The organism is Streptomyces sp. CA-251247 (assembly GCF_050952975.1).
Lineage (GTDB): Bacteria > Actinomycetota > Actinomycetes > Streptomycetales > Streptomycetaceae > Streptomyces > Streptomyces achmelvichensis.
In genome coordinates this window covers 8,071,082-8,179,828 of record NZ_CP191861.1, presented here as the reverse complement: position 1 = coordinate 8,179,828, position 108,747 = coordinate 8,071,082, and the positions used below count along the sequence as shown (strand labels likewise).

General features: G+C 68.1%; 93 protein-coding genes, 2 pseudogenes and 4 CRISPR repeat arrays (1 of these 99 running past the window's edge). Of the genes and pseudogenes, 57 read left to right on the top strand and 38 right to left on the bottom strand.

The window, feature by feature from the left end; translation table 11 throughout:
• Positions 1 to 500: 500 nt before the first annotated feature.
• The 16 genes from ACQPWZ_RS36560 (at position 501) to ACQPWZ_RS36485 (ending at position 17,080) form a co-directional block, all read left to right on the top strand.
• Entirely contained in the window at positions 501 to 2,291 is a 1,791-nt protein-coding gene (locus ACQPWZ_RS36560) for a ParB/RepB/Spo0J family partition protein (RefSeq protein ID WP_433573741.1), read from the top strand.
• A gap of 2,337 nt (positions 2,292 to 4,628) precedes the next feature.
• Positions 4,629 to 5,099, top strand: coding sequence for a hypothetical protein (locus ACQPWZ_RS36555; RefSeq protein WP_433573740.1), 471 nt, complete (start codon positions 4,629 to 4,631; stop codon positions 5,097 to 5,099).
• A 718-nt stretch (positions 5,100 to 5,817) separates the two neighbouring features.
• On the top strand, positions 5,818 to 6,993 hold the full coding sequence (locus ACQPWZ_RS36550; protein ID WP_433573739.1) for a DUF932 domain-containing protein: 1,176 nt from the start codon (positions 5,818 to 5,820) through the stop codon (positions 6,991 to 6,993).
• A gap of 165 nt (positions 6,994 to 7,158) precedes the next feature.
• Complete coding sequence (locus ACQPWZ_RS36545; RefSeq protein ID WP_433573738.1) at positions 7,159 to 7,953, top strand: hypothetical protein; 795 nt, start codon at positions 7,159 to 7,161, stop codon at positions 7,951 to 7,953.
• Between the two features lie 79 nt (positions 7,954 to 8,032).
• A complete protein-coding gene (locus ACQPWZ_RS36540) occupies positions 8,033 to 8,326 on the top strand; it encodes a hypothetical protein (RefSeq protein WP_433573737.1) in 294 nt (97 codons plus the stop codon).
• Between the two features lie 162 nt (positions 8,327 to 8,488).
• Positions 8,489 to 9,175 carry a hypothetical protein gene (locus tag ACQPWZ_RS36535; protein WP_433573736.1) on the top strand — a complete coding sequence of 229 codons (687 nt, stop codon included), beginning with the start codon at positions 8,489 to 8,491 and terminating at the stop codon, positions 9,173 to 9,175.
• A 77-nt stretch (positions 9,176 to 9,252) separates the two neighbouring features.
• Positions 9,253 to 9,819 (top strand): hypothetical protein, encoded by a 567-nt coding sequence (locus ACQPWZ_RS36530; RefSeq protein WP_433573735.1) that lies wholly within the window; start codon positions 9,253 to 9,255, stop codon positions 9,817 to 9,819.
• Between the two features lie 161 nt (positions 9,820 to 9,980).
• A complete protein-coding gene (locus ACQPWZ_RS36525; RefSeq protein WP_340478642.1) occupies positions 9,981 to 10,388 on the top strand; it encodes a hypothetical protein in 408 nt (135 codons plus the stop codon).
• A gap of 120 nt (positions 10,389 to 10,508) precedes the next feature.
• Positions 10,509 to 11,375: a DNA-processing protein DprA gene (locus tag ACQPWZ_RS36520; RefSeq protein WP_433573734.1), complete on the top strand. Its 867-nt coding sequence runs from the start codon at positions 10,509 to 10,511 to the stop codon at positions 11,373 to 11,375.
• Between the two features lie 113 nt (positions 11,376 to 11,488).
• On the top strand, positions 11,489 to 12,085 hold the full coding sequence (locus ACQPWZ_RS36515; RefSeq protein ID WP_433573733.1) for a hypothetical protein: 597 nt from the start codon (positions 11,489 to 11,491) through the stop codon (positions 12,083 to 12,085).
• Between the two features lie 677 nt (positions 12,086 to 12,762).
• On the top strand, positions 12,763 to 12,999 hold the full coding sequence (locus ACQPWZ_RS36510; protein WP_433573732.1) for a hypothetical protein: 237 nt from the start codon (positions 12,763 to 12,765) through the stop codon (positions 12,997 to 12,999).
• Positions 12,996 to 13,649 (top strand): hypothetical protein, encoded by a 654-nt coding sequence (locus tag ACQPWZ_RS36505; RefSeq protein WP_433573731.1) that lies wholly within the window; start codon positions 12,996 to 12,998, stop codon positions 13,647 to 13,649. The genes ACQPWZ_RS36510 and ACQPWZ_RS36505 overlap by 4 nt, the downstream gene beginning before the upstream one ends.
• A gap of 166 nt (positions 13,650 to 13,815) precedes the next feature.
• Entirely contained in the window at positions 13,816 to 14,574 is a 759-nt protein-coding gene (locus tag ACQPWZ_RS36500) for an SDR family NAD(P)-dependent oxidoreductase (RefSeq protein WP_433573730.1), read from the top strand.
• A gap of 195 nt (positions 14,575 to 14,769) precedes the next feature.
• Entirely contained in the window at positions 14,770 to 15,666 is an 897-nt protein-coding gene (locus ACQPWZ_RS36495; protein WP_433573729.1) for an AraC family transcriptional regulator, read from the top strand.
• A gap of 301 nt (positions 15,667 to 15,967) precedes the next feature.
• Entirely contained in the window at positions 15,968 to 16,315 is a 348-nt protein-coding gene (locus ACQPWZ_RS36490; protein WP_433573728.1) for a DNA cytosine methyltransferase, read from the top strand.
• Between the two features lie 153 nt (positions 16,316 to 16,468).
• Positions 16,469 to 17,080 carry a hypothetical protein gene (locus ACQPWZ_RS36485; RefSeq protein ID WP_433573727.1) on the top strand — a complete coding sequence of 204 codons (612 nt, stop codon included), beginning with the start codon at positions 16,469 to 16,471 and terminating at the stop codon, positions 17,078 to 17,080.
• Here the strand turns inward: ACQPWZ_RS36485 and ACQPWZ_RS36480 are convergent.
• Both ACQPWZ_RS36480 and ACQPWZ_RS36475 read right to left on the bottom strand, forming a co-directional pair.
• Positions 16,994 to 17,362, bottom strand: a complete 369-nt coding sequence (locus tag ACQPWZ_RS36480; protein WP_433573726.1) for a DUF5713 family protein — start codon at positions 17,360 to 17,362, stop codon at positions 16,994 to 16,996. The genes ACQPWZ_RS36485 and ACQPWZ_RS36480 overlap by 87 nt on opposite strands.
• Positions 17,328 to 17,852, bottom strand: a complete 525-nt coding sequence (locus tag ACQPWZ_RS36475; protein ID WP_433573725.1) for a hypothetical protein — start codon at positions 17,850 to 17,852, stop codon at positions 17,328 to 17,330. The genes ACQPWZ_RS36480 and ACQPWZ_RS36475 overlap by 35 nt, the downstream gene beginning before the upstream one ends.
• A 593-nt stretch (positions 17,853 to 18,445) precedes the next feature.
• Here ACQPWZ_RS36475 and ACQPWZ_RS36470 point away from each other — a divergent pair.
• On the top strand, positions 18,446 to 19,567 hold the full coding sequence (locus ACQPWZ_RS36470; protein WP_433573724.1) for an IS630 family transposase: 1,122 nt from the start codon (positions 18,446 to 18,448) through the stop codon (positions 19,565 to 19,567).
• A gap of 29 nt (positions 19,568 to 19,596) precedes the next feature.
• Here the strand turns inward: ACQPWZ_RS36470 and ACQPWZ_RS36465 are convergent, their stop codons facing one another.
• Positions 19,597 to 20,238 carry a hypothetical protein gene (locus ACQPWZ_RS36465; protein WP_433573723.1) on the bottom strand — a complete coding sequence of 214 codons (642 nt, stop codon included), beginning with the start codon at positions 20,236 to 20,238 and terminating at the stop codon, positions 19,597 to 19,599.
• A gap of 665 nt (positions 20,239 to 20,903) precedes the next feature.
• Here ACQPWZ_RS36465 and ACQPWZ_RS36460 point away from each other — a divergent pair.
• From ACQPWZ_RS36460 to ACQPWZ_RS36410, 11 genes and pseudogenes are all read left to right on the top strand, one after another.
• Positions 20,904 to 21,704, top strand: a complete 801-nt coding sequence (locus ACQPWZ_RS36460; RefSeq protein WP_433573722.1) for a conjugal transfer protein — start codon at positions 20,904 to 20,906, stop codon at positions 21,702 to 21,704.
• Positions 21,701 to 22,024: a hypothetical protein gene (locus ACQPWZ_RS36455; protein ID WP_433573721.1), complete on the top strand. Its 324-nt coding sequence runs from the start codon at positions 21,701 to 21,703 to the stop codon at positions 22,022 to 22,024. The genes ACQPWZ_RS36460 and ACQPWZ_RS36455 overlap by 4 nt, the downstream gene beginning before the upstream one ends.
• Positions 22,021 to 22,578 carry a hypothetical protein gene (locus ACQPWZ_RS36450; protein ID WP_433573720.1) on the top strand — a complete coding sequence of 186 codons (558 nt, stop codon included), beginning with the start codon at positions 22,021 to 22,023 and terminating at the stop codon, positions 22,576 to 22,578. The genes ACQPWZ_RS36455 and ACQPWZ_RS36450 overlap by 4 nt, the downstream gene beginning before the upstream one ends.
• Positions 22,578 to 25,232 carry an ATP-binding protein gene (locus ACQPWZ_RS36445; RefSeq protein WP_433573719.1) on the top strand — a complete coding sequence of 885 codons (2,655 nt, stop codon included), beginning with the start codon at positions 22,578 to 22,580 and terminating at the stop codon, positions 25,230 to 25,232. The genes ACQPWZ_RS36450 and ACQPWZ_RS36445 overlap by 1 nt, the downstream gene beginning before the upstream one ends.
• Positions 25,229 to 25,570: a hypothetical protein gene (locus ACQPWZ_RS36440; protein WP_433573718.1), complete on the top strand. Its 342-nt coding sequence runs from the start codon at positions 25,229 to 25,231 to the stop codon at positions 25,568 to 25,570. Before ACQPWZ_RS36445 ends, ACQPWZ_RS36440 begins: the two co-directional genes overlap by 4 nt.
• Complete coding sequence (locus tag ACQPWZ_RS36435) at positions 25,567 to 28,134, top strand: hypothetical protein (protein WP_433573717.1); 2,568 nt, start codon at positions 25,567 to 25,569, stop codon at positions 28,132 to 28,134. Before ACQPWZ_RS36440 ends, ACQPWZ_RS36435 begins: the two co-directional genes overlap by 4 nt.
• The gene (locus tag ACQPWZ_RS36430) at positions 28,131 to 29,276 is read left to right on the top strand and encodes an NlpC/P60 family protein (protein WP_433573716.1); all 1,146 of its coding nucleotides are present in this window, start codon (positions 28,131 to 28,133) and stop codon (positions 29,274 to 29,276) included. Before ACQPWZ_RS36435 ends, ACQPWZ_RS36430 begins: the two co-directional genes overlap by 4 nt.
• A 272-nt stretch (positions 29,277 to 29,548) precedes the next feature.
• Positions 29,549 to 29,875: a hypothetical protein gene (locus ACQPWZ_RS36425; protein WP_433573715.1), complete on the top strand. Its 327-nt coding sequence runs from the start codon at positions 29,549 to 29,551 to the stop codon at positions 29,873 to 29,875.
• 20 nt (positions 29,876 to 29,895) lie between these two features.
• A complete protein-coding gene (locus tag ACQPWZ_RS36420; protein WP_433573714.1) occupies positions 29,896 to 32,487 on the top strand; it encodes an ATP/GTP-binding protein in 2,592 nt (863 codons plus the stop codon).
• A 95-nt stretch (positions 32,488 to 32,582) separates the two neighbouring features.
• Entirely contained in the window at positions 32,583 to 33,431 is an 849-nt protein-coding gene (locus ACQPWZ_RS36415) for a replication-relaxation family protein (RefSeq protein ID WP_433573713.1), read from the top strand.
• Between the two features lie 87 nt (positions 33,432 to 33,518).
• Positions 33,519 to 33,680: pseudogene (locus tag ACQPWZ_RS36410) on the top strand (tyrosine-type recombinase/integrase); the annotation flags it as partial.
• Between the two features lie 98 nt (positions 33,681 to 33,778).
• Here the strand turns inward: ACQPWZ_RS36410 and ACQPWZ_RS36405 are convergent.
• The 4 genes from ACQPWZ_RS36405 to ACQPWZ_RS36390 form a co-directional block, all read right to left on the bottom strand.
• Entirely contained in the window at positions 33,779 to 34,054 is a 276-nt protein-coding gene (locus ACQPWZ_RS36405; protein WP_433573712.1) for a hypothetical protein, read from the bottom strand.
• Between the two features lie 389 nt (positions 34,055 to 34,443).
• Positions 34,444 to 35,070 carry a hypothetical protein gene (locus ACQPWZ_RS36400; RefSeq protein ID WP_433573711.1) on the bottom strand — a complete coding sequence of 209 codons (627 nt, stop codon included), beginning with the start codon at positions 35,068 to 35,070 and terminating at the stop codon, positions 34,444 to 34,446.
• Positions 35,071 to 35,104: 34 nt separating this feature from the next.
• The gene (locus ACQPWZ_RS36395; protein ID WP_433573938.1) at positions 35,105 to 41,620 is read right to left on the bottom strand and encodes an RHS repeat domain-containing protein; all 6,516 of its coding nucleotides are present in this window, start codon (positions 41,618 to 41,620) and stop codon (positions 35,105 to 35,107) included.
• 132 nt (positions 41,621 to 41,752) lie between these two features.
• Entirely contained in the window at positions 41,753 to 45,424 is a 3,672-nt protein-coding gene (locus ACQPWZ_RS36390) for a LamG domain-containing protein (protein ID WP_433573710.1), read from the bottom strand.
• Positions 45,425 to 46,148: 724 nt separating this feature from the next.
• Between ACQPWZ_RS36390 and ACQPWZ_RS36385 the strand changes: the two genes are divergently transcribed.
• The 14 genes from ACQPWZ_RS36385 to ACQPWZ_RS36320 all read left to right on the top strand — a co-directional run bounded on the left by ACQPWZ_RS36385 (position 46,149) and on the right by ACQPWZ_RS36320 (position 59,360).
• Positions 46,149 to 46,592, top strand: coding sequence for a hypothetical protein (locus ACQPWZ_RS36385; protein WP_433573709.1), 444 nt, complete (start codon positions 46,149 to 46,151; stop codon positions 46,590 to 46,592).
• A complete protein-coding gene (locus ACQPWZ_RS36380) occupies positions 46,586 to 47,449 on the top strand; it encodes an ATP/GTP-binding protein (RefSeq protein WP_433573708.1) in 864 nt (287 codons plus the stop codon). The genes ACQPWZ_RS36385 and ACQPWZ_RS36380 overlap by 7 nt, the downstream gene beginning before the upstream one ends.
• Before the next feature lie 140 nt (positions 47,450 to 47,589).
• Positions 47,590 to 47,793, top strand: coding sequence for a hypothetical protein (locus ACQPWZ_RS36375; RefSeq protein ID WP_433573707.1), 204 nt, complete (start codon positions 47,590 to 47,592; stop codon positions 47,791 to 47,793).
• A gap of 1,337 nt (positions 47,794 to 49,130) precedes the next feature.
• The gene (locus ACQPWZ_RS36370; RefSeq protein ID WP_433573706.1) at positions 49,131 to 49,610 is read left to right on the top strand and encodes a hypothetical protein; all 480 of its coding nucleotides are present in this window, start codon (positions 49,131 to 49,133) and stop codon (positions 49,608 to 49,610) included.
• Positions 49,607 to 50,341 carry an SAF domain-containing protein gene (locus ACQPWZ_RS36365; RefSeq protein ID WP_433573705.1) on the top strand — a complete coding sequence of 245 codons (735 nt, stop codon included), beginning with the start codon at positions 49,607 to 49,609 and terminating at the stop codon, positions 50,339 to 50,341. Before ACQPWZ_RS36370 ends, ACQPWZ_RS36365 begins: the two co-directional genes overlap by 4 nt.
• Positions 50,341 to 51,189 carry a hypothetical protein gene (locus tag ACQPWZ_RS36360; RefSeq protein ID WP_433573704.1) on the top strand — a complete coding sequence of 283 codons (849 nt, stop codon included), beginning with the start codon at positions 50,341 to 50,343 and terminating at the stop codon, positions 51,187 to 51,189. Before ACQPWZ_RS36365 ends, ACQPWZ_RS36360 begins: the two co-directional genes overlap by 1 nt.
• A gap of 118 nt (positions 51,190 to 51,307) precedes the next feature.
• Positions 51,308 to 52,657 carry a CpaF family protein gene (locus ACQPWZ_RS36355; RefSeq protein WP_433573703.1) on the top strand — a complete coding sequence of 450 codons (1,350 nt, stop codon included), beginning with the start codon at positions 51,308 to 51,310 and terminating at the stop codon, positions 52,655 to 52,657.
• Positions 52,636 to 53,571, top strand: coding sequence for a type II secretion system F family protein (locus ACQPWZ_RS36350; RefSeq protein WP_433573702.1), 936 nt, complete (start codon positions 52,636 to 52,638; stop codon positions 53,569 to 53,571). Before ACQPWZ_RS36355 ends, ACQPWZ_RS36350 begins: the two co-directional genes overlap by 22 nt.
• On the top strand, positions 53,568 to 54,455 hold the full coding sequence (locus tag ACQPWZ_RS36345) for a hypothetical protein (protein ID WP_433573701.1): 888 nt from the start codon (positions 53,568 to 53,570) through the stop codon (positions 54,453 to 54,455). Before ACQPWZ_RS36350 ends, ACQPWZ_RS36345 begins: the two co-directional genes overlap by 4 nt.
• Positions 54,456 to 54,498: 43 nt before the next feature.
• Positions 54,499 to 54,735: a hypothetical protein gene (locus ACQPWZ_RS36340; protein WP_433573700.1), complete on the top strand. Its 237-nt coding sequence runs from the start codon at positions 54,499 to 54,501 to the stop codon at positions 54,733 to 54,735.
• Positions 54,732 to 55,151, top strand: a complete 420-nt coding sequence (locus ACQPWZ_RS36335; RefSeq protein ID WP_433573699.1) for a TadE/TadG family type IV pilus assembly protein — start codon at positions 54,732 to 54,734, stop codon at positions 55,149 to 55,151. The genes ACQPWZ_RS36340 and ACQPWZ_RS36335 overlap by 4 nt, the downstream gene beginning before the upstream one ends.
• 5 nt (positions 55,152 to 55,156) lie before the next feature.
• Positions 55,157 to 55,612: a TadE/TadG family type IV pilus assembly protein gene (locus ACQPWZ_RS36330; RefSeq protein WP_433573698.1), complete on the top strand. Its 456-nt coding sequence runs from the start codon at positions 55,157 to 55,159 to the stop codon at positions 55,610 to 55,612.
• Between the two features lie 4 nt (positions 55,613 to 55,616).
• Positions 55,617 to 56,087 carry a hypothetical protein gene (locus tag ACQPWZ_RS36325; RefSeq protein WP_433573697.1) on the top strand — a complete coding sequence of 157 codons (471 nt, stop codon included), beginning with the start codon at positions 55,617 to 55,619 and terminating at the stop codon, positions 56,085 to 56,087.
• Positions 56,088 to 59,360: a LysM peptidoglycan-binding domain-containing protein gene (locus tag ACQPWZ_RS36320; protein WP_433573696.1), complete on the top strand. Its 3,273-nt coding sequence runs from the start codon at positions 56,088 to 56,090 to the stop codon at positions 59,358 to 59,360. It begins immediately after the preceding gene.
• 160 nt (positions 59,361 to 59,520) lie between these two features.
• On the opposite strand, the gene ACQPWZ_RS36315 is transcribed toward ACQPWZ_RS36320, so the two are convergent.
• Together ACQPWZ_RS36315 and ACQPWZ_RS36310 are read right to left on the bottom strand one after the other, a co-directional pair.
• Complete coding sequence (locus ACQPWZ_RS36315; RefSeq protein ID WP_365939226.1) at positions 59,521 to 60,066, bottom strand: GNAT family N-acetyltransferase; 546 nt, start codon at positions 60,064 to 60,066, stop codon at positions 59,521 to 59,523.
• Positions 60,063 to 61,298, bottom strand: a complete 1,236-nt coding sequence (locus tag ACQPWZ_RS36310) for an XRE family transcriptional regulator (RefSeq protein WP_433573695.1) — start codon at positions 61,296 to 61,298, stop codon at positions 60,063 to 60,065. The genes ACQPWZ_RS36315 and ACQPWZ_RS36310 overlap by 4 nt, the downstream gene beginning before the upstream one ends.
• A gap of 334 nt (positions 61,299 to 61,632) precedes the next feature.
• Here ACQPWZ_RS36310 and ACQPWZ_RS36305 point away from each other — a divergent pair, with 334 nt between their 5' ends.
• The 9 genes and pseudogenes from ACQPWZ_RS36305 to ACQPWZ_RS36265 form a co-directional block, all read left to right on the top strand.
• On the top strand, positions 61,633 to 61,962 hold the full coding sequence (locus ACQPWZ_RS36305; protein WP_433573694.1) for a hypothetical protein: 330 nt from the start codon (positions 61,633 to 61,635) through the stop codon (positions 61,960 to 61,962).
• A complete protein-coding gene (locus ACQPWZ_RS36300) occupies positions 61,959 to 62,321 on the top strand; it encodes a DUF6415 family natural product biosynthesis protein (protein ID WP_433573693.1) in 363 nt (120 codons plus the stop codon). Before ACQPWZ_RS36305 ends, ACQPWZ_RS36300 begins: the two co-directional genes overlap by 4 nt.
• A 259-nt stretch (positions 62,322 to 62,580) precedes the next feature.
• Positions 62,581 to 63,222 carry a hypothetical protein gene (locus ACQPWZ_RS36295; protein WP_433573692.1) on the top strand — a complete coding sequence of 214 codons (642 nt, stop codon included), beginning with the start codon at positions 62,581 to 62,583 and terminating at the stop codon, positions 63,220 to 63,222.
• A 222-nt stretch (positions 63,223 to 63,444) separates the two neighbouring features.
• Positions 63,445 to 64,701, top strand: a complete 1,257-nt coding sequence (locus ACQPWZ_RS36290; RefSeq protein ID WP_433573691.1) for a hypothetical protein — start codon at positions 63,445 to 63,447, stop codon at positions 64,699 to 64,701.
• Between the two features lie 83 nt (positions 64,702 to 64,784).
• Positions 64,785 to 66,077 carry an aspartate aminotransferase family protein gene (locus ACQPWZ_RS36285; protein WP_433573690.1) on the top strand — a complete coding sequence of 431 codons (1,293 nt, stop codon included), beginning with the start codon at positions 64,785 to 64,787 and terminating at the stop codon, positions 66,075 to 66,077.
• 166 nt (positions 66,078 to 66,243) lie between these two features.
• On the top strand, positions 66,244 to 67,566 hold the full coding sequence (locus ACQPWZ_RS36280; RefSeq protein ID WP_433573689.1) for a UDP-glucose dehydrogenase family protein: 1,323 nt from the start codon (positions 66,244 to 66,246) through the stop codon (positions 67,564 to 67,566).
• A 14-nt stretch (positions 67,567 to 67,580) separates the two neighbouring features.
• Complete coding sequence (locus ACQPWZ_RS36275; RefSeq protein WP_433573688.1) at positions 67,581 to 68,042, top strand: N-acetyltransferase family protein; 462 nt, start codon at positions 67,581 to 67,583, stop codon at positions 68,040 to 68,042.
• A gap of 93 nt (positions 68,043 to 68,135) precedes the next feature.
• On the top strand, positions 68,136 to 68,963 hold the full coding sequence (locus tag ACQPWZ_RS36270) for an SDR family oxidoreductase (protein WP_433573687.1): 828 nt from the start codon (positions 68,136 to 68,138) through the stop codon (positions 68,961 to 68,963).
• A gap of 563 nt (positions 68,964 to 69,526) precedes the next feature.
• Positions 69,527 to 69,711, top strand: a pseudogene (locus tag ACQPWZ_RS36265) (site-specific integrase); the annotation flags it as partial.
• 565 nt (positions 69,712 to 70,276) lie between these two features.
• On the opposite strand, the gene ACQPWZ_RS36260 reads toward ACQPWZ_RS36265, so the two are convergent.
• The 3 genes from ACQPWZ_RS36260 to ACQPWZ_RS36250 all read right to left on the bottom strand — a co-directional run bounded on the left by ACQPWZ_RS36260 (position 70,277) and on the right by ACQPWZ_RS36250 (position 72,470).
• Positions 70,277 to 71,074 carry a hypothetical protein gene (locus ACQPWZ_RS36260; RefSeq protein WP_433573686.1) on the bottom strand — a complete coding sequence of 266 codons (798 nt, stop codon included), beginning with the start codon at positions 71,072 to 71,074 and terminating at the stop codon, positions 70,277 to 70,279.
• A complete protein-coding gene (locus tag ACQPWZ_RS36255) occupies positions 71,071 to 71,508 on the bottom strand; it encodes a hypothetical protein (RefSeq protein WP_433573685.1) in 438 nt (145 codons plus the stop codon). The genes ACQPWZ_RS36260 and ACQPWZ_RS36255 overlap by 4 nt, the downstream gene beginning before the upstream one ends.
• 92 nt (positions 71,509 to 71,600) lie before the next feature.
• Complete coding sequence (locus ACQPWZ_RS36250) at positions 71,601 to 72,470, bottom strand: hypothetical protein (protein ID WP_433573684.1); 870 nt, start codon at positions 72,468 to 72,470, stop codon at positions 71,601 to 71,603.
• 28 nt (positions 72,471 to 72,498) lie between these two features.
• A CRISPR array of direct repeats spans positions 72,499 to 72,894; the repeat unit is 29 nt; unit sequence CGGAGCATCCCCGCATGCGCGGGGTCGAC.
• Positions 72,895 to 72,985: 91 nt separating this feature from the next.
• A CRISPR array of direct repeats spans positions 72,986 to 73,686; the repeat unit is 29 nt; unit sequence CGGAGCATCCCCGCATGCGCGGGGTCGAC.
• Between the two features lie 104 nt (positions 73,687 to 73,790).
• Positions 73,791 to 75,223: a CRISPR direct-repeat array (repeat unit 29 nt; unit sequence CGGAGCATCCCCGCATGCGCGGGGTCGAC).
• Between the two features lie 99 nt (positions 75,224 to 75,322).
• Between ACQPWZ_RS36250 and ACQPWZ_RS36245 the strand changes: the two genes are divergently transcribed.
• Together ACQPWZ_RS36245 and ACQPWZ_RS36240 are read left to right on the top strand one after the other, a co-directional pair.
• A complete protein-coding gene (locus ACQPWZ_RS36245; protein ID WP_433573683.1) occupies positions 75,323 to 75,979 on the top strand; it encodes a DUF6000 family protein in 657 nt (218 codons plus the stop codon).
• A gap of 2 nt (positions 75,980 to 75,981) precedes the next feature.
• Complete coding sequence (locus ACQPWZ_RS36240; RefSeq protein WP_108999122.1) at positions 75,982 to 76,383, top strand: DUF5958 family protein; 402 nt, start codon at positions 75,982 to 75,984, stop codon at positions 76,381 to 76,383.
• A 69-nt stretch (positions 76,384 to 76,452) separates the two neighbouring features.
• Here ACQPWZ_RS36240 and ACQPWZ_RS36235 read toward each other — a convergent pair whose 3' ends face one another.
• From ACQPWZ_RS36235 to ACQPWZ_RS36130, 22 genes are all read right to left on the bottom strand, one after another.
• On the bottom strand, positions 76,453 to 76,914 hold the full coding sequence (locus ACQPWZ_RS36235) for a hypothetical protein (RefSeq protein ID WP_225080017.1): 462 nt from the start codon (positions 76,912 to 76,914) through the stop codon (positions 76,453 to 76,455).
• The gene (locus tag ACQPWZ_RS36230) at positions 76,901 to 77,137 is read right to left on the bottom strand and encodes a hypothetical protein (protein ID WP_433573682.1); all 237 of its coding nucleotides are present in this window, start codon (positions 77,135 to 77,137) and stop codon (positions 76,901 to 76,903) included. The genes ACQPWZ_RS36235 and ACQPWZ_RS36230 overlap by 14 nt, the downstream gene beginning before the upstream one ends.
• A 52-nt stretch (positions 77,138 to 77,189) precedes the next feature.
• Positions 77,190 to 77,615: a hypothetical protein gene (locus ACQPWZ_RS36225; RefSeq protein WP_433573681.1), complete on the bottom strand. Its 426-nt coding sequence runs from the start codon at positions 77,613 to 77,615 to the stop codon at positions 77,190 to 77,192.
• A gap of 43 nt (positions 77,616 to 77,658) precedes the next feature.
• Complete coding sequence (locus ACQPWZ_RS36220) at positions 77,659 to 79,350, bottom strand: tyrosine-type recombinase/integrase (RefSeq protein WP_433573680.1); 1,692 nt, start codon at positions 79,348 to 79,350, stop codon at positions 77,659 to 77,661.
• 708 nt (positions 79,351 to 80,058) lie between these two features.
• Positions 80,059 to 80,889: a tyrosine-type recombinase/integrase gene (locus tag ACQPWZ_RS36215; RefSeq protein WP_433573679.1), complete on the bottom strand. Its 831-nt coding sequence runs from the start codon at positions 80,887 to 80,889 to the stop codon at positions 80,059 to 80,061.
• A gap of 540 nt (positions 80,890 to 81,429) precedes the next feature.
• Positions 81,430 to 82,747: direct repeats of the CRISPR family, unit length 29 nt; unit sequence CGGAGCATCCCCGCATGCGCGGGGTCGAC.
• 18 nt (positions 82,748 to 82,765) lie between these two features.
• The gene (gene cas2e, locus ACQPWZ_RS36210) at positions 82,766 to 83,074 is read right to left on the bottom strand and encodes a type I-E CRISPR-associated endoribonuclease Cas2e (RefSeq protein ID WP_433573678.1); all 309 of its coding nucleotides are present in this window, start codon (positions 83,072 to 83,074) and stop codon (positions 82,766 to 82,768) included.
• The gene (gene cas1e / locus ACQPWZ_RS36205; RefSeq protein WP_433573677.1) at positions 83,071 to 84,078 is read right to left on the bottom strand and encodes a type I-E CRISPR-associated endonuclease Cas1e; all 1,008 of its coding nucleotides are present in this window, start codon (positions 84,076 to 84,078) and stop codon (positions 83,071 to 83,073) included. The genes cas2e and cas1e overlap by 4 nt, the downstream gene beginning before the upstream one ends.
• Before the next feature lie 6 nt (positions 84,079 to 84,084).
• Positions 84,085 to 84,840: a type I-E CRISPR-associated protein Cas6/Cse3/CasE gene (cas6e, locus tag ACQPWZ_RS36200; RefSeq protein ID WP_433573937.1), complete on the bottom strand. Its 756-nt coding sequence runs from the start codon at positions 84,838 to 84,840 to the stop codon at positions 84,085 to 84,087.
• A 5-nt stretch (positions 84,841 to 84,845) separates the two neighbouring features.
• The gene (cas5e, locus tag ACQPWZ_RS36195) at positions 84,846 to 85,643 is read right to left on the bottom strand and encodes a type I-E CRISPR-associated protein Cas5/CasD (protein ID WP_433573676.1); all 798 of its coding nucleotides are present in this window, start codon (positions 85,641 to 85,643) and stop codon (positions 84,846 to 84,848) included.
• The gene (cas7e, locus tag ACQPWZ_RS36190) at positions 85,640 to 86,794 is read right to left on the bottom strand and encodes a type I-E CRISPR-associated protein Cas7/Cse4/CasC (protein ID WP_433573675.1); all 1,155 of its coding nucleotides are present in this window, start codon (positions 86,792 to 86,794) and stop codon (positions 85,640 to 85,642) included. The genes cas5e and cas7e overlap by 4 nt, the downstream gene beginning before the upstream one ends.
• 111 nt (positions 86,795 to 86,905) lie before the next feature.
• On the bottom strand, positions 86,906 to 87,511 hold the full coding sequence (casB, locus tag ACQPWZ_RS36185; protein WP_433573674.1) for a type I-E CRISPR-associated protein Cse2/CasB: 606 nt from the start codon (positions 87,509 to 87,511) through the stop codon (positions 86,906 to 86,908).
• 127 nt (positions 87,512 to 87,638) lie between these two features.
• Positions 87,639 to 89,342, bottom strand: a complete 1,704-nt coding sequence (gene casA, locus ACQPWZ_RS36180; RefSeq protein WP_433573673.1) for a type I-E CRISPR-associated protein Cse1/CasA — start codon at positions 89,340 to 89,342, stop codon at positions 87,639 to 87,641.
• A gap of 275 nt (positions 89,343 to 89,617) precedes the next feature.
• A complete protein-coding gene (cas3, locus tag ACQPWZ_RS36175) occupies positions 89,618 to 92,464 on the bottom strand; it encodes a CRISPR-associated helicase Cas3' (protein ID WP_433573936.1) in 2,847 nt (948 codons plus the stop codon).
• Between the two features lie 268 nt (positions 92,465 to 92,732).
• Positions 92,733 to 93,023, bottom strand: a complete 291-nt coding sequence (locus ACQPWZ_RS36170; protein WP_433573672.1) for a hypothetical protein — start codon at positions 93,021 to 93,023, stop codon at positions 92,733 to 92,735.
• Between the two features lie 178 nt (positions 93,024 to 93,201).
• Positions 93,202 to 93,714, bottom strand: a complete 513-nt coding sequence (locus ACQPWZ_RS36165) for an isopentenyl transferase family protein (protein WP_433573671.1) — start codon at positions 93,712 to 93,714, stop codon at positions 93,202 to 93,204.
• The gene (locus tag ACQPWZ_RS36160; protein WP_433573670.1) at positions 93,711 to 93,884 is read right to left on the bottom strand and encodes a hypothetical protein; all 174 of its coding nucleotides are present in this window, start codon (positions 93,882 to 93,884) and stop codon (positions 93,711 to 93,713) included. The genes ACQPWZ_RS36165 and ACQPWZ_RS36160 overlap by 4 nt, the downstream gene beginning before the upstream one ends.
• A complete protein-coding gene (locus ACQPWZ_RS36155) occupies positions 93,881 to 95,005 on the bottom strand; it encodes an aminotransferase class I/II-fold pyridoxal phosphate-dependent enzyme (RefSeq protein ID WP_433573669.1) in 1,125 nt (374 codons plus the stop codon). The genes ACQPWZ_RS36160 and ACQPWZ_RS36155 overlap by 4 nt, the downstream gene beginning before the upstream one ends.
• 11 nt (positions 95,006 to 95,016) lie before the next feature.
• Positions 95,017 to 96,090, bottom strand: a complete 1,074-nt coding sequence (locus ACQPWZ_RS36150; protein ID WP_433573668.1) for a GNAT family N-acetyltransferase — start codon at positions 96,088 to 96,090, stop codon at positions 95,017 to 95,019.
• 3 nt (positions 96,091 to 96,093) lie between these two features.
• Positions 96,094 to 97,332, bottom strand: coding sequence for an MFS transporter (locus ACQPWZ_RS36145; protein WP_433573667.1), 1,239 nt, complete (start codon positions 97,330 to 97,332; stop codon positions 96,094 to 96,096).
• 282 nt (positions 97,333 to 97,614) lie between these two features.
• The gene (locus ACQPWZ_RS36140; protein ID WP_433573666.1) at positions 97,615 to 98,133 is read right to left on the bottom strand and encodes a hypothetical protein; all 519 of its coding nucleotides are present in this window, start codon (positions 98,131 to 98,133) and stop codon (positions 97,615 to 97,617) included.
• Positions 98,134 to 99,005: 872 nt separating this feature from the next.
• Positions 99,006 to 99,476: a hypothetical protein gene (locus tag ACQPWZ_RS36135; RefSeq protein WP_433573665.1), complete on the bottom strand. Its 471-nt coding sequence runs from the start codon at positions 99,474 to 99,476 to the stop codon at positions 99,006 to 99,008.
• Positions 99,477 to 99,767: 291 nt separating this feature from the next.
• Entirely contained in the window at positions 99,768 to 101,681 is a 1,914-nt protein-coding gene (locus tag ACQPWZ_RS36130) for a helix-turn-helix domain-containing protein (RefSeq protein WP_433573664.1), read from the bottom strand.
• A gap of 1,142 nt (positions 101,682 to 102,823) precedes the next feature.
• Here ACQPWZ_RS36130 and ACQPWZ_RS36125 point away from each other — a divergent pair.
• Together ACQPWZ_RS36125 and ACQPWZ_RS36120 are read left to right on the top strand one after the other, a co-directional pair.
• The gene (locus ACQPWZ_RS36125) at positions 102,824 to 103,048 is read left to right on the top strand and encodes a hypothetical protein (RefSeq protein ID WP_433573663.1); all 225 of its coding nucleotides are present in this window, start codon (positions 102,824 to 102,826) and stop codon (positions 103,046 to 103,048) included.
• A gap of 25 nt (positions 103,049 to 103,073) precedes the next feature.
• Positions 103,074 to 104,006: a helix-turn-helix transcriptional regulator gene (locus ACQPWZ_RS36120; RefSeq protein WP_433573662.1), complete on the top strand. Its 933-nt coding sequence runs from the start codon at positions 103,074 to 103,076 to the stop codon at positions 104,004 to 104,006.
• A 96-nt stretch (positions 104,007 to 104,102) separates the two neighbouring features.
• Here ACQPWZ_RS36120 and ACQPWZ_RS36115 read toward each other — a convergent pair whose 3' ends face one another.
• On the bottom strand, positions 104,103 to 104,696 hold the full coding sequence (locus tag ACQPWZ_RS36115) for a short chain dehydrogenase (protein ID WP_433573661.1): 594 nt from the start codon (positions 104,694 to 104,696) through the stop codon (positions 104,103 to 104,105).
• Positions 104,697 to 105,064: 368 nt separating this feature from the next.
• On the opposite strand from ACQPWZ_RS36115, the gene ACQPWZ_RS36110 reads away from it, so the two are divergent.
• Entirely contained in the window at positions 105,065 to 105,391 is a 327-nt protein-coding gene (locus ACQPWZ_RS36110) for a DUF4333 domain-containing protein (protein WP_433573660.1), read from the top strand.
• Positions 105,392 to 106,104: 713 nt separating this feature from the next.
• Here the strand turns inward: ACQPWZ_RS36110 and ACQPWZ_RS36105 are convergent.
• Positions 106,105 to 106,479 carry a toxin Doc gene (locus tag ACQPWZ_RS36105; RefSeq protein ID WP_433573659.1) on the bottom strand — a complete coding sequence of 125 codons (375 nt, stop codon included), beginning with the start codon at positions 106,477 to 106,479 and terminating at the stop codon, positions 106,105 to 106,107.
• On the bottom strand, positions 106,479 to 106,718 hold the full coding sequence (locus ACQPWZ_RS36100) for a hypothetical protein (protein ID WP_433573658.1): 240 nt from the start codon (positions 106,716 to 106,718) through the stop codon (positions 106,479 to 106,481). The genes ACQPWZ_RS36105 and ACQPWZ_RS36100 overlap by 1 nt, the downstream gene beginning before the upstream one ends.
• Before the next feature lie 747 nt (positions 106,719 to 107,465).
• On the opposite strand from ACQPWZ_RS36100, the gene ACQPWZ_RS36095 reads away from it, so the two are divergent.
• Positions 107,466 to 108,110, top strand: coding sequence for a hypothetical protein (locus tag ACQPWZ_RS36095; RefSeq protein WP_433573657.1), 645 nt, complete (start codon positions 107,466 to 107,468; stop codon positions 108,108 to 108,110).
• Between the two features lie 292 nt (positions 108,111 to 108,402).
• Here ACQPWZ_RS36095 and ACQPWZ_RS36090 read toward each other — a convergent pair whose 3' ends face one another.
• Positions 108,403 to 108,747, bottom strand: partial view of a VOC family protein gene (locus ACQPWZ_RS36090; RefSeq protein WP_433573656.1) — the 3' portion only. It continues 39 nt past the right edge of the window; 345 of the gene's 384 nt are visible here — the last part of the coding sequence; its start codon lies beyond the right edge, outside the window; it ends in the stop codon at positions 108,403 to 108,405.

Here is a 108,747-nt window from a genome sequence, read left to right as displayed (position 1 = left end):
AGCCACTCGTGCTGGGCGGCGGTTTGGCCGCCGCCGCCCGGCAACGGGCCCCACCCAGACCACAACACCGGAGGAGCAGCCGTGCAGTTCTATCCCGACTTCCCCACGATGGAGCCGCGAGGCGGACGCACGCTTTACGCCGTGCTCGCCGTGCTGTCCAATCGGCAAGGAGATCGAGGTAGGCGAGTGGAACCGGTGGACGCCGACGCCGCCGGACGGGCCGCAGTGTCCGCGTACCTCCGTTACCACCGTACGGCGCGCGTGGAGGTCTGGGCGGATGGTGAGCAGTTCGCTTACGTGACGCACAACCCGCGCACCCACGAGAAGACCCCGGTTCTGTGTCAGCCCGGATTCTGCCCCGACCCCTTGTGTGGACAGATCCCGCCCGAGCAGTGCGACTACCCCCACTGACACCCGGCCGGCCTTTTGGCCGGAAGGCGGAATTGGCCCCGCCGTCCGGCCCCCTTTCCCAGCACCACCAACCCAGGAGGAACCACACCATGAGCAAGACCACCACCACGACCCAGCCCGCCGAGGCCAGCGAGCCCGCCGCCGAGCAGCCGACCGCGCTCGCCCAGCTTGGCCGACTGACCGAGTTCGACCCCCGCACGCTCGTGGTCGACCCGCGCAACGCCCGCAAGGAAGGCGCGAAGCCGGACGCCGCCCTGTTGGCGTCGGTGTCCCGGATCGGTGTTCAGGAGCCGATCAGCGTCCGGCCGCTCCCCGACGGCAGCTACGGGGTGTTCAAGGGTCAGCGTCGTTGGCTCGCCGCCGTCGATGCCGCCGAGAAGGCCGCCAAGAAGGGCAAGCCGATTCGGCCGGTTCCGGCATTCGTGCGGGACGACCTCACCGACGCCGACAGCGAAGCCCTTCTCCTGTCACTGGTCGAGAACACCCAGCGCCGCCGGATGACGGACCGCGACACGATCAGCGGAGCAGCGCAGCTCGAACTGCTCGGCACCAACGAAGTCGGCCGCCGCCGCGCCGCCGCAGTGCTGGGCATGAGCCGCGACGCGCTGAAGGCCGCGAAGCAGGCCGCCGAACTCAAGCCCGAGCAGCTGAAGGAGGGCACCGGATACGCGTTCGACCTGATGGAGCTTGCCGACCTTCAGTCGGTCGAAGACATCCCGCGCGCCGCCTACCGGCTGTACGCCGCGAAGAAGAACGACTCCCAGGACGCCAAGCAGCGTCGCGGGAACTGGCAGCACGAGCTCTCACAGCTTCGTGAGGAGCAGGCCGCGCAGCGCAGGCGCGAGGCCGCAACCAAGGCCCTCACCGAGGCGGGGGTGAAGGTTCTCCCCCACCGCTCGTACGACGACACAGACCGCCGTCTGTCCGACCTCAGCACCGGTCTGGGCAAGCGGATCACCGCGAAGGCCCACGCCACGTGCGGCGGTCACGCCGCGCGCGTCGACGACGACGGGGAACCGGTTTTCTACTGCACCGACCCCGAGCGCTACCGGCACAAGATTGACGGAGTGCCGGACGCCGCCGAGGCCGACGCCCAGGCGAAGAAGGAGCGCGCCCGGGTCATCGCGAACAACAAGGCCGCGCGCGCCGCTCGGACGGTGCGGAAGGAGTTCATCACCGGTCTGTGCCGCAAGGCTCTGTCGGAGGCGGCATGGGCCCTGGTGCTGGACGCGATCCTGCACAACGCCGACCCCGTCCGGCGGTTCCCCAACAAGTCCGACGACAACCGCAACCGCGACATTGCCGCATTCACGAAGGCTGCCGACCCGAAGGGGAAGGCCGAGCCGTTCGCCGAACTGATCAAGAAGACGGGCAAGGCCCGCCGCCCCAACCTCCTTCTCGCCTACGTCGCCGCCGCCTACGAGGCCGAGGTGAGCGACCGCGCATGGGAGAGCCGCGACGAGACCGCCCGCGCGTGGCTCACGTTCCTCGCGGGTGAGGGATACCAGCTGTCCGACCACGAGGCCGCGATCGTGGCCAAGGCCGAAGGCAAGCCGGTGACCGAGTTCGACGCCGAGGAGCCGACACAGCCCATCGAGGAGCCCGAGCCCGCCGACGAGCAGCCCCAGGACGAGCCCGAGGAGAACGAGGCGAGCGAGGAGGAGCAGGCCGAGGAGACCGCGCGGCCGGAGGCGGAGGTCGTAGAGCCTGAGGAGGAGCCGCAGGAGGCCCCGGAGGAGGCCGACAGCACCGAGGCGGAGCCCGAGTCCGACACGGTGCCGGACGAGCCGCAGGGGGCCGACCAGGAGCCCGCAGAGGCCCCGGAGGAGCCGCAGGCCGACCAGGTCGAGAACGCGGCCGAGGAGAGCGCGCAGGAGTAGCAGCCACACCCCGGGCGGGGGCCGGACATCCGGCCCCCGGCCCCCGCGCAGCCGAGCGCCCCCCGCCGGCCGAGGACCCACCGCCCCGGGATTGGCCCCCGAGCGGCACCCAGCCCACACCCCGCAGCCCCGACCCGAGGGAGCGAAAGCATGTCCGGACCCAGCCCCAAGGCGCAGTTCCGACTTCTTCTGTCCGCAGTGCTCGAAGCCGCCGAGCACGCCGCCGCCGCGCCCCGGCATCACCTTTTCGACGACGAAGCCGCCGAGGCACCCGCCCTCTGGTGGATTACCGATGACGGCAGTTACCTCATGAGCAACGGCGCATATCCCGAAGGAACGCCGAAGAAAGCGCCCGCCTGGACTCTCGTTTTCGCCCAAGGGTGGGACAGAGGTACCCACCCCGGATCGGTGCTGGGCAACGAGTGCGCCGAAGAGGCGTTCCCGCTGTGCGACCCCAACGCGACCGACGCCGAACCCGCGCTCTTGGACATGCTGCGCAAGTCCGTCCGTGACGGTCACGTGTGGCTGGTGCTGGAGGTCACCTCAGACGACGATCTGACGCTCTGCACCTTGCCCGACAGCCCGATCATCACCAGCAACACCGTGTTGCCGACCGGCCTCGAAATCCCGATGGACGTCACGGCCACAAGTGACCACGTCTATCCCGCCATGGTCGACGTCACGTCGCGCTGGAACGGCTTCCTGTCACCCAGCTTCACACTCGCCACCGTGCGCCAGCTCGCCGCCGACACCCAGACCATGGCCGACGAGTACGGCTACGGGGACATGGACACCGTGCACGTCATCGACGGAGGCACCAACGCCGAAGGCCAGCCCCGCGCCGTCGTCATCCACGTCCGGTGGTCAGTACCTCGGCGAGGGATCAGACACGGCCGCGAACATCGTCAAGCCGAACGCCAGCGGCCGGTACCCCATCGGGCGTTGGGAATGGACGTGGCAGGCCGTCGAGCCGCGCGAACAGCCCACCGCGCCGCCCACCAGCGACAGCCCGCAGGACTAGCAGCCACCCGGCGGGGCCGGTCACCGGCCCCGCCCGCCACCGGGCCCAGCCGGCGCCGGAGCGCCCGCCCCGACCCCGCAGCCGACCAGGGAGCGAAGCCATGTCCGCACCCAGCCCAGCCGACAGCGCGCACCGCCCCGCAGCCACTGAACCGGAGCCCACCCGCAGCCCGGCGGACACCCCCGCCGATTCCTGCCCATCCTGCCGAACCGCCATCCGGCGACCATCAGCCAGTGCGAGGGATGCCCCAATCCACTCGCGTCGTACGCCACCACCGACGACAACGGCTGCATCACCGTCCGCTGGAAGATGTGCCCGACCCACGACGCACTGTTCTAACCGGCCGGACCAAACCCGCCACCTGTGATCGCTCCGGGTGCGCGTGGCAAACGATGGGCGTACGCGGATCACCGCGTACGCCCATTTGCGTATGTGTGGCGGCCCGGTGGATGTCCGCCGAAGCGGACCGCTTGCGCGGTTGGCCTCACCCACCGGGCCTTTCCCAGACCACAACCCAGCGAGAACCCGGAGACCGGATCCGCGAAGGAGTTGTGACGAATTCCCAGCATAGCGGCCCCGCGGAACGCCTCTCACGGGACCGGAGAACTCCACCGATCGCGCCATTTCGAGGTAGAATTATTGACGTCAGTTAGCCCGGGTTGGCCCCGGATTCCCAGCTCACACCCTCGAGCGAGAGGCCCGAACGTGGAGAACACACCGCAGCAGGAGCAGGAGCGCGCAACATTGACCGCATACGGCATCACGGAAGACGACTTGGCCGAGGCACTCGCACCGGCCATGAACGGTTGGCCCTCATGGCACGGGACCAGGACCGCGACCCGGAGGAGTTCTTCACCTCCCTGCCCGACGCGTTCTTTGCTGCACTGACCCTGGATACCTGGACGCCCGCAACGCCGGGCGCACCGGAGCCGCTTTGCAGCGCGCGGCACAGATGAATACCGCCCGCGTGCTGGAGCGCGAGGGCCGCGCCGATCTGGTGCCGCTCGCCACCGCGCTCGGCCGCTACGACCAGTAGAGCACGGACAGGTCGGGCCCACGGCCCCGACCCTCCCCCTGCCCGCCGCACTCGCGCGGCCGGCCGACCCCCACTCCTCGCCGCCCGGAGGCCCGCCCATGCATGTCCGCATTCAGTCCCCCGCTCTGTTGGTTCTGCGCCTGTCGGTCACCGATGCTGCCGGGAACGCGCCGCCGTTCGTGGTCGATGCCCGCCGCGCCGTCCGGCTCGCCGCGCCTGGCAGCTGCCGACCGTCGCCGCCCACCTGATCCGGCTGCACCGCCGCCAGGCCGAGCCCAGCGTGGACGGATTCGCCGCGCATCTCGCCGAACTCTCCGGCGCGCCGATCCCCTTTCCCCAAGCCCTCTACGGCTACGACCCGTTGCACGACGGGCGGGTGTCCTGCCTCATTGATCTGCACACCGAGCCTGCCCAGGGGAACGAACGCTGGCCCCGCTGCTCCCTCATGGTGCTGGAGCAGGAAACCGGCCGCTGTGCGTGGAGCCGGATCATCCGCCGCCACGGCGCATACGCAGTCATCGCCCACACCCACACCGAAGTCACCGCCGAGACGCAGCGGTTGAGCGACCGGCGGCGCAGCGACCCGAGCGGACGCGCGGCCGCTCTGTGCGAGCTCGCCGAGGAAGTTCGCGTGTGGGCCCAGCGGATGCACCGGCAGGTGAAGGCCGAACAGGCACTCATCCGGGCCGGGCAGGAGCGCGACCGCCCGCAGCCGCAGACGCTCAGGTCACAGCGCGTTGTCCTGGGCTGACATCACTCCGGAATCGCGTCTTTAAGTGCTAGAATTATCCATGTCAGACGGTCCGGGTTGGCCCCGGGACCCATCCCAGCCACACCCCTGGAGGAACACCCATGCAGCGCGACACCAAGGATCTGCTGGCCCGCATCGATGAGGACTTGAGCGTCGGCCCGTGCGCCATGCGTTCGGTCCCCTTCGAGGGCACGGACAGCGCCCCCGCAGGCAGCGACGATCCGGCCACCCTGCGGCCTCTGGTGGCAGAGCGGCAGAGCCGCGCCGAGGGCATCGCGCGCGGTGCTCTCTTTCCCGTCCCGAAGGCATCGCCCGCGAAGCCGGGTTCATGTTCCCGGTCGCCGTCACGCGCGCCGCGTGGCTGGACTGCGTCGCGTGGACCGACGAGGACAGCACGCGCCAGACGCCGCAGGACCGGGAAGGCCGTCTGTGGACGTGCTGTACATGAGTGCCAGTGCCGCGCGCCGGGGCGGCAGCAGCCGAACCGAGGTCGAGCTCTACCGGGTCCCGCGCGACGGCAGACGCAGGCCGCCCGCCTGGTGCAGCTCGTGTGCGTCATGGGCCCCGGTGACAACGAGGACCTCCGGAGATCACCATCATGATCCCCGGCGAAGACTGACCGTCCCTCCCGCTGGTGCCGCGCCCGGTGCGCGGCACCAGCCCCCGATCCGTCCGGGTGGCCTCCCGGACGTAACCCAGAGCGCGGAGGACAAGACCCATGAATCAGATCGCCCAGCGCACCGCGACCCGCATCACCGTGGACGGAGCCCGCAACGCCAGCCTGAAAGACCTGGCGTCCATCCTGGAGTCCCAGCAGGAAAGGAAGCTGGACGTCATCGCACCCGCTTCCCGCCTGACTGTGCGGGACGGCAACCTGGTCATCCAGGGTGTTGAACCGCTCATCCAGTCGGAGGGAGTCGTCACCGTCGATGGCACCTACCGCCCCACCGACGTCGCAGACGACGGCATCGCCGACAAGCTGAAGATCCCCGGCCAGTACCTGCGCCGGATGCGCGCCGAACACCTCTCGCTGTTCGACCTGAACGTGAACGGGTGGCTGGAGCGCGAGCCCGAGCGCCGTTTCCTGGTGCGCGCCCTGCGCAGCGACGCGCACGGCGGCGGAGGCGAGGGGGTGGCCCGTGCGCTGCTGTCGGACAGCTACCGGCTGATCGACAATTTCGATCTTCTGCTCGCCGCTCTGGACGGCATCCGCCAGTCCGGCCATGCCGCGGAAGTCACCGGATGCGATCTGACCGACCGCCGCATGTACGTGCGGGTGGAGTCCGACGAAGTCGCCGTCAAGGCCCGCGAACTGCTCAAGGGCTACCGCTCCCCCTACACGGGGCAGAGGGGTGACGAGCTGCCGATGGTGTCGGCCGGATTCGTCATCCGCAACAGCGAGGTCGGGGCCGGAGCCTTCACCATCACCCCGCGCGCGGTCGTGCAGGTGTGCACCAACGGACTCACGATGACGGAAGACGTCATGCGGGAGGTACACCTCGGCGGGAAGCAGGAACAGGGTGTCGTCCAGTGGTCCGGCGCGACGCAGAGCAAGGTCCTGGAGCTGATCACCGCCAAGACCGCCGACGCAGTGCGCACGTTCCTCTCACGCGACTACGTGGAAGGCAAGCTGCGGAAGATCGAGGAGACCGCTGGCCGGCCGGTCGCCAACCCGACCCACGCTATCGAGCAGGTGACCCGCAAACTCAGCATCACCGGGCCGACGAAGGACCGGATCCTGGCCCACTTCATCCAGGGCGGACAGATCACCTCCGGAGGAGTGATGCAGGCCGTCACCGCCGCCGCGCAGCAGATCCCCAACGCGGACACCGCACACGACCTTGAAGCCCTGGCCCTGCCCGCCATGCACGCCGCCGCCGCACTCACCGCCTAACCCGCACCCCTGCCCGGAGCAACAGGGCCCGGACCCAGCGCCATGGGTCCGGGCCCCGCCTCCCCGCGCCGCGTAGCAGCAACCGGCCGCCCCCTGAGAGCGGGGCGCCCGGACAGCGGGCCCTAGCTGCATCCCAGACGTCACACGTCCAGGAGGACCACCCCGATGTTCGACCTGTCGACCGCGTCCGGAACCGTCCGCATCACCGCCGCCGGCCCCGACGAGACCGGCGCCATCGTCTACACCTGCACCGGCGCCGTACGCGGCACCCTGCACGCCGCCGCCACCCACCACCCCAACCAGTGGGACGACTTCAGCGCCGTACGCGTCAGCCTGGGATCGGCCAACGACATGGAAGAGTTCCCCGCCGAGCCCCTGCCCCGCCTCGGTCGCGGGACCCGCGCCTACCACGGCAGCATCGTGCGCCTGCTGAACGAGCCCGCCGAGTACGGCTGGAGGCTCACACCGTGCGGCATCCGGGACGCCGACGACCGCGACGCGCCCCCGCAGACCGCGCACACCCTCGAAACCCTCATGCGCGCCGTCGCCGCCGACTACGCCGCGCGCCCCGACCTCCCGCGCCTGTTCGCCGTCGCCCGCAAGCGCGAGACCCCGACGCTGCTCCGTTGGCTCGCTGCCATGACGCCGAGCGCCGAAGCCGACATGCGACGCAGCGAGCAGCAGGCCGCCCGCTACCGCGCCCAGGGCCGCGCGGTGCTCGCCGCCTGGTGGCACGCCGCCGGCGTCTTCGCCGCGCAGCCCAGCCCAGTGCTGGCCCTCGTGCTCGCACCGGCCCGCGAAGGACTCGCGCACCGCGCCGGGTACCTCCCGCACTGGGCGGAGATCCATGACGAGTCCGCGACGTTCTACCGCCGCAGGCTCCACCACTACCGCGCCGAGGCGGAAGGACTACGCCGCCCCCGCCGCAGCCGCACACCTGTCACGGCCGCCGCACACTGACCCACCCGCAGTTGACCTCCGGTCCGCATCCCCATGGGTGCGGGCCGGCCGCCCAGCCCACCACCGAGGGGACCCGGCCATGACCACGTCCGAGACCCCCGAATCTGAGCCGCTCACGGCCAGCCAACTCTGCGATCTGCTCTCGCGATTCCCCAGGGACTACATCGTCGTCATGTCCGCCGACGCCGACGGCACGAGCGGGTACGCCCCCGCGGCCGACGTCGTCGAAGGCATGTACGCGCTGGACGACCAGCTGCGCGGCACGGCCTACCCCACCCCGAAAGTCCTCGCGCGCGGCAAGTGGGCCCGCCGCACCTTCGGGGACCTCCCCGACGAGGCCGTCCCCGCCGTCGTTCTCTACCCCACCGACTAGCGCGCCCCGACCGGCCAGCGTCACCAAAAGCCCAGGTCATCACGGCCGTTGGGGAACATCGAACCCCATCGAACCGCCTATAGTGCTAGAATTATTTATGTCGGAACCTCCGGGTTGGCCCCCGGACTCCCAGGCCCCACCCCGCGAAGCCGGAGGACCCCCATGTCCCGCAGCAGCCGCATGCAGCCGCCCCCGCCGCAGTACCTCACCGCCACCGGCGGCACCGGCCACCAGGTCACCGACCGCTTGAACGGCTACACCCTCACCGAGTACGCCACCGCGCAGGAGGCCGAGGCCGCCGTCGAGTTGCTGAACACCGACCCGGTCGCCGCGCTGGCCGCCGTCCGCACGCTGGACGAGGCGCAGAGCGGACCGGCCGCGACGGCTCGGCGAATGCTGCGCCGCTACGGCTACAACTGGTGCCTTGAGCAGCGGTACGCCATCGACCTCCACTCGCACAGCGAACTGTCGGAGCTGATCACAGCGGGGCATCTCGCCATGGTGTGGAGCCACCGCGGCCTGCCGTTCTACACCACCCCCGAGCGCTACCGGGAGCTGAACATCGTCTTCCAGTACGACACGGGGGAGATGATCCCCACCGCCGTCGAGTCGACGCTCCAGCGGCGCCCGATCCGGCTGCACGCCATGCCGGACCACCTCCGCAACGCCCAGTGCGAGACCCACGCGTACTCGGTCGGCCGTTGCTGCCCGCCGATCGAGGAGTGGGAGTGCTCCTGGGGCTACTGCGGCTCGAACGCGGTGACGAAGATCGCCCGGCGCCGGGTGTGCGAGAGGTGCGCCAGCGTCGCAGCCTCCGTCGCCGGTATCCGGCTCGCGCTTCCCGCCTGACCGGCCCCCCGCCGCCCCGGTGCCGCGTGAACAGCGCGGCACCGGCCACCGGATCGCACCCGAGGGAGTGACGAGCCATGTTCCCACCGATCATCTGCGGCGCGTGCCACCACGGCCGCTACCAGCACACCGGCACCCACCTCTACACCTGTACCGACCACACCCTCACGCTCGCCGACCGCACCGGCACAGCCACCCGCACCAGTTCGACCGCTGCCAGCGGCCCAGGGGCCGCGCAGCTGCCCGGCCTCGATCAGGAACCGGGAGACGACGCAGGCCCGCTGTCGGCGACGGGTGCGGCCGTACTGGCGGGCGAGGTCTACGAATGGCTCGCCGCCCGTCCGCACTGCCACGACCAGAGGGGATGCGTCGGCCGGAGCAGTCGCCCCGGAATTCTGGTCCCGCCCGGGGAGGAACCGCCCCACGGAGTCACGCTCTCCGTCGCGGCTGCGGCCTGTCACCTCGCCGGCTACACGCTGCGCACCGGCAGCATCGAAGCCACGGCCCCGGACGGCGCATGCGTCTACGTCCCGCGCAAGGCAGCCGAGCTCCTCGGACTGAACGAGATGCAGGCGCTCGGGCTGCTCTTCACCCCGAGCACCACCACAGCTATGGGACGCCTCGCGCAGCTCGCCCGCCGCTGACCGGCACTCTTCCCGTCACAACCGGCCGCCACGGGTGCCGTGTTCGGAGTCGGCGCCGGAAAATGCACCCCATCAGACGGCATTAAAAGTGGTAGAATTATTGAAGTCGGGGCGGGGTTGGCCCCCCGCCCGGCACCCGGACCACGACATCAGGAGGACCTGTGCCCGAGACCATCGAGCAGCGCCACACCATTCGGTTCGACCACAACGGCGAGACGCTCGAAGCCGTCGCCACCGTCAAGAGCATCGAGCGTCGGGAGGAGAAGGTGTCGCCGCTTGTCGGCGGAGACCGGATCGGCTTGGAGGCGCACATGCTCGTCCTTCTCGGCGATGCCACCGAGCCGGTTTCCTATCACCTGTCGATGCTGGTGGAGGAGACGGACTGGACCATCGACGCCAAGTTCGGCCCCGGCAGCTATCCGCACTGGAGTCATGGATTCGGCGTCCGCTACCTGGCCACGAAGGGCCTTCCGGTCGAGTTCGACGACGTACTGAACGCCCTGGCCAAGGAGCGCGGCCTCGCTGAACAGATCGGCCGCGACACCCCTCTGATTCTCGCCCGCGCCTAGCAGCACCGCCGGGGCAGTTCAGCACCCCCTGGCGCACCACCGGTGATCGGGCGGCGGTTGGCCCCGCCGCCCGATCACCGCGCACCACTCCCAGACCCACCCCCGTGATGGAGGTTCACCGTGTCTTCTGTCAGCACCCCGATCAGCGAGCGGGCCGCTCGCACCGCTCTGGCCACGTTCCGCGCCCCGGCCGACGTCCACATGAGCATCGCCGCCGTCGGCGCGGTCGAGACGTGGCAGCGCCTCGCCGCCCAGCACACCAGCGGTCCGATCGCCGAGTACCAGCCCGAGGCGGAGCTCCGCACGGCGCAGCTCACCGCCGAGTTCGTCCTGCCGGGAGAGGACCACTGGCCCGGTGGGCTGGCAGCCCTCCAGGAGGACTGCCCGCTCGGACTGTGGGTGCGTGGAACCGGTGACCTGCGCCAACTGTCCGAGAACGCTGTCGCGGTGACCGGCGGACGCGCGGCGAGCCAGGTCGGCACCGCGTGCGCGGCCGACGTGGGGCGCGAACTCGTTGCTGCCGGGAGGACGGTGGTGTCCATGCTCTCGCACGGGATCGACACCGCCGTCCAGCAGGCAGCCCGCGCATCGGGCAGTCCCACCCTCGCCGTGCTGCCGTGCGGACTGGACACCTGCCATCCCCGCAGCCAGGCCGAGCTGATGATGGCCGTCCGGAACCGGGGCGGAGTCGCGGTCAGCGCCTACCGGCCCGGAACCCCGGCCGGCAGGAACAGCCTCGCCTACTCCGCGCAGCTGCTCGCCGCCCTGTCGGACGGCCTGGTCCTCGTCGAGCCCTCCGCCGACACCATGACCGTCCCGCTGGAGGCCGCATCAGCGGCGGCAGGCATCGGCTGCCCGGTGTTCCACATGACCGCCACCGGGCCCGGCTACGAGCTCTCCCGCCGCGGCAAGACCCGCAGGCTCCTCCGCGCGATCGGCGCGCGCCGAACCGAGAACGCCGCGGCACTGCTTGACGCCCTCGCCTGACCTGCATGCCCGGGGGGAGGGCACTGCGGCGCCCTCCCCTGGCAGTCAAGCGATCGAGTGCGCTCGGCGAGCCGCACTCGCCAACAACGACCTCTGCCAAAGGAGTTCGACCCATGTCCGCACCCCAGCAGCCCCACTCACCCGCTGACGTTTCCACGACGGCCGACCTTGTCGCTGCCCTGGCCAGAGGCGACGGCACCGTCCGCATCGTCTGCCATGACGGCAGCCGGTTCGTTCCGCTTGCCCACCAACCGCGCAACGGGAGCGACCCCAAGCCGTGGGCCGAGTACGACGGGGACACCGGAGTCGTCGTGCGCCGTCACGCCAGCACGGACGTCATCCAGATCCCGGTCACCGAAATAGCCGAAATCGTGGACGACCAGCGTGTCGACCGATCGGTCCTCAATCGGCTCCGGGCAGCCGGAATCGCGTGCACTCCCGTGCACGACCACGGCACCTACGCACACATCACCTTCCAGGACGGCGGATACGTCAACTGGTCGGGCACCACCCGCCACGGCATCGACGTGTCCAACCAGCACCCCATAGCCGACCACGGATCGCTGGGCTGCGACTACCACACCGAGAACGCCTCAGCGCTGCCCGAGGACCCTGATGCCGAGTTCGCCACCGGCGACTACGAAACCGACTCCGCAGCCCTCGTCGCCTACCTCACCGCACTCGCCGACCGGCACGGCCGCACCACGTGACGCCAACAACCGGGGCCGCGGGACAGTCCACGCCCGCGGCCCCGGCATATGGCTGAAGCTGGGCGCTCTGCGCCAGGACCGCATCCTCAATGAGGCGGCAAAATGCGCCGACCCGCTCCTGCTGATGCGCCGATTCGGCATTACCGAGCAGACCGCCATGCGCCATGTCGGCACCGGCCCGGAGCGCACCGCGAAGCTGCCCAGGTAGCGGGCCCGCTCCGAGCCCGATGCCGCAGCTGAAAGCCCGTGGCGGCGTAGCAGTGGGTCCGGCATCATCCCCATGTGATGGTGATGCAAACCGTTCTGGAGATTTCCGCTGCGACGACTTCGTGCTCTGGCCTGTTGGCGAGCACGAGCCATTTGGCTACTTCATGCTGACGGGAGCTGACTCCGGCGGACGTCGGCACAGCGGTCATGCGGATCGCCGACTGCAACGAGTTCGAGCCGGAGGAGGAGCACGGGCCGTGTACGACCGACCCGCTCGGCGCCTTCCTGCACGGGCTGCTCACCATGCCTGACCCGTTCGCCGCCGGAGGGCTCCGGGTAACCACACCGACACCGACACCGACACCGACTTCGTCGAGCCGGGCTGCTGCAACGGCCTGGAGACCTGGCGGGACTGGCTGGAGCTGCTCGACGGCACCGGCTACGCCTACCTCGGCCACGATCCGTCGTCGGTGGCCGAACGCGTCGGCAGCATCGTCCGGCTCACGCTCGACGCCCAGGCAACGGACGGCAGCCCGGTGATCGAGCTGTCGGTAGACCAGGTACGCACGCTCGTCACCGGCGCCCAGCAGGACTTGCAGGCCTTCCTCAGCCTTGCCGGAACCTGGGCTGAACAACACCTGCCGGCACACGCCGCCGCCGTCACTGCCGCCCTGGCACGGGCACTGGACCTGGCGCCCACACCATGACCAGCTTCCTGACCCACCGAGCGCACGTGCACGACGCCCGCCTTCCCCTCCACCGCCGGCACAGCGCGCTGCGGACCTGCCTCCCCCTCTTTGCGCCGTACGGCTTCCGGGCGACATATCACCACCTCACGCTCAGCGCCGCGATCCCCCGGCGGCTGGAGGCGGACCCGGACGCGCTGGTGCGGGCGGTGGAGGAACTGCATGAGGCGCGGGTGCTGTGGCTCGCGCGGGCGCAGGAGTATGCCGCGCAACGCCGGGCGGAGAAGCGGACCGGGCGGCGGGCTGTACCAAACCCGCGACCATGGTGGCTGCAGAGCAGGTGGGACGGCCCGGACCGCGTCTGGCACCAAAACCCAATTCGCCACCCGTCGCTGCGACTGCCCGAGTACGTCCGGCGGCAGAACGCGATTCTGGACGGTGCCGAGCCGCCCGGCTGCCCGGCTTGCGCGGATGAAGGACCGCGGGTGCTCAACTCGACCGGGCACGGCTGGGTCGAGCTGTGCCCTGGGTGCGCCTGGGAGCTGGTGCCATGTCCGTGCGAGCAGCGGCACCCGTGCGAGCCGGAGACCCCGTTCAACTGGAATCAGATCTGGCAGCGGGCGCACATGAACGATGACGGCACGCCGAACCCACACTGGCCTGCGCGCTAGCCAGTCGGATGGGGCACGGCGAAGGACGGTCTGGCCGCGTCCATCTAAGAGGATTAGGCAAGAGACGAAGAGGATCATTCTTTTCGCGGACGTGGCACAGCGGTCTCCTGGAAGGGACACACTCCCCCACGGATTCCGACGAATCCTCAGGCCCAGGAGGCACAACATGAAGGTAGCCGTCGTCACCGGCGCGAGCTCCGGCATCGGCCAGAGCTCCGCCCTGCAGATCGCCCGGCGCGGTACTGGCGTCATCCTGACCTACAGCTCCAACGAACGGGGCGCCGAGGACACCGTTGCGCGGATCGAACAACACGGCGGCACTGCCGTGGCGCTGCACCTGGATCTCGGCAACACGGCGGGATTCACCGTCTTCCGGGAGGCCGTTGCCGAGGTGCTGCGAGAGACTTTCCAGCGGCAATCCTTCGACCAGCTGGTCAACAACGCTGGATTCGCCGGCATGGCGATGATCGAGGACACCCGCGAGGAAGAATTCGACCGGCTCACGGACGGCCTGTTCAAGGGGCCCTTCTTCCTCACCCAGACTCTGCTGCCCCTCATCGCCGACGGCGGCGCCATCGTCAACCTGACCAGCAACTCCACGCTGCCCCAGGTGACCGCGCCGGGATACTCCGTCTACGCGGCTCTCAAGGGCGCCGTGGCGGTGCTCACCCGCTACATGGCCAAGGAGTTCGGCCCCCGCGGCATCCGCGTGAACTCGGTCGCACCGGGAGCCACCGTCACCCGCTTCGCCGACGACGCGTTCAGTAAGAACCCTGAGATCATCCCGGAACTGGCGAAGACCTTCACCCTCGGCCGCGTCGGCGAGCCCGACGACATCGGCATGGTCATCGCCATGCTGGTCTCCGAAGAAGGCCGGTGGATCACCGCCCAGGACATCGAAGTCTCCGGAGGCCAGAACCTCTGAACTGCTCGTGCTGTGAGCTGTCGCCAAGCCCCCTTCCGGACCACATACTCCCGCCCACGGCTCACTCCGCCACGGGCCGAGAGCCGCCCACGGGGTCTGGCCTCGTCGGACACCGGACATTTGCGGAATGATCAATGCCTGCCTAATCCTGCCCAGTCAACGCCTACATGTGGAGGTTCGTGCAAGAATGGATTCATGTCTGCACTGGACGAAATGCGTGAGCTTCTTAACCGGCATGCGCGGCCCGACATGAGCACGGCGATTGCCGGCATCCAGGTATGCAAATTCACCCCCAACGCTTCGGCGGCCGGGATGTCCGGGACTGTGCTCGCAGTCATCGCCCAGGGCGGCAAACGCCTCGCCCTGGGCGAACGCCTCTACGAGTACCGGCCCGGCGAATACCTGATCGCCTCTGCCGACCTCCCCGTCACCGGCCATGTCCTGGACACCGGGCAGCCCACCCTCGGCTTCGGCATGACTCTCGCTCCCTCAGCCCTTGCCGAACTCCTACTGGAAGCCGACCCCCGAGACCTGCCGACCACCCCACGCACCACATCACCCGGCATCGCCGTCTCCACAGCTTCGCCTTCACTGCTGGACGCCATCGTGCGCCTGCTGCGGCTGCTGGAGCAGCCCGCGGACCGCAAGATCCTCGCTCCCATGGTTAAGCGGGAAATCCTCTGGCATCTCCTGCGCGGGGAACAGGGAGCCGCTATCCGCCAGCTCGGTCTCGCCGACAGTGCGCTGGCCCACATCAACCGCGCCGTGCGTTACATCCGGGAGAACTACGCCACCGCCTTCCGCGTGGAGGACCTGGCGGAAATGGCCGGCGTGAGCGTTTCCGCGTTTCACCGCAACTTTCAGACCGTCACAGGGATGAGCCCCATCCAGTTCCAAAAGTGCATCCGCTTGCAAGAAGCCAGGCTCCTGCTCGCCAGCCGCCCCTCAGACATCACCGGTGTGGGCCTCAGCGTTGGCTACGACAGCCCCTCCCAGTTCAGCCGTGAATACCGCCGCATGTTCGGCACACCGCCCAGCAAGGACACCCAACTCCGCACTCCTCCAGCAGAACTCGTCACTGCGCTGCCCTGAGACCAGCTATGCGTTAGCTGCTCTACGGCCTGACGAGTTAGTGCGTGAAGCGGGTGCCGCATCATGCCAGGCAGGTGTCATGATCCGGCTGCGGCGGTCATGGTTAGTCGAACCTGACCGGGCAAGGATCACCGACGATCAAGAGGAACTGCTGGCGTTCTTCGACTCCCCGGCCGAGCACTGGATCCCTGCGCAGCACTCGAGCCGGTCACCCGCCCGATCCGCGACAACATCGACCTCGCCCTGCCCGGGCGGCGGTTCCGCGACGGGCGGGCCAACTGCACGAAGTTCACCCCCTACGGTGCCGAGACCCGCCGCAAGGTCACCCGGCCTCGAGCGCTTCCAGGGCGAGCCGTTCATCGCCACCCTGCGCAATCACTGCACTGTGCAGTCCCTAGACGAACCCATCGGGGCCATCACCGCCGAGGGCAACCACCACCTGCTCGTCAAGCCCCGCCGGAGCCTCACGGTCGACGACTGCGACGTCCAGATGATCAGCCCCAGGACCAAAGTCCGAGCCCAGCGCTTCCCCGACACCCACGTCTTCCAAGGCACCACGGCCGCCGACTTGACCAGGCAGGTCGGTAACGCGGTCCCGGTCAACGCCGCATCGTGGCTCGCCGAACGACTGCAACCCAGCCTGAACTGAAACACGCCCGTCAGGGGCCGCGGCGTCATCTCGCGGCCCCTGCAATGGCACCTGCCGCCAATAAACGTGCTACATTTGTTGGCGTCTTACCTTGATGCTCCGTCGTCACCTCATCCCGCACGCTGGTCCAGCCAGCCGCCAGATCGGAGAGCAATGATCCCCGCCGGCCGTACGCCTCTGAGCACGGCAGACATTGCCAAGCGCCAGGGTCGCAAGACTCTGCTTCGCGGAGCGGTTCAGCAGCTACCGGAGCCGATCAGCCGGCCGGGAGCTCGCACCCTCATTTGGGATGCCGAGCAGATCGACGCCCATCTCGAGGGCAAGCCCGTCCCTGAACTCCCTGCCGGTGAGTCTCCGGACGACCTGCTGGACCGCGAGGAGGCCCGCAATGTGCTGGTCGGTCTGGGCGTCGAGCTCAAACCCGAAGCATGGCGCGCTTACATCAACCACGGCTATGCCCCCGAGCCCGACAGGGAAATCTTTGGGGTCGGCCACTGGTACCGGCGCACCATCGTCGCGTGGCCCGATCAGCGTCCAGGTGAAGGTGCCGGCGGCGGCCGCCCGCATGGAAGCAAGGACTCGAAGCCCCGCGATCGAGCGACGAACCCGCGGTTGCGGGAAGCCGACGCCCGTAAGGCGCGAGTCCAGAAAGTGCTCGCTGACAGCAACGGTCAGGCGTCAGCGGCCGACATCGCTGCCGCGGAGGGGATTTCGGAACGACAGGCTTACCGCCTGCTGACACAGCTCCAGGGCCCTGCCGAGTAGAACCTCCGACGCGAGGCGACTGTGCTGATCGCAGCTTTCAACAAATGGCTTCGATCGGAGGTGGCCTTCCCGCCCTCGTTCACCAGGGCCGGCGGTCAGCTCCTCCGCATCCGCTTCCATGAACCCGTATGCCGACGCGACGAAGCAGAACTCGTCACAGATCCACTCCCGCGCAACCGTCTCAAACCCCTCCCGGCCGCCACGAACTCGCTCGTCTCCTGTGGTGCCGCTGAGGAGATGACCTCGCTCAACGCGTATCGAACCCCAGACGATTCGGAACATCGCCCATTGTGCAGAGCGCCGTGACCTGCTCGTCCAAACGGCTTAGGGCGTCCGAGAGGGAAAGTTGATCAATCCGCTCAAAATAGAGGGTGTGGACATCGGCGCCGAACTCTCCCAGGGGTCGTTCAAGGTCGACATCCACCATGGCTTCAACGATGCACCCGGCCGAGGTGATGGCCACACCCGCCGAGAACCGCAGCTCACTGACGTCCGAGTCGCCCTCCGCGAAGAAGCCGAAGCAGTGGCGGATCCTCAGTTCAGGTCCCGCAGCGTGTTTTTCGATCAAGATGGCAGGCGCCAGCCCAGACTCATCCCCGAAGTCGTACGCGATGTAGAGCTGAGTGGTGAAATCGCCCAGCTGCTTGTGCAGCCCATGCATCGTGGTCAGCAAGAGAGCTGCGCTTTCGGCATCGTCCCTGCCGGTGACGTTCAACATCGGTGCATCGTCGCTCATGCGCAGCACCGTTGGCACGTGGGTTTCGCTCACCATGCCGCCCCGTCCTCCTCCCCGTTCAACCCCAACCTCACGGTCCGTTTTGACGACACGGCCGAGGTCCATGTAGGGCACCCGCGCGGCCAGCAGGCCGCCCCCCTGCCGGCTCCTTCCATCAACGAGTCGGGGAAGCCTCGGGCGCAGCGGGAATGCTGGCCGGAGGGCGTCCTCGCCGGCTCGTCCGCGCACGGCAGCGCGGCGACGGCGAGGTCGAGACCGCATTCGCACGAGTCGACAAGCAGCCCATGGCGGAGCCGTCTCCACCGTACTGAAGCCAAGGACTGCGCAGGTGCCGCAACGGACCAGCCAAGAATTTCCATGGCGCATGGTGATCCGTACAGCCGCGCTGTGTAGCTGCGCACAGAAGCATGCCGGTGTCGACGGTGCTGTACTGCGCAGCCGGACACGCGCCCGTGCGCAGTCCACGTTGAGAGCCGGATGGCAGAAGCGTCGCGTGCGGTGAACTCGTCCTGCGCATGCTCCCGGCGGGCGGTGAGTTCCTGCTAGTGCTCTGACCACATTGGTTCGCCGGGTTGGTGGTCGGGGCGGTTGGATGTTGCGTGACATCCGATCCGAGTGCTGGGGGTGTGATGGCTGAGCCCGTCCGCGTGCGCAGGTTGACTGACCAGGAGGGGCAGAAGCTGCAGCAGATCGTGCGTCGGGGCAGTACCAGTTCGGTCCGCTTCCGACGCGCGATGATGCTGCTGGCGTCGGCCGGCGGGAACCTGGTCCGGGTGATCGCCCAGCTGGTGCAGGCCGACGAGGGCACCGTCCGGGAGGTGATCCACCGGTTCAACGAGATCGGCCTGGCCTGTCTGGACCCTCGGTGGGCGGGAGGCCGTCCCCGCCTGCTCAGTTCTGACGACGAGGACTTCGTCATCCAGACGGCCACCACCCGCCCCAGCAAGCTCGGTCAGCCCTTCACTCGCTGGTCCATCCGCAAACTGCTGGCCCACCTGCGTAAAGTCCATGGGCGGGTCATCCGCATCGGCCGCGAGGCGTTACGCCGTCTGCTCGCCCGCCGCGGCATCACCTTCCAGCGCACCAAGACGTGGAAGGAGTCCCCGGACCCCGACCGCGAGGCAAAGCTGGAGCGGATCGAGGAGGTCCTGGACCGCTTCCCGGACCGGGTCTTCGCGTTCGACGAGTTCGGCCCGCTCGGCATCCGCCCCACCGGCGGTGCGGGCTGGGCTCCGGCCAGTCACCCCGAGCGGCACCCGGCGACCTACCACCGCACGCATGGCGTCAGGTACTTCCATGGCTGCTATTCGGTCGGTGACGACACGCTCTGGGGCGTCAACCGCCGGAAGAAGGGCGCTGCGAACACGCTGGCCGCGCTCAGATCGGTCCGGGCTGCCCGACCGGACGGCGCCCCCATCTACGTCATCCTGGACAACCTGTCCGCCCACAAAGGCGAGACGATCCGCCGCTGGGCGAAGAAGAACCGCGTCGAGCTGTGCTTCACGCCGACATACGCGTCCTGGGCCAACCCGATCGAGGCGCACTTCGGGCCGCTGCGGCAGTTCACCATCGCCAACTCCAACCACCGCAACCACACCGTGCAGACCCGGGCCCTGCACGCCTATCTGCGCTGGCGCAACGCGAATGCCCGCCACCCCGACGTGCTGGCAGCCCAGCGCCGCGAGCGCGCTCGCATCCGCAGCGAGAAGGGCATCCGTTGGGGCGGACGTCCCCTCGCCGATGCCGCTTGACCAGCCCGGCGACCTTGCCCGGCCGGGTCCTAGCAGTAGCCGTCCACCCTGGCGCCGGCTGGAGCGAGGTTGGGCCAGGGATGTCCTGCTCTGTCGGAGGCAGCGGACCGTAGGAGGTCAAGAATCGTGCACCCCGGGTAGCCCCGAAAACTCGCGTAGGTGCTCCGGTAGTAGCAGCTCCAGTAGCTCACGACCCGCCGTTGAGTGCGCGCGAAGAAGGCAGGGTTGTCCACGAGGAACTGCCCGTAAGCGAGGTGGCCGCAGGTGCCGGGCGTGGCGAGATCACGGAGCTCATCGCAGATGACGACCAGGATCTCCAAGACGTACTCGCCAACCAGCTGCACGACGAAGGGGACGACCCATGGGTCCGTGGAACCAACGACCTTCTCCAGGTGGCGCTGCCTGACCATGCCGTCGCAGTGCCTTGAGTACAGGCAGTGCAGAAGCTGTTGTTGGCGCGACGAAAGCGACGCCACCCTGTGAGTTGGCGGCTCGTCGTTGTAGAGGCGCCCGGGGATCAAAACCTGCTGGCCCTCGACAGTGACCGAGAACGAGGCATGCGGCTGGAGCCGAGAATCAGGCATCACCGCCAGGACTGCCTCGGCATCGCTTGCAAGCTCGGCTGGGAACGCCGTGATCAACGGATTGCTGCGGTCGGAAAGCGGCTGCACGAGCCGAGCATATGCGGATGCCTCGGCCAGGTAGCTGGCATTAATGGCCCCGCACCCGCCCAACCCGGCGAAGGTATGCGGTCAGAGCACTAGGTCGGCCGCCTGGGGCGGTGAGTTCCCTTCCTGCGGGCGGTGAGTTTCCCCCCAGTGGGCCCGGACGTCTCTCGACTGCGACCGTGAGGCAGCCTTCTTCCTGCAAGTTCGCTCTGCAGACACATGTGACACCACCTGCCCCAGACCGGGAAAGGGGCCTGTGACCTGCCCCGGTGAGCGGAAACGGGAACTCACCGATCGTGCCGGAAACTCACCGCCTGCCTCGTTGCGGAACCGTGATTCTGGACCCCCACTTTCGGTGAGGTATTCGGTGAGGTGCGTCGGGTTCAGTTGGGGCAATCCCACGACCGCGCTTCCTCAGGAGCCCCAGCATGTCCCTGCGAACCTCGCGCCGCCCGCCTGCGGGAGAGTCATCCGCATCGTTGCGACCACAGCCAGAGACTGACGCCCTTCCTTCCACGCGCATTGCGCACCGCCGGCTGTCCGTTGCCCGGCTCGGTGTGTGGGCAGCACTCGTCTCCGGGCCAATTGGTCTGGCCGTGGCCTGCGCATCGCCCGCGGCCGTCACACCGACTGCGCAGCCCGCGCCACCGCCGTCCGCCGATCTGCGCATGGAGGATCCGAGCGGGGTGGCCGTCCTGTTCTGCGACCTGTGGCTGCGCAGTGACGCCGGTGCGGCCGACAGTTCCACTGCACAGGCCGTCCACCGGTTGGCGCCCGACGTCGAGTTGCCGAAGCGTCTGGGCACGGCCGCTCCTGCGGTGCCGCAGGACGCAGTGGCGATACGCAGCGCCCGGCTAGAGCGGGGGCGTTGGTCGGTTGTCGTCGCCGTCCGGCTTGCTGTCCGCGACGGCGCGTCCCCTCACCCGCCTGGGGCCGCTGGCACCCGGCCCCTGGTGCGGTACTACGCCGTCCCGGTCAGCTCCGAGGAGAGGGCGGGCGGCTCGGGTGCGTTCACGGTCACCGCCGCTCCTGCCCAGATCGCCGGACCCACCGGCGCGAAGACGTCGCCGTCGCCGTTCACGCAGACGCTTCCCGCCGAGGGCCCGCTGTCCAGCTCGCTCGCCGACTTCTTCCGCGCCTACCTCGCCGGCGTCGGCGACATCGAGCGCTACCTCTCTCCCGGAACCCGCCTCGATGCCGTACCCGCCACCGGATACGTCCGGATCGCAGTCGACGAGGTGAGCGCCACGTCCGAGACCGCGGCCGGCCCCGTGCCCGCTGACGGCACCACGAGCCGAGTCCGGGCCCGGGTCACGGCCACTGACTCCACGGGCGTCCGCTGGCCGCTTGCTTACGAGCTCACCGTCACCGCCCGCTCCGGCCGCTGGGACATCACCAGCCTCCACGCCGGTTCGACACACACCGCGGGACCGTCCCCCGCCCCGACTGCTGGAGGGACCGCGCGATGAACAGCACCGACCTCCAGGTCGCCGGGAAGGCGACGGACCTCGGCAACGCCTGGCTCAACACCCTTGGCACCTGGGGCGACAAGGCCCTGCAGGTCGCGCTGGTCGCGATCGTCGTCATCACCGTCGTGCGCAAGGTCAGTCTCAAAGCCGGGATCGGCGCGCTGATCGGCCTGGTCATCGCGCTCGGTATCTACAACTCCCGCGGTTCGCTGGCCAACATCTTCGAGGACGAGGTCAACAACCCCGCCACTGGACACGGCGCCATCAGCGTCGTCATCCCGCCCGATCCGAACGGTCCGGACGCCGGCGGTGCCCTGTGAACGCCTCGCCGGCAGATCGGCCGCGGGTCGCCCGGGTCTACACCGCCGCGCGCCGGCATCCGTGGGTGCTGGGCAAGTTGGGCGACTGGGTGATCTGGTTCGGCCCCTACACCCCCGCGCAGCTGGTCGTTCTCGGCGGCGGTGCGCTGCTGCTGATCAAGACGTTCGCCTGGTGGTCGTGGCTCGGTCCCGTTCCGGTGGTGCTGTGGCTGGTGTCCGTGTGGGCGGTCCGCGGCGCGAAGATCGGCGGCCGGACACCGTTCACTGCCTTCTTCGGCTGGCTCACGCTGCTGGCCCAGCACCCGGCCGGCCGGATCGGCGGCCGCACCGCCCGCGACCGGCGCCCGCACCTGCTGTCCGGCACGTTCATCCTCGAAGCCGCCCCCGCGGCAGGCGACACCGCGGCGGAGAAGCCGGCCCGCCGGAGGCGGCGTTCCGCCCGCCGCACCCCCGACCCCGCCCCCGCTGCGGCCGTCGTGCGGCCGCGGCCCGTGACCGGGCTGGCGCAGCTGCTGCGGGACGCCGAGAACGATCAGAGGACCAGGAGCCTGTGATGCGCATTCCCTTCCGACACATTGCCGGGCACCTGGTGTGGTCGACGTCGGGCGGCGTGTGGGCGATCTGGCGGGTGACTCCGGTCGGCGGCCGCTACGTCCCTGCCCGCGTCCGCGACGAACTGCTCAACCGGGTGACTGGCCTGGTGCGTTCTCTCGCAGGTGCGCCGCGGCTGTTCGGGCTGGCTGCACGGGTTGATCCGGGCGAAGTGGCGGATCAGATGGTCGACGGCGTCCCCTGGCAGCGTCTGCCCGCGTGGGCGGAGACGACTGCGGCCGGCCTGGATCTGCTGGCCGGGCAGGAGATGCACCGCCGCACCCTGTGGCTTGCCCTGCCGCTCTCGTCACCGCACGGCCGGTTCGACCTCGCCGCGACCGGTGCAGCGATGTGGACGGAACTATCCGCCGCTCTCGGTCTGCCGCCGGCGCCGGTATCGGCCGCGGAGGTGTCCGACTACACGGACCAGGCCGGACGGCTGCAGGCCGCGTTCGGCGGAGGCCTTGAACTGCGGCCCGCGTCGCCGGCCGAGATCGTGTGGATGGTCCAGCACGCGGTCCACCGCGGTCTGGAAGAGCCGCTCCTCGCCGACGCGGAGCAGTCCACGCTCTACGGCGGCCGGGTCCGCGGGGGTGTCCTGCGCTCGCCCACGTATGCCGACCTCGGGCAGGTCCGCCTCGCAGAAGGCGGCCGTCCCCTCGATGCACGCAGCGGCGACGACGCGTCGCTGAAGGCAGGGCGGAAGGCGAAAGCGCGTGCATCGCGGCAGGGTCAGCCATGGTGGCGCAAGGACGGCGTATCCCCGCTGCTGCGCAGGTGGCTGCAGGTCGAGAGCGAGACGGGTACCGGCTACCAGGCCCACCTCGCGCTCGCCGAACTGCCCGCCGCGCGTGCCATGGACTCGGCTGATCTGCTGGCCCAGCTCGAAGGCCTCGACTTCCCGGTTGACTTCACCGTCGACCTGCAGGTGGTCACCGCGGAGCGAGCCAAGGAGCAGGTACGGCGCAAGAAGAAGGAGCTGCTGGACCAGGCCGAGCAGTACGGGGCGCAGCCGACCGGGATGCCGCACTCGCTGCCCGAGGCAGCCGGCGACCTCGCGGAAGTCGATGCGCGTCTGTCGCGTACGAGTGTCGAGGTGGAGGTCCAGTCGGTGACGGTCCTCACCGTCTGGGGGCCGGACGCGGTCACGTGCGATGCGCGAGCACGGGCCTTGGCGGGACTGCTGTCCGGTGGTGATTACCGGGCGGTGCGCCCACACGGCATGCAGGAGGCCCTGTTCTCGCTGGGCCTGCCCGGTGCGGTGCGCCCGGCGGCGGTGCGGGAGTTCACCCAGCACCAACTGTCCGAGGACTGGGCCGCTACGGGCGCGTTCACGAACACCACGGTCGGGGACCCGACCGGCCTGATGGTCGGCATCGACCTCGACTGCGGCACGATCCGACCGGTCCTGCTGAACATCGCCGACGCCCCGCGGCGCAACGCCTCCGCATCGGTGGGCATCGTCGGCGACCTCGGCGCCGGCAAGAGCGTGCTGGAAAAGCTTCTGACGTCCGCGGTCGTCGACCGGGGCGGGCGGGCGATCGTCATCGACCGCACCCCGATCCGCGAATGGGCCACCTTCGCCAAATCCGCGGCCGGGAACCGCTGCCAGGTCATCGACGCCGCCAAGGCCGAGCTGTCGATCGACCCGCTGCGCGTGTTCGGCGGTCCGACCGGCGCCCACTACGCCCAGTCCTACCTCACCTTGCAGCTCGGCATCGGGCCGATGTCCGCATCCGGAGCCGTACTCCACCACGCCGTCGAGGAAGTCGCCGCCGGCGACGACCCGTCCATGGCCCGTGTCCTTGCGGTGCTGCAAACAATGGCCGGCAACGAGGCCGGTACCGCGACGAGGCGGGACGCGTCCGCGACCATGGCCGACCTTCTGCAGATCGTCTCCTCCAACCCCCTCGCAGCGATGGTGTTCCACCCGGACCTGCCGCCCGTGACGTTGGACGGTGACCTGGGTGCCGACATGGTCGTCGTCACCACGACAGGATTGACCCTGCCGCCGCGCGAGGCGTTCGCCAACGTCGACGTTCTGCGCCAGCAGCCCCTCGAAGCGCTCATCGGCCGCGCCGTCCTCTACCTGATCGCAGCGATCGCCCGGCAGGCCGCTTTCACGGACCCTTCCCGGTTCTGCGCGGTCGCGATGGACGAGTGCTACTGGCTCACTTCCAGCGCGGAGGGCAGCGCGCTGGTCCACGAGATCCTCCACGACGGGCGCAAGCACGGCGCCGGCTGCATCCTCGCCGCGCACGACTTCGACGAACTCGGTCCCGACGCAGGCCTGCTCGCCTACAAGATCGTCGCCCGCACCAGCGACCAGGCCCGCGCCCGCAAGGCCCTGTCGTTCCTCGGTCTCGACAGCGACGCCGAAGACCTGGTCCGGCTCGTCACCACCGGCCTGTCCCCCGTCGGACAGCCCGCAAGAGAGGGCGAGATGCTGCTGCGCGACCCGCGTATGCAGGTCGGCCGGATCAAGGTCCACGTCCCGCCGGTGCCGCGCATCCAGAACGCCATCTACACCACCCCCGGCGCCGGCCACCCGGCCGGGGACGCCGCGGACGCGGCCTTGGAGCACACTGCCGTCGGTGCGGACGGAAGTCCGTCATGACCTCCCCCACCTCCCGCCTGCGAGCAGTGCTGAGCATGGCGACGGGAGTGCTGCTGATGCTGTGCATCGCCACTGCCTGGATCCAACCCCGCCCTCAACAGTCTTCAGAGGGAGGCGGGTCGGCAGCGTCGCAAGCGCCGCGCGCGGTCAGTGACCGCTGCGACGCGGTTCTCGGACCAGCGCACCACTACTGCCTCACGAGCGAGCTCGCCGACACCGAACCCGTCGCCGCCCAGAGCGCTGTCCCTGAGCAGGGCGGGTGGCTGCTGCTGTTCTCCAGCGCGGCCATCAGCGGTGCGATCGGGCTGTCCCTCACCGCAGGCCGGGGTCGGCGGTGAAGCGGCCCGATCGCGGCACACTGCGCTCCGCCGGGTTCACGGTGCTGCTGACGGTGGTGTTCCTGACGGTGAACACAAGCGTCGCGCACGCCGCCGGCAGCAGCGGGGAGAACGGGAGCTTCCTCGACCCGCTGAACGTCAACAGCTCCGAGGGCGCCCCGATCAACGGCTACGAGCTGTCCGCCAGCGGCGGTTCGGTGTTCTCCTTCAAGTCGCAGATCCTCTCGTTCGTCCTCTCGGGCCTCTTCCAGGTCCTGCGGATCCTGGTGGGGCTGGCGTGCTGGGCGATCGACGTAGCGTTCCGCTTTCCGCTGCTGAAGCTGCTCGCCGACCCGGCGCAGCAGGTGTCCGACGCGTATGAGCACGCGGTCGTCGACCAGCTCGGCCTCAAAGGGCTGCTGCTGGGGTGGGCGTTCATCTTCGGCCTGGTGCTCATGGTCCGGGGCAAGGTCGGCAAAGGGCTCGGGGAGATCGTCCTCACCCTGCTCATCGCCGCGTTCGCCGCGAGCGCGTTCATCCGCCCCGACTACCTCCTCTCCGAGCAGGGCCCGCTGGTTACCTCGCAGCAGGCCGCGGGCGAGATCGCGCAGGAGACGGTCAACTCCTACGACTGGGGCGGGAAGATCTACAGCACCGGGCCGTGCCCCGGGATGGCCGGCCGGGACGAGACGAAGTGCCTTGAAGAGCAGGGGAAGAAGCCCGTCTCCGCCGAGCAGGTCGCCCGGCCGATCCAGGACTCGGTCACCAATGCCCTGGTGGTCAAGCCGTACATGCTGCTGCAGTACGGGCGCATCCTCGACCCCGGCAAGGCCTCGGACAAGAAGGCCTACGAAGCCCACCTGAAGTGGATCACCGGCGGCTACCGAGGCGGCAAGGGCGACGAGAAGAAGAACGATCCGTGCGAGCGGATCGTCGGAGCTGCCGGGGACTACTGCCGCTCCGACGGTGAAGAGGACCAGTGCCGTTACCTGTCCGACCATGCCGAGCGCTATTGCCGCAATGCAGACGGTCCGGCGGCGCTGCCGGGGCTGACCAAGGGCGACGCGCTGCTGGACACTCTGGAGCCGGTGCTGAGCGAGGAGGACCAGCAGTTCGCCGCCTTCCTCAAGGATCTGAAGGACGCCGGTCCGGTGGGCAAGGAGTGCGCCGAGTACGCCAAGACGCCGTCCTGGGAGCGGGTCGGCGGGGTGCTTCTGCTGCTGATCGCCGCTGTGCTGATCTGCGCGATGCTGCTGTCCGCCGCGATCGTCCTCCTGGGGACGCAGGCTGCGGATGCGGCCGCGGCCGCCGGCGGGGTGGTGGCGCTGGTGTGGGGCATGCTGCCCGGCCCGAACCGGCAGACCGTGTGGAAGTGGCTGGCCCTGTTCTGCATCTCCATGATGGCGATGTTCGGGATCTGCCTGTTCCTGCCGTTCTTCGGCATGGCGCTGGACGTGATCCTCACCGACGGGCCCGACCTGATGGTCGAACGGCTGCTGCTCCTCGATGTTCTGGCCCTGGTCGGTCTGGTCTTCCACCGCCGTCTGCTCGCCGGCATCACGACCTTCGGTCAGCGCATGGCCATGCGGATGCGGTACGCGAAGGTCGGCGGCACCCACCTGCCCGGCGACACCTCCGAACTCGGTGCGGCGCTCGCAATGCACGGCATCGGCGCCGGTGGCGGAATGGCGGCCGGGCTGTTGGGCGCGCATGGTCTGTCCGGCGCGCACCAGGCGTTCGGCGCGCGCCACGGTCTCCTCGGCTCGCTCGCCGCCCTCGGCGACGGAACCGGCTCGGTCCTCGATCCCAACCGGATGGCCGGGGAGGCCATGGCGGAGGCACGCCGCGGCCTGGCACCGCTGGCGCTCGGCGCCCACGGCGGCCGGCTCGCCCTGAAGGGCGCCTACGGTGCGCTGATCGGCAAGGCTCCGCCCAAGGAGGACGAGTCCCTCAAGTTGCTGCGCATCATCGCCAACGGAGGCGAAGACACCGGTACCGATGGTCCGGGCGGCGGGGTGCGGGTGAACCCGACGACGGGGGAGATCCTGCACGACCCGGACACCGACCGGCCGTTGCTGGGCTCGAGGATCCACCAGAAGGCGTCCCGCCTGCGCGGCTACCGCATCGCCTCCACCGCTGCCCGTGTCGGCTACGGCGCAACCCTCGCCCTGCCCCGCAACCTCCAGGCCGGCGGGCACCGGACGTCGCAGTACACACAGGATGCGAAGACGCAGCTGAAGGTGGCAGCGAACCAGGTCCGGCAAGACACCGGCCAGTGGGCACAGGCCGGACGGTCCGTCGGGCAGGCCGTCGATCACGCCTCCCAGCGCGCGGCCACCGCATGGCAGGTCCACGACCCCGCCACCCGGGCACGCATCGCCGCCCGGGATGCGTCCGCCGGAGCCGTCATCTACACCGCCACCCCGACCGCGGACCGCCCCAATGCCGATGGCGGCGGGGACCGTGCTGCATCGCGTCAGGAGGATCCCGCGATCGATGCACGGCGGCGGGTGTTCGACGCCCTGATGCGGGCCCAGCGCACCAGTTGGGACGAGGAACCCCGATGGGGCGGTGACCACGAATGAAGCCGGTCAAAGCGTGGCGGAAGTGGGGCTGCCTCACCGTCCTGCTGCTGGCGTGCGCGGTGTGCTGCGCCCCGGTGATCACAGTGATGTCCGCAGCCGGCGCGCTCGCTTCCCGCGACGCGAGCGTGCCGGTCGACGCTGTCGGCGGCGCCGCGGTCGGGATACCGGAGCGGATGCTGACCGCGTACAAGAACGCGGCCGCGAACATCCGCAATGTGGCGCCGAAGTGCCGCGGGATGCGATGGCCGGTCCTCGCCGGTATCGCGCGGATCGAATCGAACCACGCCGGCGGCCGCACCGTCACAGCGGCCGGGGACATCCATCCGCGCATCCTCGGCCCGGTCCTGAACGGCTCCGGCGTCGGCGGCAACGTGACCGCGTTCCCCGACACCGACGCAGGAGCATGGGACGGCGACACCCGCTACGAACGGGCGGTCGGTCCCTTCCAGTTCCTGCCCGCCACATTCCGCGCGAACGGCCGCGACGGCAACAAGGACAAGGCGGTCGACCCGCACAACGCAGACGACGCCGCCCTGTCCGCCGCCCTCTACCTGTGCGGAAACGGGCGCAACCTCGCCGACCGGGCCCAGCTGAAGAGGGCCGTCTTCCAGTACAACCACTCCGACGCCTACGTGGGCGACGTCCTGTCCTGGATCGACCGGTACGAAGCCGCCGCAAAAACCGTCGACCTCAGCGGCGTCACCGGCACCGTCGCCACCGTCCTCAAAGCCGCCATCGCGCAGAAGGGCGTGCCCTACTCGTGGGGCGGCGGCAGCCCCAAGGGGCCCTCGAGCGGGATCTGCTGCTCGCCCGGCGGGCAGAACGGCACCTTCATCGTCGGCTTCGACTGCTCGGGCCTGGCCCTGTATGCGTTCGCGCAGGCCGGGGTGACACTGCCTCGCACCGCTGCCGCGCAGGCCGCGGCCGGGGCCCGGATCCCCGCCTCCGCCGGCATCGCCGCACTCAAGCCCGGCGACCTCGTCTTCTTCGCCTACCCCCCCGGCCAGGACAGCACGATCTACCACGTCGGAATCGCCCTCGGGAACGGAGAAATGATCAACGCCGCCCGGCCCGGAACCACCGTGCGCGTCGACCCGGTCAGCGCCATGTCCGGCTTCGCCGGAGGAGCCAGGATCCTATGACCACCAGCTCGCCCATCCGAACCAGAACTCTGCTGCTGGCAGCGCCCCTGCTCGCAGCCTCGGGCTGCCTCCTGATCGCTATCGCACTCCCGGGTGCCCCGCCGCCGGACCGAGCCGTCCCTCTCCCTTCGGCGGCCGCCGAGTCGCAGCCGGATACCGAAGCGACGGGCACCAGCACACCGTCGAAGCCCGCCTCCGTTGGCGCGACGCCGGCGGCAGGTGCCCTGCCGCCGCCCGGGTCGGGGCCCGCAGCTGACCCGCTCGTGCAGCAGGTGCTGGAGCAAGCAGTGCCGCCCGACCTGCCCGCTGGCCTGAGCATCCGGCTCGCGACGCTGGGCCGGGCGATGTGGAGCGCCGAAGTGACCGGCGTCGGCCGCCAGAAGTGGCCGCGCTACTTCACCCAGCCCGCCACCGCCACGTACACGCGGGTGCGGATCCAGGCCGCCGTCGCCCGCCGCGCCCCCGACCACCCCGGCACCAACACGGCGGTGGTGCACCTGGTGTGGGCCGGAGCCGACCCGTCCGGCACCTACCTCGACGGCCGACCCGCAACAGTCCGCCTCACCCGCGAAGGAGCCACATGGAACCCCGTCCGCTAACGCTCGCGTCCGCTCCGGAGTTGGCGTGGGACACACTGTTCGGCCTGCTCGAGTGGTGCTGGCAGTCCGGGAACTGGGTCTACGACAACGCCTGGTGGATCGGCATCCTGGCCGCGGCCGTGTTCACCGGCTGGGTCGTGCTGGAGCGCTACCTGTCCGCGCGGGCACTGCGCCACCGCACCTATGTCGAGCTCGTTCCCTCACGGACATTTGAGACCGGTGAGGAAGAAGTCCTCCGTTTCGGCGCCCAGCTGATCCGCGCGGCTTCCGCCGGCAAGTGGTGGGCACCGCGCAACGCGCGCACCGTCCGCATCCGGCTGGTCGCCGACGGCTCCAAGCCCCTGACCTACCGGGTGGAAGGCCCGGCTTCAGCGGAGCAACTCCTGCGGCAGACCCCCTACGCCCGCCTGCGCAGCGAACCTGCTCCCCCACCGAGGAGAAAGCGGAGCAAGCACACGGTGCGCGCGGTGTTCGCCCTGCACGGCGCCCCCGGTGCACGGCTGCGGGAGGTTCCGCTGGAACCGGACCCGCTGCAGCCGCTGATCGACGCCGTCGCCGATCTGCGCAACGACCTGGGCGACCTGGCGGAGGTGTGCCTGGACCTGTCCCCCGCGGCACGGTGGCGGCTACGGGCCCGGCGCTGGCAGGTCGTCGACGGCGCCCGGCAGGCCGCCCGGCGCCAGTCCCGCCGCGAAGCGCAGTGGATGACGCAGGACGCCGCCACGATGGAAGACGCCCTGTCATGGCAGCTCACGAAGCTGACCGTGCCGCAGCAGCAGCGCGGAGGGGAAGGGCGGCGGCTGCTGATGACGCCGCGGCCGCCGCGCGTGGACCGGGAGAAGGTGCTGGGCAAGCTCGCCGAGGACACCGGCCTGGTGCGCGTGCAGCTGATGGTGCGCTGCTCGTCCGACGTGGTGGGGCGGGCCGAGCGCCGACTGCGGCACATCGAGGCGGCGCTGGACGTGTACGCCGCACGCACCCGCCTGTCGTCACTGGGGTTCTCGCTCGGGCCGTGGCGGTTCGGGGCCGACCGGTGGCCGTGGCGCCCGCGGTTCGACGAACGGTGGAACACCGGGCTGATCGCACCGGCCCGGAACTCGTGGGCGCGGATCGAGGAACTCGCCGGGCTGTTGAAGCCACCGACGACGCACACCCGGCTACCGGTTCTCGCCACCGACATCCCGACCTACCATCCGGGCTCGTCGCTGCTGCCGCAGGGCTTCTACCGCACTCCGGACGGCACCCAGCGTCTGATCGCCACCCGCGAGGAGGACACCCTCTTCGAAGTCCAGGTCGGCAAAGCCGGCTGGGGCAAGACGATGCGGGCCCTCGTTCAGGCGACCGCATCCGCGCACGCCGGCCGCGGGCTCGCGTTCGTCGACCCGCACCGCGACTCGTGGGACACCGTCGCCCCCTACCTCGCCCACGACGAGATCATGAACCGGGCCTGGCTGTTCGACCTGACCATCCGCCGCCCACAGGACAGGCTGGGGTGCTGGAACCCGCTGAGCCTGACCGGCGGCAAGACCCCTCACGAGGTCGTCGCGGCGACCGTGGACGCCTTCGCCACCAGCCTGGGCTGGGGCGATGCGAACGCTCCACGCGCCATCACCATCCTCACCAAGGCCATCGAAGCGCTCGTCGCCGTCAACGCCCAAGCCGTCGCATCCAAGAAGGCGGACAAGCAGACGACCATCTTCCACATCAGCCCTCTCCTGACCGACCCCGGCTTCCGCGCCCTGGTCATCCACCAGCTCGAGGCCGACGCACAGCGCTGGTGGACGACGTCGTTCACCGAAATCCCCAAAGACGCACTGCCGACCGTCCTCAACCCCCTCGCCCGACTCGCCGCTTCCCCCGTCATCAAGGCCTTCCTCGGCTCCCCCGTCGGCAACTACGACATCCGACGCGCCATGGACGACTCCCACGTGGTCTGGATCTGCCCACCCGGCACCGGCCCCACCGACCGGCTCCTGGTCTCCCTCCTCGTGCGCGACATGCTCCGCGCCGGGCTCTCCCGCCGCGACATGCGAGAAGCGGACCGGATCCCGTTCCGCCTCTACCTCGACGAACTGATCTCCCTCGACGGCGCCGCATCCTCCACCCTCGCCGAGATCACCGAACAGCTACGCAAGTTCAAGGTCCGGATGCACGGCATGACGCAGCTGCTGCACCGGCTCAGCCCCGAAGTGCGCACCGCGCTCCTGCAGAACGCCTCGTGCCTGTCCACCACCGCCGGCGCCGTCGACGCGATCCGGCACATCACCGGCGAGTGGGGAGAGCAGGTCGACCCCGCCGAGGCCGCCGAACTCGACCGCTACCACCACTGGGCTTCCTTCACCGTCCGCGGCAAGCGCATCGGACCACTCCTCATCCGCGGGCCGGAGCTGCACGAGGTATTCGCCTCTCTCGCCCTCTCTGGCCAGCGCAACGCCCTGCAAGGCAAGGCACTCGACAACACGCGCGCTGAAACGCTCGAAAAGCTCACCTCAGCGGCCGCTGGACAGGAGCAGATCGTCCGTGAATGGCTCACCGTCCAAACCGGCCTCGCCCATGCCCCCTCCGGGGCCGGAAGCGCCGAAGACACCAGCAGGAAGGGACAGTTCCAGTGACGACCCCGCTTGAAGACGCGCAGGCCACGGCTCGATCCGGTGACCCCACTGGTAAAGCGCAGCCGAGCTCGGAGGAGACAGCAGTCCACCGTGCGATGGCACTGCTCGCGCAGCACAGGCTGGTCACCACGCTGCAGATGCAGCAACTGCTGAGCCCTGGAAGCACGCGGCAGTTCACATCAGGCGTGCTGAACACCCTGCGGGAAGCCCAACTGGTCTCGTATGCCGAGCTCCCCGTCGGCCGGACCCGTGCCTGGTTCCTCACCCTGCGCGGCGTACGGGCCACCAGTAGCTGGCCCGAGTTCCGCGGGCGACGGGTCCCTGCTCTGGGAAGCCCCACGGAGGCCTCCCTGAGAGCTGCGCACACGCTGACCGTCGTCCGCAGCCATCTCGCATTCCTCCACGACGCCCGCCGCCGCGGTGACGAGTACGGCTCGCTGGACTGGGTGCCCGAGATCGGTCACCGGCTCCCCGACACCGGAGGCGAGGACAAACTCATCGCCGACGCCGTCATGCACTACACCGCCATCGAGCCAGACCGGCTGCAGTACCGGGCGTTCGTCGAGGTCGACCGGGGCACCATGTCCTCCGAGCGCCTGGCAGCAAAACTGATCTCCTACGCCCGCTTCCACGACTACACCCCACAGCCAGTCGGACGGCGCGGCACCGTCGCCGACCAGGCCGCCATGCTCGCCTGGCAGCGCTTCTACCCCCGCTTCCCCCGCCTCCTGTTCATCCTCACCGGAGCCTCCCGCCAAGCCCTGCGCCGCAGGATCAACGACCTGCAGGCCATGGCATCCGGGCACCCCCTCGTCGCGCAGATGGCACGTCAGATCGAACTGGGAGCGGCAACCCTCGAGGACCTGGAGGAGCACGGCCCCACCGCGCCAGTCTGGACACCACTCGCCGGGGAAACCGACCGGCGGTCCTGGATGGAGTTGTAGGGCACGGTCCGTCCACGAGTATTCAGCCTGTGAGCACGCATCCCGGTAGTCCTGTCTGCCGAGGTGGCCGGCAACGCTGAAAACGCTCAAGGTGTCGATTTCTTCGTGATCAAGGAACTCCTCGGCCACGCCGACATCGGCGTCTACGCCCACGTCCGGCTCCGCCTCCAACGCCAAGCCATCGAACATCCTGAGCGGCGTCCTGAGGAAACCCTTGACGAGCCGCACGCCGCAACGCTCGTCCGCTGACGTTGCCGTCAAAGCGGTTGTGCCCACGACATGAGCACTCGCTGATGCCGTGGGCATGTGATCGGCTGCGTTCCTCCACGTAGCCGATCGAGCACCGATCACTCAAGCAGCGATCGCATTCTCGCGGCAATCTCGGCCGCCGCCGCCTTGACTTGTTCCTCGTTCAGCGTGCCGGAGGGCGCTTCTCCCTCGCCCGCCCAGTAGTCGTCTGCGATGACGAACAGATCCGACGCCGCCTCATAGTGCTGCTCCGAAGTGTACTGAGAGGGGTAGTACTTATAAAGAGGCAGACATAGTGCGGAGAATTCATAGGCCGTCAGCCTGCCTTCGGCCACCGCCTCCGCGAGGATGAGGAGCGCCTCAAACTTGCGCACTACTTCAACCTTCCCTGCATCATGAGCCTCCAGAACTGCTGATCGCTTCGGTCATTCTTCCAGGCGGCCAAAAGCTTCCCTGAGCCCATGTCCACGGATATATGCTGCCCCGTTTTCATATTTACGTAATGAATGGCGGGGGTGCCGCGATAATCTCCAGATATTCGGACGTTTCCTGGATTGTTGACGAACCGCTCCAGGGCTGCAGTGAACGGGCGGACGGGCCGGAACGCCGTTCTGCACGGAGTTGCCAATGGACGGCACTGCCGTGCTGGTCGGCTCCGGGTTCGCGAGAGTCCTGCCGAAAACGTAACAGTGGCTAGGTTTCACGGGACAAGCCTAAGGCCACGACGCAACGCTCTGACCGTCTTTGCCTGGGCCCATAGCCGTTATGGCCGCAGCGCAAGTCGCCTACGGGCCCACTCAACAAAGGAAGCAGGCGTGCCGCTTTCCTCGGCTGACACCAACAATTGGGAAACCTGTTCTTCTGGGTAATCGTCGATAATCAGGACGATTTCCTGCATTATTGGGCTCATACGGAGCACTGTCGGAGCGCTCGGGTTTTTCATTTCCTCAAGAAGTGCGCTCCTATTAAGAAGGTGACGCGCTAGAGGAAATACAGAACGCTCTAGCTCTTGAGCGAGAAGCTCGCCACAGGCGTCTATTCCCTCATCGAGGAATGCCCATCGCGAGGGAAAGAACCCTTCAGGGTCAGGATCCCACGCCACACCCTTGGGCGGCATGACTGCACGACTGGCCAGCGCCCCCCTACCGTCAGGAGCAAGTCCCGCGTCGGCATGCTGCCGGTTGAGCCATTCCCAGTAGGACACGGGTGCGATATGGAGCGTCACATCGAAGACTGTCTTATCTGGATCCACGAAATGCTGCGTGAATTCAATGAACGCGCGATCGCCACTGGATGCCGAGACTCGAACAGTTCGTTTCGCGATATTCGCATTTTCACCCTTTACGACGGGTTTTACGTATTGTCGAATAAGCGCATCCAGTGGCTTCACGCCTGCCCCTTGATCATCGGTAGAGAGGAGGTTGCTACGCGGCTAGGTCGAAGAACGCGGCCGCCGTGCCGACCGTAACGGCCGCCCCAGCACCTGGTCCGGCTGCAGCGGCTCCGGCGGCTACCCCGAGTCCGCCAATCACGATCATGGGAACCACGAGGGGCGAGAAGCCGTTGTGAGCAGTCGACTGGGGAATTGTACCTAGGCCGGGCTGATCAATGGTTCCAGGATAGCGTCCGGGACCGGGACCGGGACCGGCCGACGGCTGCGGCTGTGCCGTGGAGCCCTGCACAACAGCAGCAGGGCTTGGCGTCAAAACCTTTTTGAAGCTTCTATTGGACGGCCTTCCGTAAATAACTGCTCCAGGCTCTGGCCCGATCACCTTGTCACCGTTTCCTACAACATACGGTCCGCCTACTGTCCAACCCAGTACAGCTTTATCCCCTCGCTCCTGCATTCGATTGACATACCATTCCGCTTCCGGGACGGCGGTTTTTGCTTTACCGGCCGACTTTACTTCCCACACGTAAAAGACTTGATGATTGGGATCGTATCCGAGGATATCAGGCACGCCGTACGTGCAATCTAGCGCACCCTTCTTTGAATTGGCTCGCATGCAACGCTTATTCGCGCCAATCACCTTTTCGTTGAGCAGGATTTGGAATCCCTTTATTTTCATCCTGTGAACTTGTTTCATTATTTCGACGACTGCCCTGTCGCGAGCTTGGTTGTGGCGCGACGTCTTGTCTCCACTTTTTCCCGGCAGGGGTGGCGGAGCAGCCTGCCAGTTGGAGTCTGCGGGAAGAGGAGTTTCGTTCTGGCAGCTTGTACAGGGGCGTGAAGGACAGTCGAGCTCAGCGCACATGCCTGTTGGGTCTGCGTTGGTAACAGGGTTGTTGCCGCCGTAGCTGTAGCCGTTGAGGCTCTGCGCTTGATCAGTGGCCAGGACGGGGTCAACGCTGACGAATTGGCCGATGTCTGAGTCGTACTCACGAGCTCCAATGTGGATGAGGCCGGTCGACTTGTCTGCGGGCTTGCCCAGGAAACTCTTGTCGTCTGGCCAAGTCGTAGGCAGATCGCCGCGAGTGGCCCCGAACGCAGTGGTGTAGCGCTTGTTGGGTGCCAAGGTCGTGGCGTCGAGGCTCAGACTGGCGGTGCCCTGATGGTCGCCAGCCAAATAGTTCAGTTTCGTTCCGGTCGCCCCTGCTGTGGCAGTTCGTACGGCGATCGTCTGACCTGCTGCGGTGTAGTAACGCGTTCCAGACAGAGTTCTGGTGGCCCCTGCGGTTGCCAGGCGGACCTCTGTGGCTCCGAGATAGAGAACTGTGTCACCGTCTGCCGTTGTGGGGCGTTTGATGAGCAGTTCCCCGCCGGCGTCGTACAGGTAAGCGGTACCAAGTGCCGGCTTGCTGCCTGACGTGGGTTCCGCTGTAGCGGCGAGTTTGCCTTCTGTGTTCCAGGTCAGAGTCTGCTGAGCTTGTGTGCCAGGGCGACTAGTGGTGTTGCCTGCAGTGTCGTAGCCATATGTGGCGGGCTTCGCGCCGGTGGTCTTAGTCAGCGGATGAGGCTGGCTTGCCGGCGTCCCGTAAGTGTAGTCAGTGCTCTTGTCGCCCGAAGAGGTGTGCTGAGTTTCGGACTTGCGTTGGCCTGAGGCATTGTAGTTATAGCTGATCCAGTATGGAGCTGCGCCGTCAAGGTTGGCGGTGGTCCGGCCAGCTGTCGCACAGTTTGCGGTCTTGGGCGTCCAGCTCTCGACGAGGCGGCGATAGCCGTCGTAGGTGAAACACTGGTAGTCGGCCTTCGCGGTGCCACCCTGAGTGGTGGCATCGAAAATCGAGGTGACGTTTCCTGCCGTGTCCTGGGCGTACTTCAGCTCCTGTGGCATGTAGCTGTGGACAGTGTCAGTGACGTAGGAGCGAGTGAGGCGGCGGGTGCCTTGCTCGTAGTCGAAGTTGAGGTAAGCCTTCTGGCTAGTACCGCTCATGCCCAGGGCCAGTTGGCGGATGTCACCGAGCTCGGAGTATAGAGCTGCTTGAAGGTACTGGCTGGTGCCGCGTACGGTGAGCTGCTGTCGCATGGCGTTGTAGGTGTTGGAAACGGTCTCGGACGGCAAGCCCGCAACAGCGGGATTGCCCGATTGAGTCACGTTGCCGTCCGTGTTGTAGACAGTGGAAAACGACAGCGTCTGCGGAACCCCAGCGGTGACCAACGGGTCGCTGGTGGGCAGGATCAATTTGCTGCCGGTGACCTGGTAGAGCTGGTCGTAGCTGCTGACCTGCTGGGTGTATGCCCTGCTGACGGCCTGGCCGATGCCGTTCTCGTAGCGGGTGGCAGTGTCCTGTTGACCCTTCTTGAGTGTGTCGAAGGTCCAAGCTGCGAGCTTCGTGGCGTCCGTCTTGGTGCCGTCCCACATGCCCGTCGTGCGTCCAAGGACGTCGTACTCAAATACGAGCCTTTTACCAGGGCGGGAATCAGCGCTGCTGACGGTCCGGTCGAGGGTGTCGTACTGCTTGGTGGATGTGCCCTTGTCGGGGTCAGTCGCGCTCACCTGTCGGCCGAGCAGGTCGTAGGCGTAAGTCCATCGTGAGTTGTCTGGGCCCCTAATCGTGGCTTGCTGTCCGGCCGGGTGGTACGTGTAGTTGGTGGTGGTGTAGTCGCTGCCCGTCGGCTGAGTGCCGCCGTATTCGCGGCGCTGGGTCGTCTGTTCGAGGGCGTTGGTGATCACCGCGGTTGCCTGGCCGCCGGTCGGGGCCGAGGTCGTCACGGTGTCGCCGGTGTAGATCGTTTCGATCGTCGAGAACGGGACGTTCTTAACTTTGGTGCTCGCCTTGATAGCGCGTCCTGCGCCGTCGTAGGTCGTGTCGACCTGCATCGGGGCCTGGCCGCCGTCTGTCGCGACAAGGGTTCCGACGGGGGCACTCTTTTCGTCCCACACGTCGCCCAGGGCGGATACGGCGAGACCGCGGTGATCGTAGAGGGTTTCGGAGACTATCCGGCCACCGGTCGGCGAGGGTGCCTGCGTCTGGCGGGAGCGCAGCAGGGAGTCGTAAATCTCGTAGGTGGTGTTGTAACCACTGGCGTCACCCTTGAGGGAGCTGGTGCTGGCCCATGAGGGAGCGGAAGCGGTGACGCCGTAAGCGTAGACGTAGTTGGGGGTCTTGCCGAGGGATTGGAGGCGGTTAGGCAGCCAGACCTTGGTGATGCGACCGAGGCTGTCGTATTCGCTTTGGGTGATCTTGTCGTTGGGGTCGGTCACTGTGAGAACTGCACCGGTGGCGAAGTCGAGCAGTGAGGTGGTGCTGTGGTTCTTAGCGTTGGTGACAGTGTTGCCGGTGAGTGGCCCTGTGGCGGCGGGGGTGTAGGTGGTAGTGAGGTTGGTGGTGTCGTTGGTGTCCTTGACGGTCAGCGTGCGGCCGAGCGGGTCATACGTAACGGTGGAGACCTTTTGCCACGTGGGCTCGTCGTTCGAACCGTAGCCAGTGGCTCGGCCGGTCCACCGGGCTTCGCCCTTGGTCGGCTTCTGGGTCGCGGTCCATTCCGTAGCGGCGTCGTAGGTCGTTGCCGTGTCGGAGATGACGTCACCCGCGGACTCTGAGTTGGCGGGGAGGTTCAGATCTGCGTCGCTGACACTGCAGGGTTTGGCTGTGGTTCGGTTGCGGGAGACGAGGCTGTTGATGCCGGGGTTGCCGACGCCGGCGTCGTTGCGTGCGTACCAGGTGCGGCTGCACTTCTCGTCGCCGGTGACGGCGTTGTCGCCCTTGTCCTCGACGGTTGAAGCCATGCCGTAACCGTCGTAGGTGGCGACGGTGGAGCGGATTCGATCGGCCGGGGTACCGCTGGTGGTGATGTTCGTACGGGCATGGCTGGCGCCGGTGCGGACGTAGTAGGCCTCGGTGTCGGCGTAGGACTTGTGCTGGGTTGCGGTCTTCTTGGACCAGGGGTCGTTAACGGTGCCGCCAACCTCTTGGGCTCCGTTATAGGTGACGCTTTCGCGGGTGAAGCCGGCGTACTGGTCCGTGTCGGTGATCGTCGGTGCCTTGATGCCGACGACGCTGGCGGTCCTGCGGGCGTTCTCGTCCAGCTTGCCGTCGGCACCCAGCACACGGTCGCCGTGCATGCCCTGCATGTAGACGGTGACAGTCTTGGACTGGGTCTTGGTGGGCAGCCCGGTGAGGTGCGTGACCTTTTCGAAGCCGCGCCAAATCGACCAGGTGCGTTCCTTCTCCTTGACCAGCGGGTCTTCGTTGTAGTGCCAGGCTGCACCGCTGTAGCTGTAGGTGTGCTGTACCGCTTCCGAGCCACCGTGGGGGTCAGTCGTGGAAACAGTCCAAACGGGATACTTCTGGAACCAGTCGAGGATCGGCTCCTCCTCGCCGTTGGGTGACCAGTAGACCGGGTAGCAGCGGCGCGTGTTGGTGTCGATCTTGGGCTTGGCCTGGCTAGCGATGCAGTCTTCCGCCATGTAGGTCACGACAGTCTCGGCGCCGGTTTCCGATGTGATCTTGCGGAGCCGGGGCTTTTCGAGAGAGATGATGTCGTCGCTGGCGCCGTCGACGCGATTCGGCCGGAACTCGTGGATGAATTTCACCGGGTCCAGGGCGAGGTCGGTGCCGCGCTTGCCGATGTGCTGAATCTCGGAGAGCCACAGGGCCTGGTCGTGGGAGTCGCCTGTGTCGCCCGGGTCGAGGTAGGTCTGCTTGAGTGCCCAGGAGTCGACGGACTCGTAGGTCGGGGTGGTTGCGGCGGTGTTCCATGCCTGGGTGGAGATGCCGGTCATGCGCTTGCGGGTGTAGAAGCTAGGGGCGACACTGCCGGTGCATTTCAGGTTCGCTTTGCATTCGGCGTCGAAGGGCACGTCGGGCCAGTTGTTGCGGGTGGCGTCGGTGAGGGATCCGCAGTCGCCGATGATGCAGCGCTCGGCGTGAGCGAACGCGACCTTGTTCGATGCGGCGGGGGTGGCGAACAGGGCGCCTGCGCGTTGGCCGTAGCGGATCTCGTTCAGGTATCCGCCGCGGGTGTAGGCGGTTCCGTTGTTGTCGTCGCCGAGCATGTCGTAGTGGTTCGTCTCGGCGGTGTACCAGTACGACATGGCGTTGTTGTGGGTGTCCTCGACGTAGTCGAGGTTCCAGCGCCAGGCCTGCTGCTTGTGTCGGCCGGCGAACGTGGTGCCGTCGGCGTAGCCGGGCTCGCCCGCGTCGTCGCCGAAGACCGGAACCGTCCAAACGGAGTTGGTGCGGTCTGCTGCGGCTGCGCCGGCGAGCTTGTTGAGGCCGAAGACGTACTTGGTGCCGTCGCCGGTGATGACGGTCCAGTGTTCGCCGTTGTCGTCGCCGTTGTCCGCGCCGGTGTCCACGGTCACGGTGGAGGCGTCGTCGTTCTTCAGCCGCCAGGTGCCGGCGGTGTCGTCCTTGACGAGTTCGGTGGCCTTGCCGTTCAGAACGAGCGAGGCGTTGTCGTACTTCCAGCACTGGTCGAACTTGTCGGTCTGGCCGTCGTCGTCGCACGAGCCGTACTTGCGCTCGACGTAGGAGGAGGTGAGGTCGAAGCCCTCGCCGATCACCGTGCTCTGGTTGTTCGTGGAGGCGGTACGCCCGTCCACGCTGCCCGAATCGTAGGAGATGGTCAGGTCAGGCTTTGGTCCGGCCGCGGACGGCGGGACGCGCAGGGGGTAGGACCAGGTGAAGGTGCCCGAAGAGCTGCCCGCCTCCCAGGTGGAGGAGGAGGCCAGCGGGGTGGCCTTGTAGTCACCGCTGCCAGATTTGGTACCGGCGGCAAGCGCGAGGACCATGGTCTGGGCGGTGGCGCGGGAGGGGGTGGACCGCGCCGCGGTGCTGGGCGATGTGGCGAAGTCCAGTTCGGTGGTGAGGTTCTGCTTCTTGCGTTGGTTGGTGAACTCGGCGGGTGTGCGGGTGCGGCACTTCGCGGCTGCGGGACTGGTGAGCGCGCAGTCGGGCAGACGTACGACCTGCAGGCGACCGGCCCAGTCACCGCCGTAGGCAGAGGCGAAGGAGGCGTAGTTGATGCTGAGCGCTGCCTGCCCGCCCGTCGTGGGCCCCGTCACGGTCAGGACGACGCCCCTGACGCCTAGGGCGGCTGCCTTGCTCTGGTCCAGGACCTTCACGGTGACCGCATCAGCGATCTGGGGCCGCTTCTTTCCCTTGTCCGGCTTCGGCGGAGTGAGGGTGACGGGAAGAGATCCTGGGGCTGCCTTGGCCACTCCCGTGGCCGGGACGGTCAGTGTCGCTGATCCGGGCTTGGGCCACGCGACTGTCTTGTTCTGATCTGCCTTGGCGCGGGCGGTGTCCGCACGCCGGTCCGCCTCGGCTTTGGCGGTGATGGCTGCGGCCTTCTTGTTCACTCTGGCCGTGAAGGGGGAAACATCGGCCGACTCGGGTGCCTCGAGCTTCGGTCTGCCTAGGGGATCCACATCCGCGGCGAATGCCATCGGGGAAAGAAGGCCCGGTATGAACGTGAGCGCGGCGATCGTGCCCAGGGAGCGCACGGGCCATCTGCGACGGCCGCCGCCGGCCAGCGCTGAGAACCGGTTCATGATGTTTCCGCTTTCGCTGAGGCCGCACTGCTGCGGCATGCACTGACGCGCCCACCCCGCGGGCGGCTGAGTTGTGTAGTTCATACGGGTGGCAGCAGCTCGGGAATGTGCTGCCACCCCATGTGCTGAGGGCTAGTCAGCGCCGAGTGCGCCCACGACCTGGGAGGCGATCTGATCTGCAGTCATTGCACCTGCCCAGACACGCATCTGAGTGATGATGCCGGGCAGGTAGTGACCTGTCGTGGCTGCTGACGAGCCCCTGCCTACGGCGATGTTGCCGCTGCCCTGCTGCGCTGCGGTGAAGGCTGCTGCCGGTTCCTGCGGGGTCGAGCCCAGATACAGGTACGCCATACCGTTGCCATCTCCGGTGTCTTCGGTGGCGTCAAATACACCCGTCACCTGTACTGGAGTGCCAAGTGAGGCACTGTCCGCGGATTCCGTGGAGCCGGTGGTAACCACCTGCCCGGCCGAGTCGATCGCGGTGCGGCTGAAGTGCCAGAGGTAGCCCTGTGGGCTTCGCTTTTCCACCCATAGGGCCCATGACGACTCCTTGCCGCCCGGAGCGGGTTGGCCAAATACGTATGCCTTCGTGCCGACTGGCATGGCCTGGAACTTCTGCTCGTCCAGGGAGACGTTGACCGACACAGTGAACGAGCCAGTCTCGTCGATCACCGGGCCGGGAGCCCACAGGTAGCCTGAGCCGCCGTTGAGGTTGAGACGGACCTCGCCCTGCTCCGGATCTGTCTCGGCGCCGGTGGGCGAGATGCTCAAGTCCGGCACATAGGGCCCCAAATCGGGAATCTTTCCGTTGGTGGTCCGAGCGGCATTCCAATCGGCCACCAATTCGGCCGCCGGTATTCCGTTGGTGTCTTGGAGCTCGTTCTCCGTGGGCACATCGTCTGCGGTCAGAGCCCTCTGCCACACCGCGAGCTCGTCGATGCCGCCGGTGAGGTATTCGCCGGCCTTGGAGGAGCCGATCGTCATTCCGGTTGTCGACGTCCACGGCGTGTAGGCAGCGTTCTCCTTAAGCAGCGTGACCGCGTCGCCCTGCGGGCGGCCATTGACCCAAAGCTGGATGGTGTCGTTGCTCTTGTCCGTGTCGTTCTTCGTATCGAAGACGCCCGTCAGGTGTGTCCATACGTTCAGCGGCGGATCGGTGGCGTCAGCGAAGGCACCGACGTAGGCAGGTGCCGAGGAGTCGGCAACCGCCCGGTTGAACACCCACTTCCTCGACGAGAGGGAGTAGAAAAGGTTGAATGCTGCGGACTTGTCGCTTCCCGGTGCGGAGGCGACCACGCTCGTCTTCGTCCGATCTGTCAGACGAACCCACGCGGACACGCTGAACGAGATTTTCGTATTGATCGGCGGCGTGGCGGTGGAGGCGTGGCCGATGCGCTGGGCCGGGTCGGCCACATGCTCGTTCAGTTGCAGCGAGTCATCATTGTCTCCGCGGCGGCCGTGCTGGAACCATGTGGCCGCAGTGTCAGAGAGCGTGATCTTGTGCCCTCCGTTGGCTGCCGCGCCACTGTCGGCTGCCACCTTTCCGGTGCCCTCGCCGAAGTGCCATCGGCTCTCCGCAGTGGTACCCGGCTCTACCTTGAAGTGGAATTCTCCGCGGGTGCCCGTGGCGTCCCGGACATCGATGGCTTCTACCAGCAGGACCTGAGCGCCGGTGGTGGTCGGGACCGGTGAGATGGTTACGGAGCCGTCGGGGCCGAGGGTGGTCTCGCGGTGTGTGGCGTTGGCCGGTTCGGTCAGCAGCCTCCAGCGGTAGGCCGTGATGTCCGTGTCTGCAGGATTGGGCTTGATCGTGAAAGAGCCTGCAACGCCTGGGCCACCCTTGCCGACGCACACGGTGGCTGTGCATTCGGTGTAGGGGCCGTTGGACGTAATCTGCGGCTCTTTGGGCCGTGTGGTGTCGATCTTGTAGTAGCACCAGACGGTGGGTGTCGAGCTGATCCCGTTCAGCTGGCCTTCGTATGTCCAGAAGGACTTCGTCCAGAACTTCACCCGATACACCGAGCCGTCCGCACCAGCGTTCATCTGTCGCTTCGAGAGGTAGTTGTCGACCTGGTAGCCAGTCGGCGGGTCCTCCGCTGTCCAGGCGGTGGCCCAGGTGCCGTTGGTCTGCTTCTTCTCCGCGTGGTGGTACACCCGCAGCGATCCATGTTCGTCTGACGCAGCCGGGGCCAACAGGGTCTGCGCCCTCGCCTGCAGCATCGGGGTGGGAACCGTGGCAACCTCTGCGGTTGCCTCTGTCGTGCCACAGCCTTGAACGGTGCCATTGCCGGGGATGACGCCCATATTGGTCGGAACACCTGGCTTCATGGCGTAGACGACCTTGAGCTCCGCGTTCTGGTTGAACCGCTTCCAGGCGTCCGGGTTGTTCTCGTCCTTGGCCCGCAGCATGAGGGTCAGGCGGGAGAAGTTGCCGTCCGCGAAGGACCGGACCGTCTTGGTCAGGTTCTCGTCCGTCTCGCTGGCGGTGTCGTTGAAGTCGATCCAGGAGTCGGGCTGGTCGGGCGTGCAGTCTCCGCGGCCGGCTGAGACCTGGCGGTCGACCAGGAGGTCCAGCTGTGAGGGCCCGGGCCACCGGGTGGCACTGGAGATGTTGTTGGTGCGGTAGAGGTCCACCCACTGGGCCGCGCAGGAGAACGACCAGGTTTCGTAGGCGCGGAAGGTCGCGTCGATGACATACTTGCCGGCCAGCTTGGTCGGCGCGAACTCGAAGTACATGCGGTTGGTGTAGTCGGTGCCGCAGTACCAGGGGCCGAGGCGGTTGCAGTTGCCGACCCCCAGGTCACCGGTAAAGTTCCAGAACGTGTCTCCGTCCGAGGACAACACGGTCCGCTCAGAGACACCGAGTCCCATCGAAGGGTCGATGTAGACGGGGTAGACCGTGTCCTCGCCGCGGAGCACTGTCGTGTCGGGCGTCACGGCCACTGCACTGTCACTGACCTGAACGGGCATGACGGCAGTCGCGTCACCCTTGTCCGGAGCCACCGCCTCCGGCGCATCGCCCTCGGCGGGCTCGTCTGCGGTCGCTGCCGAGCTGCGTACCATCTGCGGCTGGACGCCGGCGCTACCGGCCGAGTCCCACATCAAGCCGGCCGGGCCGTTGAAGACCGTGTTGCCGTTCCCGTCAACAGCGCTCAACCCTCCCCCTGCACCAGGGGTGATCGTCAGGCCGTCGCTGGCGGTGGTGAGTTCCACCTTGTTAAGTTCGGGGTTCGCCGCAGCCTCGGCGGTCTTCACGACCAGCACCTCGCGATACCCCTCGGCCGTCGCCGTCAGCTGCAGGTCGACGCCCGCCAGGACTTCCGGATACGTGGCCGTCGCGCCCTTGAGAGTGGGTACGGGCAGCTGATCCGGCCAGCCCAGGGTCACCGAGCCCTGAGGCGCGGCCATGTGGATCATGTTCTTGCCGCTGCCGCCTCCGGAGAACGACAGGTCGACAACCGCCGCCTTCGGCCCGACCGAACCGTCCGACCGGCGTTCCAGCGTCACATCCACGTCGCGCCAGGAGCCGTCAGAGTCCTTGACTCGCTGCGGCGTCGTCGACTGCGTCAGCGTGAACGTGCCATCAGGGTTGGCCTCCGTGGTGGTGTACGCCGAACGCTCCGCGACCACTTCCACCGGCTCACCCGACTCAGCCGCCAGAGCAGAGGCGGACTTGCTGCCCCCCACGGCAGCTTGAGCCGGTTGTTCCGGCGCGGCCGCGAACGCCTGCGCAGGCGACACGCCTGCCAGCAGTGCGCACGCCACCGCAATGATCGCCGAGCGTCTGACCCTCAGAGCACGCACAGACACACTTCTCCCCACCCCGAGGGCCTCCCCAGACCCATCACGAAAGCGCCGAACCTGTGAAGATCAGATCAGCCTCGGCAGCGTAAGCCCATCTGCGTGTCCCCGACAATCAAAAACGGCCACGAGTTTCTACATGGCCAGTTCTGCCTTCGCGCAGGCCAGCATCATCATTCCGACGCTGCACGCCACTTCGCGACCGGTGGACGCAGTAGTATGGAGCGCCGTGGCGGACGAAGTTCGTGGGAGCGTGCCCTAGCGGTCAATGCCGGGTTCGGCAGCGCGATGGATCCTGCGTCGTCCCCGGCCGTCTCCTGGGTACTGCAGGTGTGGCTTTCAGGTCCGTCGACAACCGCGCCCAGTCAGCCCTCACCCCGCGACTGTGCAGGTATGCAGGTTGCTGTGCCTTCGCCTGTGCAGGTTTGCAATACCGCGATGCACGTCGCGTCCCTACGGTGATCACATCGACCAGGCCGCGCCCTGAGCTGCCCCTGGCTCAGTGAGCCAAGGGGAGTGCCGGCTCGGCACACGCCCTTGGGGAGGCACTGTGTCACCAACAGTCCAGCACGTCCGGCACGCAACGCCGCGTGGTCGACACCGCGTGAGGGGCACGGCTGTTGGGCTGGGCGTGCTCCTGGTTGTGTCGGGGTGCAGCGGTGACGGCGCCGCTGCACCCGGCGCCTCGGGCGCGCAGTCTTCGTCCGCTTCGCCGTCTCTGTCGCTGATGTCGGAGCCGAACGTCGATCCGCAGATGCCGCAGAAGGTGATGGTGCGCAAGACGTACGAGGCCATGTGGGCCGAGCAGATGAAGGCCTACCGCAAGGCGAACCCCGCAGGCACCCAGTTGAAGAAGTACGCGGTGCTGAATGCGCTGAGCCTTTTCGAGGCCGACCTGGCGCACATGCGCAAGCACGGCACCGTCATCCGCGGCACCCTCAGCCACGAGCCGACAGTGACCGCCCTGAACATGGCGGCGAAGCCGCCGAGCGCCACGGTGTCCGACTGCGCCGATCTGTCGAAGTGGACCACGATCAAGGTCAAGACCGGCGCGGTCATACCGCTGCCGAAGGGGCAGCCGCTGCGCTACCGCGCGACCGCCACGGCAGAGCGGTGGGACGGCCGTTGGGTCATCACGACCTATAAAACGCACGGGGAGCAGGCGTGCTGAGGCGGTCGGCCGCTGTCGCGGTTCTGGTCACCGGTTTGCTGACGCAGACAGCTCTCGCCGACGACGGCGGTCCCACGGTGGGCAACGACGGCACCTGCGAGGGCTCGATGGTGTCGGTGACGTTGTGCGCACAGGACCCGGGATCTCCCGGAGGCGGGGGCGGGAACCGGCCGGGCCCGGTCGGCGGCATTGGAACGGGTTCGTCGTCGGGACCGAAGTGCACCTACGAGAAGGCGGATCCGCAGCCGCCCCCGGAGAATCTGGCGTGGCCCGGGCGCAATCCCGGTGACGGCGCGATCTACCGAGTGGTGTGCGACGACCTACGCATCGGCGTGGTGTGGCTGCCGAACGGCGCCGCCACGCCCGCTGCCGCGGTCGACCCCGAGGTTCTGGCGCAGCGGGCGGTGGACGCGATGAAGCTGAAAGGCCCCGGAGTGGCCAGTCCTCGCCCGGCCAGCCGGTACACGGTGGGGGTGCCGGTGTGGATGTGGGTCAACCAGGAGCCCCCCACCAGGTACGGGCCGGTGAGCGAGAGTGTCACCGCTGGTTCGGTGACCGTGTCGGCGACCGCGCGCGTGACGTCGATCCAGTGGTCGATGGGCGACGGGACGACGGTCACCTGCCACGGGCCGGGCACGGCCTACACGTCGGGGATGGGCATGAAGGAATCCCCGGACTGCGGCCACGTATACGCCCGCACCTCCGCCAACCGGGCCAGGGAGCGGTTCACCGTCTCGGCCACCTCCACCTGGCGCATCGACTGGACCGTGAACGGCAGGGCCGGAGGCCAGTTGACCGAGACCCGGTCCACTCAGATACAGGTCCCCGTCCGCGAGCTGCAGGCCGTCGGCCGATAGATCAGGAAGGCCCACCACTGTGAGCAAGACGGCCCCCGCCTCCCCCACCGTGTCCCCGGCCCAGCAGCAACGTGAGCCCGGTACGCCCACCCACCACACAGCTGCTGGTGTCGTTCCGTGCGTGTCGGCGCCGTCCCGGGATGGCTGTGCTGGCCGCCGCCCTCATTGCGGCAGGCGGCGCCGGCGGGTTCCTCACCTGGCAGAAGACCGGCGAGCGCACGCCCGTTCTCGCCGTCGCACAGAGCGTGAACGCGGGCGACATCGTCAAGGAGTCGGACCTCACCGACACCTCCGTGTCCCTCGATCCGGCCCTCAAGCCGTTCCCCGCCGGTGAGCGGAACTAGTGCAGGTGTGCGAACGCGCGCTCCACGACCCAGCGTTTGGCGCCCAGCCCGGACCGTGCCCGGTGCCGCGGCGAGCGATCAGCGGTTACCGATGCCCCAGCCAATCATTGCGGATCATTCGAGCTTCAAAAGCGCATCCCCAGAGCGCTCCTCGAAGAAATTCCACAGAACAACTTTCCCATCAGCTTCCCCTACCCAAAATTTCGTATAGCAGCCGTTATTGAAATTCAGATAGACCTCAGTTGCACTACCCGAATCGACTGCCTTCCATGTCCCACTTCCACTCTTGTCATTTACGCCAGCCTCTCCCGAAGGGCAATCATAATAGGTTGAATTTAGAGCGACAGTGTCAAATTTTGAATCACTTCCCAAACTTAGCGTGGCCGACCCCGCCACCCACTCCCGAACTAGTGAGGTCTTTTCAACTGTCCGATCTTCGGGAAATCTGTCGGGAGTATCCTCAAGAGCGGCGCAACCCAACATGCCACTTGCCAGAGCTATCGCAGCCGCACTTACGGTACACCGGAAAACAATCTGGCCAATTACAGGGCACCCAATGACCATAGGTATTTCCTCCTGGCACCGAAGAAGTCGGCAGTTCGTTTGACCATGCGCGGCGCCGCCAAAAGCGCAACCGGGTCGATCCGGATCCGTGGAATGATCGCCGAGCGTCTGACCCTCAGAGCACGCACAGGCACACCCTCCCCAACCCGAGGGCCTCCCCAGACCCATCAGGAAAGCGCCGAACCTGTGAAGATCAGATCGGCCTCGGCAGCGTAAGCCCATCTGCGTGTCCCCGACAATCAAAATCGGCCACGAGTTTCTACGTGGCCAGTTCTGCATTCGTGCAAGCCAGCATCGTCCTTCCGACGCTGCACGCACTTCGCGACCGGTGAGTGGAGCACCGCCACCGATTCCGCTCGCGGGCGCGTGTCCTGGCGGTCATCGCTTCGGTCGGTAACACTCTGGACCCATCGGCGCCCCGCCCCGCGACTGTGCAGGTATGCAGGTTGCTGTGCCTTCTCCTGTGCAGGTTTGCAATACCGCGATGCACGTCGCGTCCCTACGGTGATCACATCGACCAGGCCGCGCCTTGGGCTGCCCCTGGCTCAGTGAGCCAAGGGGAGTGCCGGCTCGGCACACGCCCTTGGGGAGGCACTGTGTCACCAACAGTCCAGCGAGAGCGACATGCAGCGCTGCGTGGACGACACCGCGTGGGGGGCGCGCCTGTTGGGCTGGGCGTGCTCCTGGTCGTGTCGGGGTGCAGTGGTGACGGCGCCGCTGCACCCGACGCGTCGGGTTCGCAGTCTTCGTCCGCTTCGCCTTCTCTGTCGCTGATGTCGGAGCCGACCGTGGATCCGCAGATGCCGCAGAAGGTGATGGTGCGCAAGACGTACGAGGCCATGTGGGCCGAGCAGATGAAGGCCTATCGCAAGGCGAACCCCGCAGGCACGCAGTCGAAGAAGTACGCGGTGCTGAATGCGCTGAGCCTTTTCGAGGCCGACCTGGCGCACATGCGCAAGCACGGCACCGTCATCCGCGGCACCCTCGGTCACGAGCCGACCGTGAGGCCCGAGCACGGCCTACCGAACGGGGACGCGGCCGGCTCCGGACTGCGGTCACGTCTACGCCCGCACTTCCGCCAACCGGGTCCGGGAGCGGTTCACCGTCTCCGCCACCTCTACCTGGCGCATCGACTGGACCGTGAACGGCGGGGCCGGGGGCCAGTTGACCGAGACCCGGTCCACGCAGATGCAGGTCCCGGTCCGCGAGCTGCAGGCCGTCGGCCGCTAGATCAGGAAGGACCATCGCTGTGAGCAAGACGGCCCCCGCCTCCCCCACCGTGTCCCCGGCCCAGCAGCAGGGCGAGCCCGGCACGCCCGCCCCCCGCCAAGGGGCAACGGCAGCGGTGTCTTTCCGTGCGCGTCGGCGCCGGCCGGGGATGGCTGTGCTGGCCGCGGCCCTGATTGCGGCGGGCGGCGCGGGCGGGTTCCTGGCCTGGCAGAAGACCGGCGAACGCACGCCCGTTCTCGCCGTCACGCAGAGCGTGGCCGCGGGTGACGTCATCAAGGAGTCGGACCTCACCGACGCATCGGTGTCCCTCGATCCGGCCCTCAAGCCGTTCCCCGCCGGCGAGCGGAACACGGTGGTGGGGAAACGGGCTGCGGTCGCCCTGGTGCCCGGCGCCCTGCTGTCCCGCGGCCAGGTCACCGACCGGTCGTTGGTGCAGGACGGGGAGCAGCTGGTCGGTATCGGGCTGAAGCCCGACCGGCTGCCGTCGACACGGCTGTCGGCGGGAGACCGGGTGCTCGTGGTGTACACACCGGCCGACGGCTCCGCAGACCAGGGACCGGATACCGGTGGCGGCGCCGCGGCGATGGAGCCGACCGCGGTAACGGCCCGGGTGGTGCGCGTCGGGGAGCCGCAGCAGGCGACCGGGGATCTGGTGGTCGATGTGGCGGTCCCCCAGGCGCAGGGTCCCGGGCTGGCGGCGCAGGCCGCAACGGGACGCATCGCGCTGGTGGTTGAGCCGGGAGGGACGTCCTGATGGCGGTCATCGCACTGGCCGGAGTGCCCGGCTCCCCCGGCGTGACCGCCACGGCGCTGGCACTGCTGCGGACCTGGCCGCTGGAGGAAGGATGGCGGATCCTGCTGGCGGAGTGCGACCCCGACGGCGGAGCCGTCTTGTCGGGGGCACTGGAGGGCCGGGTGCCGGCAGACCGTGGCCTGCGGAATCTTGCCGTCTCCTCCCGGCGGCAGGGGCAGGAGCTCGTGGCCTGCTTCTGGACCCAGCTGATCGCCGTGGACAGCCGGCCGGGGGCGGAGCGGAACCGGCTGCTGCTGCCGGGACTGACCGACCCTCGCCAGGCATCCAGCCTCTCCCCCGTCTGGGGGCAGTTGGCCGACCTGTTCACGGGTATCGAACAGCACCGGCACGATGTCCTCATCGACCTCGGCCGCAGCGGCGCCTCCGGTGCCAGCGGAGTGCTGGCCGCGCGCGCCGAAGCCGTCCTGATGGTCGTCCGCGGCACCCTGCGCGGCGTGCACGCGGCGAAAGCCCGTGTCAGCATGCTCCGCACCGCTCTCGACAGCTCCAGCGGGGCCGGCTCCGGTGTGAAAGGCCTGGCCGCGCTGTTGATCACCGAAGGACCGTACGGGCAGCAGGAGGTTTCGGCAGAGCTGAGTATCCCGGTCATCGCGACCCTGCCGTACCGGCCGAAGGAAGCTGCGGTTCTCTCGGACGGAGCACCCGAGGATCGCCGGTTCGCAGGCTGTGAGTTGATGCGCGCCGCGCGGACCGCGGTGGACGGAATCCAGCGGCATGTCGCCGAACAGCGGGTACGTATCGCCGCGCCTCTCCATGACCGGCGGGGGGTGAGCGGGCATGCACGCTGAACCGGTATTTCCACAGCCACAGAAGCCGCAGGGACCCCAGCACCGAGGACGAGGGCCGCACCCGAGGTCGGGGGCGACGGGTGGTCCGCAGGCGAACTCCCCTCTGCAGGCGCAGTCGATGCCGCAGGTTCAGGTCAACACACGGGCCGCGGCCGCGATCAAGCGGCGGGTGGGCGAGCAGCTGCTTGCGGAACGCAGGACGACACCGGCGCTGGCCGACGTAGCGGCGCGGGAGCAGCGGGCCCGCGCTCTGATCAACGAGGCGGTGTCGGTGTGGGCGGATGCCACGCAGGCCGGCAGGCTGGTGCCGCGCGGCGAGGAGCAGGCGCTTGCAGGCTTGGTGTTCGACATGCTGTTCCGGGCCGGCCGGTTGCAGCGCCACTTGGACGACGACCGGGTGGAGAACATCCTCATCAACGGGCACGACCAGGTGTTCCTCGACTTCGGCGACGAGCGCCTGGTGCAGGCCCCTGCGGTCGCGGACTCGGATGAGGAGCTCAAGGAGCTGGTGCGTGATCTGGCGCGCAACAGCGGCCAGGGCGAGCGGACCCTGTCCACCGGCAGCCCCATGGTCGCGTTGCGGCTGGCGGACGGGTCGCGTCTGCAGGCCCTGTGCGAGGTGACCGGAGAACGCACGTATGTGACGATCCGCCGCCACCGGATCAAGGACGCGGACCTTGCCCAGATGGAGCGTCTGGGCACGGTCACCCCCGCGGTGCGGGAGTTCCTGTCGGCGTGCGTACGGGCCGAGCGGAATGTCATGGTCGTCGGCGAGCAGAACTCCGGCAAGACGTCCCTGCTGCGGGCACTGCTGAAAGAGATCCCCGCCGCCGAGCGGTTCGGCACGCTGGAGACCGAGTTCGAGCTGTGGGCGCACAAGAACGGCTTCCACCAGCAGGTGGTGCCGATGGAGGCGCGGGAGTCCAACGGTGAACGCGTCGATGGCCGCGCCGCCGGCGAGATCACGCTGCTGGAGCTGCTGCAGCGGGCGCTGCGGATGTCGCTGACCCGCATCGTGGTCGGCGAGGTCCGCGGTCCGGAGATCACCGCCCTGATGGGGGCGTTGACCAACGGCCGTGGCGGGAACCTGTGCACGATGCACGCCTCGCAGCCGCGGGTCGTGTTCGACCGGATCGCCGAGCTGTACCTGCTGGCGCAGGGCAACTTCAGCGAACAGCTCGCCTACCGGCAGATCGCGAACGGTCTGCACGTCATCGTGTTCCTGTCCGTCCATGAAAGCCGCGGGCGGAAGCAGCGCTATGTGTCCCACGTGTGGGAGATCACCGGTGTCGGCGAGGGCGGCCGCCCGGCCTATAACGAAGTCTTCGGCCCCGCTTCGGCATGGGGTGCGACGCACGCTGTTCCGCGCACCCCGCCCTCCCCCGCGATGCTGGCCCGCCTGGAGCGGGCCGGGTTCGATGCGAACCTGCTGCATTGGGCGGGCACATGGCGTCAGGCGCCCGCATGATGGGCGGCCTGTGGTGGAGCGCCTGCGCCGCCATGCTGGTCGCCGGCGCATTCATGCTCGTGGCGGCTCTGGCCGGCACCACCACGCCGAAGCAGTCGACTGCGGTCGCCCGCTGGCGGGCCCGCTGGTCCGGCGGCCCGGCCGGGCGTGAACGGGCAGCACACCGCCGCCTCCTGATGGTGGGCGCGGTCGTCGTGGCGGCCGGGGTGTGGGCGGTCACCGGGGTGTTCGTCGCTGCGCTGCTGCTGGGTGCCGCCTTGGCGGGTGTTCCGTGGCTGCTGACGCCGACCGCGTCGGCCTCGGTCCGCATTGCCAAGCTGGAGGCCTTGAGCGAATGGACCGGACGGCTCTCTGACGTGCTGCGGCTCGGGTTCGGTCTGCAACAGGCCTTGATCTCCTCGCGGAAGAATCCGCCCGGTGCGCTGCGCGAGGAGGTCATCGAGCTCGCGGAGAAGCTGCAGGCCGGCTGGCATCCGCGCGAGGCACTCGAAGACTTCGCCGGCCGCCTCGACGACGTGACCGGCGACAAGGTGTGCGCCGCGCTCGCGCTGTGTGCGGTCGACGCAGGCCCCGGTCTCGCGCAGGCCCTCGACGACCTCGCCGCATCGGTACGCGAGGAGGTCGCCAAGCGGCGGCAGATCGAAGCCGACCGGGCCAAGCCCCGCACCGCGGTCCGCTGGATGACGCTCATCAGCCTCGGCATCGTGCTCGCCGGCTTCGCTGTCCCCGACTACACCGCCCCCTACGGCACCCTGATCGGCCAGCTGACGCTGGCGCTCCTCGCCGCGGCGTTCACCGCAGTCCTGGTGTGGATGCGGTCCCTGGCCGGCCACAAACCCGTGCCCCGGTTCCTGGTCAACGACCCCCGCAGCCGGGTGAAGCAGCCCGCTCCAATCGAAGGAGGGTCATCGTGAGTGCCGCGACGATGCTGGTGGTGTGCGGCAGCGCTGTCGGTGCCGGACTGTCCTTGCTGGTGCGGGAGATGGCTCCGGCGGCGCCGAAACTCGGGCCCGCACTGCGCCGGCTGAACCCTCCGGCGACGGAACCAGGCCATGGCGACGGGACGAGCGCATCCGGGCGGGAATCCGTATGGGGAGGCTGGCTCGTTGACCGGGCCCCAGGACGCATCCCGCGCACCGACCTACGGCTCATCGGACAGAGCCCGGAACAGTTCCTGCTCACCAAGACTGGCCTCGCCCTGGCAGGCCTCCTCCTGCCGGTCGTCGTGTCGAGCGCATGGGCGCTCATGGGCCTGGGAGTGTCCCTCCTCGTCCCGGCTGTCGCCGGCCTCGCGGCAGCTGCCGGGCTGTGGTTCGTGCCCGACTGGCAGGTCCGCGACCAAGCCACCCGTGCCCGGGCAGAGTTCGCGCACGCCGCTGCCGCCTACCTGGAACTGGTCGCCCTGCGGATGGCGTCCAACGTCGGCGCCTCCCAGGCCCTCGAAGAGGCGGCCCGCATCGGACGCGGCTGGTCGTTCACCCGTATCCAGGAGGCACTGCTGCGGGCCAGGACGGACAAGTCGTCGCCGTGGGATGCCCTCGACGACCTCGGGCGGCAGCTCAACCTGCCGATCCTGTGCGACGTCGCCGACATCATGCGTCTGTCCTCGAAGGACGGAGCCGCCGTCTACGACACTCTGCGCGCCCGCGCGAAGAGCCTGAACAGCGAACTCCTCGCCATTCAAGCCGCCGAAGCGAACACCGACAGCGAAAAGATGAGCGCCCCGGGCGCGCTGCTCGCCGCGATCGTCATGTTCGCCATCGCCTTCCCCGCCGTCCTGAACATGTTGATCCTCTGACCCGCCCTTCCCAGGGTGCGGTCTGCGAACGGGAGACCCCGCAGTGAAGACCATCCGCGACGCCACCACGAAAGCCGCCGTCAGCCTCGCCATCGTCACCAGGGCCGCCCGCGAGCGTCTGGATGTCATCCGGCAGGAAGCCGACGAGGCCTGTGACCGCGGTGATGGGCCGATCTCCACCGTCATCATCATCATGGCGTCGATTGCCGGCGCCCTCGTCATCGCCGGCGCCCTGGCGGTGCTGTACGGCAAGTACGCCGGGAAAATCACCGGCGAATGAGACACCCGCTGCAGGCGCAGCCCGGGCGCCGGTTCGGCGACCGAGGAGACGCCGCGATCCAGGCCGCAATCGTCTACCCGCTGCTGCTGCTCGTCGTCATCGGCCTGGTGCAGGCCGCCCTGTGGGGCTACGCCCGCAGCATCGCGCAGACCGCCGCACGCGAGGGCGTGCAGGCAGGCCGCGCCTACGGGTCCACCCCTGAGGACGGTGCACGGCAGGCACGCAGCGCCCTGGAACGTCTCGCCGGCGACAACCTCACCAACCGGCACGTGTCGACGACGGGCAGCACCGCGGAGCAGGTCCGTCTCCGGGTGTCGGGGACCGCATTGTCACTGATCCCCGGGGTGGAGAACTGGCACGTTTCGGCCGACGCGTCCGGCGCCGTCGAGCGGTGGGTCCCGCCGCAGGGAGGGTGACCGGCATGGCAGCGTGGCGATGGCCGGCACGGGACAGGGGCGGCGACCGGGGGAACTCGCCCATCGAGGTGGTCATCGTGGTGCCGCTGCTCCTCAGCCTGGCCCTGCTGTTCCTCGCGGCGGCCCGGATCGCCCTGGCCGGACAGAGCGCCGACTCGGCCGCCGAACACGCCGCCCGCGCCGCCTCTCTGGAACGCACCGCGGGCACTGCGCAGGCCGCGGCGCAGTCGGCGGCCGCCGACTCCCTGACAGGTCAGGGGCAGCCGTGCACGGCAACAAGCGTGCGAGCGGACACGGCAGGCGTCGCCGCTCCGGTGGGGCAGGTCGCCAGCGTCACCGTGACCGTCTCGTGCACCGTGCCCCTCGGTGACCTGTTCTTCCTGGGACACGTCGGCCCTGGCACGCGCACCGTGACATCCAGCTTCACCTCGGTCGTCGATGCCTACCGCGAGAGGAGCTGACCTGATGAACCACTCCCCTTTCGACGGTCGGGTCCGCTACCGGCGCTGGTCGGCGCGGGACCGGGGCGGCATCTCGGTGTTCGCGGCGATCGTCACCGTCCAGCTGCTGGCCCTCGGCGGGCTCCTCGTCGTCGACGGCACCGGCAAACTCCGCGCCTCAGAACGCGCCGACACCGTGGCGATGGAAGCCGCCCGCGCCGGCGCGCAGGCCATCGACCCGCAGCAGGCGATTCCCGGAAACAAGGTCACCGTCGACCCCGCGGCCGCGGCCAGTGCCGTTCGCGCCTACCTCGCTCGCGCCGGGGTGAGCGGATCAGTCCGTGTCACCGATGGCGGCACCCGGCTCCAGGTCGACGTCCAGGACAGCTACGACACCAAGTTCCTCACCCTGGTCGGCGTCTCGACCCTCCCTGTGACCGGGCACGGCCAGGCCGCTGTGCTTGCCGGCATCACCACTCCCGAGGAAGGCCCGTAAATGCGCCCGCCCGCCTCGCACTCCCCCGCCCACCGCACCGGGCCCCTCGCCGGCATATCGCGGGCCCTGGGCTCCCTGCTGCTGCTCCTCGGGCTGCTGGGCGGCATGCCGTGGCTGCTGTGGGAAGCCACCGGGGCCGCCCTGCCCGCAGGCCTCGACGATCTGACCCACCTCTTCTCCCAGCAGGACACCACGGGCGCGTTCATCCTCGCGCTCACGGCGGTGGGCTGGATCAACTGGGCCAGCTTCACTCTCTCCCTCCTGGTCGAGATCCCCGCCCAGCTCCGCGGCCGCACCGCCCCGCGCCTCCCCGGCCTACAACTGGGACAGCGGGCCGCCACCACTCTGGTCGGCGGGATCCTCCTCCTGCTGCCCACCGGAACCGCGATAGCCACCCCAGCGACACCCCCGGCCGCCCCAACCCTCGAGCACCTGGCCGATACCCACCACACCCCAGGACCAGGCGGCTCACAGAACACGGCCCGGGACCACAAGGTGCCCAAAGCGACGGCCACGAACCTGCGCGAGTACGTCGTGAAGGACACCCGCCCGGCACAGAGTCTGTGGCAGATCGCCGAGGAACAGCTCGGTGACGGCGCGCTATTCACGAAAATCGTCGCCCTCAACGAAGGCCGCACCATGACCGACGGACGGGTCTTCACCGCCGGCTCCCCCATCCAGCCCGGCTGGACCCTGCACCTGCCCGCCGATCCCCGCACGGCCGAGGCTCCCCCTCAGCCGACCACTCAAGGCACTGCCGAGCATCAGAACAGCGGCACCTACGTCGTTGAAGACGGCGACTACCTGTCCACGATCGCCCAGGAGGAACTCGGGGACGGCGACCGATGGCCCGAGCTCTACCAGGCCAACCGCGACGCGATCACCGACCCCGACGTCATCCACCCCGGCCAGCGTCTCGATCTGCCCCCAGCCGACGCCACCGGCCCGGCCACTCCGCCCGAACCCGCCAGCCCGCCCGTCAAGCCCGCCGACCCAACGCCCGATCATGAGGACGCTCCAGCCGCTCCAGCCCCGACCGGTGCGCCGACGAGCCCGCCGCCGCCAACACCGCAGCCGACCCAGCCGAATGCCCCTGCTCCCAGCCGGGCCAGAACGCCGTCAGCACAACCCGGAACGTCGCCCTCGGTCCCCCAGCGCACCAAGCCGCCCTCGCCCAGCAGCGCCCCGGCGGGCGAGCTCGACGGGACCGCAGAAGCCGGCACACCCCGCCATGTCGCACTCATCGCCGGTATCGGCGCCCTGCTGGCTGCATCCCTGGCCGGCGCCCTCGCCGTGAAGCGGATCCTTCAGCAGCGCCGCCGCAGGGCAGGCGAAACGATCGCCATCGACGAGGACCCGACCGAAGCGGAGCAGCTTCTCACCGCCACCGGGGAACCGGCATCGATCGACCGGCTGGACATCGTGCTGCGGACCCTCGCCCACCGTGCTGCCGCCATCGGACGAGAACTGCCCGCCGTCCGAGGCGCCCGCGTCGGTCACACCAGCGTGCACCTGATCGTGGACGACCCGGGTCTCGAACCGCTGGCACCCTTCACCCTCGGGACACAGGCGGGCATGTGGCGCCTCGATCCAGACAGCCCGCTCCTCGAACGCGACACCGCGCGGGCCGAACCGGCCCCCTACCCGGGCCTGGTCACCCTCGGCTCCACCGAGACCGGTGAGCTGCTCCTCACCAACCTGCTCCACCAGCGCACCATCCTCCTCGACGGTGACACGGACGATGTCGTCGCCGTCGCCCGCGCGCTGACGCTGGAGGCCGGCACCAGCATCTGGAGCGACCAGACCGAAATCCTCACAGTCGGCCTCGGCACCCGCCTGGCAACCCTGCTGCCCAAGGGTCGCATCCGCGCCATGCCGCATCTGCCCGCGGTCACCGCGGACCTGGGCGAGATCCTCGTCGAGGTCCACCAGAACAAGGACCGGGACGGAGCACTGCCGCCGTTGCCCTGGATCCTCCTCTGCGCCGGCGACATCGAGCCTGAGCAGGTCTGGCAGTTCGCCGACGCGATCGCTACCCCCCGGGACCTCTCTGTGGCGGTCGTTCTTCCCTCCGGCCCCGCAACGCTGCAGGCTTTCCCCGACGCCGAACTCATCGACGTACGCCCCGATGCGCAGGTACGGCTTGCGCAACTCGATGAACACCCGGTGCAGGTGCAGCGGCTCACCGACGAGCACTACCGGCAGTACCTCCACGCCCTGGAAGTCGCGGACGAGCCGGCCGCCCCCGCAACCGGGGCATGGCAGCTGGCTGAAGAACACGACACCGCAGAACAAGGCCGGCCCTCCCCGCTGATCCTCAAAAGCCACGACTCGGATGAGGACGACAGCACGCCGTATCCCACGTTCCTCGCATCCCTCGGCCCCTCCCAGATCAACCTGGTCAAGAGCCCGGCCACCGATAGTGATGAGGCGCAGCCGGCGGGCGCACCCGAGCCTGCATCGGGGACCGACCCAGTTGTTCTGGATGCCGTCCCCGGAAGCCGGGACGACAAGTGGGAACAGGAACCGGCAACTGCCCAGATCAACATCCTGGGTCCGCTGACGGTCACAGGATCCACGGGCTCCGGGCACGGACCGAAAGTCGCGGCCCTGGCCGCACTCATCCACCTGCGACCGGGACGAACCCCACAGGCCCTCTGCGCGGCCATGGACCCCGTCACCCCCTGGTCGATACCAACCCTGCGCAATCGCCTCTCGGAGATCCGATCACGATTCGGTACAGCGCCAGACGGATCGCCCTGCCTGCCCCGGCCCAAGCCCGGATACACCTTCCACCCCGCAGTGCGCTCGGACTGGGACCACTTCCAGCACCTGGCCACCCGCGGACTCGCAGCCGGCCCGGCCGCCGGCATCCCTCTCCTGGAAGACGCACTCGCCCTGATACGCAGTAAACCCTTCGACGGCGAGGACCTCCCCTGGGCCGGTCCCGTGCAACAGGAGATCGTCTCCCGCATCGTCGACGTCACCCATACCCTCGCCACCTGGCACACGCACCGGCCGAACCCGGACCTCGACGCGGCACGACACGTCGTCCTACGCGGCCTCGACATCGACGAAACAGCCGAGGTTCTGTACCGCGACTGGATACACATCGAACAGACAGCAGGCAACACCGCCGGCGCCCTCAAAGCCGCCGCCACGGTCCAAGAGATCACGCAGTCGTACGACATATCCATGGAACCGCGCACCGAGCAGACCATTGCGCAGGCCCTGACCAGCCCGTCCGCAGAAGCACACACGGGCCAGCGCTAGGTATCACCAGTGCGCCCCGCATCCGCGCGAAGCAGGTCGGACCTGCCCAGAAGACGCGCCACCAGACGCGCCTCACTGCACGCCCGCCGACTTCTCGTACGGGCCGAGCCGGCACCACCGCCAAGCCGCCAGAAGCACTCGCGTCCAGTAGCTGGGACCGTCATCCGCCCGAGGACGACACCTTACTGTCGGCCACTGCTATACGCCGAAGCATCACAGCGTAAGTCGGGGAGTCCGGGAAGGGCTGTCGCTCGCCGACCTTCTGGTACTGCCATGACTCGTAGAGCGACTGCACCCGAGGGTGATCAGTGTCCACCAAGAGAACGGCCAGGGCTTCGTCCCGGCTGCCGAGCAGGGCTCTGTGCAGCTGGTCTGACACCCCGGTCTTGCGCCATGGCCGCCGCACCATCAGTTCCGAGAGAGAGAACGTGGAGGGGTCCTCAGGCTCGTTGCTGACGTGCTCTCGCCACCACTCCCTCCCCGGGGGAGAAGGAGCACCGTAGGCGAAGCCAGCGGCTTCGTTGCCGTCCCAGGCGATGATGCAGGCGAACCCGCTGTTGCCTCCCCAGTGATCCACGAACCAAGGGAACCGCTGGTGGAACGGATCGTGCATCTGATCGGCGTAGGCCTCGGCGTGCACGTCGATGAGCGTCTGGCGGATCTCGCTCAAGTCCTCATGGCCGTACGTGCGTAGGTCGACAGTCATCGTCGGCTCCAGTGATCGCGGTATCGGTCGCCCCACTCTCGTGCAACTGCAGCATCTGGCGCGAGGGTGAGAAGGTCGCGGTAGAAGTCGCCGATCAGCGACCTCATCCGGCCGGGCAGGGGCGCATCCGCCATGAGATCGAACACCTCTGCCGCTGTACTGCAGGCCTGCTCAGCATCGCCCTGGTGCAGCTGTGCCAGGGCGAGCCGCGTGGTGGCGAGCGCCCTGTTGCGGCGGAACTGGTCGGGCAGCGCGGCCAAGGCCCGGTAGGAAGCTGCTTCCGCCTCTGCTGCATAGCCGAGGCGATCGCGGACGATCGCGCCCAGCGCGTACAGCTCAGCCGGGCCGTAGAACGCGATCCAAGACGGCCTGACCGCGTGCGGGTCTGCCTTGCTGAGCAGGTCCTCCGCGAAGCCGAGAGATTTCAGCGCGGGCTGTCGATCTCCTCGGTTGGCGTGCCCGACCGCTGTGCGGGCGTGGGCGAGGGAGGCGAAAAGCCGGTCGCGTCGGGTGACGCTGGTGGCCTGTGCCGCGTAGCCGGCGTCGATTGCCTGGCCATGTTCCTTCCGCTGGTGGGCGAGCATGGCGAGCGAGTTCCACACCCGCATTTCTGTAGCGCTGTCGTTGGCCATCCGCGCCAGATAGAGCGCTTCCTTGAGCTGCCCATGGGCGCGGTCGAGTTGACGCACATCGACGTTTGACCATGCGGCCGTTGCTGTGAAGTCGGAGGCAAGGCCGAGCAGCCGTTGCCGGATCCGCTGCGAGCTGGCGCGGTCCTGCATGCCCAGGCAGTCGGCGGCACCGGCCAAGGCTGCACGCTCAAGTTCTGCATGCCCGCCGCGCTTGTCGTCGAGTCCGGTCAGGCTCTCCAAGCTGGCGCGCAAGCCAGCAACGTCGCCCGTCCCGATACGGCCGGTACTGCGGGTTGTCGACTGCGAAAGTGAGGCCCCGGCCATCGTGGTGGAGGCGAGGAACGTGCGGCGAAGCAAGCTGCCCTCCGGAGGAACAAAGCCAAGTTCAAAGGCTGGACACCCGAATACTGCCTCCAGCGCGTCCCGCTGTCGCTGTTGAGGCCACGCAGATTTTCCGGTCAGCCAATAGCGCACCGTTCGGTCGCTGACCGTCCCACAGTGGCCAGCAGCGATCAGCGACTGGTTCAGCGCCTCGACTAACTCGGCCTGCGTGTAACCCGCCTGGACCATCGCATCCTTGAGCCGAAAATTCTGCTCCATGCACTCACGGTAGCCGCCGAACCATGCCTGGGGTTACCCGGTTGGGACGCTCGCTGCTCCAAGTTTTTCCGGTCGCCTGCGACCAAGAGCGCCGCCCTTTTTCCTGCCTCCGCCAGAGCGTCAGGAGTTGTATAAGCGTCAGTCAGCCCGCCAGGGTCGACGGCTTCCGACGGACCGGCTACCGGGGTGAGTCGTGCAATCGAGAACCGCATCGCCTGAGACAGTGCGCAGCCCACACGCTGCCGCGGCCGTTACGTTCGACTGGTCTCGGAAGTTCGAGGCGCAGCCCAACGCGCCGCAGCTGGCTCGATTACATGGCCGGACGCGGCTGACCATGGCGCGCTGGCGCGGCAACCAGGAGGCGGCTGTCGTGGTGGCCGGCCTGCTGACGGCCAACGCTGTGGTGCACGCGAACCCCGGCCCTCTGGGCGACCGCAGGTGCATCGGTCTGCGGCTTGCCGTCACGGAAGCCGACGAGTTGCTGATTGATGTCTCCGACCCGTTGCCCCAGTTCCCCGACTTCGCGGCGGCTGCCGCCGGTGAATGTGGCCGTGGATTGTGGCAGGTGGCCCGGCTCGGCTGTGATCTTTCGTGGTTCCTCACCGACGACGGGGACGGGAAAGTCGTCCGCGCACGCATGACGGTCGGCCCGGTGCCGGCATGAGCACCCCTACCCTTGATCCGTGCCGCACGTTCGACGCAGGCACCGCCACCATGCAGCGTGTCCTCGACTCGCTGCGCCTCTCCCTCGTCAACGAGAACGTGTATGACGACCTTGAAGACGTTCTCAGCCCGTACTCGGACCTCGACGAAACCCGCATGGCCGATCTCACTGCCCGGCTGCGGCGCGCCCTCGCCGATCTGCTGCCCGCCGTCCGCCGCACCCACGGCCAACAGCCGACGTTCGCACGGGCCATCGAACTGCGGGACGCACAGCCGCCCGAGGATTCGCACGACGCCCTCGTGCACCTGCGCCACGTCGCCCTGACCACCCTCGGCCTGCTCGACCTCCTTGCAGCCTGACCCCCGGAATTGGCCGTGCCCCGCGCCGCGCCCACACCGGCGCCCGGCACGGCCCACCAGCCGCCCTGCACCCAGGCCCGCCGCTCCCACCCCCGCGAGCGACCGGCACTGGGTGCAGGGCCCCAAATCTGACCTGAGGAATCGTCCATGTGCAATCACCAGCCCGAAGGTCCACCGCGGGTCCCCCGATTGGGAGGACGCGCATCTCGTCAAAGGCGACCCGCAGTCGGCTGCCTGATGAGGGGCGGGGAGTCGCGGGATGAGTGAGACCTCAACCAGACTCGTGCCGTACATCACCGCCCGGGAAGGCGAAGAGGGCGAGCTCCAGTCCGCTCTGCGAGCCTCGTTCACCGAACGCGGCCGATCGAGGCTCGGCTACTGGAACGAGACCCCGCAGGACCGCGGCACACGCGGTGAACTGTGGGGCCGCTGCTCCCAGCACATCGGCCCCGACCGCATGCCGGTGGGCCGGCCGAAGTGGCGCATGGTCCACCCCTCCAGGCAGCGCGAGACCATGATGAAACTGCGCTGCCAGGCGTGCGTCGGCCCGGCCAAGGTCGCCGACGCGCACCTGTTTCTGGAAAGTCCGCAGCCGACGCCGAATGAGCCGATCCTGACCGCGCAGCCGCCGTTCTGTGTGCAGCACGCGGTCCTCGCGGTCGCGCAGTGCCCGCACCTTCGCAACGGCCACCTGGCGCTCCTCGTGGAGCGTGCACCGTTGTACGGCGTCATCGGCACCCCGTACCAGTGGAGCAGCAACGGCATTCGGGCACTCGCCGCCGATGACACGCCCCTACCGTTCTCCTCGCCCATGCTGCCCTGGCTCCTAGCCTCACAACTCGTACGCGAGATCCGTGACTACTCCGTCGTCGACCTGCACGACCTGGTCAAGGCCCCCTGAACTCCCGGCTCCGGCATCCAGAACGGCGCGTGATCTCCGGCAGGACCGTCGCGCCGGGCCGGAGCCGGGCCCCGCAAGAAGTCGCTCGATGCTCCACCTTCAACCATCCGAGCACGACCACGCGACCGCGCATGCAGCAGCCGCTCCACGCTGCAGCGGAATGGCAGTTGGGCCCGGACAGGAAACACGTGCTACTCACACGCCGCTCACTAGGAGGACGAGATGTTCTTTCCCTATCCCGTGATCGAACAGCTCGACGACACCCAGGTGGCCACCTGGGAGAAGCACTTCGCCAGCGCCGGACACGAACGGCCCCGGGCAATCGAGGAGGGTATTTGGCGCCGGACGCAGGACCCGGCAAATGCCGTCCAGTCCGGCTGGTCCGAAAACGAGCAGGGCCGCCGCCGCGTCGTGCACTACCGCTACCGGTATGACCTCGACTACACGTTCCCAGTACCGCGGCTCGTTCTCGCGGACTTATACCTGTACACGTCGGTCCTCGCGCCGAAAGTTGAGATCGGCGAGTACCGCGACAACATCGCTTCCTGGCTTGCCGCGGGCGGCTGGCGGCAGGTCGACGGCACCATGTGGTCGAAGGGCGACCTGCGGGTCACCATCACGCCGTACGACACGCACCCACAGGACGAGCGAGCCTCGCGGTTGACGCCGGCCGGGCTCTGCTCGCTCGACGTCGTGTTCGTCTCTGAGGACTTCGCGGTGACACGGAACGTGCGACAGATGCCGTGGAACGTCCTGGCGGGCGGCATCCGCATCCGGGACGAGCGCGGCAACCCGACCTATGCCGACGACCTGAGCGCGTTGGCCAAGCACCTTCCGTTCCAGGTCGAGATCGGCTGCGGCACGAGCGTCGAGGCCGGTGTTCCGCCGCTGCACTTCCTGCACCAGGCGTATCGGGTCACCGAGCGGACCGACAACGTCATGAAGCAAACGCACCCATTCGTGCTGAGCCCGCAGAAGGACACGCTCGTGCGGGAGATGCTGCTCGACGCCACGGTGAAGGCGGAGGAGCTGGTCACGATGTTTCGCGTCAGCTTCCTCGCCGAACCGACGGCCGCGCACCACGCGCTCAAGGCCCTGCACGACGCCGGTCACTTCGTCGGCCCCGTGCTCCAGCACAACTTTGACCTGCTCGCCGCGCGGGCTGGACTCGAAGAGTGCTTTGTGCGCCGCTACGACCAGAAGATCCCTCCCGTGCCCTTCCACCCCGAAGCGAAGGCTCTGCTGGTCGTCGGCCTGCACGCCGACCGGCGGTCGGTAGAGAAGCGGGCCCGCGAGCGCGGGATGAGGGTCTTCTTCATTGACACCGAGGGTCTGGAGGAGTTCGGCGAGTACATGCCCTACCCGCTGGAAGGTCCGCAGGACGGTGACGTGATCGTGAAGGCCGAAGCAATCCCCACGCTCATGGAACTGTGCCGCCAGCTCGGCGTGAACACCCCTGTCGCCCAGGCGGCCGCCTGAACGGCACGGTTCCCCGGACCGCGCACGAGCGCCGTGCGCGGCCCCCTCCCCGGTGAACACACCCGAGAAAAGGACTCCCCGGAGTGGATTCATACGTGCAGAACCGTGAGCGGCTGCTGACATCGTCCAGACCTTTGCCGGACTTCGAGGTTGTGGGAACACAGGGCCCATGGCTCCACCTTGAGGGCGGAACCCGGATCTTCGATGGCTCGAGCGGCCTGCTGTGCGCCAACGTGGGGCAGAGCAGCACCAAGGTCCAAGCCCGGATCGAGAAGCAGTTCTGCCGCTACTCCTTCGGCGGCGCCGCCGTCGTCCAGCCCCACACTCAGATGGAACTGATGGAGCGTCTATGCCGCGCCGTCGGCCGCCCCCACGACTCCGTAGCGCTGACCACCTGCGGGACGCTCGGCGTCGAAGTGGCAGTGGGCCTGGCGCGGAACATCACCAGGGTGCGCAACGGGAAGCAGCGCCGGGACATCCTGACCTCGACGCTGAGCTACCACGGGATGTCGGCACTGACCCTGGCCCTGGCCGGCAACCACGCCCGAAGGCCACGACCACAGGACGCGCTCGGCCTCGGCCCCGGATTCCCCGCACCCTACCCGCCGACGCACCCCCACAAGGACCGCGACTGCAACGCCTCGTGCGCCGACGAGATCGCGAAGGAGATCGACCGCCGCGGTATCGAGAACGTCGCCGCAGTGCTGATCGAGCCCATCAACGGGACCACGGGCGGTGCCTTCGTGCCGCCCGACGGCTACCTTCGGCGGGTCTCGGAAATCTGCCAGGAGCGGGACGTCCTCGTAATCCACGACGAGGTGCTCACCGGCATGTGGCGCACCGGAACCCCGCTCGCCAGCCGCCACTGGGACGGCTGCGAGCCCGACATCGTGATCCTCTCCAAAGGGCTTGGCGCCGGATACACGAGCGTCGGCGCGGTGCTGGTGTCACCCGCCGTGGCACGGTGGATCCGGCACGAGGACGCCGACCCGCTGCCCGCCATGGGCACCATGGCCACCCATCCCCTCATGGCGGCCGCGTGCCTGGGCGTCCTCGACGAGCTGGAGGCAATGGATTTTCCCGCCTTCGCAGGACGCGGCGAACGCCTCGGGGAGGCCATGACGTCACTGAATGGCGTCGGACCGGTGCAAGACGTCCGCGGGCGGGGCTTCCTCTACGGGGTCGAGGTCGCCCCGGGGAAGCTCTGGCCCGTGATGAAGGCCGCGGAGGCACGAGGCATCTTCTTCTATCCGTTTACCGGCGCCGGGGAGCCCACGAGCGAAGGACTCGTCGTCGCGCCCCCGCTGACGTCGACGGACGACGACATCGAGTTCCTGATCACGGGCCTGACCAGCGCGCTGGAATCCGCCGTCTGACCCATCTGCCGTGCGCCCGTCCGGTCACCCGACCGAACTCATACCTGCGACTTGAGCGTGCCAACGCCCCTTACGACCCGCCCGACTTGGGCCCTCCTCGCCAAGCGAAAGCGCCCAGAGGCACACCAAAGTCGTGTAGCTCCCGACCAGACAAGGACGACCTGCAATGCGTGTTTCCGTGATCGGCTGCGGTCACCTCGGCATCCCGCACGCTGCGGCTATGGCCGAGCTCGGCCACGACGTCATCGGCGTGGACGTCGACCAGGCCAAGGTCGATCGACTCAACGCCGGTGAATGCCCCATCTACGAGATCGGTCTGCCGGAACTGCTCGCCCGCCACACCCAGAGCGGACGTCTGCGCTTCACCACCGACATCCGCGAGGCCGCCGACTTTGCAGAGCTCCACTTCATCGCTGTCGGCACCCCCATCGACGCTGACGGCTGTTCCTACGACACCGCACAGGTCTTCGGCGCAATCCGTCAGCTCGCCCCCCACCTCGACCGCGCCTGCACCATCGTCGGGAAGTCCACCGTCACCGTCGGCACCACCACCCAGATCACCGCCCTCGCGCAGCGTCTGGCTCCCGCGGGCGACCAGGTCGACATCGTATGGAACCCAGAGTTCTTACGCGAAGGCCACGCCGTCGAGGACACCCTCCGCCCGGACCGGCTCATCGCCGGCGTCTCCACCACAGAGGGCGAGAAAGCGATCCGCGCGGTATACGCGGGCATCGTCGACGCGGGCGTGCCGATCTATGTCACCGACCCGCAGACCGCCGAGCTGGCCAAAGGCGCCGCGAATACCTTTCTCGGTTTGAAGATCAGCTACATCAACGCCGTCGCCGACATGTGCGAAGCCGCGGACGGCGACATCTCCCAGATCGTGGACATCCTCGGCATCGACCCCCGGATCGGCGCCGAGGGCATGAGGCCCGGCATCGGCTACGGCGGCGGCTGCCTCCCCAAAGACGTCCGCGCCTTCACCGCATCCGCCCGGCAGCTCGGCGCCGCACAGGCCGCGACCCTCCTGCGCGCCGCCGAGGAGATCAACGAGAACCGCACGGCCGTCGCCTGCGCACTCATCACACGCGCCCTTGGCAAGCGCCCCATCAAAGGCGCCCGGATCACCGTGTGGGGTGCCGCGTTCAAGCCCGGTACCAACGACGTCCGCGAGTCCCCGGCCCTCGCCCTGTCCCAGGCCCTCCAGCAGGCCGGAGCTGCCGTCATCGTCCACGACCCGCAGGCCGTGCCCACGGCAATGGTCCGCAACCCGGAGCTGGACTACTCCGACGACCTGGCTGCCTCCCTCGACGGCGCGGACCTCATCGTCCTGGCCACCGAGTGGCCCGAGTACCGGCAGGCCGACCCCCACGCCCTGGTGGACCGCCCGGCCACGGCCCTGCTCGTCGACTGCCGCACCACCCTCGATCCCGACCCTTGGCGCTCCGCCGGCTGGACCGTCCACCAGCTCGGCCGTCCGGGCAAGTAGAAGCGGCTTACGCCATGACCACCGACGAGCTTGTTCTCCGCCGTGCCCGCGACGCCGACGCACGCGCCGCAGCCGATGTGTGGCTGCGCTCCTACGCCTCTGCACTGCCGACTGTGCGCTGCGCCCACGACGAACCCGACGTACGGGACTGGTTCGCCCGCGTGCTCGTGCCGCAGTACGAGACCTGGGTTGCCGTTACCGGGCACAGGGTGGTGGGGCTCCTGGTCCTGAAGGGTGAGGAGTTGAAGCAGCTCTACCTCGAACCGGAATGGCGGGGACGGGGCCTCGGCGACCGGTTCATGTCCCTGGCCAAGCAGCAGCAGCCGGACGGCCTGTCGCTGTGGACGTTCCAGGTCAACGGACCGGCCCGGCGCTTCTACCAGCGACACGGCTTCACCGAGGCCGGGCGTACCGACGGTCAGGGCAACGATGAGCGCGAGCCCGACGTCCGCTACGTCTGGCAACCGCACACATAGTCGATAGCCGCCCGCCCGGGCATCATCGGCGGTCACCGAACAACAGCGGGTGACCGCCGCCGTCGTGCGACCCACGCGGTTACGGTTACGCGCATGACCATTCTGATCGTTGGCGGATCCGGCTTCCTGGGGTCCGAACTGGTCCGGCAAGCGAGAACGGCGGGGCACACGACAGTCGCGACGTACACGACCAAGCCGAGTGACGCTGCCCCGGCCACGTGGTGTCATCTCGATCTGCGCGACCTGGGAAGTCTGGACACGGTCATGTCCGAAGTGAACCCGAGCGTCGTCATCAACGCATCGAGCGGCGGGGCTAAGTGGGCGGTCACAGCACTAGGCCCGCTCCAACTCGCTCTAGCAGCCGCCAAGCATGGAACGCGCCTGGTTCACGTGTCCACCGACGCAGTGTTCTCCGGAGCCGGCAAAGTCCACTACAACGAGTCGTGCCTCCCGGACCCCATCACCCCGTACGGAGCAGCCAAAGCCGCCGCGGAGACCGGCGTTCTCGCCGTGCACCCGAAGGCCGCCGTCGTCCGCACATCGCTCATCATCGGTCACGGGCGTTCTGTACACGAGCGGCTGGTCCACCAACTCGCCGCGGGCACATTCCACGGATCCCTGTTCACCGACGACATCCGGTGCCCAGTACACGTCTCCGACTTGGCCGCCGCCCTGCTGGAGTTGGCGCTGAGCGACACGGCGGGAATTCATCACGCCGCGGGATCCGATGCCCTGAGCCGACACGAACTCGGAGTCCTCATCGCACGGCGCGATGGTCTCGACGCTTCCACTCTCCCCAAGGGCCTGCGAGCCGAAAGCAAGGTTCTCGGCCCCCTCGACGTGCGCCTCGACAGTCAGGCGACCCAACGATCCTTGCGGACCTCCTTGCGCGGCGCTCGGGAGTTCCTGCGTCTCCCATGAGGATGCAGCGCAGGACAGTTGAGAGTCTCAACGCTTGACTTGTTGACTGTGTCCGCAGAGCTGGGCCAAGTGAAGACAGTCGGGTCGCAATCTGATGGATCGCCGCCAAGGGAATCACCCGGCACTCGGCCAGGTGGCAGCCAGACCTGGGCTCCAGCCCTCATACGTAGTGGCACGCGCTCTTCGTCGTCCATCGCGACCGCGGCCTATGTCGAGTTCGACCTGGAAGCCATATTCGACGGCGAGCTGGAGGGGACGGCTTTGGGGTGCTGGCTAGAGAAGTGGAGTGCGGAGGCCGTCACTTCGGGGGCGCGGGCGCTGGATCACTGCGTATGGGGGTGCAGAACGCGCTGACCGTCCGAGTCGGCGGTGCATCATGATCCAGCCGATACTTCGCTCTACCACCCACCGCTTCGGCGGCGGCTCGAACCCTTTGGTTGCGGCCTTAACCACCTCGACATCGATGCCCAACCGGGCGCCGTGGTTGAAGATACTGTTCTGGTATCCGCCGTCGGCCCAGACCTTGGTGACGCTGGGATGCTTCGCGGTGAGGTCGTCGAGCGGACATCCTGCACCGTCGGGCCAGGCTCCTGCTGGAGCAGGGCGTGAACCTGGTCGTAATCAAGGAATTGCTCGGCCACGCCCCATCGGCGTCACTGCCTCGGTGTACGCCCACGTCCGCCTCCAACGAGACGCCATCGACCTCCTCGGCAACGCCCTCCGCGACCCCGCCCAGCCCACAGTCCGACGACAGCGACGAACCACCACTCTGTGCAGCATCCGTCCGCTGACGTTTCCGTCGACTACTGCCGCCAAACATCCGGCAGTCCCGCGGAACCGAATCCGGGGGGACTGCCGGGTTTAGCGCTCGTATTGAACAGAAGCGCCAGAGAGTCGAGGTTCAAGACTCATTGCATAGCATCAATTGCCCGGGATTCACTCCTCGAAGGCCGAACGCCAAGACATGCAACAACCTTTTCCGGATTAGGAGTCAAAAATATCTGGAAATAGAAGCCACCCCCAGGTCGATTATCGACATAGCCGATAGCGAGTTTCACCTCCACGCACGCCCTCAAGTCTCGCGCGTCGACCGCTCCCTCCCCACGGCCATCATTGATCACTCACTACCTTTCGTCACCGGAGTCCTCGGCGAGATGTCCGTGGTGGCCGGTACACCATTTCGTCGGGGTGGCGGGTCACCCGGGCCAGCCGCCAGGCCGCGTCGTAGGACATGCGGCCGCTTTCCTGAGCACGAAGCCGCAGGGCCAGGAGGCTGGTTGCCGGGTCAAGCAGCCAGCGCAGGGCGGATAGCTTCATCGGACTGTGCCCGCCTCGGAGACGGGGCGCGGCTCTGCGCCATCATCGCGGACACTCTCGGACGCATCAGCCGCTGACGGCTCGCCGGGCGCCGGCCAGGCGAGCGCGCCGTTCCATCCCATCTGGTCCAGGACGGTGCGGACGGTGGTGGTGAAACGGGCGTGTTGTCCTGGGTCGCTGCCCAGTTTCTCCCAGACGTACAGGAGGGTGTGGGCTATGCGTTCGGCCTTGGACTGGATGTCGTCGGCCGCTCCGACGAGGGGGAGGATCTTCTCCTTGAAGAGGTCCCAGTCGAGGGATTCCAGGTCGTCCAAGTGGCGGTCGAGCCACCAGATACGCGTGGCGTCCGGGCTGTTGAACACCGCTTGTCTGAACCGTTCTCGGCGTTCGTGTTCCTGCGCGAGCTGGAGTGTCACCTCTCGTATGGCGTCTTGGTATCTCTGGGCCCGGTCCGCGTCTTGCTCGGTGAGCAGCAGGGTGATGTGTGCTTTCAGCCAGAGGCCTGGGGTGTCCTTGGGGGTGTGCCAGTGCGCCGCGGCGAGTGTGAGGTCTTCTTGTGCGGTGGTGAGCTGTTCGGGCATGTGGTTCTGGGTGATGCCGCGGCCGAGTTCGTCCAGGGCGAGTCGTGCGGCGGCTCGGGCGGTGGCTGTTCCGGCGGCCTTGATGTTGGCGTGTGTCCGGTAGGTGAGGGTGCCGCGGGCGCAGAAGCGGATGCCGGGCAGGCGTGTGGGCCACTGGGCCCGGATCCGACTGCGCCGGCGGTTCCACCACGGGCCGGGTCCGTCGGTCGTCAAGGGGTCGATGCCTCCTTGGACGCTTGGTAGCGGTTGGCGGCCAGCACCAGGACCTCGCGCCAGAAGGGGTGGATGGCTGCTTCCTCCGTGACCATGAGCCGGTCGAGACCGGGGCGGAGGCTGGGCGGGGCAAAGATGTCTGCGAGGACGTCCACCACGGCTTCCCGGCGGTCGGGGTCCTCTTGGAATCGCTCATGCCGTCGCGACAGTTGCGTGACGACCGCGTCCACGGCGTCGTCGGTGGACAGCAGCTTCTGCCAAGCGTGGATGATGCGCGGCCGGGCTTCGGTGTCTCGTGTGTTGTGCAGGATCAGGTCTGTTCCCTCGTCGCTGGAGACGAGGGCGAGGAAGGATCCGAGAGTCTGGCGGCGCAGGGGCTCGTCGGCGGGCCGGCTTTCAACGTCGGTGAGCCATTGGTCGACGGCCTTGCGCACATCGTCTGGTCGTTGCAGCGCGAGTTGTTGGAAGGCGTTGATGACGGTTGCGGAGCCGAATGGCTTGTGGCCTGCGGCTTTGCCCAGCCGTGTCAGTGCGAGGGCCGGTTGTTGGATTCCCCAGCTGCCTGCGCAGATCTCGATGACGAGGTCAACCTTGTCGTCCGAGGGGAGGGGTTCTTGGCGTCCATCCACTGGCGCAGGCGGTCCCTGACGTAGCGGCCGAACTCGGCATCCCCGGCTGCGTTGGTGAGTGCTTCCACGGCCAGGACCCTCCGGGGTCCCTTGAGGTCACTCGCCAGTCCGTCGAGGATGGCCCGGTCGTGGCGGTGCGCCGCCAGTTTCCACAGTGCGGTGGTGATCAGTCGGGCGTCCTCTTCCGGGACGGTCCGGTCTGCGGCGATGCCGATGGCCCACCTGCGCAGGAGCTCGTGCTGGGTGGGGAACTCGTCCCACAGGTGACGCAGGATGGCGGCGGGCAGGCCTTCTTTCTGCGTGTCGTGAAAGGCCCGGTCTCCGTCGCGAGTGATCTTCGCGGCGTCCAGTCGGCTCGATGTGGTGGCGTCGGTCAGAACGTTGACAGGGTTGCGTTCGAGGCCGAGTCGGGTCAGGAGGTCATCGGCTGCCTTGATGACCGACCTGCGTTGTCCTCCGTGCAGCAAGGCGCCGGACCAGACTGTGACCCGGGTGGACAGCAGCTGCGCGTCGCCCCCCGTTGCCCGATTCCTGTTGAGGAGTTTCTCGACTTCCGTGTGCCAGTCGCCGAACTCATTGACGATCGCCTGGATCTGCTCCGGGCCGGAGGCCCGGAGCAGACGGTCGGCCAGGCGCCACGCGGCGCGCGGACGGGTTGGCCTTCCAGATCGGCGGAGCATCCCCGGATGCGCGGGGTCGACGTCCTGGTCGTTGCTGGCGGAGTCGCGTGCGTCGGAGCATCCCCCGCATGCGCGGGGTCGACTCACGCCCCGAGGGGGTGAAATGCACGTTCACGGGAGCATCCCCGCATGCGCGGGGTCGACCGAAAAGGACTGCCCGTTCGTCCCCGCGTCCTACGGAGCACCCCCGCATGCGCGGGGTCGACCGCACGAACTGGATCGGGACCTGGAGCATGAACGGAGCATCCCCGCATGCGCGGGGTCGACTCGTGCAGCTCGACGCCCTCACGGCCGACTGTCGGAGCATCCCCGCATACGCGGGGTCGACTGATGGGTACGCTGGTCGCTCATAGACCTGCTCGGGGCATCCCCGCATACGCGGGGTCGACTCGTCGTCCTGGCGGTCGAGGTACTCGAGGACCGGAGCATCCCCGCATACGCGGGGTCGACTTCGTAGAGTCCCTCCAGAACTCATACGTCCGCGGAGCATCCCCGCATGCGCGGGGTCGACCGCGCCGCAGACGTGGGGCTGTTCTACGACAGCGGAGCATCCCCGCATGCGCGGGTCGACGCCATGGTGATCAGCTCGGTACGGAGCCCGGCCGGAGCATCCCCGCATGCGCGGGGTCGACGACACCGTGGGGTCGTAGGTCGGGCCCGTGTACGGAGCATCCCCGCATGCGCGGGGTCGACGAAGTGGACTCGCCGCCGGTCGTGGCGGTGTCCGGAGCATCCCCGCATGCGCGGGGTCGACTAGCCCTCGATGGTGGAGAGGCCGCCGCCGGACGGAGCATCCCCGCATGCGCGGGGTCGACGAGGTGCCGCATCGCTTCGATCCACAGGTCCCAGGAGCATCCCCGCATGCGCGGGGTCGACGCGGCCTGCGTCGCCCCGTACTCCTTCTTGCCCGGAGCATCCCCGCATGCGCGGGGTCGACGAGTCGGTGGCGAGCAAGCCGGCGCGTGAGCGGGGAGCATCCCCGCATGCGCGGGGTCGACTCCGCCTCGATCTGCAGGTCGGCGTAGCCCGGCGGAGCATCCCCGCATGCGCGGGGTCGACAACGCAACGCAGGCCGCCGACCCGCACCTCATCGGGGCATCCCCGCATGCGCGGGGTCGACAACGCAACGCAGGCCGCCGACCCGCACCTCATCGGGGCATCCCCGCATGCGCGGGGTCGACCCGCAGTTCGGCCCCCGCGGCGGACTCCGGCAGGGAGCATCCCCGCATGCGCGGGGTCGACGTGAGGGTCTCGGTGGAGAACTCGGTGAAGTCCGGAGCATCCCCGCATGCGCGGACGCGACCTCGGACGGGTTCCAGCGGCCAACGCCGGGGAATGACCAACATCAACTGACCGACCGGGGGGTCACTTTTCAACCGCCGAAACTGGCTCACAATTCAAGCGTCGCCGACACATCCCCGCATGCGCGGGGTCGACGGCGAACGACAACGGGACCACCGTCAACTTCACGGAGCATCCCCGCATGCGCGGGGTCGACTTGCCCATCTCCCGCAGCACGAGGTGAGGCCCGGAGCATCCCCGCATGCGCGAGGTCGACCCTTCACGTCATCACCGACCGGCACAGGTCCAGGGAGCATCCCCGCATGCGCGAGGTCGACCCGCCGTCCGCGGCCATCGGCGTCGGCAGCAGGGGAGCATCCCCGCATGCGCGGGGTCGACGATGCCGATGCCCTCCAACATCGACATGAACGCGGAGCATCCCCGCATGCGCGGGGTCGACGTGTGGCGCGGCCACAGCACGTACCCCGGGGGCGGAGCATCCCCGCATGCGCGGGGTCGACGTCGACGGATCCCCCATCGGCCACACCCGCCCGGGAGCATCCCCGCATGCGCGGGGTCGACGCAGCTGTCGGAGGGATCAGATCATCGGGGTGCGGAGCATCCCCGCATGCGCGGGGTCGACACGTCCATCGACTGGGAGGCGGGCACGTCGCCCGGAGCATCCCCGCATGCGCGGGGTCGACATCTCGGGGCCGAGGGGGAAGTCGTCGTCGGCCGGAGCATCCCCGCATGCGCGGGGTCGACGCCGAACAATTCCACGACGTCGCCGAGGACTCCGGAGCATCCCCGCATGCGCGGGGTCGACGTCGACGAAGTCACCCTGGTGCCGCAGGTGTTCGGAGCATCCCCGCATGCGCGGGGTCGACGTGAGCCGCGCCGCTGATGCCCTGGGACTCACCGGAGCATCCCCGCATGCGCGGGGTCGACGACGCGGATGATGCGTGAGTCGTCTGCGACGGCGGAGCATCCCCGCATGCGCGGGGTCGACGCCCGGATGACACCGGGGACGCGGTCATGGTTCGGAGCATCCCCGCATGCGCGGGGTCGACATGTGGGGGGGTGACGTCGCGGCCGGGCAGGACCGGAGCATCCCCGCATGCGCGGGGTCGACGCCCGGATGACACCGGGGACGCGGTCATGGTTCGGAGCATCCCCGCATGCGCGGGGTCGACGGGTCGGGACCGGTGGATACCGACCGTGCCGCCGGAGCATCCCCGCATGCGCGGGGTCGACACGGTGCCGAGGCCGTTTCCGTGGCCGCCCCACGGAGCATCCCCGCATGCGCGGGGTCGACTCCTCCGCATGCATGCCGCTCTCGGCCGATGTCGGAGCATCCCCGCATGCGCGGGGTCGACTGACGTACGGGTGACGTACGGGACTCCTCGGGCGGAGCATCCCCGCATGCGCGGGGTCGACCCGTGCGGCGGCGTGTACGAAGGGCACGTCAACGGAGCCTCCCCGCATGCGCGGGGTCGACGCGTACGCGAGCCGGAACCAGACCAGCGTCCGCGGAGCATCCCCGCATGCGCGGGGTCGACGGGCTGTTGATCGACTCGTACACCTTGATGCTCGGAGCATCCCCGCTTCTCTGAACCAGTAACTACGGTCCGTTGAGGCAGTCGGCAAACCTGTGGCACATGAGTACCGTCCTGGGCCAGGATGCGGCTATGCGTGATGTCCAGAGCGATCCCGAGTTGCAGGATCTGGTTCGGCGGTTCGTCACGCCTGATCGGCGATACCTTCGGTTGGGCGGGAGCGTTTTCCGGTTGAGCCCGGTCGAGCGCTCCGCGTTTGTGCGGGATCTGGCTCAGGCTGCGTACGAAATCACTCCGGCGGAGCTCGGCGTCCTCTTCGAGGGTGGATGGCGCGAGCGCAAGACTGCCGCCTGGCTGGTTGCTGTGGCCCACAGGTCCGAGTTCCGCGAGCTCATAGGCCGGCTCCTGCTGGCCAGCGAGGGGCCGTATGCGGGCGCGGCATACTGCGTCGCCCTTGCGAAGTTCGGTACTGCAGCGGATGCCGAACTGCTCAGCGCATACCTTGATCACTACTTGTCGCGTCCCGACCTCGACTACGACCAGGCAGTCGTCCTTGGGACGCTTCTGTACCTCGATGAGATTCTCGGCTCCGAGTACACGACACGGTTCCTTGCCCCGGCCGGTCCCTGGGACCGATGGCTCGAAGTCCGGGCCGTGGCGGCTCTCGACCCGCATGACTGTCGGCAGGCCGTGCAGCAACTGTGCGCTTTCGTCGACGAGACCGCTGAGGTCTTCGCCTCGCTGGCCTGCGGGAGCTGATCATGACCGAGCGGGACATCATCCTCAACGAACTCGCCCAAGGACTGCGCCCGATGTCACAGGGCATCGAGTGGTTCGACACCCATAGCCCGGAGGAGCAGGCCGAGATACTCCTGTTCCTGCGCCACCACTGCGTGCAGGCGCGCGCCGTCACCGAAGACGGACCGGAGAGCATCCGACGTGCCGGGCTGCGCCCGACGCACACCCCGGCGGTCTTGATCACCTGCGGCCCGATCGACCAGCAACTGGGGAAGATCGCCGGCCTCACCCCTGTCGACGAACGACGCAAGGCGTTCCGGCTACTGGTCGAGGTCCTCGCGGTCGCAGACGAACGGCGCCGCGAACGCTTCTGCTCCGGCGGATGCGGTCACTGGTGGCACAACCTGCCCGTCGCCGACGGGTGAGGACGAGTCCCCCGCCGCTGGCCTCCACCCCTGGACTCCATGTGCGGCAAGACGGACTGACGGCAGTGTTCATGCGCTCGTGTCGTCGGCGGCGGAGCCGATCACCGCGCTCAGGGCCTGCAAGGCGTCATCGTATTGGTGGCGGTCGAACTGGAACGGACCGAATGCCACGTAGTCGCGGGTTTTGCGGTGGGGTTGCTCGAAGGCGTCCCAGGTTACGAGATCCGCTGTCGCGGTGATGCGGGCCATGAGCGGCCAGCACCCCCACTCACCGCATTCACAACCGAGGACGGGGGTCTTCGGCCCCATCGCGCTAGTGGACAGTCCGAGGAAGTGGTCCTGCATCGGGCCGAACCGGAAGAACTCCGGAATCAGACCACCGTAGGCATCACCTGCAGGCTGCATCCCGGCCGCGATCTCGTACTCATCGATCAGCTCGGTGAGTGGTGCTCCGTCGATGTGAGGGACGACCACGAGCAGACCCCTGTCGCCACGGTGCTGGCAATCGAACCGGATCTCATTGCTGATCATCCCGCGATTGTCTCAGCGACCCTGCTTCCTCCTTCTGGGCGGGGTGAGCCGGGGCCTTGCGCGACATGCCGAGGTTGATCGCCACGCTGCCGGGCGCGGAGTCGGTCTGGTCGATTCTGGATTCGGCGCCGGCGAGGCTGACGCGCAGGCCCTCGATTTCGCCGAGCCAGCCCTCTTTCTCGGCTTCGGCGATCCGGTCGAGGAGGTTGTCGCGGATCTCCACCAGGCGGCCGCGCTGGGCGGGGTCGGGGCGCAGGAGGGAGCAGCGGACAGAGTCAGGAGCGCCCGTGCTCGCGGTTGAGCTCGTGGTAGCCGCGGAAGTCGAAGAACCGCAGGCCGTCGATCACCGCTCCAGACAGGATTTCCGGCAGGGTCCATGGGTGGGTGGTGTAGTCGTCTGTTGCCACGCCTCCCTGCTCAAGTAGCAGAGCGATCATTCGGTGAACCTCTGCGGTGCCGTCGATCCGCCCGGAGATGTCGATCTGCACCGCCCAAGTGGGGTGATGTCCGACGGCCGCTTCGAGGATCGCCACATCCTCGGGATCCCAATCGGAGAAGAGGTAGCCGGTCTGCTCATCGTCGATGTCGATGTAGAGGTTGCCGTCCAGAGTCCATGGATGGCGCTGCTCGGGCAGATGCCGATTGAGCGAGGCGACGGTCGCAGCTCGCTCACCTGCGGGAAACACGAAGACAGTTCGCATGGGTTGGAGCGTAGGCAGTTCAGCTTCGTGGCGACCATGGATTTCAGGGGCAGCTTTGGTCCGTCGACGTAGTGCTGGTGCGGATAGCGACGTCGGCGAAGGTCGGCATGCCGAGATCGACTGTGGAGGGTCGGCGGGCTGCTTCGGCATCGAGCTGGTCCAGCTTGCCTTGCGCGCCGGTGAGGCTGACCTGGAGGCCCTCGACTTCGCCCAGCCATCCTTCCCGCTCCGCCTCAGCGATCCGGGCGATCAGGTTGTCACGGATGTCAGTTAGCCGTGACCGTTGGGCTGGATCAGGCCGGAGGAGCGAGCATCTGACACAAGCGTGCTCATGGATGCAAGGGGATCCGAAGGCGCGTGCGCATGTACCGATGGACACCTTCCGCTTCTCGAAGTGGGAGAGGAAGGCGTCCCACTCCTCCTCTGTCGGGATGCGGTACTCCTCCCCGGGGCGTGAGGCTCGTCGGCGGGCGATGAAGGCTCGGTGGGCCTCGATCGTCTCGGCAGGGTAGACCGCCTTGTATCCGATTGTGGTGTCGATGTTCTTGTGACCGCAGATGACCTGGGCAATGTGCGGGGGCAGTCCGTTCATGATGGCGTCAGTGACGAAGATCCTCCGGAAGTCGTGGGGAGAGAAGAACAGTCCCTCACCGTCGGCGTTGGTCAGCCCGGTCGCGGCCAGCGCATTGATCAGCAGTTTGCGGATCGCGGTCGGTGTGAAAGCGCGGTGCTCGGAGCCGACGCCACGCTGGAACAGCAGTGGCATCGGCGGGTTCCAGACTTTCTCACGGACGTCGTAGGCGGCCACCAGCGGAACCATCCCGCTGGGGCCACGCAGCCGACTGATGATGGCGCTGAGGACGTCGGCGAGTTCCGGGCTGACCAGCAGGAGTCGCTCGGTGTCGGTCTTGGACGGAGCGATCTGCAGCAGCGGGACGACCTCGCCGGTGGTCGGGAGCCGGTACTGGGTGACGCTGTGGTGTGTGAGTTCCAGAAGCTCCTCGTTGCAAACACCGGTCAGACGCAGGACTTCGATCACGGCGAACGCCCAGAAGGCCTCCTCTTCTTCGTAGGAGAGATTCCGCCGACGCCCGCTGGAGCTCTCCTCGGCCCAGGTGAGGTGGCCCGCAGCCTTCGGGGCAATGGTTCTGCGCAGGGCGCCGTCCGTGCCTGGGATCAGCTCTCCGGGCTCGGTGTCTCGCGCCGCCTGGAGCAGGCCGGCGGCTTCGCGGCGCCGCCGGTCGGTGGCGCTGACCAGGATGGGGAGGACGGGAAGCCGCTCGCGGGTGCGCTGGTCCATCCGGGCTTTGCGTCTCTTGCGTTCCTTTGCCTTGTGAATCTCGTCGTCGCTGATCGGGCAGGGCACGGCCCATGGCCCCCAGCGGGCCGGTTCCTCGGCCGCCCATTGCGCGATGTCGAGGTAGAACGCTCGGACGCGCATGAGTTCGTCTTTGGCGTTGAGCCGCGGGCTGGTGACTTCAATGCTCTTGCCGTCGGGGCCGACGACGTTGCGCCTTTTGACCTTCAGGTCGTCTTTCCAGGCGCGAGCCACCGCCGGGGACAGTCGCAGAGAGTCGATTCCTGGTGCCAGATCTTCGATGCGGGCCCAGAACAGGCCCGCGAGCGTACGGGAGATCGCGTCCAGGCTGGTGAAGTCCAGCGACGGCTGGCGTTCGCGCAGATAGTCCACGATCACGTCGCGTACCGGTTGGCAGCGGATCTGGTAGCGGTCCACCAGCTCTTCGATGCTCGACTGGCCCAGGGCGAGCCCGAAGGCGCTGGGTATCGATGAGCTCCACGCAGTCGCCGACAGTGATGTCGTCGATCCGCCCGCCCTTGCAGGCCAGCAGGATGGCGATCCGCGTCGCGGCGGTCTGCGCATCCTGGCGCGCGCTCGCCGGCCCGGCGGCGGCCAGCTGGCGCAGGCGCGCGAATCCATGCGGGTCCCGGGTCTCGGCCATCACAGAAGCGAGATATCGGTGCGAGCGGGTGAGCATCCACGGCAGAGCCGGACGAATGACGTCTCCGCAGATCAGCATGAGCAGCCCAGAGGCCAGGTCCTCCCGGTCATGCGACGGTGAGGGCCCATGCTCGCTCAGCCACCGCTTGGGGATCTCCACCCAGGACGCTCCGGACAACTCCTCGGCTCCCGTGGCCATCCAGCGCTGCTGCCAGGTATCCCCGGGCCGGCTCGACAGCCAGCGCAGCAACTTGATCACCCCGCGGCGGCGTCCCGCTCGGGTGCCGTTCGCCACCGGGAGGAACGGCGCCATCGTCAGGTGTCGCAGCGTCTCCTCAGACGACTGCGCGGTCTGGGGCCACCACCGTTGTGACGCCCGAGCCGGGAACTGCTCCCGCAGTCGGCTGTTTCGCGCCTTGGCCTGCTCCGCGCTCGGGTTCGTGATCTCCAACGGCTTGCGCGTCGTGTGCTTGACGACGGCCGTCATGACGAGCGCCCGAACAAGACCTCCAGCGACGCCGGATCGTAGCCTGGTGCTGGCGGCGGTGGCACCGGCTGGATGCTCGTGCGGGCCTGGCGTGCGTGATGCGCCAGCACGCCGGCCACGACCTCGTCCTTGTGCGGCGTCAGATAGACCTCCGTGGCGGACAGGTGAGCGTGTCCGAGCACCCACTGCACGTCGGACAGCGTCAGCTTCGGGTCGCGCACCATGCGGGCGGCCGCGCTGTGCCGCAGGTCATGAAGGGTCCAGTCGGCGCCGAGCGAGGCGTTGACACGCTCGAACATCCGGTGGGCGCCGTGGTAGGTCAAGGGTCGGATCGGATCTCGCCGTGTCCACCACACCGGCTGGGTGCGTCCTCGCACAACCTGGCCTTGTACCTCCTGCTGGTAGAGGCGCAGCCATACGAAAGCGTCCGCAGATGCCGGCACCTGCTGGACCGCCCGCGAGCCCTTGCGCACCACGCTGATCAACTGCTGGCCAGGGTCGACATCGCGCTGACGCATGCCGATCAGTTCCGAAGCCCGCACCCCGGTGGAGATCCAGAAGGCGACCAAGGCCCGGTCGCGGTTGGAGGGCAGCGCCGCGAACAGTTTGTTGAACCATGCTTCCGGAATCGAACGCGGGATGCGCCGCGGCAGGCTCGGCCGGTACCGGCCCACGCGCTCAAGCTTCCAGCCGGCCATCGGATTGTGGTGCGCGTGAGCCCGTCCAGAGCGGCGGGCAAGATCCAGCGGGAACGGGTTGAGCAGCGGGCCGGTCCCCGCATCGCGGTGCACGTCGTAGAACCGGCGCAGGACCGTCTCGCTGTGCACGACGGTGGCCGGAGCGTACCCGGATTCCGGTCGACGGCTTCCCGGTCACCGGGTTCGCGGCACCGGCTTCCCCTACCGCCCGCGGCCCCTGGGCCTTGACCTTCCTGGGTTTGACGGTCTGCTGGATCCAGCAGCTGAAATCCCGGGCTTCCCGGCGGGTCGCCCGATCCCAGGGAACATCCACGGCCTGCAGGAACCGCCACCACCGCAACAGATCCATCCCGTAGGAGCGAACCGTTGACCGCGCTTTCCCTGCCGCCAGCAACTCCTGGAAGTAGACGGCGACCGGCTCGACGGCCGCTCCGTCGGGATCGATCAGCCGGTACGGCTCGTACCGGTTGCCGGTCTCCATCAGCCGACCCCACTGGGGAACCGCAGGGCTGCCAAATCTCGTCGGGGAGCATCCTTCATCACGACCGGTGAACGTAGTGCCCAATGACTCCGTCCGCCCACTGAACTGGGCAATCTCCAGGCTTCGTTCAGTCAACGGGGCATGCGCGGGGTCGACGCGAACGTCGGAGGCTCGATCGCGGGAAGTGCCGGAGCATCCCCGCATGCGCGGGGTCGACCTGCCAACCGCCGCTCATGTCAGGGCTCCTCGCGGAGCATCCCCGCATGCGCGGGGTCGACTTCGGTGCGGATCTCGTTCACTGGCCGGTCACCGGAGCATCCCCGCATGCGCGGGGTCGACACGGGCACGGGCTCTTGGTTGGGCGCTCTGAACGGAGCATCCCCGCATGCGCGGGGTCGACTGCTGGCCATCAGTCGACCTCCCGCAGATCAGCGGAGCATCCCCGCATGCGCGGGGTCGACGGATCACAATGCGACCTGGCACTGATCCGCCTCGGAGCATCCCCGCATGCGCGGGGTCGACCTGCTGGGTTCCGCTTCCATCGGTGTAGTCCAGGGAGCATCCCCGCATGCGCGGGGTCGACTGGTGGTGAGTCCCGGTGAGGCGCCCCCGCACCGGAGCATCCCCGCATGCGCGGGGTCGACCCACCCGTCCCCTTCGAGATGGTGCAATTCAGCGGAGCATCCCCGCACGCGCGGAGTCGACTACCCGTCGGTCGTGTGGACGCGCTGCTTGGGCGGAGCATCCCCGCATGCGCGGGGTCGACGAAGTGGGCTCGGAACTGGGCCTGCCGGTTGTCGGGCCCCGGAGCATCCCCGCATGCGCGGGGTCGACTCGTCGGGATAGGCGCTGTTGTGGTCCTTCCGCGGAGCATCCCCGCATGCGCGGGGTCGACCTCTTCCAGCATGAGGAGGTCGAGGACGGGGACCGGAGCATCCCCGCATGCGCGGGGTCGACGCCGGGACCGCAGCCCCGAGCATCAGGCCGATCGGAGCATCCCCGCATGCGCGGGGTCGACGACAGGCAGCGGCAGACGGACCGCCGCCTCATCGGAGCATCCCCGCATGCGCGGGGTCGACGGCTACGCAGTCCTGCGGGGCGGCGGCGACAGCGGAGCATCCCCGCATGCGCGGGGTCGACCGAGTTGGCGCTCACTGGACGGGACCGAGGGTCGGAGCATCCCCGCATGCGCGGGGTCGACCTTGGCTCGGCAGTCACAGCGTGCCCGTTGACCGGAGCATCCCCGCATGCGCGGGGTCGACCTGAGCCTCGCCTGCTCGACAGCGGCAACGAGCGGAGCATCCCCGCATGCGCGGGGTCGACTTGGTCACCGTCGACCACTGCTGCAGCACCCGGGGAGCATCCCCGCATGCGCGGGGTCGACTTCCGGATCGATCGCCAAGGCGGCACTCAGCCAGGAGCATCCCCGCATGCGCGGGGTCGACCTGATGTTCCGCCACATGGGCAGCACGCTCGGCGGAGCATCCCCGCATGCGCGGGGTCGACACTTCTTGAGCTGGTGGTTTAGCGAGCGGTGGGGCTGTTTTCGTTTAGTTGCTTCCTGGGGCGGGCCGAAAGGATCAGTCCGTCGAAGTCGACGGGCTGCCAGCGGTCGCGGCCTGCTGTGCGGACGGCCCATCCCTGTTCGTTGGCGGCGGGTTCGATGAGGATGGCCTGGCCATCGCCGATGCGGGAGGCCAAGAGTTCCCAGAGGCGGTCGCGGATGCGGCGGTTGGGATTGCCTACGAAGACACCGGCGCTGGCCTCGACCATCCAACGTGTGAGGTGCCCCCGCAGGCCTTCGGGGGCCGCGATGAGGATGATGACGGTCATTGTGTGGATTGGGTTTCGTCGATTTCGGGGCCGATGATCGCGATGTGGTTGTCCGTCATTCCCTGCACCGAAAGATCAGCGTTGCTGGCGTAGTTCGTGCCGCCCGGTACGGTGCCGAGGTGCTCGTCCCACAGGAGGTTGGCTTCGGAGTCCTCGAAGGCTGTTCCTTCGGGTGTGAGCAGGTTCTTGACGTCGGTGACGATGCGGCTGAGGAGTTTGTCGCGGGCTATCAGGTCGCGGAGCCCGAGGCGTGCGTCACGTTCCGCTGTGAGGCCTTGGGCTGCGAGGTCGAAGGCGAGCGGGATGGTGTATTCAGCCTTGTAGAGGTCGGCGATGTCCAAGACGAAGGATGTGGCCTTGCCCGTATGGACGAAGCCGAGTCCTGGGCTCGCGCCGAGTCCGATGACGACGGCGTGGCAGATGCCGTAGAGGGCGGCGTTGGCCGCGGACAGGAGACGGTTGAGGTCGTCACCCGCTGCAAAGGCGTCGCCGGCCTTGTAGACACGTCCGTTCCAGGTCACGCCGGTGCGATCTGCCTGAGCGCGGTAATACTTGCGGATGCGTGTGCCTTCGCGGCCGCGGAGCTGCTGCAGGGTGAGGGCGGAGACGTCTTCGCCGGGGAAACGCATGCTGTACATGGCGCGGGCCACAGCGAGGCGTTCTTGGGGGCGAGTGACGAGCCAGGCCTGGCGATGAAGGAGTCCGGCTCCCCGGCTCGGGCCGAGGCCGGCTGCGTACATACGAACCCCTTGTTCGCCGACCCAGCACACAGTGGTGCCGGAGTCGGCGAGCAGGCGGACGGCGCCGTGGGTGACGCGCGTGCCGGGGCCGAGGAGCATGACGGCCACCATGGCTGCGGGGACCCGGACGGTTTGCTGCTTGTTGATGATGACGACGGCGTTCTCGTCGCGGTCTAGGTGGCTTCGCTCGACGTAGACGCTGGACACTCGGTCGACGAGGCGGTGCAGGTCCTGGGGGTCCGCCTTCCACCAGATGTCGGGCACGGGTGTTCACTCGCTTTCGGGAAGTGGGGCGAGGGTGAGCAGTCCGCAGCCGTAAGCCTTGGAGGGGCCGATGCCGGCAAGGAGGCGTTCGGTGAGGAGTGCGGCGTCGGTGATGTGCAGGCGTCCCTCGAAGGTCACGGAGTTCATGACGACGTGGGCTTCTTTCGCGGTGACGAGGCCCTTGCCGAAGGAACGGCGTTGGCGCGTGGTGATTCGGATGTCGCGGGGTGTGTCGTCGTGCGGGTCCTGGGTTCCGTCAGGGTGGGGGGCGGTGGGGACGTCGAAGCCCCACCGTTTGGTGCGGCTGAGGAACCAGTTGAGCTGGGCTGTGGCGGTGCGGTGACCGAGTCGGAAGCCGCGCCGCCGTTCGCCGGCTTCGATGCGTGTTTGCTGGAGGGCGGTGGGTTTGTCGGGGCGGCTGGTGTTCTGGACGGGGTTCGCGGTGAGGCGGAAGGCGAAGCTGCGGCCAGGAGCGAGTTGCTGAAGGAGCGGAGCGTAGTCGCGTATGGCGTAGTGCTCGCCGTCGGCGTCGGGCCATCCTGCCTGTTCGACAAGGTGTGTCCAGTCCGGCTTGTCCGTGGTGAGCACGAACAGCTGGGGACGGTGGGGGTTGTCGGGGTCGAGACGCCACAGGGTGCGTGCCTGTTCGGGTGGGCCGGGAACGCCTCCTTGGACCGCGGCGTGCATCTCTCGCGGGCTGGCGAGGAGTTTGCGGCTCTCGGCGCGCAGGGGATTGATTCGGATGCGGGACAGGTACGGCATATCGGTCACCAGCCCAGGAGGGCGAAGGGGTCGTGGCCGCCAGCCGTCTGCGGCCGTGCGGGGTCGGGTGTGAGGCCGGTGGGAGCTTCCAGGTAGGTGTGGCGGGTGCGGCGGGTGGTGAAGGTTCGGCTCGTGGGGGCGAAGGACAGGGGGACGTCGTCGCGGACTTCGTCTCCTGCCGGGTCGTCGAGGGTGGCGGGAAGGTCGACGTGGGCGGCGTTACCGTTCTCGCGCCCCCACCGCTTGCGCACTTCGGCGGATGCCTGCCAGGGCTCCGCGCGCAACACATCTTCGAGCGCGCCGGTGCGCTGTCCCAGGACAAGGGGCTGTGCTGGGGCGCAGGATCGGCGGCCCAAGGCGAGGGGGAAGGCGGGGTGGCGTACCGCCTGGTCGAGGGTGGTGATGAGCTCGTGGGGGCCTTCCACGGCCGCCAGGAAGATGGCGTCCTGGAGGTAGAAGCGTTGGGTGATGTGAGTGCGTTTGGCGGGCGAAGTGGGTTTCTGCAGCCCCTTGGCGGTCACGGCGGCGGAGAGGAGCGGCTGGCCGCGGTAGTCGCCGACAGTGTGGTAGTCGCGCAGGATGCTGCCGGGCTGGTCGATGCGGATGCCGAGTCCGAGCCCGGCGAGGTCGTCCAGAGCGGCGTAGCGGGAGCGCCCGGCGGCAGCGGCGAGAAGTCCGACGACTCCGGACTTGGTGGGTTCGGGCCGGGTTTCACGGCGGTTGAACGTGCTGCGGTCGCCCCAGGACTGGAGTGGGGCGGCGAGCCGCAGAACGAGGACGGAGGTGCTGTGGGGAGAAGTCACGCCTGTTCCCCCCGGGCGGTGGTGATGCGGGCGCGCAGGGTAGTGCGCAAGTCGGCGAAGGTGACGGGTTCGCCGAAGGCTTGGGTGAGAGTTTCGGCGGTGTCCTTGGTGCGCGGTTCGCGGGTGGTGAAGGTGTGGCTGGCCGCACCGTAGAGGGGGGTGTCGCCCCAGACCTGCGTGGCGGTGATGTGCTCTTCGGCCAGGCGGCGGGCCGAGTTCGCCTGGATGCCGGCTTCCGCCGGGACAGGCTCTTCGAAGGCGGAGACCAGGTTGACGGGCTGGTCAGTGCGCACGACGACTGCCACGAGGCTGGGCCGGGTGCGGTGGGCGAAGGCGTTCTGATAGCCGGTGGGGGTGGAGAGGGCGAAGCTGTCGACGAACCGGTCGAGGGCGTCGAGGGCGGCTTCGGTGTCGCCACCGAGGTTGTCGGTGAGCTGGGCGAACCCGACGGTGGCGTAGCGGTAGAGGGTGGCGGAGTTGAAGCCGATGGTGCCGATCATTCCGGCGCCGGTCTCGTCCTGTTCGTTCTGGTCGTCGACCGCGGTGAAGTAGTCGAATTCGAGCTGTGTCTCGTGGGTGGAGAGAGCGTGGGCCACCTGTACGGCGGCGTCGACGTTGAGCTTGGGGATGTCGGCGACCATACGGCCGAACAGGGCGACGCCCACGGGGTGTCCGGCCCTGAAACTTTCCGCGACGGGCAGGTCCTTGACTGCTTCGGCCAGAGCCTTTTCGTCCAGCTCCACGAGGTCGGCGGCGCGGTCGGTGACGAGGTCGGCCACGGCGTCGAGCTGGGCGTTGCCGTAGAAGAGGAGGTAGGCGGTGTCGCCGGCCTTCTTGCCCTGGCTCAGGCCGAGCTGAGCAAGCAGGGCGGCGGCGATCCGGCCGGCGTTCTCGCGGTCCAGGCTGGTGTTCCGTGAGATCCGGGTGATGAGCTCGTTGGTGACGCGCTTGGTGCGGGTGGCACGATCGGGCTCGGGAGCCTGGGCGTCGAAGTGCTGTCGGGAAGCACGCTTCCACGCCTGGGAGGAGACGCGGGAGCGGCGTACGCCACCGTAGATGGCTTCCTTGGGGTTGCCTTGGTCGTCACGGTTGAGGTTGGCGGGCGGGACGGTCTGGACGACGTGCAGGTCGATGTAGAGGCGCTGGGTCATCGGATTGCTCCAAGTCGTAGTCAAGCGGGAATCGGTCGTCTGCGGCCGTTGCTCATGCGGGCGCGCCGTCACATGTGCGCTCTGCGGCAGAGGCGACGGGCAGGCTGTTGGTCAGCGGCCCGATCGTGGAGCCGTCGTCCTCTGGGTCCAGCCGTAGTAGTCCAGGCCCCAGCGGCGGCGCACGCGGGAGCGGGTGTCGGGCCGGCCCCATTGGTGGACGTCGGAGACCAGGCGGTCGTAGTCGAGGGGCTGCTTGATGCCCTTGAGCTGGGTGATCAGGCCGCGTAGCCGCAGTTGGAGGCCTGCCGTCGCCGCTGCAGAGAACGCCTGCTGGAAGCGCGCATCCACTGCCTCGTCGCTGGTGCGGTCGTGGCGCCTGAGTTCGAGCATGGCCCGACCGAGACCGACGCCGTCCCGGTGCATCGGCGCGTTCTGGCTCTGCTGGTGAAGCCCGTAGAGGGCGAGCGCGATGTGCTCGGCCTCCTGCTCGGCCGAGACCTCTCCACGGCGGGCGGCGAAGTCGTCGACCGGGCAGGTGTAGAAGGGGAACATCTCCAGCACGGTTCCGGCGGGGCGGCCCAGCCCTCGGCGCAGCACCGCGAGGTCCTCGCCGCGTGGGCGTTGCTCCGCCGCGTTGCCGCTCTTGCGTCGCCAGGTGCCGTCCGCGGCGGTGTAGCGGTGCCAGATTCTCTGCTTCGTGAAGTCTTCTTCGGTCATGACCGTGTCCAGACGTGATGAGGGACGCTGTGCCGTGAAGGCATGTTGGGGCGCCCCGGAGGTGATGGCCGGATTGGCTCGGCGAGGGCATGGCGGGTGAAGGGCACCTTGCAGTGCGCCTGGTCAGCTACTCGCTGTCCGGGGTGGGGCCGTTTCTCCGCGCGGCGGCTGCCCGGTGCAGGATCTCCGCACGGCGCTTGAGGAAGGACGCCTCGGCCAGAGAGACGCGGTGCGTGCGCTCGGGCTTTCCCTCCTGGGAGACGCTTCTGCCCACGAATGCTCCGATGGGTACCGCCTGCAGGAGGCGATCGGCGACTTCCCAGCTCCGGCGCCAGGCAAGCTGCTCCCAGGCGAGCTGGCCGGCCTCGATCCGCTCCAGCTCTGCCACGCCTCTGATCCCGATGAGCAGTCGCCGCACCAAGGGGTCCAAGGCATGCAGGACGAGTTCGCCGGGACGCTGTCCCTTGTCCCAGGGGATCGGTTCGGTGCCCAGGGCGCGCCGCAGATCACCTGAGAGGTGATTGACGGCTGTGGCCAACTGCTCAGCCTGTTCTGCTACTTCGAGGAGGGCGGAGCGGACGTCGCTGTCGGCGTCGAGCGCCGCGAGTGGGAGGGGCAACGCGTCGAACATCACGTCGTCAATGACGGCGGACTGGTTGCCGTACGACACACCGGAGAGCTCTACGCGCAGGGGGTACGCTTCGCCGAGGTCAGGTGACAGGGCGCCAGCCTGGTCGAGGAGCTTACTCGTGGCGAAGCCGCTCGTCTTTTCCCCGGCATCCCGGGACTGACGCTCGGGTGCCAGGAGTGCATCCAGCCCGCGCCATGCAGCCTTCCCAGGCTGGAGACGTAGAGGACGGCGCGGCGTCGAGGCTTCGGCTCTACTTCTCCCTGGGCTCCGACCACCGGTCGGTTCCACACGCCACATGGTGTGCGGCTCGGTTTCAGGTGTGTGGGGCATCCGGTCACCCGCGGCAACCATGACGCGGGTCACTCGCACGCCCTCATCGGTCTTTTCCGGGAAGAGTCGGATCCGGCGGGACTGCCACGTCCACAGGTCCAAGAGCCCTTCGGGCGACCGCTCCTGCCACTGGGAAGTGCCTGCCGAACACGGATCTGCCGGCTCGCGCCTCCTCCACTGCGGCAGGTCTGCAGATGTCGGCGCCGCCCCGACCGGGATGTTCAGCAGGAGTGTCTCGAACAACGTCCTGCCGACGAGCAGCGTGACGCCCATCTGGCCGAGCGGCCCGGTCGGATTCCCGGTGGTCTTGCCCGCCTTCGCCTTGGGATCGCCCACGGCGCCTGTCTTGATCGCTGCAGTGTCCCAGCACTGGGTGTGCACCAGCCAGTGCGCCGCCTGCGACGGCGTCAACGAGAAGGAATCGCCCTCCGTACGCGAAGCGAACAGCGGCACGTTGTTGCCGGTGGCAGCAGTCGCGACGATCAGTCCGGCATTCTTAGTCTCCCCCTTCGTATTGCGCAGCCCGGCGACCTGCCCGAAGGGCTGAACCGGGCTGAAGAGGTCGAACAGGTCGCGGTGCGCGTCCAGATAATCCGTGAGCTTGAGACGTTGCTCAGGCGTCCAGCGCCCTGCGGAGAACCAACGCATCCACTCGCGCTCGTCGGCCGGACGCCCCAGGGCGTCGAGGAGCGTGGGTAGCAGCACCTGCCGGAAGACGGCCGGCCTCTGGGTGGGCAACTCCACCACCAGGTCGCCGAACTCGTGGGCCTCCAGTAACGCAGTGCCCAGCGAGCGTTCCTGTACCGGTCCGCCCTCTGCTGCTGGCAGGAGCAGCCAGGGATTATCCGTCAGGAAAAAGCCATGCGCCATCATTCCCCCTTGAGGCAAGCTTCTTTGTTTAACGCTAGCAGTGGCACTCGTCCACCACATGCCTTCTTGGCAACCAGGTGGAAGAATCCCGGCGTTGACCCTGCACCACCGGATTTGTATCGCCGGACTGCGGGGATGATCCCCTTCTCTGTTTGCACAGCGGATCAGGAAACACATCGACCCCGCGTCACGCGGGGCGGTGAGCCGCCGGGCCGGCGCCCGGCGGCTCACCCACACCCTTGAGCCATGTGCCGCTGCGCGACCGGTACGCGCCCCTAAACCTGCCGGAGCCCGAACTCGTCGTCGTACGACACCATGAGGTCGCCCAGTCGGACCCTGCGTGAAGCGTCCAACACCAGAGCGCGGCTCCGGCCCAACCACGGATGTCCATGCCAGCCGGGCAACGGCCCCAACGCCAGAGCCGATTGTGTGAACTTCGATGGCAAGCGCACCATCGAGCCCAGAACCTCATCCAGTACGTCCGGCGCCACATCGCCATTGACACTCAGGGCGCGCCCCGCGAGTGTCCGGAAGACCGCGTCCCTCTCATCCCGGACCACCAGGAACACTTCGACAGACTCGTCGCCGTCTCGGACCGCCGCCTGCAACGAACTCTCATCGCTGCCCGCGGTCGCCCCGCCATAGTGCAGGCCCGCCAGCGTCCGCCTCTCGTGCTCGCCATGCGGCGTCAGCAAGAACTGCCGAGCATTCTCGGCACGGGCCCGGTCCTGGTCCTCCTGCTCCCGGCAGGCAACGTCACCAGCCTCTCGCCACGTCTCGGGCAGTAGCGACGCCTCCGCCTCGTACACCTGCTCCACCAGCCTGGGCACGTCTCCGGGAACCGACCACGCCTCGCCCGCACCGGGCAGCACAGCAGCGGTCCGCAGCAGCAGATGACGCCCGTAGATCATCTCGCTGGCGAACGGGAACGCCGGCTCGCCACTCTCCCGGGGCGCGAGCCCGGTGACGAACACTCGTGGCATGCGCAGCCTGTCCGGACGCAACGTGCCCTCGTGCCGATGCAACCGCCCTACCCGCTGCAACAGAAGATCGACGGGAGCCAGATCCGTGACCAGCACATCGGCATCAATGTCGAAGGACTGCTCAGCGAGCTGAGTTGCAACGAGGATCAACCGGCCGCCTCGGGGCCGCGGCGCCTGCGGACCCAGCAGCCGCAGGCTCTCCTCCGTCAGATCGGCACGCCGGGCGACTGTGAAGCGGGCATGCAGAAGGCGTACTTCGTCCTCACCGAACCGTCCGCGCAATTCCTCGTAGAGACTCTGCGCCCGCGCGACGGAGTTGCGGATAACGAGCGCGGTACCCCCGTCGGCCAGTTCACTCGCCAACAGGTCACCTACACCCGCATCCGCCTCGCCCTGCAGCCGCACCCGTTCCTCACGCGAAGACCGCGCACCGGGTACCGCCTCAGGTACCACCCGGACCATCACGCTGAGGTCCTCACGCCAGCTTTCCGTACCGTCCAGGTGGAACTCCGGGTTCCCCGAAGGCGACAGCCATGCCGCCGTGACACTCGGGTATCCGAACGGCCCCGGAACCTCGACCGGCAATTCCTCGCGTGACGCAGCACCCGCGAGGTACGCCTCAACCAGAGCCTTCCGCTGAGCCGGAGCAAGCGTCGCCGACAGGACAATCACCGGAACCCCGGCCTGCCCCAGCCAGCGCAGCGCCTCACCCAGAAACTGGCTCATGTACACATCACACGCGTGCACTTCGTCCAGAATCACGACCTTGCCGGCCAAGCCCGCCATCCGCAGCATCACGTGCCGCGTACGGGTAGCCGCATAGAGAAGCTGGTCTACCGTGCCGACCACGAACGGGGCCAGCAGTCCACGCTTCGACCCCAGAAACCACTCGGCTGGGCCCTGCCGTTCCGGCACGCCGCGCACCCCAGGTTCGACGCCGTACGGATCGTCATCCAGTCCGAACTCGTCCACCCCGCAGAATGCCTCGTCCACGTACTCCCCTGCGCCTTCCAGGAGAGCTTGCCACTCCCGGTTGAACGCCCTCTTGCCGTGCAGGAGCACCACCCGGGAAGCAAGTCGCCCATCGATCGCCTCCAGCCAGCGACGTGTGCGGGTGAACATGGGGTCGCTGGTCGCCTGGGTCGGCATCCCTACGAACACACCATCGGCGCCGAACCGGGCCGCCAAGACTTCCGCCGCAGCTTGCGCGGCCTCCGTCTTGCCCTCGCCCATCGGCGCCTCAACCACCACAAGCCCAGGCCCGCCCATCCGACGAGCCGCCTCGACCACCGTTGCTTGTGAGGGCCGCGGCACGTACCCGAACCGGTCTCGGAACGTCTGGGGGCATGGCGTCTCCAGAGCCTCCCAGCCGCCCTGCAGCCCCAGAGCCTTCCACGCCGACGCCGCCCGCTCACGGGAAGCATCCAGACTCACAAGCAGCAGATCATCCATGCCCACGAAGAAGCGCTGGTCACTCGCGATCCAGTCCGCCATGACCACCAGGCCACTGAGCTGCAACTGGAGTGCCCTGGACGGAACCACTACCGGTTCCGCCTCGTCGAGCGCCCCGAACCCTAGCTCCTCGGTGAACACCTCGAGTACGGCCTGCTGAACCCGACGCCACTCGCCCCTCCCACGCAGCTGCCCCTTGGCCGACCGAGGCTCCTGCACATCCCGAAGCGAAGGAAACGCACCATGATGCCCAGCCACCAGCGGCCACACCCAGTCCAGCTGCTCCGCGTCCCACCCGGCCCCAGCCAGCAACTCGCGCACCATCAGCCCACCGGCCCAGTCGTGACGCCACCGCCGCTGCTGCTTCGCCCCTGCCACAGCGGCCGTCTCCACCCACGCCAACCCCGACCGACGCACCGCCTCCGCGCCCTCGGGCCACAGACGCTGATGCGCCGGCGTCGCCTTCCCACAATCGTGAACCCCGCATAACCACGCAAAGAACCGCCGCCCCTGCCTCGGCCCACCCGCCACCTCATCCAGCGCTGACTGCATCGAGAGCGCAAGGAAGCAGTCCCACAACAGCTCTGCAACCGCCGCCGTATCCAGAAGGTGCGCCATCAAAAGGCTCGTGCGACCCCCGGCCCGCTCCCGCGACTTCCCCCATAACGTCTCCAGCGCCCGCAGCACAGAAGGCTCATAACGCTCACTCAACCTCTGAATATCCACCGAGCCCCCACTACCGTCACGGAACCGACCAGAGCGTAGAGGCAACCACTGACAACATGGCTTGAAGTGCGGATATACCGAAATGCCAGCACCTGCGGCGGCACCACTGCTTTCCGCAGGTACGGAGCTAACGGGACGTCCGGACAGGGATCAGGGTCGACGTCGCTACGGCGCACTGTCGCAGCGACGGGCGGGAGCAACCCTGCGGGTGCGGGGTCGACCTGATGGTTCAGGGGTCCGCGTCCGCAAGTCCGGAGCATCCCCGCGCGGCACACGCTACCGGAAACTTCTCCGAGTCCGGCATCAGCGGCTCGCCCGTCTGGACGAAGCCCTTGCCCTTGACCCACCCCGGCGGCCAATGCTGTCCGTGACCGTTGACCAAGTCGCGGAAGCGTTTCGCCGCCCCTTCGTCATCGAAGGTCTCGCGGCACCGGTCCCCTGTTCGGGACCCCCCGGCCCGCCAGACGATGGTGTACGAGGGGTCTCCGGAGAGCCAGGAATTGGTCTTGATCGAAGCCATGGAGAAATCGTACGGGGCTTCGGTGTGGCGTTTGTGTGGCGAACGCGACGCCTGCGCTAGCGCGAAACCTGCGTTTTCGCAGGTCCCGACGTCTCTCCTCTGGTGGGGCGGGTGGGACTCGAGAACCCACGGCCGACGGATTATGAGTCCTTCGAGGATCTTGGCGGCCCTTGAGTTTCTACGCTAATCTGTGACGTTCTTGCAGGTCAGAGTGGGTGAACTGTGCCGACGTTCCCCTACCTTTCCTTCGGCTTACCCGCGCAAGCCCCGCCACTTCGTATGCGGCCAGGCTCTGTTCGGTGTAGGCGGTCACGCGCAGATCCCAGGCGCTGCTCCATTCCGGGCGTGCCAGGAGTTCGTGGAGCAGGGAGATGGATCCGCCTTCGATGACCAGCGCCCGGGTGCCGTCCTCCAGGCCCTGCCGCAGGCGGAGGAGCAGCCGGTCGATGCCGGGGACTGCGGCGATCGGACCGTGCGGGGAGAGCGGCCCGTCGTCGAGGTAAAGGCGGGTGGTTCCGCGCAATGTGTCGCTGGTGGGCCGGGCGGATCCGATGGCGAGTTCGGGGTAGCACTGGATGCGGTCGAGCACGAGGACCGGGCAGCCGCCGTAGACGCGGGCGAGCGCGACGGACAGGCGGGTCTTGCCCAAGCCGGTGGCGCCGAGGACCAGGTGCAGTATCGGCTTGCTCATGCCTCCTCCCCCAGCGTTGCAGGTCCGGGGAGGGGCTCGAGGACGAACTTGCCGGAATACGGCGGCCGCCGCACGAACGCCTCGGGCGAGCTGTCTCTTCCGTAGAGGGAGCGCAGCGTGCGCTGTGCTTCCTCGTAGGTGATGGTGTCGGTGTCGAGGACGAGTTTCATGCCCGCCCCCAGCCGGCCGGGAGGGTGTCGAGCGCGGCCGAGAAGACGGCGAGTTCGGCCGGTCCGTTCGGGGCCATGATGCGGATGCCGCAGGCGCCGTTCACGGCGCCGTCGAACATCCGGACCGCGATGCCATGCGCCGCGAGGTGCTCGACAACCGGCCGCGGGTCGGCGAGGTGAACAAAGCGGTAGTGAATGCCGGCCGGCACCACCAGCTCGTCGAACCGGTCGGCCAGGACCTGCTGCAGCCGGCGGGCATCGTCCTGGATGACGGCACGCACCGTGGTCAGCCAGGCGGTGTCTTCCAGTGCAGCAACGCCAAGCGTGATGTCCAGCAAAGAGAGCGGCCATTGGATCAACTGCGCTGCGACCAGGTCACGGACATGCTGGTTGCGGGTCCAGAGCATCCCCGCGCGGGAGCCCGTCATCCCGTAGGTCTTGCCCGTGCTCTGCAGGACCACCAGATTGTCGGCGTCCGCGCCGGCGAGGCTGAGATCCTCGCCCTGGAACTCGATGTACTCCTCGTCGACCACGAGCACTGCGCCGGGATTCTCCCGGGCCGCCTGGAGCAGGTCGCCGCTTGGGATGAAGTGCCCGAGCGGGTTCGACGGGTTCGAGAGGATCACCACGTCGTCGGTCCGCAGGGCCATCCGCACGCGTTCCAGGCGCAGTTCGACGGTGTCCCGGGCGGTGTCGGGCGGGGAGACGAAGGTGGCCCAGGGGAAGAGCCGCATCGTCTCGGTGTAGTCGGGCGCGATGACCGCGACGTGTTCCTCGCGCAGGACGCGGGACAGGATGGTGAGGAACTCGGTGACGCCGCGGGCGGGCAGCATGTCGCCGACGTCCGTGCCGAGCCGGTCCGCGAACGCCTGTAGATAGCGCTTCTCCGCCACGTACGGGGGCTGGGCTCGTTCGTACGGCGGAGGCACCAGGTCGCCGGGCCGCTCGCTGAGGAGCCGGCGTACAGCGGCGATCGCATGCGGGGGCGGGCCGAGCCGGTTGGTGCAGGTGGACAGGTCGACGGTGATCTGCCCGGACCGGTAGGCGGTGAGGTCACCGCCTTGGATCGCCGCCGGATTCTCGGGCAGCACCAGTGACGCGGATGCTGGGGTGGTGGGCATCAGGCGATTCCTCACATCTCATCGGGTCGGAACGGCAGAGTGCGGCGGACCGCGGTGACGGTGGCCGACCAGATGGGTGCGTACTGCTGCTTGTAGGCGACCTGACCCGGTGCGCAGGTGGTACGACCGAGATCGAGGGAAACGAACCCGGCGGCCGTGAGGTCGTCGGTGAGGTGACGCAGCAGGGCGTGCCCCGGCGCGAGGTCCTCGTGGTCGAGGTCCATGGCGGGCAGCATCGAGTAGGCGTGGCGGTCGCGATACAGGCACAGCTGGGCGGCCACGGGCTTGCCGTCGAGACTGAGGGTGGCGATGAACGCCGACTCCGGGCAGCGTTCGAGGACGGTGCGCAGGCGTCCGTCGGCGGCAGTGACCCGGTGCTCCGGGCCGCTGGCGCGCCAGCGGCGGCGATGCAAGTGGGCCAGTGCGGCGTAGGCGTCGGAGAGTTCGGCGGCGCTCTGGGTACGGTGGTAGTCGATCGTGTGGCCGCGGGTGGCGAGGGCTGCCCAGTCGCGCCGGCGGCGCCGGTGGTCGCGGCGGGTGGAGCGCGACATGGCCGCGTACGGGACGGGCAAGGTGATTCGGGCACAGCGGGTGAGGCCGTGCCGCCACGAGGAGATGTAGCGGCCGAGAGCGCTGGTGGCAGGGACGTCGGGGAGCATGACATCGGCGTCGAGACGGGTGAGGGCCTCGGCCAAGGAGGCCGCCACAGCGGGGTCTTCGGCGTCCGGGCCGACGATCCGAACGTACTCGGCCATGGGCGTCGACAGCGGGGTGACCTCCAGCCAGCCGCCGGCCGTGCGGTCGCGGACGACGGCGAGCGCGGCCCGTGGGCCGGTGTCGTTCTCGGCGACCAGGATCATCAGAGTGGCGGTCAACGGGAGCTGGTCGGCGTGCGCGGAGAGCCAGCCCGGCGCCTGGTAGGGCGTGGCGAGCGAGTCCTGCTGAAACAGGCCGGCCCACCGTGTGGTGAGGAAGGTGTGGGCGAGCGGGCCCTCGATCACCCGGACCTGTGCTGGTGCGGCAGAGGGAAGGACGCTGAGGCTGCCGGTAGTTGTTGTCGGTCCCCCGGTTTCGAAATGACGCATCGTTCAGCTCCCTTGGAAGGCACCATCGCGCCGTACCGGCCGGCCTGTGCCGGATGGTTCGGGCACCTGGTGCGGAGAGTGGGGTGCCTCGGCGGAAGTTCCGGGCGCCGGTTTCGGCCTGGTCAGGGTCGCCAGCGGCGCGCAGAGCAGGGCGCCGGTGAGTCCGCAGGCCAGGATTGTGGCGCCGGCGAGCCGGCCGCCGCCGGTGTTCAGTGCCCAGGCAGCGAGGAGCGGCGAGACGATGACCGCGACCGCGAGCGTGGTGCCCCAGATCCCGGCGTACAGTCCTCGGGCGTCGGCGGGTGAGATGCGGTTGAGGATGTCGCTGGCCGCGATGAACAAGACGATCTCCCCCGGCACGGCGAGCGTGACGGTGACCGCGTAGCCGGGGGTGGTGGAGGCAAGTCCGGCCGTTCCCATGCCGATCCCCAACAGCAGCGAACTGGCAGCGAACAGACCGGTCATCGGAGCCCCGGCGGCGGCGCGGTGCGTGATCCACGGCGTGATGATCGGCGAGAGGGCGATGACGACGATCGCGGCGACGACCTGCGTCAGTCCGTAGGAGCTCGCGGCAAGTCCGTCGGCGTACATCAGCATCGGCAGCGCGGTGAACATCGCAGCACAGCAGGTCAGCGCCGCGAAGCTGGCCAGCCACAACAGCCACAGCCGGCCATCGCGCAGCGCCTGACCGCAGCCACCCGCTGCTGCCCCGAGTGCTGGAGCCCCGGAGCGCGGGCGGTGGTCGGAGGGCATGACAGCGAGGGCTGCGATGCCGAAAACGCCGCACACGGCGCCGTTGCCGAGGAACAAGGTGTCGGTGCCGGCCCGGCCGGCGAGCAGTCCACCGGTAGCGCCGGTGAGCCCGGCGCCGACATTGACGGCGAAGTGACGGGCCGCGTTGACCCGGGTCCGCGCGGACTCCGACGGGAAGACGTCCGCGATGACCGCGGAAGTGATGGGGCGGGGCGCGTCGTAGACGACGCCGGCGACCAGAGCAGCGGCGAACACCGCGGCCGCGGACTGCGTCCACGCCAGAGCAGGCATCGCCACCGCCGCCACAGCCATGGCGCAGACCAGCGTGGTGCGGCGACCGTACCGGTCGGCTCCCCATCCGCACAGGAGTTGGCCCACCAGCCACCCCGCGCCGAACGCGGCCAGGACATACCCAACGATGGCCGTGGACAGAGACAGCTCAGCCAGCCGGAAGGAGAGGAACGGATACACGAAGCCAGCGCTGCGCACGGCGAAAGTGCCCAGCAACAGGACCCAGATGACCGGTGGCCAGCGGGTGCCGGAAGCGGACGAGCGGACGGGAGGCGGATAAGCGGGGGTTCGGGGCACGGGTACTCCAGGGCGGAGTCATGCGGCATCCGCAGGCGCAGGGGCCCGCGGTCGAAGGTGTGGGGGCGCCGCCAGGGGGACCAGCGGCACCCCCACGGGAGGCCACAGTGCGCCGCAGAGGGATGGATCAAACGGCGGCCATGGCCGGTCTGGGAGAGGGCAGTGCGTCAGGTGACCCCGCGGCTATACGGCACGGGTGCCGGCCAGGTCGTAGCGGATGTAGCCCTTGCCGTCGTCGGCGATGTCCGCGTACAGCGCCCCGTCGGCGGTAAAGGTGCGCTTGGTACCCCAGTACTTGGCGGCGCCGTAGAAGGCTCCGCGCCAACCGGCTTCGGAGCCATTGATGTAGTCGTCGACCCGCTCGGTAGTTGACTTCATGGCCCGGTCCTTGTGCTCGGCGCGTACCTGGACGTAGGCGTCGTTCAGGCGCTTCCCACCGATGACGAAGCCGGTCCCGTCCCACGACACCTTGCGCACGTACGCCTCGTAGCCGCGGTAGCTGCCGGCAGATCCGGTAAAGGCGAGGCAGATGTCGACCGTCACGGCGACGTCCGGCTTGTTCGGCAGCGACAGCATCTTCTTGGTCGCCTTGCACTGCCAGTCGGGCGCCGCGCTCGCGGGCACAGCGGTGGCGAGGAGGCTGCCGGTGGCTGCGACAGCAGCGAGGAGAGCGGTCGCGGTCTTGCGGCGGTTGAGAGGCATGCGGACAGAACCCTTCAGGAATGAATGCCACATTTAGGGCATCAATGGGTGTGGTGAGGCGCGCCCGGCTCTCGGGCGTGAGAGATGAATCCGGTGCCATGCCGGCGACCTGCGGGCACAGGGCGGGCAGGACGCGGCAGTCAGTTGGCAGCAGGCCAGGCGTCGACAGGGCCGTCGCCTGCCGGACCGGCGTGGGGAAGCCGCCAGAGGGCAATACGGATTGCGCCGGTGACGGGATGATGGCGCCGGCAGGAGCTGTGCTGGGGGGCTGTGCAGTTCCCGTCGGCGCCGCCGCGCGATGGGAGTGTCAGCTCCCGAGCGGTCGGCCCCTTCGGCTAGCTAGACGCCGGGGCCGATGGCTGACCGTCCGGCGAGTCAATGCCGGCGGTCGCGTGGATGTGGAGCCGGCCCGTGCTGTTCGCGTTCGAGCTCGGCGCACGCTCGCCCGAGGGCGGCGGTACGGCCGCGGTGCGGCCGGGTCGAGATGTCATGGATTTCCCTCTGCCTGATCCAGAGGGCTCGGCGCACAGGATGTGACCGGGCGGGGGGACGAAGACTCGTCCGGCCTGTCCCGACAAGGGACAGCTGGTCTATCCTGGCGGCGCTGACGTGCTCCAACACGGCAGCGAGCCCCGGCGGATCTATTGGTCTGCTGGTGGTTGACTCGGCGCGAGTCAGGGTTGCCGGCCTTCGGGCCGGCACCCGTGCGCACCCGGGAGGATGCGACAGGTCAAACGGATTGGCCCCCTTCTCCACGGCGAGTGCTGTCACAGCCGCAGATATCCCAGGTCGGATCCCGGAGCGGATACTGAGTTCCCGCAGCGGATGTGTGGCGCGAAGGGGTCGAAATTCCTGCAGGCATTGTGTGGGCTTCACCAGGTCGGAGAGTGGACAGCTCGGGAGACCGGCATTGCTGAACCGTGCTCGCAGGGAAGGTTGGCGTATTCGCTGTGGGGGCACGAATTCGGTGATGATGTTGGGTCCGGACTGGACTGAGGGTTGGGGCCGATCGCGTTCAGAAAGTTGATTCCGTGGTCGGCCGCGGCTTGCTTCAGGATGCTCGCGACGCGGGCCGTGGTCTCCCAGAGGTTCAGCGACACGGACCCGATCGGCAGATTCGGAAGAACGTAGGGGACGACAGCGCTGTGCAGGATGGCTGCATTACGCACGGCCGTAATGGTGGCCTTTGCCGTGGTCAGCAGCTCCACCCACTCGGAACCGACGGCCGCGAATTCGGCGAGAACAGCCGCTTCCTGGCCGGTGCGGCCGTCGGGCAGGAGCCAGGTGCGTACCTCGGCGCCTGACGCCCACAGCTCGGCGGTGATCGGAGCAGCGTCCTGCACCGATCCGATGGTCGCGGCACGACCGAATGACATGGATAACCCCAGGAATCGAGAGGCGTTGTTCCTTACGGGCATCACGCTAGGCGCATGACAATGAATGCGGTATGGGAAAAGTGCACAGCCGAGGCGTTCTCCGTATCAACACCTGCACAGGCTCAGGGCAATGACATACAGGCGTGCTGCTATACACGGCGTGCCGGGCATTTCGGGGCAGCCGTGTACAGCGGAACTTCTGGACGGACGTGACGCCAAGTCTCATGTCTTGGCCGCTGGTTGGAGGTGGCATATCTCCTATATCGCGGCGATTCGAGCAATGGTAGGCAGGGCCGTCCCGGCGAACACGCTCAGCGCGATAGTGATGTCCCGCAAGCCGATGCGACTGGTGAGGCGGCTACCGGACAGCTGCTCGATCGTCTTGAGGTGGCTCCGCACGGTCGCATCAGCGATCTCCAGTACGCCGGCGGCCTTCTCGACGCTCTCGTCGTGGTCCAACCAGGCGGTGAGCGTGCGGACCAGGTCGCGCCGGTCGGCACGGACCGGGTCGATGAGCGCTTCCGCCCACGCACTAACCCGGTCCGTACTCAGCAGTTCCTCAAGGCCCACGACGCTCATGGCCCGTGCGGGTGTGCCAACGGAGTGGTCGGGGAGGGCCGCGAGGTCGATGGCGAGACCGACGATCACCTTGTTGTAGGTGCGGGTCAGATCCAGCTGCAGCAGCTCGGAAGCCCGGGCCACCCTGGCCGCGACGGTGTTGCGGTGCACGTTGAGGGCGTGTGCGGCCTGCGTGTGCGGCCGGCTGAACGCAATCGGCAGTGTCTCTTCGATCTGTGCGGCCTTCTCCTCAGGAAGCGCGCTTCGGATGGGGGCGACCAGGCGCCTGCCCCATCCCCGGGCCGGCCCAAGGTCGAGCTGATCGACGAGGTTCGACTGCACGGGTGCCAGCACATAAGGCTCACGTCGGCGATCGCAGGCCTTCAAGGCCGTCACAGCCTCCTGCAGCGCGGCTGGCGCCAAGGACAGCGGGCGCGGGTTGCTGCCCCCCAAGCGCAGTGCACCCCCACGGTTCACGACCAATTTCTGCAAGCCCGAGGCGATGCTGCTGGCTGCCTGATCAGTGACGTCCACGGGCTCGACCACCACAACCCGCTCGCGGTTCTGGGGGCAGCAGACGAGGAGTGCACGCCCTCTTGCCATCTCCTCGCAGCGGACCAATGCGATCTCTCTCTGCTCGGCCGAGCCGCAGTCAATCACGAAGACCCGGACATCGGCGTGAGCCCGAATTCCGAGACCTTGCAGAAACTGCCTTGCTCGGTCAGGTTCGGGTCCCATTATTAGTTCGTAGGTGAAGGCTCGTGCTTCGCGAGCTGTTCGGGCAAGGTGAGCGGAGTCGCGTTGGGCCTGCTCCACCAAGTCCAGCATGCGTGCCGCCTGCTTGATGAGCCGAGTGTCAGCTTCATCGAAGGGGCGGTTCCCGGCGACGACCAAGAAGGCGTCGCTGACGCCAGTCGGGCTGAGAGCGAGTACGCGGGTGTGCGAGCCAGGCTGATCCGGCAAGACGGCTCCGGCCAGTGAGGTGCCCCTGTGCCCGGGCAGCGCCTGGGCCAGACGACGAGCGGATGAGGGTACCGCTGCCACTACCTCCCCATCCGATCCGCTGACGAGGACGTCCCCTCCGACTGCCTCTTCAAGCCAGGCAGCGACCCGGTGCATTGCAGTAATGTCAGCCAACCGCGGCGGGAGTTGTTGCATGAGCTGACCCAGGTGTTCGACCTGACGTTCGGCGTACTGGGCACGGTAGTGCTGGATGCCCTCATTGAGATTTGCCCAGGCTGCGGGTGCTGCTGTGGTGGTCAGTAGCGGAATTCGCAGACGGCGGGCGACTTGGCGGGTTGATTGCCGAAACGCCGTCGACCTGTGCTCGTCTGCGGTGATCACGAGTCCCGCGAAGCGCTGCTTGCGCATCACAGTGAGTAGGCGATCGACGGCGGCCGCGAACGTGCGCTGCTGAACACTGTCGAGAAGGAGGAGGATCAGAGCGCCGGGTGGGTGGGAGAACTCCCACCTGCTGTGACGAAGATCGTCTTCAGCCAGGACAACCAGCACGGTGACCATGGTGCCGGCGTAGGCCTCCGTAGCACCTTGGCCCTGGCAGAAGCGCAACTGAAGCTCGGGTCGTTCATCGACTAGGTAGCCGAGTGTCGTCATGCTTTTCCTCACCTCATCTCAGCTGCACGGCATCCAGTACCGCGTAGCGACGTTCTGCGGCCCCGGGAAGATAGGTCGACTGCTCATGCGACCGCCTGAATGCAGTCGATCGGGAGGGTGGCCGTTGATGCGGTGGGCCTCAGCCCGGCTAGGAAGACCGCGGCTGCTGCGATCGGGGCATCCCATGCGTCTGTGTGCCGACAAGTGTTGTTCCGGCTAAGCGGGTTGAATGTGACCGGCGTGATCACATTGACGGTCTATAGTCGGCGGTCCACTTCCCCCAACAGGGCCCTCGCCTTGGAGCCACTGAAGGGAGCCCGTGCTCCCGAAGCCCAAGTCGCGCCCGATCTCCGGCAACCGCCACCGTCACGACGGAGAAGTCCACACCGCTCATGAAGGTGGCACCGCACAAGGTGAACAAGATGAGCCAGCCTCGGACGCTGACGTCCGCGACCTCCTCGCCGCGACGCGCATTTTGAGTGTCGGTTACCACCATGGGTTGCCTCTTCACGGGGAGTTGATCGCTGGACACACAGGTCGAGCCGGCCTGCGCCACACTACGAAGCGAGCTGAGTACCGACGGGTGCCGAGACCGCCACCGGGAAACGGAGCGCGCACTTTGACAAGTCGTCGAAGTGGCGCTCTCCGTCCTTGCGGCCAGCTCACTTGCCACCAGCCTGTGTCCTGCGGCCGACTGAACCCAGCCCTCTGTCAGAGGTACCCCCGCCATGCATACCTGTGACAGGTGCAGGACCAGACGCACTGTTTCAGGTACGGGCGGCTCACTGCGTCACCTTGCGGGGACACACCCCTCACATCTCTTCCATTCTCCTGGCCAGCACCACCCGGGCTGACGCGTCTCCTGCCCGTCACCGGCTCAAAGAGGGCCGAGCAACCGGCAGCCGCCCACGCGCACGCGTGCAATGACCGGCCGGCCGCGCTGGCGAAGGCGGCCGCGGAGCCCGGCTGGTCTTCGCCGGGGACGGCGCGGGCGGCTGCATCCTGCCCGGCACAGGGCGCCCTTCGACGGTGCGGCGGCCCTGGTCGACCATCTCGCAGAATCCTCCGACTCGCTGAGCAGCCTCGGGGCACGCATCCCGCAGAACCGGGTTCTTCAGAGGGAAGTCGCCACCCCGTGGTCCGTGAAGGGCGTGGTGATGCGGCACATCGCCGAGTCGGACGGAGAGCACGTCCTGGACACCACCGCAGACGGCCTGCGCATCATCGAACCGGACGGCAGCTGGGCCCTGGCACTGCCCGATCCGGCGCAGGCGGTGACCCGGGTGTGGGCCGACGGCACGAGCCAGGAGGTCTCACAGCGGCTCCTCGAGAAGTGGACCGACCGCGTGCTGAGCGCAGCGGGATGACCCTGCATCTGACAGGGTCAGGCACGTGACGACGACGAAGGGCATCCTGGTGGGCATGGAGAGGCGATCCGAACTCGGTGAATTCCTGCGGACCAGGAGGGCCCGGCTGCGCCCGGAGGACGTCGGCCTGCCGGACTACGGGGGCCGGCGGCGGGTCCCGGGTCTGCGCCGGGAGGAGTTGGCCCAGCTCGCAGGCGTCAGCGCCGGCTACTACACGCGGCTCGAGCAGGGGCAGAGCCCCAACGCCTCGGACGCCGTGCTGGACGCGGTGGCACGGGTCCTGCAGCTCGACGAGGCGGAACGCGCCCACGTGCACAGCCTCGCCCGGCCCAAGCCCACCTCACGCCGCCGTCCGCGGCCCGAGCAGCTGCGGCCAGGTGCGCAAATACTGATCGACTCGTTCGGCAGCGTGCCGGCGCTCGTCCTCGGCCGCTACAGCGACGTGTTGACCTGGAACCGGGCGGCGCACGCGCTGATCGCAGGGCACCTACCGTTCGACGCCCCGTCGCAGCCGCGGCAGCGGCCGAACATCTGCCGGCTGGTGTTCCTCGACGAGCACACCCGAGAGCTGTACGCCGACTGGCGCGCCAAGGCCCGTGACACGGTGGCCGATCTGCGACTGACCGCGGGCCGGTACCCCGATGACCCGGTACTCACCGAGCTGATCGGCGAACTGACCGTCAAGAGCCCCGAGTTCGCATCACTGTGGGCCGCCCACCCCGTTCACCCGTGCGTACCGAAGCACACCCGCGACTTCCGCCATCCGCTGGTGGGTTCCATGACTCTGTACAACGAACTCCTGGAGCTGTCGCTCGCCGACGGCCAGCGGCTGGCGGTGTTCACCGCTGAGCCCGGATCCGCATCGGCCGCGGCCCTGCAACTGCTGGCAGACCTCGGTGCCGAGCAGGAGACGCCGGTGCGCCAGAACACGTTCTCTTCCCTCAAAAGGCAGCAGTGATCTGCGCCTTCCCTCCCACGTCCGCGCCCTGAGCGCGGACTTCCCGGCCCGGCAGTGCCTCCCCCGTCACTGCCGGGCCGGTCCTGTGAGGTGGTGTCACCCGGAGCCCACCGAGAGGGTGTGTCCGTGCGCCGTGCCCTCCACCGCCTCCACGTACAGCTCTGCGACCCGGGCGGCCGGAGTGCCGTCGGCCGTGTCGAGGCCCATGGCCTCGAGGCTCTCGCGCACCCACCCGGGGCTGACGACATTCAGACGAAGACCTCGCGGCATTTCGATCGCGGCGGAATGCACAAAGGCCTCCAGCCCTGCGTTCACCAGGAAACCGAGTGAACTCCCGGGCACGGGCCCAGGGAAGCGGCCGCTGGTGAGGGTGACGGAGCCGCCGTCGCGCACATGACGGATCGCCCGCCGGGTGAGATCGACCTGCCCGATCAGCTTCGCGTCGAGCCCGTCCCAGAACACGTCGTCCTCCTGCGCGTCGAGAGGCGCCATCCCCCCGCTGGCCGCACAGGACACGACGGCGTCGACCTCTTCGGCCCCGGCGAAGAGGTCATCGAGGGACGCCACATCCCTGAGGTCGGCCCGCAGAGGGCCGGAACGCGAGACGGCCAGCACGTCGTGACGCGCTCTCAGGGCGTCGGCCACCGCACTGCCGATGGTTCCTGTCGCACCGATGACCATGATCCTCACAGCGTCTTCCGTTCTGTTCCTCGGGCCGTGGTGCCCGGAACAAGACTGCTCCGAGGAGTGACCGACACCCAGTCCTCTGCTGGGAGTACCCCTGCGGTGACCACCCCCACGGGCGAATGAAACGCACGCTCGGTAACCACCGAGGGGCATCAACTGTCCACCGACACCCCTCGCCCTTGGGGTTGTTCGCGGGCGGCGGCACGGAAGCGTGTATCGCGGTTGACGTGGAGAGGCGGGCGATGCGGCGGCGGCAGAGGGCTGGTGGGCGGGCCGCAGAGCCCGCGCCCGCGTTACTCTTCGCGGTCCTGGAGGTAGTGCCGAAAAGCACTGGTAGCCTGGCGCGCTGATATCGAGAGCAGGGGGAAATCGTGCGCGGATTCATCCGTATTGCAGCGGTAACGGCCATCGGATCGCTGGCCCTTGTCGCCTGCAGCTTCACTGCAGGGTCGTCCGCTGACACCGTGGGGACGAAGGAGCTGGAGAAGCAGGTTGACGATGCGCTGACGAAGCAGGTCGGCCAATCCCCCAAAACGGTCGATTGCCCCAAAGGGCTGAAGGCGGAGGAGGGCGCGCAGACCCGGTGCACCCTTACTGCCGACGACGGCACCCGCTTCGGACTCACAGTCACCACCAAGCGCGTCAACAGCGACAACAAGGTCGACTTCGACATCAAGGTCGACGACAAGCCGATGTGAGGCACACCGGGACGCCCAGAGTCCTAGGTTCGGCCAGCGGCGCGCTTGCATGAAGGAGCGCGGGCACTCCTACGGCACACCAGTGGAGGCAGGGGACGACTTCGAGCGCGCCCCGTAGGGTGGTCTGATGTTCGATCGTTTGGAGATCAGTGTGTTGCCGCTGGGTCCCCGGTTCGCCGCCAACGGCGAGGACATGATCGCGGGGGCGTTCTACGACGGCGGCGGCCGTGGGCCGTTCGCGGCTGATGTCCTGCCTGTCGCGGGCCCAGCCTGCTGCGGGCCACAGCGAGGCGCGCCGTCTGGAGCTGGGCGAACCTGAGTGCACCGGCGGTTGCTGCGGCATCCTGTCCGTCGTCGTGCAGCGGTTCGGGGGCATCGTGCGGTGGTCGGACTGGGAGGTTCCGTGCGAAATTCCGCACACTCCCGTGCCCCCGCCGCCGGAGTTCCGCTTTGACGCCGGCCAGTACGACGCGGAAGTGGCTCGCGCTGAGGCAGATCGGCGGTGGCAGGTCCCCGGGTGACACAGCGCAGCGCGAACCTCCCCAGCCGGAGAGTACCGGGCCTTCTTCCACGGGCTCGGTCCAGCTCAGGCTCTACGGGGAGTTCATTCTTTGCCAACTCGGCCCGGCGGCGGCCCGAAGGAGCCGAAGGTAGCTCTGTACCTGATCTTGTGACAGGCGGGGAACGCTCGAGCGGGCCTGGGGAGCGGTGTGTCAGATGCGCCAGCTGCGGATGTGGTCGGCTGCCTGGTAGACGTTCGTCTTGCCGGCCTGGATGTCGCGGACCAGGTCGGTCATCGCGCCGTAGGGGGGATCGGTGCCCTCGCCGGAAGCGTGCATGTAGGCGGCGGCGACCTGGCAGGCGTAGAGGCTGTTGCGGTAGGGCAGTGGCTGGAGGCGGACGAGGGTGTGCAGCAGGGCTGCGGCGCGCCAGGCGGTGTCGGGGTCGGCAGTGGCGGGGCGGGGGATGCGGGTCCTGTGGCGGGCGACAGCGGCGACGAAGGCGGAGTAGTCGGCGACACTCACATCTTCAGGAACGGCTTGCTCCTGGACGTCCAGGAGCCAGGGAACGTCGATGTAGAGGACCATCAGGCGGCGTCCGCCCCCTGCGGGCGGGAGGAGGGGGGAATCTCGTCGGGGAAGGCGTCGTCGAACTCGTCACGACGGGTCTCGCCCCAGGAGACGGCATAGCGGACGAACTGCAGGCGCTGCTGTTCACGCAGGGGCAGGTCGTGGACGAACTGCTTGAGAGACTTGCCTTCGGCGGCCGCGGCGGCACGAACCGCTTCGAGCTCCTCGTCGGTGAAAGTGATGTTCAGGGACGGCATAGAAACCATGGTACCTGTTAGGTACCAACCGTGGCCATAGCTCTCGACGGCAGTGGGCTCGTCCCGGAAGAGTCGGCGTCCCGCCGCGAGCAGCCGGGCTTCAGCCGGGGACGGATTCCGACCGAACCTCCTCGATCACTGACCGTCATACTGATCACTCCTGGGCTGCACCCCCGGGCGCTCCCCAACGCTGCAGACAGTGGCCATCTCCTACGCCAGGCACGCCCGACGAGGACGTCCCTACCCGGCTGCTCGGGGATCGTGAGGTCGCGAGTGGGCACACAGGGTGCCGTCCACAGGCTCAGCTGCCACTCAGCGGTGAGCCCCGCGAGGGGTAATGCCACGTCTGCTCATCAGTCGAGCGAGCAGATACTTTGCCGTGTCGGGAGCGCAGGCAGTCGATGCCGTAGTCGCCGACCACATTGCGGTAGACAACGACTCCCGGGCCGTCTGCGGCGCAGACCCGGAACAGGCCACCATTCGGGATCCATGAGGAGCTCGGACAGCGCATCGATATCCGCGCCGTCATCCCCGGATCACTCCGGAACAGAACGGTCAACGCCCGTTCTGGCCTGGCCTTCCAGGGACCGAGTTCCGGTGAGTCGTCGGTCCCCGGGATCGTGGCGTTCAGTCCTCGGTGTGGGGCTGGACGGGTGGACAGCAGCCTGGGGCGGTGGGCGACGGGGCACGATCGAGGGTCATTCACCCGGCCAGGTGCTGACGATCACCGTCCGGGGAAGACATGATGTGTCGACCCTGGACCTCCTGATCGGACGGCTGCGTGTGAGCACCACCTCATCTGAACTTCCCACCGGCCGTAGGCCGGGACGTACCTGGACGGTGCGGCTGACCGGACACGCCGACCGTACGGCCACCGTCTCCTGCTCGACGAAGGCTTGCACGATGCCGGCCAGGTCGCGGGACGTGGCCGGGCTGCGCAGGTTCGCAGCCCTGCACGCCGCCTCGCACGCCAAGGCAGCGCGGGTGAGGGAAAGGGCCTCCTGCCAGTGCTGGGCGCAGAGTTGTGCGGCGCACGAGGGCATGCGGGTGCACTGCGCAGGCACCACCGTGCTGGTGCTGCGGCACGATCCGGCAGTCGGCCGCGTGTGGCATCTCGCCGAGGTGTGCGCGGCGTGCGCCAAGCTGATGACCCATACGCGCGTCGTCGGCACGCCCGCACCCTCCGACCGCCCGGCAGGTACGGCGCCGAAGGTGCGGACAGACCCCAACGAGGGCGCCGGGCAAGGGGTGCCGGAGCAGGCGGCGCCTGTTGGGGTGGCGGTGGGGTTCTCCTCCCCCACTCCTGCCGGCGGGGACGAGACACCGCGCCGTGCGCCCCGGCAGGCTCGGCGCGGTCAGCGGGGCGCTCCGGGCGGCGGCCGGCGCCGCTGAGTCCCGAAGGCCTCGGCGACTGCGACAGCGCCCTGCGGAGGGCTCGCACAGGCAACTTCATCGAGGAATTCCGCTACTTGCGGCTCCGCCGGCTCCCGGCGGGCCGCATGCACGCGGCCCCGTGCGCCGCATTCCCGATGGCGGCCGGCAGTGCACTCCGCGCCCCGCAGCTGGAGCAGGGCGGACGAGCCGCGTGCCGCGCCGCGGCCAGATCAGTAACTGAGCGTTTCAGAACCATGTTCAGAGCCGAGGACCGCGGCGGGCTGTGACGTGAGGGGTACTTGAGGTCCCGTCAGGTACCTTCGGCTTCTTCCTGGGGAGTGACGAGACAGAAGGGGTGGCCGACGGGATCGGCGTACACCCGGTATCCGATCGGCTTGTCCGACCCGTCGAGCAGGGTGGCGCCCAGTGCCAGTACCTGTGACTCAGCCACATCGAGATCCGCGACCATCACGTCAAGGTGCATCTGCTGAGGATGGTCAGGGACGGACCATTGCGGCCGACGGAAGTCGTCGACCTTTTGGAACGCCACGACTTCCTTACCCGGCGTGCTGCCGATCACGACGAACTCAGGACCGTCCTCCAGCCGTGAGAGCGACAGCAGTTTCTCGTAGAAGAGTGCGAGCTCGGACGGGTC

Bases quoted from the DNA above. Each gene is read 5' to 3' on its own strand.
- ACQPWZ_RS36560 (WP_433573741.1), top strand. From the start codon at position 501: ATGAGCAAGACCACCACCACGACCCAGCCCGCCGAGGCCAGCGAGCCC.
- ACQPWZ_RS36550 (WP_433573739.1), top strand. From the start codon at position 5,818: ATGAATCAGATCGCCCAGCGCACCGCGACCCGCATCACCGTGGACGGA.
- ACQPWZ_RS36545 (WP_433573738.1), top strand. From the start codon at position 7,159: ATGTTCGACCTGTCGACCGCGTCCGGAACCGTCCGCATCACCGCCGCC.
- ACQPWZ_RS36540 (WP_433573737.1), top strand. From the start codon at position 8,033: ATGACCACGTCCGAGACCCCCGAATCTGAGCCGCTCACGGCCAGCCAA.
- ACQPWZ_RS36535 (WP_433573736.1), top strand. From the start codon at position 8,489: ATGTCCCGCAGCAGCCGCATGCAGCCGCCCCCGCCGCAGTACCTCACC.
- ACQPWZ_RS36530 (WP_433573735.1), top strand. From the start codon at position 9,253: ATGTTCCCACCGATCATCTGCGGCGCGTGCCACCACGGCCGCTACCAG.
- ACQPWZ_RS36515 (WP_433573733.1), top strand. From the start codon at position 11,489: ATGTCCGCACCCCAGCAGCCCCACTCACCCGCTGACGTTTCCACGACG.
- ACQPWZ_RS36505 (WP_433573731.1), top strand. From the start codon at position 12,996: ATGACCAGCTTCCTGACCCACCGAGCGCACGTGCACGACGCCCGCCTT.
- ACQPWZ_RS36500 (WP_433573730.1), top strand. From the start codon at position 13,816: ATGAAGGTAGCCGTCGTCACCGGCGCGAGCTCCGGCATCGGCCAGAGC.
- ACQPWZ_RS36495 (WP_433573729.1), top strand. From the start codon at position 14,770: ATGTCTGCACTGGACGAAATGCGTGAGCTTCTTAACCGGCATGCGCGG.
- ACQPWZ_RS36485 (WP_433573727.1), top strand. From the start codon at position 16,469: ATGATCCCCGCCGGCCGTACGCCTCTGAGCACGGCAGACATTGCCAAG.
- ACQPWZ_RS36480 (WP_433573726.1), bottom strand. From the start codon at position 17,362: ATGTTCCGAATCGTCTGGGGTTCGATACGCGTTGAGCGAGGTCATCTC.
- ACQPWZ_RS36475 (WP_433573725.1), bottom strand. From the start codon at position 17,852: ATGGTGAGCGAAACCCACGTGCCAACGGTGCTGCGCATGAGCGACGAT.
- ACQPWZ_RS36470 (WP_433573724.1), top strand. From the start codon at position 18,446: ATGGCTGAGCCCGTCCGCGTGCGCAGGTTGACTGACCAGGAGGGGCAG.
- ACQPWZ_RS36460 (WP_433573722.1), top strand. From the start codon at position 20,904: ATGGAGGATCCGAGCGGGGTGGCCGTCCTGTTCTGCGACCTGTGGCTG.
- ACQPWZ_RS36455 (WP_433573721.1), top strand. From the start codon at position 21,701: ATGAACAGCACCGACCTCCAGGTCGCCGGGAAGGCGACGGACCTCGGC.
- ACQPWZ_RS36445 (WP_433573719.1), top strand. From the start codon at position 22,578: ATGCGCATTCCCTTCCGACACATTGCCGGGCACCTGGTGTGGTCGACG.
- ACQPWZ_RS36440 (WP_433573718.1), top strand. From the start codon at position 25,229: ATGACCTCCCCCACCTCCCGCCTGCGAGCAGTGCTGAGCATGGCGACG.
- ACQPWZ_RS36430 (WP_433573716.1), top strand. From the start codon at position 28,131: ATGAAGCCGGTCAAAGCGTGGCGGAAGTGGGGCTGCCTCACCGTCCTG.
- ACQPWZ_RS36415 (WP_433573713.1), top strand. From the start codon at position 32,583: ATGGCACTGCTCGCGCAGCACAGGCTGGTCACCACGCTGCAGATGCAG.
- ACQPWZ_RS36395 (WP_433573938.1), bottom strand. From the start codon at position 41,620: ATGAACCGGTTCTCAGCGCTGGCCGGCGGCGGCCGTCGCAGATGGCCC.
- ACQPWZ_RS36385 (WP_433573709.1), top strand. From the start codon at position 46,149: ATGTCGGAGCCGAACGTCGATCCGCAGATGCCGCAGAAGGTGATGGTG.
- ACQPWZ_RS36375 (WP_433573707.1), top strand. From the start codon at position 47,590: ATGGCTGTGCTGGCCGCCGCCCTCATTGCGGCAGGCGGCGCCGGCGGG.
- ACQPWZ_RS36370 (WP_433573706.1), top strand. From the start codon at position 49,131: ATGTCGGAGCCGACCGTGGATCCGCAGATGCCGCAGAAGGTGATGGTG.
- ACQPWZ_RS36360 (WP_433573704.1), top strand. From the start codon at position 50,341: ATGGCGGTCATCGCACTGGCCGGAGTGCCCGGCTCCCCCGGCGTGACC.
- ACQPWZ_RS36355 (WP_433573703.1), top strand. From the start codon at position 51,308: ATGCCGCAGGTTCAGGTCAACACACGGGCCGCGGCCGCGATCAAGCGG.
- ACQPWZ_RS36350 (WP_433573702.1), top strand. From the start codon at position 52,636: ATGGCGTCAGGCGCCCGCATGATGGGCGGCCTGTGGTGGAGCGCCTGC.
- ACQPWZ_RS36335 (WP_433573699.1), top strand. From the start codon at position 54,732: ATGAGACACCCGCTGCAGGCGCAGCCCGGGCGCCGGTTCGGCGACCGA.
- ACQPWZ_RS36330 (WP_433573698.1), top strand. From the start codon at position 55,157: ATGGCAGCGTGGCGATGGCCGGCACGGGACAGGGGCGGCGACCGGGGG.
- ACQPWZ_RS36325 (WP_433573697.1), top strand. From the start codon at position 55,617: ATGAACCACTCCCCTTTCGACGGTCGGGTCCGCTACCGGCGCTGGTCG.
- ACQPWZ_RS36320 (WP_433573696.1), top strand. From the start codon at position 56,088: ATGCGCCCGCCCGCCTCGCACTCCCCCGCCCACCGCACCGGGCCCCTC.
- ACQPWZ_RS36315 (WP_365939226.1), bottom strand. From the start codon at position 60,066: ATGACTGTCGACCTACGCACGTACGGCCATGAGGACTTGAGCGAGATC.
- ACQPWZ_RS36310 (WP_433573695.1), bottom strand. From the start codon at position 61,298: ATGGAGCAGAATTTTCGGCTCAAGGATGCGATGGTCCAGGCGGGTTAC.
- ACQPWZ_RS36305 (WP_433573694.1), top strand. From the start codon at position 61,633: ATGGCGCGCTGGCGCGGCAACCAGGAGGCGGCTGTCGTGGTGGCCGGC.
- ACQPWZ_RS36300 (WP_433573693.1), top strand. From the start codon at position 61,959: ATGAGCACCCCTACCCTTGATCCGTGCCGCACGTTCGACGCAGGCACC.
- ACQPWZ_RS36295 (WP_433573692.1), top strand. From the start codon at position 62,581: ATGAGTGAGACCTCAACCAGACTCGTGCCGTACATCACCGCCCGGGAA.
- ACQPWZ_RS36290 (WP_433573691.1), top strand. From the start codon at position 63,445: ATGTTCTTTCCCTATCCCGTGATCGAACAGCTCGACGACACCCAGGTG.
- ACQPWZ_RS36280 (WP_433573689.1), top strand. From the start codon at position 66,244: ATGCGTGTTTCCGTGATCGGCTGCGGTCACCTCGGCATCCCGCACGCT.
- ACQPWZ_RS36275 (WP_433573688.1), top strand. From the start codon at position 67,581: ATGACCACCGACGAGCTTGTTCTCCGCCGTGCCCGCGACGCCGACGCA.
- ACQPWZ_RS36270 (WP_433573687.1), top strand. From the start codon at position 68,136: ATGACCATTCTGATCGTTGGCGGATCCGGCTTCCTGGGGTCCGAACTG.
- ACQPWZ_RS36245 (WP_433573683.1), top strand. From the start codon at position 75,323: ATGAGTACCGTCCTGGGCCAGGATGCGGCTATGCGTGATGTCCAGAGC.
- ACQPWZ_RS36240 (WP_108999122.1), top strand. From the start codon at position 75,982: ATGACCGAGCGGGACATCATCCTCAACGAACTCGCCCAAGGACTGCGC.
- ACQPWZ_RS36235 (WP_225080017.1), bottom strand. From the start codon at position 76,914: ATGATCAGCAATGAGATCCGGTTCGATTGCCAGCACCGTGGCGACAGG.
- ACQPWZ_RS36225 (WP_433573681.1), bottom strand. From the start codon at position 77,615: ATGCGAACTGTCTTCGTGTTTCCCGCAGGTGAGCGAGCTGCGACCGTC.
- cas2e (WP_433573678.1), bottom strand. From the start codon at position 83,074: ATGACCGTCATCATCCTCATCGCGGCCCCCGAAGGCCTGCGGGGGCAC.
- cas6e (WP_433573937.1), bottom strand. From the start codon at position 84,840: ATGCCGTACCTGTCCCGCATCCGAATCAATCCCCTGCGCGCCGAGAGC.
- cas7e (WP_433573675.1), bottom strand. From the start codon at position 86,794: ATGACCCAGCGCCTCTACATCGACCTGCACGTCGTCCAGACCGTCCCG.
- casB (WP_433573674.1), bottom strand. From the start codon at position 87,511: ATGACCGAAGAAGACTTCACGAAGCAGAGAATCTGGCACCGCTACACC.
- casA (WP_433573673.1), bottom strand. From the start codon at position 89,342: ATGGCGCATGGCTTTTTCCTGACGGATAATCCCTGGCTGCTCCTGCCA.
- ACQPWZ_RS36170 (WP_433573672.1), bottom strand. From the start codon at position 93,023: ATGGCTTCGATCAAGACCAATTCCTGGCTCTCCGGAGACCCCTCGTAC.
- ACQPWZ_RS36165 (WP_433573671.1), bottom strand. From the start codon at position 93,714: ATGAGCAAGCCGATACTGCACCTGGTCCTCGGCGCCACCGGCTTGGGC.
- ACQPWZ_RS36160 (WP_433573670.1), bottom strand. From the start codon at position 93,884: ATGAAACTCGTCCTCGACACCGACACCATCACCTACGAGGAAGCACAG.
- ACQPWZ_RS36155 (WP_433573669.1), bottom strand. From the start codon at position 95,005: ATGCCCACCACCCCAGCATCCGCGTCACTGGTGCTGCCCGAGAATCCG.
- ACQPWZ_RS36150 (WP_433573668.1), bottom strand. From the start codon at position 96,090: ATGCGTCATTTCGAAACCGGGGGACCGACAACAACTACCGGCAGCCTC.
- ACQPWZ_RS36140 (WP_433573666.1), bottom strand. From the start codon at position 98,133: ATGCCTCTCAACCGCCGCAAGACCGCGACCGCTCTCCTCGCTGCTGTC.
- ACQPWZ_RS36130 (WP_433573664.1), bottom strand. From the start codon at position 101,681: ATGACGACACTCGGCTACCTAGTCGATGAACGACCCGAGCTTCAGTTG.
- ACQPWZ_RS36105 (WP_433573659.1), bottom strand. From the start codon at position 106,479: ATGGTCCTCTACATCGACGTTCCCTGGCTCCTGGACGTCCAGGAGCAA.
- ACQPWZ_RS36100 (WP_433573658.1), bottom strand. From the start codon at position 106,718: ATGCCGTCCCTGAACATCACTTTCACCGACGAGGAGCTCGAAGCGGTT.